The organism is Trinickia sp. (genome assembly GCF_057351765.1).
Genome location: NZ_JBMRBK010000033.1, coordinates 1 through 95,408, shown reverse-complemented (window position 1 = coordinate 95,408; position 95,408 = coordinate 1). Strand labels below are relative to the sequence as shown.

At 62.8% G+C, this 95,408-nt stretch carries 81 protein-coding genes, 8 tRNA genes, 3 pseudogenes and 1 riboswitch; of the genes and pseudogenes, 44 read left to right on the top strand and 48 right to left on the bottom strand.

Annotated elements, in window-relative coordinates; translation table 11 throughout:
* The 5 genes from pstS to ACO1XS_RS08165 all read right to left on the bottom strand — a co-directional run.
* The coding region (gene pstS / locus ACO1XS_RS08185; protein WP_486390393.1) for a phosphate ABC transporter substrate-binding protein PstS at positions 1-740 on the bottom strand (740 nt) is incomplete at its 3' end.
* A 261-nt stretch (positions 741-1,001) separates the two neighbouring features.
* Entirely contained in the window at positions 1,002-2,363 is a 1,362-nt protein-coding gene (gene glmM / locus ACO1XS_RS08180; protein ID WP_331567295.1) for a phosphoglucosamine mutase, read from the bottom strand.
* A gap of 25 nt (positions 2,364-2,388) precedes the next feature.
* Entirely contained in the window at positions 2,389-3,213 is an 825-nt protein-coding gene (gene folP, locus ACO1XS_RS08175; RefSeq protein WP_486390395.1) for a dihydropteroate synthase, read from the bottom strand.
* Between the two features lie 189 nt (positions 3,214-3,402).
* Positions 3,403-5,295 (bottom strand): ATP-dependent zinc metalloprotease FtsH, encoded by a 1,893-nt coding sequence (gene ftsH, locus ACO1XS_RS08170; protein WP_331567291.1) that lies wholly within the window; start codon positions 5,293-5,295, stop codon positions 3,403-3,405.
* A gap of 198 nt (positions 5,296-5,493) precedes the next feature.
* Entirely contained in the window at positions 5,494-6,156 is a 663-nt protein-coding gene (locus tag ACO1XS_RS08165) for an RlmE family RNA methyltransferase (protein WP_331567289.1), read from the bottom strand.
* Between the two features lie 176 nt (positions 6,157-6,332).
* Here ACO1XS_RS08165 and ACO1XS_RS08160 point away from each other — a divergent pair, with 176 nt between their 5' ends.
* A complete protein-coding gene (locus ACO1XS_RS08160) occupies positions 6,333-6,938 on the top strand; it encodes a YhbY family RNA-binding protein (RefSeq protein ID WP_486390392.1) in 606 nt (201 codons plus the stop codon).
* Between the two features lie 50 nt (positions 6,939-6,988).
* Here the strand turns inward: ACO1XS_RS08160 and ACO1XS_RS08155 are convergent, their stop codons facing one another.
* From ACO1XS_RS08155 to gloB, 6 genes are all read right to left on the bottom strand, one after another.
* The gene (locus ACO1XS_RS08155) at positions 6,989-7,477 is read right to left on the bottom strand and encodes a DUF4149 domain-containing protein (RefSeq protein ID WP_486390391.1); all 489 of its coding nucleotides are present in this window, start codon (positions 7,475-7,477) and stop codon (positions 6,989-6,991) included.
* 11 nt (positions 7,478-7,488) lie between these two features.
* The gene (gene greA / locus ACO1XS_RS08150; protein WP_331567283.1) at positions 7,489-7,965 is read right to left on the bottom strand and encodes a transcription elongation factor GreA; all 477 of its coding nucleotides are present in this window, start codon (positions 7,963-7,965) and stop codon (positions 7,489-7,491) included.
* A 142-nt stretch (positions 7,966-8,107) separates the two neighbouring features.
* The gene (gene carB, locus ACO1XS_RS08145; protein ID WP_486390390.1) at positions 8,108-11,362 is read right to left on the bottom strand and encodes a carbamoyl-phosphate synthase large subunit; all 3,255 of its coding nucleotides are present in this window, start codon (positions 11,360-11,362) and stop codon (positions 8,108-8,110) included.
* Positions 11,363-11,432: 70 nt separating this feature from the next.
* Positions 11,433-12,581, bottom strand: a complete 1,149-nt coding sequence (gene carA / locus ACO1XS_RS08140) for a glutamine-hydrolyzing carbamoyl-phosphate synthase small subunit (RefSeq protein WP_331567279.1) — start codon at positions 12,579-12,581, stop codon at positions 11,433-11,435.
* A gap of 404 nt (positions 12,582-12,985) precedes the next feature.
* Positions 12,986-14,689 (bottom strand): transglycosylase SLT domain-containing protein, encoded by a 1,704-nt coding sequence (locus ACO1XS_RS08135; protein ID WP_486390389.1) that lies wholly within the window; start codon positions 14,687-14,689, stop codon positions 12,986-12,988.
* 183 nt (positions 14,690-14,872) lie between these two features.
* Positions 14,873-15,664, bottom strand: coding sequence for a hydroxyacylglutathione hydrolase (gloB, locus tag ACO1XS_RS08130; protein WP_331567275.1), 792 nt, complete (start codon positions 15,662-15,664; stop codon positions 14,873-14,875).
* Between the two features lie 17 nt (positions 15,665-15,681).
* Here gloB and ACO1XS_RS08125 point away from each other — a divergent pair, with 17 nt between their 5' ends.
* The 4 genes from ACO1XS_RS08125 to ACO1XS_RS08110 all read left to right on the top strand — a co-directional run bounded on the left by ACO1XS_RS08125 (position 15,682) and on the right by ACO1XS_RS08110 (position 17,936).
* On the top strand, positions 15,682-16,551 hold the full coding sequence (locus ACO1XS_RS08125) for a class I SAM-dependent methyltransferase (protein WP_486390388.1): 870 nt from the start codon (positions 15,682-15,684) through the stop codon (positions 16,549-16,551).
* A gap of 1 nt (position 16,552) precedes the next feature.
* Complete coding sequence (gene rnhA, locus ACO1XS_RS08120; protein WP_331567271.1) at positions 16,553-16,999, top strand: ribonuclease HI; 447 nt, start codon at positions 16,553-16,555, stop codon at positions 16,997-16,999.
* 61 nt (positions 17,000-17,060) lie between these two features.
* Positions 17,061-17,813, top strand: a complete 753-nt coding sequence (gene dnaQ / locus ACO1XS_RS08115; RefSeq protein ID WP_486390387.1) for a DNA polymerase III subunit epsilon — start codon at positions 17,061-17,063, stop codon at positions 17,811-17,813.
* A gap of 48 nt (positions 17,814-17,861) precedes the next feature.
* Positions 17,862-17,936 (top strand) — tRNA-Val (locus ACO1XS_RS08110).
* Positions 17,937-18,013: 77 nt separating this feature from the next.
* Here the strand turns inward: ACO1XS_RS08110 and ACO1XS_RS08105 are convergent.
* From ACO1XS_RS08105 to ACO1XS_RS08080, 6 genes are all read right to left on the bottom strand, one after another.
* The gene (locus ACO1XS_RS08105; RefSeq protein ID WP_331567269.1) at positions 18,014-19,084 is read right to left on the bottom strand and encodes a hypothetical protein; all 1,071 of its coding nucleotides are present in this window, start codon (positions 19,082-19,084) and stop codon (positions 18,014-18,016) included.
* Between the two features lie 8 nt (positions 19,085-19,092).
* The gene (locus ACO1XS_RS08100; RefSeq protein ID WP_486390386.1) at positions 19,093-19,779 is read right to left on the bottom strand and encodes a hypothetical protein; all 687 of its coding nucleotides are present in this window, start codon (positions 19,777-19,779) and stop codon (positions 19,093-19,095) included.
* A gap of 105 nt (positions 19,780-19,884) precedes the next feature.
* Positions 19,885-20,412, bottom strand: a complete 528-nt coding sequence (locus ACO1XS_RS08095) for an AidA/PixA family protein (RefSeq protein WP_331567265.1) — start codon at positions 20,410-20,412, stop codon at positions 19,885-19,887.
* A 90-nt stretch (positions 20,413-20,502) separates the two neighbouring features.
* Positions 20,503-21,012, bottom strand: a complete 510-nt coding sequence (locus tag ACO1XS_RS08090) for an AidA/PixA family protein (RefSeq protein WP_486390385.1) — start codon at positions 21,010-21,012, stop codon at positions 20,503-20,505.
* 25 nt (positions 21,013-21,037) lie between these two features.
* Positions 21,038-21,592, bottom strand: a complete 555-nt coding sequence (locus ACO1XS_RS08085; protein WP_486390384.1) for an AidA/PixA family protein — start codon at positions 21,590-21,592, stop codon at positions 21,038-21,040.
* A gap of 22 nt (positions 21,593-21,614) precedes the next feature.
* A complete protein-coding gene (locus ACO1XS_RS08080) occupies positions 21,615-22,166 on the bottom strand; it encodes an AidA/PixA family protein (RefSeq protein ID WP_486390383.1) in 552 nt (183 codons plus the stop codon).
* Between the two features lie 259 nt (positions 22,167-22,425).
* Between ACO1XS_RS08080 and ACO1XS_RS08075 the strand changes: the two genes are divergently transcribed.
* Both ACO1XS_RS08075 and ACO1XS_RS08070 read left to right on the top strand, forming a co-directional pair.
* Positions 22,426-23,217 carry a PadR family transcriptional regulator gene (locus tag ACO1XS_RS08075; protein WP_486390382.1) on the top strand — a complete coding sequence of 264 codons (792 nt, stop codon included), beginning with the start codon at positions 22,426-22,428 and terminating at the stop codon, positions 23,215-23,217.
* Between the two features lie 108 nt (positions 23,218-23,325).
* Positions 23,326-24,612 (top strand): MFS transporter, encoded by a 1,287-nt coding sequence (locus ACO1XS_RS08070; RefSeq protein WP_486390381.1) that lies wholly within the window; start codon positions 23,326-23,328, stop codon positions 24,610-24,612.
* Between the two features lie 15 nt (positions 24,613-24,627).
* On the opposite strand, the gene uvrA is transcribed toward ACO1XS_RS08070, so the two are convergent.
* The 5 genes from uvrA to ACO1XS_RS08045 form a co-directional block, all read right to left on the bottom strand.
* Positions 24,628-30,582 (bottom strand): excinuclease ABC subunit UvrA, encoded by a 5,955-nt coding sequence (gene uvrA, locus ACO1XS_RS08065; RefSeq protein ID WP_486390380.1) that lies wholly within the window; start codon positions 30,580-30,582, stop codon positions 24,628-24,630.
* A 228-nt stretch (positions 30,583-30,810) separates the two neighbouring features.
* Complete coding sequence (locus tag ACO1XS_RS08060) at positions 30,811-31,416, bottom strand: uracil-DNA glycosylase family protein (RefSeq protein WP_486390379.1); 606 nt, start codon at positions 31,414-31,416, stop codon at positions 30,811-30,813.
* Positions 31,417-31,451: 35 nt separating this feature from the next.
* A complete protein-coding gene (locus ACO1XS_RS08055) occupies positions 31,452-31,850 on the bottom strand; it encodes a DUF488 domain-containing protein (RefSeq protein WP_486390378.1) in 399 nt (132 codons plus the stop codon).
* A gap of 24 nt (positions 31,851-31,874) precedes the next feature.
* A complete protein-coding gene (locus ACO1XS_RS08050; RefSeq protein ID WP_486390377.1) occupies positions 31,875-32,708 on the bottom strand; it encodes a hypothetical protein in 834 nt (277 codons plus the stop codon).
* A 238-nt stretch (positions 32,709-32,946) separates the two neighbouring features.
* Positions 32,947-34,011 carry a glycosyltransferase family 4 protein gene (locus ACO1XS_RS08045; RefSeq protein ID WP_331573240.1) on the bottom strand — a complete coding sequence of 355 codons (1,065 nt, stop codon included), beginning with the start codon at positions 34,009-34,011 and terminating at the stop codon, positions 32,947-32,949.
* Positions 34,012-34,791: 780 nt separating this feature from the next.
* Between ACO1XS_RS08045 and ACO1XS_RS08040 the strand changes: the two genes are divergently transcribed.
* Entirely contained in the window at positions 34,792-36,660 is a 1,869-nt protein-coding gene (locus ACO1XS_RS08040; protein WP_331573238.1) for an ABC transporter ATP-binding protein, read from the top strand.
* A 60-nt stretch (positions 36,661-36,720) separates the two neighbouring features.
* Here the strand turns inward: ACO1XS_RS08040 and otsA are convergent, their stop codons facing one another.
* Together otsA and otsB are read right to left on the bottom strand one after the other, a co-directional pair.
* The gene (gene otsA / locus ACO1XS_RS08035) at positions 36,721-38,163 is read right to left on the bottom strand and encodes an alpha,alpha-trehalose-phosphate synthase (UDP-forming) (RefSeq protein ID WP_331573236.1); all 1,443 of its coding nucleotides are present in this window, start codon (positions 38,161-38,163) and stop codon (positions 36,721-36,723) included.
* Positions 38,160-38,912: a trehalose-phosphatase gene (otsB, locus tag ACO1XS_RS08030; protein WP_486390376.1), complete on the bottom strand. Its 753-nt coding sequence runs from the start codon at positions 38,910-38,912 to the stop codon at positions 38,160-38,162. Before otsB ends, otsA begins: the two co-directional genes overlap by 4 nt.
* Positions 38,913-39,221: 309 nt before the next feature.
* On the opposite strand from otsB, the gene ACO1XS_RS08025 reads away from it, so the two are divergent.
* The 3 genes from ACO1XS_RS08025 to ACO1XS_RS08015 are packed head-to-tail and all read left to right on the top strand — an operon-like array spanning position 39,222 to position 41,320.
* On the top strand, positions 39,222-39,905 hold the full coding sequence (locus ACO1XS_RS08025; protein ID WP_486390375.1) for an SCO family protein: 684 nt from the start codon (positions 39,222-39,224) through the stop codon (positions 39,903-39,905).
* A 31-nt stretch (positions 39,906-39,936) separates the two neighbouring features.
* Positions 39,937-40,407, top strand: coding sequence for a copper chaperone PCu(A)C (locus ACO1XS_RS08020; protein ID WP_173260757.1), 471 nt, complete (start codon positions 39,937-39,939; stop codon positions 40,405-40,407).
* Between the two features lie 31 nt (positions 40,408-40,438).
* Positions 40,439-41,320 (top strand): cytochrome c oxidase assembly protein, encoded by an 882-nt coding sequence (locus ACO1XS_RS08015; protein WP_331573228.1) that lies wholly within the window; start codon positions 40,439-40,441, stop codon positions 41,318-41,320.
* On the opposite strand, the gene ACO1XS_RS08010 is transcribed toward ACO1XS_RS08015, so the two are convergent.
* The 5 genes from ACO1XS_RS08010 to ACO1XS_RS07990 all read right to left on the bottom strand — a co-directional run bounded on the left by ACO1XS_RS08010 (position 41,317) and on the right by ACO1XS_RS07990 (position 49,005).
* Complete coding sequence (locus tag ACO1XS_RS08010; protein WP_486390374.1) at positions 41,317-41,793, bottom strand: GNAT family N-acetyltransferase; 477 nt, start codon at positions 41,791-41,793, stop codon at positions 41,317-41,319. The genes ACO1XS_RS08015 and ACO1XS_RS08010 overlap by 4 nt on opposite strands.
* 130 nt (positions 41,794-41,923) lie before the next feature.
* Complete coding sequence (locus ACO1XS_RS08005) at positions 41,924-43,987, bottom strand: SMI1/KNR4 family protein (RefSeq protein WP_486390373.1); 2,064 nt, start codon at positions 43,985-43,987, stop codon at positions 41,924-41,926.
* A gap of 372 nt (positions 43,988-44,359) precedes the next feature.
* Positions 44,360-46,324, bottom strand: a complete 1,965-nt coding sequence (gene asnB, locus ACO1XS_RS08000) for an asparagine synthase (glutamine-hydrolyzing) (protein WP_331573221.1) — start codon at positions 46,322-46,324, stop codon at positions 44,360-44,362.
* A gap of 285 nt (positions 46,325-46,609) precedes the next feature.
* Positions 46,610-47,974: a GGDEF domain-containing protein gene (locus ACO1XS_RS07995; protein WP_331573219.1), complete on the bottom strand. Its 1,365-nt coding sequence runs from the start codon at positions 47,972-47,974 to the stop codon at positions 46,610-46,612.
* 173 nt (positions 47,975-48,147) lie between these two features.
* The gene (locus ACO1XS_RS07990; RefSeq protein ID WP_486390372.1) at positions 48,148-49,005 is read right to left on the bottom strand and encodes a glycerophosphodiester phosphodiesterase family protein; all 858 of its coding nucleotides are present in this window, start codon (positions 49,003-49,005) and stop codon (positions 48,148-48,150) included.
* 92 nt (positions 49,006-49,097) lie between these two features.
* On the opposite strand from ACO1XS_RS07990, the pseudogene ACO1XS_RS07985 reads away from it, so the two are divergent.
* From ACO1XS_RS07985 to ACO1XS_RS07975, 3 genes and pseudogenes are all read left to right on the top strand, one after another.
* Positions 49,098-49,580: pseudogene (locus ACO1XS_RS07985) on the top strand (DUF6597 domain-containing transcriptional factor); the annotation flags it as partial.
* A gap of 87 nt (positions 49,581-49,667) precedes the next feature.
* Positions 49,668-50,081 (top strand): helix-turn-helix domain-containing protein, encoded by a 414-nt coding sequence (locus tag ACO1XS_RS07980; RefSeq protein WP_486390394.1) that lies wholly within the window; start codon positions 49,668-49,670, stop codon positions 50,079-50,081.
* 95 nt (positions 50,082-50,176) lie between these two features.
* Entirely contained in the window at positions 50,177-50,956 is a 780-nt protein-coding gene (locus tag ACO1XS_RS07975; protein WP_331573213.1) for an inositol monophosphatase family protein, read from the top strand.
* A 96-nt stretch (positions 50,957-51,052) separates the two neighbouring features.
* Here ACO1XS_RS07975 and ACO1XS_RS07970 read toward each other — a convergent pair.
* The 4 genes from ACO1XS_RS07970 to ACO1XS_RS07955 form a co-directional block, all read right to left on the bottom strand.
* Positions 51,053-51,126: transfer RNA gene (locus ACO1XS_RS07970), tRNA-Cys, on the bottom strand.
* A gap of 92 nt (positions 51,127-51,218) precedes the next feature.
* Positions 51,219-51,294 (bottom strand) — tRNA-Gly (locus ACO1XS_RS07965).
* Positions 51,295-51,357: 63 nt separating this feature from the next.
* A tRNA-Gly gene (locus ACO1XS_RS07960) sits at positions 51,358-51,433 on the bottom strand.
* Positions 51,434-51,572: 139 nt separating this feature from the next.
* Positions 51,573-52,916, bottom strand: a complete 1,344-nt coding sequence (locus tag ACO1XS_RS07955; protein ID WP_331573211.1) for a gamma-glutamyl-gamma-aminobutyrate hydrolase family protein — start codon at positions 52,914-52,916, stop codon at positions 51,573-51,575.
* A 238-nt stretch (positions 52,917-53,154) separates the two neighbouring features.
* Here ACO1XS_RS07955 and ACO1XS_RS07950 point away from each other — a divergent pair, with 238 nt between their 5' ends.
* The 8 genes from ACO1XS_RS07950 (at position 53,155) to ACO1XS_RS07915 (ending at position 63,694) form a co-directional block, all read left to right on the top strand.
* Positions 53,155-54,534 carry an amidase gene (locus ACO1XS_RS07950; RefSeq protein ID WP_331573209.1) on the top strand — a complete coding sequence of 460 codons (1,380 nt, stop codon included), beginning with the start codon at positions 53,155-53,157 and terminating at the stop codon, positions 54,532-54,534.
* A 99-nt stretch (positions 54,535-54,633) separates the two neighbouring features.
* Positions 54,634-55,152: a disulfide bond formation protein B gene (locus ACO1XS_RS07945; protein ID WP_331573207.1), complete on the top strand. Its 519-nt coding sequence runs from the start codon at positions 54,634-54,636 to the stop codon at positions 55,150-55,152.
* 265 nt (positions 55,153-55,417) lie between these two features.
* A complete protein-coding gene (gene xdhA / locus ACO1XS_RS07940; protein ID WP_331573205.1) occupies positions 55,418-56,953 on the top strand; it encodes a xanthine dehydrogenase small subunit in 1,536 nt (511 codons plus the stop codon).
* The gene (xdhB, locus tag ACO1XS_RS07935; protein WP_331573203.1) at positions 56,950-59,316 is read left to right on the top strand and encodes a xanthine dehydrogenase molybdopterin binding subunit; all 2,367 of its coding nucleotides are present in this window, start codon (positions 56,950-56,952) and stop codon (positions 59,314-59,316) included. Before xdhA ends, xdhB begins: the two co-directional genes overlap by 4 nt.
* Before the next feature lie 16 nt (positions 59,317-59,332).
* Positions 59,333-60,415 carry a xanthine dehydrogenase accessory protein XdhC gene (xdhC, locus tag ACO1XS_RS07930; protein ID WP_331573201.1) on the top strand — a complete coding sequence of 361 codons (1,083 nt, stop codon included), beginning with the start codon at positions 59,333-59,335 and terminating at the stop codon, positions 60,413-60,415.
* Entirely contained in the window at positions 60,396-61,418 is a 1,023-nt protein-coding gene (locus ACO1XS_RS07925; RefSeq protein ID WP_331573199.1) for an adenosine deaminase, read from the top strand. Before xdhC ends, ACO1XS_RS07925 begins: the two co-directional genes overlap by 20 nt.
* A 61-nt stretch (positions 61,419-61,479) precedes the next feature.
* The gene (guaD, locus tag ACO1XS_RS07920; RefSeq protein ID WP_414720324.1) at positions 61,480-62,835 is read left to right on the top strand and encodes a guanine deaminase; all 1,356 of its coding nucleotides are present in this window, start codon (positions 61,480-61,482) and stop codon (positions 62,833-62,835) included.
* A gap of 68 nt (positions 62,836-62,903) precedes the next feature.
* A riboswitch (yybP-ykoY riboswitch) is annotated at positions 62,904-63,038 on the top strand.
* Between the two features lie 83 nt (positions 63,039-63,121).
* Entirely contained in the window at positions 63,122-63,694 is a 573-nt protein-coding gene (locus tag ACO1XS_RS07915; RefSeq protein WP_331573197.1) for a TMEM165/GDT1 family protein, read from the top strand.
* Positions 63,695-63,737: 43 nt separating this feature from the next.
* Here the strand turns inward: ACO1XS_RS07915 and ACO1XS_RS07910 are convergent, their stop codons facing one another.
* A complete protein-coding gene (locus ACO1XS_RS07910; RefSeq protein WP_331573195.1) occupies positions 63,738-64,442 on the bottom strand; it encodes a DUF4136 domain-containing protein in 705 nt (234 codons plus the stop codon).
* A 154-nt stretch (positions 64,443-64,596) separates the two neighbouring features.
* Between ACO1XS_RS07910 and pepN the strand changes: the two genes are divergently transcribed.
* From pepN to ACO1XS_RS07895, 3 genes are all read left to right on the top strand, one after another.
* Complete coding sequence (pepN, locus tag ACO1XS_RS07905) at positions 64,597-67,287, top strand: aminopeptidase N (protein WP_331573193.1); 2,691 nt, start codon at positions 64,597-64,599, stop codon at positions 67,285-67,287.
* 160 nt (positions 67,288-67,447) lie between these two features.
* Positions 67,448-68,464, top strand: coding sequence for a class 1 fructose-bisphosphatase (locus ACO1XS_RS07900; RefSeq protein ID WP_331573191.1), 1,017 nt, complete (start codon positions 67,448-67,450; stop codon positions 68,462-68,464).
* Positions 68,465-68,518: 54 nt separating this feature from the next.
* Positions 68,519-68,594: transfer RNA gene (locus ACO1XS_RS07895), tRNA-Thr, on the top strand.
* 118 nt (positions 68,595-68,712) lie between these two features.
* On the opposite strand, the gene pcaG is transcribed toward ACO1XS_RS07895, so the two are convergent.
* Together pcaG and pcaH are read right to left on the bottom strand one after the other, a co-directional pair.
* Positions 68,713-69,360 (bottom strand): protocatechuate 3,4-dioxygenase subunit alpha, encoded by a 648-nt coding sequence (gene pcaG / locus ACO1XS_RS07890; protein ID WP_331573189.1) that lies wholly within the window; start codon positions 69,358-69,360, stop codon positions 68,713-68,715.
* Positions 69,360-70,112, bottom strand: coding sequence for a protocatechuate 3,4-dioxygenase subunit beta (pcaH, locus tag ACO1XS_RS07885; RefSeq protein WP_331573187.1), 753 nt, complete (start codon positions 70,110-70,112; stop codon positions 69,360-69,362). The genes pcaG and pcaH overlap by 1 nt, the downstream gene beginning before the upstream one ends.
* A 137-nt stretch (positions 70,113-70,249) precedes the next feature.
* Here pcaH and ACO1XS_RS07880 point away from each other — a divergent pair, with 137 nt between their 5' ends.
* The 3 genes from ACO1XS_RS07880 to pcaC all read left to right on the top strand — a co-directional run bounded on the left by ACO1XS_RS07880 (position 70,250) and on the right by pcaC (position 73,084).
* Positions 70,250-71,200 (top strand): LysR substrate-binding domain-containing protein, encoded by a 951-nt coding sequence (locus tag ACO1XS_RS07880; protein ID WP_331573185.1) that lies wholly within the window; start codon positions 70,250-70,252, stop codon positions 71,198-71,200.
* Positions 71,201-71,287: 87 nt separating this feature from the next.
* Entirely contained in the window at positions 71,288-72,688 is a 1,401-nt protein-coding gene (locus tag ACO1XS_RS07875) for a 3-carboxy-cis,cis-muconate cycloisomerase (protein WP_331573183.1), read from the top strand.
* Complete coding sequence (gene pcaC / locus ACO1XS_RS07870; protein ID WP_331573181.1) at positions 72,689-73,084, top strand: 4-carboxymuconolactone decarboxylase; 396 nt, start codon at positions 72,689-72,691, stop codon at positions 73,082-73,084.
* Between the two features lie 12 nt (positions 73,085-73,096).
* Here pcaC and ACO1XS_RS07865 read toward each other — a convergent pair whose 3' ends face one another.
* Positions 73,097-74,038: a LysR family transcriptional regulator gene (locus tag ACO1XS_RS07865; protein ID WP_331573179.1), complete on the bottom strand. Its 942-nt coding sequence runs from the start codon at positions 74,036-74,038 to the stop codon at positions 73,097-73,099.
* 117 nt (positions 74,039-74,155) lie between these two features.
* Here ACO1XS_RS07865 and ACO1XS_RS07860 point away from each other — a divergent pair, with 117 nt between their 5' ends.
* From ACO1XS_RS07860 to ACO1XS_RS07850, 3 genes are all read left to right on the top strand, one after another.
* Positions 74,156-75,274 carry an aldo/keto reductase gene (locus ACO1XS_RS07860; protein WP_331573177.1) on the top strand — a complete coding sequence of 373 codons (1,119 nt, stop codon included), beginning with the start codon at positions 74,156-74,158 and terminating at the stop codon, positions 75,272-75,274.
* A gap of 247 nt (positions 75,275-75,521) precedes the next feature.
* Complete coding sequence (locus tag ACO1XS_RS07855; protein ID WP_331573175.1) at positions 75,522-75,671, top strand: hypothetical protein; 150 nt, start codon at positions 75,522-75,524, stop codon at positions 75,669-75,671.
* A gap of 201 nt (positions 75,672-75,872) precedes the next feature.
* On the top strand, positions 75,873-76,469 hold the full coding sequence (locus ACO1XS_RS07850) for a chorismate mutase (RefSeq protein ID WP_331573173.1): 597 nt from the start codon (positions 75,873-75,875) through the stop codon (positions 76,467-76,469).
* A gap of 17 nt (positions 76,470-76,486) precedes the next feature.
* On the opposite strand, the gene ACO1XS_RS07845 is transcribed toward ACO1XS_RS07850, so the two are convergent.
* Both ACO1XS_RS07845 and ACO1XS_RS07840 read right to left on the bottom strand, forming a co-directional pair.
* Positions 76,487-77,650 carry an exonuclease domain-containing protein gene (locus ACO1XS_RS07845; protein WP_331573171.1) on the bottom strand — a complete coding sequence of 388 codons (1,164 nt, stop codon included), beginning with the start codon at positions 77,648-77,650 and terminating at the stop codon, positions 76,487-76,489.
* A 97-nt stretch (positions 77,651-77,747) separates the two neighbouring features.
* Positions 77,748-77,960 carry a cold-shock protein gene (locus ACO1XS_RS07840; RefSeq protein ID WP_173257085.1) on the bottom strand — a complete coding sequence of 71 codons (213 nt, stop codon included), beginning with the start codon at positions 77,958-77,960 and terminating at the stop codon, positions 77,748-77,750.
* Positions 77,961-78,335: 375 nt separating this feature from the next.
* Between ACO1XS_RS07840 and ACO1XS_RS07835 the strand changes: the two genes are divergently transcribed.
* Together ACO1XS_RS07835 and ACO1XS_RS07830 are read left to right on the top strand one after the other, a co-directional pair.
* Positions 78,336-78,602, top strand: a complete 267-nt coding sequence (locus ACO1XS_RS07835) for a hypothetical protein (protein WP_331573169.1) — start codon at positions 78,336-78,338, stop codon at positions 78,600-78,602.
* A 484-nt stretch (positions 78,603-79,086) separates the two neighbouring features.
* Positions 79,087-80,238, top strand: a complete 1,152-nt coding sequence (locus ACO1XS_RS07830; RefSeq protein ID WP_331573167.1) for a porin — start codon at positions 79,087-79,089, stop codon at positions 80,236-80,238.
* A 112-nt stretch (positions 80,239-80,350) separates the two neighbouring features.
* On the opposite strand, the gene greB is transcribed toward ACO1XS_RS07830, so the two are convergent.
* A complete protein-coding gene (gene greB, locus ACO1XS_RS07825) occupies positions 80,351-80,914 on the bottom strand; it encodes a transcription elongation factor GreB (RefSeq protein ID WP_331573165.1) in 564 nt (187 codons plus the stop codon).
* A gap of 114 nt (positions 80,915-81,028) precedes the next feature.
* Here greB and ACO1XS_RS07820 point away from each other — a divergent pair.
* Positions 81,029-81,105, top strand: a tRNA-Arg gene (locus tag ACO1XS_RS07820).
* Between the two features lie 70 nt (positions 81,106-81,175).
* Positions 81,176-81,252 (top strand) — tRNA-Arg (locus ACO1XS_RS07815).
* 63 nt (positions 81,253-81,315) lie between these two features.
* On the opposite strand, the gene ACO1XS_RS07810 is transcribed toward ACO1XS_RS07815, so the two are convergent.
* From ACO1XS_RS07810 to ACO1XS_RS07795, 4 genes are all read right to left on the bottom strand, one after another.
* Complete coding sequence (locus ACO1XS_RS07810) at positions 81,316-83,694, bottom strand: RelA/SpoT family protein (protein ID WP_331573163.1); 2,379 nt, start codon at positions 83,692-83,694, stop codon at positions 81,316-81,318.
* Positions 83,695-83,802: 108 nt separating this feature from the next.
* Positions 83,803-84,006, bottom strand: a complete 204-nt coding sequence (rpoZ, locus tag ACO1XS_RS07805) for a DNA-directed RNA polymerase subunit omega (RefSeq protein ID WP_006400783.1) — start codon at positions 84,004-84,006, stop codon at positions 83,803-83,805.
* Positions 84,007-84,066: 60 nt separating this feature from the next.
* Positions 84,067-84,765 (bottom strand): guanylate kinase, encoded by a 699-nt coding sequence (gene gmk / locus ACO1XS_RS07800; protein ID WP_331573161.1) that lies wholly within the window; start codon positions 84,763-84,765, stop codon positions 84,067-84,069.
* 7 nt (positions 84,766-84,772) lie between these two features.
* Positions 84,773-85,696, bottom strand: coding sequence for a YicC/YloC family endoribonuclease (locus ACO1XS_RS07795; RefSeq protein WP_440563995.1), 924 nt, complete (start codon positions 85,694-85,696; stop codon positions 84,773-84,775).
* Between the two features lie 222 nt (positions 85,697-85,918).
* Between ACO1XS_RS07795 and rph the strand changes: the two genes are divergently transcribed.
* The 7 genes from rph (at position 85,919) to ACO1XS_RS07760 (ending at position 90,612) form a co-directional block, all read left to right on the top strand.
* Positions 85,919-86,659, top strand: coding sequence for a ribonuclease PH (gene rph, locus ACO1XS_RS07790; RefSeq protein ID WP_331573157.1), 741 nt, complete (start codon positions 85,919-85,921; stop codon positions 86,657-86,659).
* Positions 86,660-86,684: 25 nt separating this feature from the next.
* Positions 86,685-87,311 (top strand): RdgB/HAM1 family non-canonical purine NTP pyrophosphatase, encoded by a 627-nt coding sequence (gene rdgB / locus ACO1XS_RS07785; protein ID WP_331573242.1) that lies wholly within the window; start codon positions 86,685-86,687, stop codon positions 87,309-87,311.
* The gene (gene hemW, locus ACO1XS_RS07780) at positions 87,308-88,525 is read left to right on the top strand and encodes a radical SAM family heme chaperone HemW (protein ID WP_331573155.1); all 1,218 of its coding nucleotides are present in this window, start codon (positions 87,308-87,310) and stop codon (positions 88,523-88,525) included. Before rdgB ends, hemW begins: the two co-directional genes overlap by 4 nt.
* A 60-nt stretch (positions 88,526-88,585) precedes the next feature.
* The gene (locus ACO1XS_RS07775; protein ID WP_331573153.1) at positions 88,586-89,257 is read left to right on the top strand and encodes a UdgX family uracil-DNA binding protein; all 672 of its coding nucleotides are present in this window, start codon (positions 88,586-88,588) and stop codon (positions 89,255-89,257) included.
* Positions 89,258-89,354: 97 nt separating this feature from the next.
* Positions 89,355-89,444: transfer RNA gene (locus ACO1XS_RS07770), tRNA-Ser, on the top strand.
* Positions 89,445-89,848: 404 nt separating this feature from the next.
* Positions 89,849-90,328, top strand: a complete 480-nt coding sequence (locus tag ACO1XS_RS07765) for a DUF2778 domain-containing protein (RefSeq protein WP_331573151.1) — start codon at positions 89,849-89,851, stop codon at positions 90,326-90,328.
* Positions 90,325-90,612 (top strand): hypothetical protein, encoded by a 288-nt coding sequence (locus tag ACO1XS_RS07760; protein ID WP_331573149.1) that lies wholly within the window; start codon positions 90,325-90,327, stop codon positions 90,610-90,612. Before ACO1XS_RS07765 ends, ACO1XS_RS07760 begins: the two co-directional genes overlap by 4 nt.
* Positions 90,613-91,046: 434 nt before the next feature.
* Here the strand turns inward: ACO1XS_RS07760 and ACO1XS_RS07755 are convergent.
* The 3 genes and pseudogenes from ACO1XS_RS07755 to ACO1XS_RS07745 form a co-directional block, all read right to left on the bottom strand.
* Positions 91,047-91,178 (bottom strand): annotated as a pseudogene (locus ACO1XS_RS07755) (type II toxin-antitoxin system RelE/ParE family toxin); the annotation flags it as partial.
* 55 nt (positions 91,179-91,233) lie between these two features.
* Complete coding sequence (locus ACO1XS_RS07750; protein ID WP_331573147.1) at positions 91,234-92,388, bottom strand: branched-chain amino acid ABC transporter substrate-binding protein; 1,155 nt, start codon at positions 92,386-92,388, stop codon at positions 91,234-91,236.
* A gap of 298 nt (positions 92,389-92,686) precedes the next feature.
* Positions 92,687-93,418, bottom strand: coding sequence for a helix-turn-helix transcriptional regulator (locus ACO1XS_RS07745; protein WP_331573145.1), 732 nt, complete (start codon positions 93,416-93,418; stop codon positions 92,687-92,689).
* 360 nt (positions 93,419-93,778) lie between these two features.
* On the opposite strand from ACO1XS_RS07745, the gene ACO1XS_RS07740 reads away from it, so the two are divergent.
* Positions 93,779-94,525 carry a hypothetical protein gene (locus tag ACO1XS_RS07740; protein WP_331573143.1) on the top strand — a complete coding sequence of 249 codons (747 nt, stop codon included), beginning with the start codon at positions 93,779-93,781 and terminating at the stop codon, positions 94,523-94,525.
* Positions 94,526-94,536: 11 nt separating this feature from the next.
* On the top strand, positions 94,537-95,127 hold the full coding sequence (locus ACO1XS_RS07735) for a C39 family peptidase (protein WP_331573141.1): 591 nt from the start codon (positions 94,537-94,539) through the stop codon (positions 95,125-95,127).
* Between the two features lie 81 nt (positions 95,128-95,208).
* On the opposite strand, the pseudogene ACO1XS_RS07730 reads toward ACO1XS_RS07735, so the two are convergent.
* Positions 95,209-95,408, bottom strand: a pseudogene (locus ACO1XS_RS07730) (hypothetical protein); the annotation flags it as partial.

Sequence of the window (95,408 nt, the reverse complement as noted above, 5' to 3'; positions counted from 1 at the left end):
GCCTTGAACGTCTCCGTCTTCGGCTCGACAACCGTACCCGCGCTGTTCTTGAGCGACGTGTAGGTCATGTGGTTCTGCTTCGCGTAGGCCCACTCGACGTAGCCGATCGCGCCCGGCAGACGTTGCACGAATGCGGCGACGCCATCGTTGCCCTTGCCGCCCGTACCGGTCGGCCAGTTGACCGTCGTGCCTTCGCCGATCTTCGACTTCCACTCGGGGTTGACCTGCGAGAGGTAATGCGTCCAGATGAACGACGTGCCCGAGCCGTCGGCGCGGCGGACCACGGCGATATCGGTATCGGGCAGCTTGGCTTTCGGGTTCAACGCAACGATCGCCGGATCGTTCCACTTCTTGATCTTGCCGAGATAGATGTCGCCGAGTACCTCGCCCGACAAAACGAGCTCACCAGCCTTCACGCCCGGCACGTTGACGACGGGCACCACGCCGCCGACTACCGTCGGGAACTGAAAGAGTCCGTCCTTGGCCAGAGCGTCGTCCTTCAGCGGAGCGTCCGAGCCCGCGAAATCGACGGTCTTGGCAATGATCTGCTTGATGCCACCCGACGAGCCGATGCCTTGGTAGTTGACCTTGGCGCCACCGCTCTTCTGATAGGCGTCGGCCCATTTGGTGTAGATCGGTGCGGCGAACGTGCTGCCCGCGCCGGTAATGTCAGCGGCTTGCGCGGAGAGCGCGAAAAGCGCCGCGGCAACGCCGGCGAACGCAGTCTGCATCAATTTCATGGATTACCCCCAGTGGTGTGGTCGTGTGGATCGACACCGGGGAGATTAGGTAGTTATTGTGACAGTAATATGACCGGAAGTTGACGCCCTGTCATGGTCGCGCTGACACGATGAAGCGACTTTTTCAGAAATTGACCGACGATAGGTGAAATTTTGCGGACGAAGACGACAAAACTTCGTAGCCGGAATATGACGGCCGGGCAGCAAAAACTACATAAACGAAACGCCGCGAATCGCGGCGTTTTTTCCGGTCCGACGCCTCTACGCCGTCTCGCGCTCCGCCACCTGGGCAATGTTTTCGGCGCAACGAACGGCGAGCTCGCGTTCGCGCGCTTCGACCATGACACGCAACACCGGCTCCGTGCCGGAGGCCCGAATCAGCACGCGGCCATTGCCGGCCAGCAAACGTTCGGCTTCCGCAACTGCACGCCCCAGCGCAGCGCTTTCCTTCCACTTGGCGCCCGCGCGCATCCGTACGTTGATGAGCTTTTGCGGGAACAGCGTCAAATCGGCCAGATGCTCCGCCAATGTGCGGCCGCTGCGCTTGAGGGCAGCCAGCACGAGCAGCGCCGATACGATGCCATCGCCGGTGCTGTGGCGATCGAGCGAGAGGATATGGCCCGAGCCCTCCGCGCCAAGCTGCCATCCATGTTCGTGCAACTGCTCGAGCACGTAGCGGTCGCCCACCGCCGCCCGGACGAATTGCACCCCTTCACGGACCAGCGCCACTTCCACCGCCATGTTGGTCATCAGCGTTCCGACGGCGCCGGCTACCCGGCCTTCGGTCGCGATCCGATCCTTCACGAGCAGATAAAGCAATTCGTCGCCGTTATAGAGCCGCCCCTCGCCGTCGACGATCTGCAGGCGATCCGCATCCCCGTCGAGCGCAATACCGAGATCGGCACGATTCGCGAGTACGGCGCGCACGAGCGCATCGGGCGCCGTCGCGCCGACGCCGTCGTTGATATTGAATCCATTCGGCGCGACGCCGATCGAGATGACCTCGGCTCCGAGTTCGTGGAATACGTGCGGCGCGATGTGATAGGCCGCACCGTGCGCACAATCGAGAACGATCTTCAATCCGTGAAGATCGAAGGCGGCCGGGAATGTGCTCTTGCAGAATTCGATGTAGCGCCCCGCCGCGTCGTCGAGCCGCCGCGCCTTGCCGAGCCGCTCGGACGGCGCGCATTCCAATGGCTCGTCGAGTGCGCTTTCGATCATCGCTTCGACCTCGTCGGGAAGCTTGTTGCCGTCCGCGCTGAAAAACTTGATGCCGTTATCGTAGTAAGGGTTGTGCGATGCGCTGATCACCACGCCCGCCGAGAGCCGCAGCGCCCGCGTCAGATAGGCGACGGCCGGCGTCGGCATCGGCCCGGCCAGCATCACATCCACTCCCGCCGCCGAGAACCCGGCTTCGAGGGCGGCTTCCAGCATGTAGCCGGATACGCGCGTGTCCTTGCCGATCAGCACCGTGGGCCGCGAGCCAGGCTTGGCCACCCGGCGGTCCGCGCCCGCCAGCACCTTTCCCGCAGCGTAGCCGAGCCGCAATACGAAATCGGGCGTAATGGGCGCCTCACCGACTTTGCCCCGCACTCCATCGGTACCGAAATAGCGTCGTGCCATTCTCTTTTTTCCTTATCCAGTTCAGTCAATTAGATTGGGCCGCACTTCTCGTGGCGTCCCGCACCGCGGCCCATACCTTGATGGCATCGACGGTCTCCGCCACGTCGTGCACTCGCACGATCGCTGCACCGCGCTCAGCCGCGCAGACCGCCCCCGCTACGCTGGCCGCGACCCGCTCGGCCGGCGTCGCACGACCCGTGACGACGCCGAACATCGATTTACGCGACATCCCCGCCAGGATCGGAAAGGGCCTTGCTCCCGGCGCAACCCGCGGTGCGGTATCCCGTAGGTGCGCCAACAGCGCGTAGTTATCTTCGAACGTCGATTTCCCAAAGCCGAATCCCGGATCGACGCTCAACCGTTCGCGCGCGATGCCTTCGCGCATCAGCGTATCGACACGCTCCGTCAGGAACGTACGAACATCCGCCACCACATCGGCATACTCGGGCTTGCCGCGCTGCATTGTCTGCGGTTCTCCGTGCATATGCATCGCGCACAAACCGCAGGCGCTATCGCGCACGGCCTCGATGGCGCCCGGAAGACGGAAACCCCAGACGTCGTTGATCAGGTCCGCACCGGCCGCCAGTGCGGCCCGCATCACTTCGGGCTTGTAGGTGTCGACGGACAACGGCACCCCGACTCCCGCCAACGCCTCGACGATCGGCATCACGCGGGCCAGCTCTTCATCGAGCGGTACCGGCGGCGCGCCGGGGCGCGTCGATTCGCCGCCGATATCGATGATCTCGACGCCCTCGTGAATCATGCGTTCCGCCTGGCGCAGCGCGTCGTCGCGGGCCGCGTAACGCCCGCCATCGGAAAACGAATCGGGGGTGACGTTGAGAATTCCCATTACGCGGGGCCGCTCGAACGTCAACGTGAACCGGCCGCATTGCAGCGGCTCGGGAAGGGATGCCGGGGAAAGATCAGTGTGCGTCACGAATCGTTGTGCGAGGAAAAAACACCCAGGGGCGCGTGCGCGACGCAACGAAAAAGGCCGGTGCGTCAACCGCACCGGCCCTGTCACGCATCGCAACCTTCGTCAGGCCGGCGCGGTGGCGCTGCCCGGCTTGACCTCAGCGCCCGGCGGCGTCCCACTACTGCCGGACGAGGCATCGGCCGGCGAAGCGCTCTTCGGCGAACGCGGCGGGCGACCGGCCATGATGTCGTTGATCTGGTCCGCATCGATGGTTTCCCATTCCATCAGCGCGGCAGTCATAGCCTCGACCTTGTCGCGGTTGGCTTCGAGCAGGCTCCGTGCAAGGTTGTACTGGTCATCGAGCACGTGGCGAATCTCGGCATCGACCTTCTGCTGCGTCGCCTCCGAAATGGCGCGTGTAAAGCCCCGGCCGAACGGCGAACTTTCGTTTTCGTCATCGGCGTAGACCATCGGACCGAGCGCATCCGTCATACCGAAGCGCGTCACCATCGCGCGAGCAGTCTGCGTGGCCTTGTTGAAATCGTCCGAGGCGCCGGTGCTGATCAGATTCAGGAACAGCTCCTCCGCAACGCGGCCGCCAAACAGGATCGCGAGCCGATCGAGCAGATAATCCTTGGAATACGTCTCGTTATCGTGCTCGGGCAATTGCCAGGTCACCCCAAGCGCGCGGCCGCGCGGAATGATCGTGACCTTGTGAACCGGATCGGCCTTCGGCAACAACTTCGCCACGACGGCGTGACCGGCTTCGTGATACGCCGTGGCGCGCTTCGCTTCCTCGCGAATCACGGCCGACTTGCGCTCGGGGCCCATGAAGATCTTGTCCTTGGCATCCTCGAAGTCCTGCATCTCGACGATGCGCTTGCCCCGGCGCGCCGCGAAAAGTGCGGCTTCGTTGACGAGGTTCGCGAGGTCCGCACCCGAAAAACCCGGTGTGCCGCGCGCGATGACGGCAGCGTCGACATCGTTGGCGATCGGAACCTTGCGCAGGTGCACTTTCAAAATCTGCTCGCGGCCGCGAATGTCGGGCAAGCCGACATAGACCTGACGGTCGAAACGGCCGGGACGCAGCAATGCTTTGTCGAGCACGTCCGAACGGTTCGTCGCGGCGATGACGATGACGCCCGAATTGGCTTCGAAGCCATCCATCTCGACGAGCATCTGGTTCAGGGTCTGCTCGCGCTCGTCGTTGCCGCCCCCCATGCCGGCGCCGCGGTGGCGGCCGACGGCATCGATTTCGTCGATGAAGACGATGCACGGGGCATGTTTTTTCGCTTGCTCGAACATATCGCGAACGCGCGCGGCACCCACGCCGACGAACATTTCAACGAAATCCGAACCGGAGATACTGAAAAACGGCACCTTGGCTTCGCCGGCGATGGCGCGCGCAAGCAGCGTCTTGCCGGTACCGGGTGGCCCGACGAGCAGCACGCCACGCGGAATGCGTCCACCGAGCTTCTGAAATTTTTGCGGGTCGCGCAGGAAATCGACGAGTTCGGACACTTCCTCCTTCGCTTCGTCACAACCGGCGACATCCGTGAAATTGATTGCGTTGTTGTTCTCGTCGATCAGACGCGCGCGCGATTTGCCGAACGAGAACGCTCCGCCTTTGCCGCCGCCCTGCATCTGCCTCATCATGTAAAACCAGAATCCGATGATGAGAATCGTCGGTCCGAGGTAGTAAAGCGCCGATACGAGCGCGCTCGGCTCTTCATCGGCCTTGCCGCTCACCTGAACGCCATACTTCATCAGATCGCCGACCATCCAGATGTCGCCCGGCGATACGATCTGGTACTTTTGACCGTCGGCAGGAGTGACCGTGAGATTACGCCCTTGAACGACGACACTCTTGACCTTGCCGTCCTTCGCATCCGTCATGAACTGGGAGTACGAGACACCTTCCTGGACGCGGGGCTTGTCGAACTGCTTGAACACAGTAAACAGCACCAGTGCGATCACCAGCCACACTGCTGCCTTCGAAAACATATTGTTGTTCAAAGCACCACTCCTTCCTTATAGACGGGCGCCTACATTTACCTTGCGGCACCACGAAAGCATTCTAATCCAGTCCGTAGACCCCTGCCATAACGTTTCGTTACCGCGCAAATAGGGTTTTCCGATCCGTCAACGTGTCGTTTTCGCACAGTGCGGGCACCGCGCGGTGCAGCGCTGGCACCGGCGCCCTTGACACGCTCCTTATCCCGGACGCTTCAAATTCCTGCCCAGAATGAACGTCTCGGACGATTTGTCGCGGGACGCCTTGGGCTTGCGCGCCGCGACCGTCTTGAATTGGCGCTTGAATTTCTCGACGATCTGACTGTAGCCGCTCCCGTGGAAACATTTGACGAGCAAAGCACCTTCCGGCTTCAGGTGGTTCTGCGCGAATTCGAGGGCGAGATCACAAATATGCTCGATACGCGCCGCGTCCGCCACGGCCACACCGGACAGATTGGGCGCCATATCGGAAATTACAAGGTCCACGCGCCGATCGCCCACTTTCTCTTCGAGCTGCGCCGCCACGGCCTCTTCGCGAAAGTCACCCTGAATGAAATGAACGTCGGCGATGGGCTCCATCGGCAGGAGATCGAGCGCAATGATCGTCCCGTCGATGCCGCCCTCTCGGCTTTCATCGCGGCGCGCGCCGTGCGCGAGCTTGTTGCGCACGTACTGACTCCAGCTGCCCGGCGCCGAGCCGAGATCGACGATGACCTGCCCCGGGCGAATCAGCTTGTCCTGCTCGTCGATTTCCTTGAGTTTGTAGGCCGCGCGGGCGCGGTAACCTTCGCGCTGCGCCAGCTTGACGTAAGGATCGTTGATATGGTCGTGCAGCCACGACTGATTGAAGCGATTTTTTGCCATCGAAAGGTTTACAACTGTTGCTGCGTCGCCGCACTTTTGGCGGATAATACGCGTTTTGCCGATGCGGCCGCCGCGCGCTCGCGGTTTGTCACATTCCTCACGCCTTCGTAACGTATTTGCAAGCTGCCTCGCGTATTCGCAAGCCGCCCACATTCTAGTCGAGTTGCCGATCCCCCATGCCCGCCCTAAAAGTCTCTCCCGCTCAACGCGCCGAATTGCGCGCCCAGGCTCATGCGCTCAAACCGGTCGTGCTGATCGGAGGCGATGGGCTGACCGATGCCGTGCTGGCCGAGATAAAGGTCCACCTCGCCGCGCATGAGCTCATCAAGATTCGCGTATTCGGCGACGAACGCGAGGCGCGCGCGGCCATCTACGAACAGATCTGCGATACGCTCGGCGCCGCTCCCATCCAGCACATCGGCAAATTGCTCGTGGTCTGGAAGCCGCAGGAGAACGCCCGCGCCGCGGTGACCAAACCCGCGGGCCGCACCGCCACCGCGAAAAGCCCCGCCAGCGCCAAGACCGCAGGCCGTGCCGGCGGCGCTAGCGCAGCGCGCAGCCGCGCCATGCCGAGTGTGCAGCAAGCCGCCGGCGAAAAAGCCGGGCGCGGTGCCGCACCCCGCCTGGTAACGGTCGTCAAGCCGAGCGACAACCCCAAGCGCAGGCCGAAACCGCAAACCGTGGTCGTGCGCGGCAATGAACGCGTCACCGCGGGCGGCACGGTCAAGCGTGCGAAGAAACGTCAGACCAGCGCCAAGAGCCAGCATCAAACAGTGAAGTAATCGGGACTTCAGGGCCCGTCCGATATCGGGGGCCACTCTCGAGCGGCATGTCAGGTTCGGCTGCTCGCACCGCCGATAGTATCGACGGGCAGCTTCCAGACGAGTACGACGCCCAGCAGGCTCTCGATCAGATAAATCAGGCTCGAGACGCCATGAAGCATCCCGAATCGGGTGGCATACGCCGAATGCGCCAGATCCACGCCGGCGTCGAGTGCCGCGGTGCGCATCGCTTCCATGAACGGCTGCAGCGCGAAATATCCGACCAGCACGCAAATCAGCATACCGGCCAACAACCCTCTGAGCGGCCGGTACGCGAGCGAACCGCGCCGCACGAGTACGTTGCCGAGCGCGAGCGCGAGAATCCCACACAACACGCCGATCATCGCTTCGATCCGAAAAAGCCGCGCGGCGACAGCGCCCGCCGCGACACGGTCCAGCGTCGCAAACAGCGTGGGCGCGGCAGCGTAGCCGATCGTCAGCAAAGAGCCGACCCAAACGACGACGAGCAATCTGAAAATGCGATGCGGAGCCAGGGACACGTGGCCGCCTGTCAGACGTAGCTCACGGCGATGATTTCGTACTCGCGCACGCCGCCGGGCGCCTGCACCGCAGCGACGTCGCCTTCCGATTTGCCGATCAGCGCGCGAGCGATCGGCGAGCTGACGGAGATCAGACCGTGATCGATATCGGCCTCGTCGTCGCCGACGATCTGATACGTCACGACGTTGCCCGAACCGAGATCCTCGAGCTCGACGGTGGCCGCGAACACCACGCGGCCGTCGGCATCCAGCGCGGACGGGTCGATCACCTGGGCCGCGGCCAGCTTCGATTCGATCTCCGCAATCCGGCCCTCGATGAATCCCTGCTTTTCCTTTGCCGCATCGTATTCGGCGTTTTCGGACAGATCGCCTTGCGCACGCGCCTCGGCGATCGAGTTGATGACAGAGGGACGCTCGATGGATTTCAATCGCTGCAGTTCGTCGCGCAGCTTGTTGGCGCCCCGTTTTGTCAATGGAATAGTGCTCATAGACAGATCAGTAAGCAAAAAAGACGGCTATAAAAAAGTACCGCGGTTAAGTGCATCCCGTCAGGCGTTGTGGCCACCGGAGGGGACGCCGCTTAACCGCGGCATCTGGGGTCGAAGCCGACCCCGACTAGTAATCAGAAGCCTAGTTTAGGCGAGCGTGAAGGCCTTGTAAATCATAGACTTCCAAGTCGCGCAGGTAACGCAGGCCCTCGACGGCCGCGCGCGCGCCGGACATCGTCGTGTAGTACGTGACCTTATTTGCCTGGGCGCTCATGCGAATCGAGCGCGAATCGGCGATTGCGGCGCGCGTTTCGTCGACCGTCGTGAAGACGAGGGCGATCTCGCCGTTTTTGATCATGTCGACGATGTGGGGGCGCCCGTCCTTCACCTTGTTGACGACCTTCACGGGCACACCGGCTGCGGCAATCGCCGCGGCTGTGCCTTTCGTCGCGACGATCGGGTAGCCGAGTTCATGCAGCATGCCGGCCACTTCGACCGCTTTCGCCTTGTCCGCATCCATCACCGTGATCAGCACGGTGCCCGACTCCGGCAGTCGCGAGCCGGCGGCGAGTTGCGACTTGAACAGCGCTTCGCCGAACGTCTGGCCGACACCCATCACTTCGCCCGTCGAACGCATCTCCGGCCCCAGGACCGGATCGACGGTCGGGAATTTGACGAACGGGAAGACGGCTTCCTTCACGCTGAAGTAAGGCGGCTCGACCTCCTTTTCGACGCCCTGCTGAGCGAGCGTTTGTCCGACCATTGCGCGCGCGGCGATCTTGGCGAGCGGGAGGCCCGTCGCCTTGGAGACGTACGGCACGGTACGCGAAGCGCGAGGATTGACTTCCAGCACGTAGATGACGTCCTTCAGCGTTCCGTCGTCCTGCTTCACCTGCTGAATCGCGAACTGCACGTTCATCAGGCCCACGACGTTCAGGGCGCGCGCCATGGCGCCGGTCTGGCGCTTCAGTTCGGCTACCGTCTCCTTCGAAAGCGAATAAGGCGGCAACGAACAGGCCGAATCGCCCGAATGCACGCCGGCCTGTTCGATGTGCTCCATCACGCCGCCGATGAAGACGGCCTGGCCGTCCGAGATGCAATCGACATCGCATTCGATCGCATCGTTCAGGAAACGGTCGAGCAGCACCGGCGAATCGTTGGACACCTTCACGGCCTCGCGCATATAGCGCTCGAGATCGCGCGGCTCATGGACGATTTCCATCGCACGCCCACCGAGCACATACGACGGGCGCACGACGAGCGGGTAACCGATCTCGTCGGCAAGCGTGAGCGCGTCCGCTTCGGTGCGCGCCGTGCGGTTCGGCGGCTGACGCAACTGCAGGTCCTGCAGCAGCTTCTGGAAGCGCTCGCGATCTTCCGCGGCATCGATCATGTCAGGCGACGTACCGATGATCGGCACGCCGTTGGCTTCCAGATCGAGCGCCAGCTTCAGCGGCGTCTGACCGCCATACTGGACGATCACGCCGAGCGGCTTTTCCTTGTCGACGACCTCGAGGACGTCTTCGAGCGTGAGCGGCTCGAAATAAAGGCGATCGGACGTGTCGTAATCGGTCGACACGGTCTCGGGGTTGCAATTGACCATGATCGTTTCATAGCCATCCTCGCGCATGGCGAGCGCGGCGTGAACGCAGCAGTAGTCGAATTCGATGCCCTGGCCGATGCGGTTCGGGCCGCCGCCGAGCACCATGATCTTCTTGTTCGATGTCGGCATGGCCTCGCACTCTTCCTCGTAGGTCGAGTACATATAGGCCGTCTTCGTGGCGAATTCAGCGGCGCACGTATCGACCCGCTTGTAGACCGGACGCACGTTCAGCTCGATACGGCGGCGGCGCACGTCGGCCGGTGCGGCCGCAAGGAGCTTCGCAAGCCGGCGGTCCGAGAAACCGCTTTGCTTCAGGAAGCGAAGCTCGTCCCTGCTGAGGCTCTCGAGCGTACGGCCCGCGAGCGCTTTTTCCCTGGCGACGATTTCTTCGATTTGCGCGAGGAACCACGGATCGATCGACGTCTCTTCGAACACCTCGTCGAGCGACATGCCGAGGCGGAACGCGTCGCCCACGTACCAGATACGATCCGGACCGGGCTCGCCGATCTCGCGCACGATCTCGTCGCGGTGCGTGGATTTCTCGTCGAGCCCGTCCACGCCGACTTCGAGGCCGCGCAGCGCCTTCTGGAACGATTCCTGGAACGTGCGGCCGATCGCCATGACCTCGCCCACGGATTTCATCTGCGTCGTCAGATGCGAATCGGCCTCGCGGAATTTCTCGAACGCAAAGCGCGGAATCTTCGTGACGACATAATCGATCGTCGGCTCGAACGATGCGGGCGTCTGACCGCCCGTGATTTCGTTCTTGAGCTCGTCGAGCGTATAGCCGACGGCCAGCTTGGCGGCGACCTTCGCAATCGGAAAGCCCGTAGCCTTCGAAGCGAGCGCCGACGAACGCGACACGCGCGGATTCATTTCGATGACGATCACGCGGCCGTCATCCGGATTGATGGCGAACTGAACGTTCGAGCCACCCGTATCGACGCCGATTTCACGCAGAACCGCCAGCGACGCGTTGCGCAGTAGCTGGTATTCCTTGTCGGTCAACGTCTGCGCCGGTGCCACGGTGATCGAATCGCCGGTATGGATGCCCATCGGATCGAGGTTTTCGATCGAGCAGACGATGATGCAGTTGTCCGCACGGTCGCGCACCACTTCCATCTCGTACTCTTTCCACCCGAGCAGCGATTCTTCGATGAGCAATTCATGCGTCGGCGAAAGGTCGAGGCCGCGCCGGCAGATTTCTTCGAATTCCTGGCGGTTGTAGGCGATACCGCCGCCCGAGCCGCCGAGCGTGAAGGACGGCCGGATCACGACCGGGTAGCCGGGGCCGCCCGTTTGCACGGCGATTTCAACCTGCACCTTCAGCGCTTCTTCCATCGAATGCGCGACGCCCGACTTCGCCGAGCCGAGGCCGATCTTCGTCATCGCATCCTTGAACTTCTGACGGTCCTCCGCCTTGTCGATCGCTTCCGGCGATGCGCCGATGAGCTCGACGCCGTACTTGGCCAGCACACCGTGATGGAAAAGATCGAGCGCGCAGTTGAGCGCCGTTTGGCCGCCCATCGTGGGCAGGATCGCATCGGGACGCTCTTTCGCGATGATGCGCTCGACCACCTCCCAGGTGATGGGCTCGATGTAGGTCACGTCCGCCGTGTTCGGGTCGGTCATGATCGTGGCCGGGTTGCTGTTGACGAGAATGACCTTGTAGCCTTCCTCGCGCAGCGCCTTGCAAGCCTGTGCGCCCGAGTAATCGAACTCGCACGCCTGGCCGATGATGATCGGACCCGCGCCGATGATGAGAATGCTCTTGATGTCTGTCCGCTTGGGCATAACGCTCTCGCTAATGTATTTCTGGTATCTCTGACGAAAGGCGGCGCGAGCTCTCGCGCCGCGGCACGAATCACGCGGCCGCGCTACCGCGCTTCGCGTCCATCAACGCGGTGAAGCGGTCGAACAGATAGCCGATATCGTGCGGACCCGGCGATGCCTCGGGGTGACCCTGGAAGCAGAACGCGGGCTTGTCCGTCAATTCGAAACCCTGCAAGGTGCCGTCGAAAAGCGAGATGTGCGTGACGCGCGCATTGGGCGGCAGCGTCGCCGCATCGACAGCGAAACCATGGTTCTGCGATGTGATGACGACCCGGCCGTCCCCCAGATCTTTCACAGGATGATTCGCGCCATGGTGGCCCGTTTTCATCTTCATCGTCTTTGCGCCGACGGCGAGGCCCATGATCTGATGACCGAGACAGATGCCGAAAGTCGGAACGCCGCGGTCGATAAACTCCTTCGTCGCGGCGATCGCGTAATCGCAAGGCTCCGGGTCGCCGGGGCCGTTCGACAGGAACACGCCGTCCGGATTGAGCCCGAGCGCATCGGCCGCGCTCGATTGCGCGGGCAGCACCGTGACTTGGCAGCCGCGCTCGGCAAGCATGCGCAAGATGTTGTGCTTGACGCCGTAATCGAAGGCGACCACGCGGTAGCGCGGGGAGCGCTGCGCCCCGAAACCGCTGCCGAGCCGCCATTCGGTCTGCGCCCACTCGTAGGGCTTGGCAGTGGAAACGACCTTGGCGAGGTCCATGCCCGCGAGCCCTGGGAACGAGCGCGCAAGCTCCACGGCACGCGCTTCGTCGTCGGTACCCGCGAGAATGCAGCCGTTTTGCGCACCCTTGTCGCGCAAAATGCGGGTGAGCCGGCGCGTATCGATTCCGGCGATGGCCACGACGCCTTCGTCGCGCAGATAGTCGGCGAGCGTGCGCTGCATCCGGAAGTTCGACGCCCGCACCGGCAGATCGCGCACGATCAGGCCCGCGGCATGAACTTTCATCGATTCGACGTCTTCACCGTTGACCCCGACGTTACCGATATGGGGATAGGTGAGCGTCACGATCTGGCGCGCGTAGCTCGGATCGGTCAGGATTTCCTGATAACCGGTGATGGCCGTGTTGAAGACCACCTCGCCGATCGTATGGCCGGCCGCGCCGATCGCGTAACCGCGAAAGACCGTGCCGTCAGCGAGTGCAAGCAGAGCGGGAGGAAAAGACGGCAACACGGGAAGCTCCTTGGGGAGCACCCTGTTGCCGACCTGTCATCCGCCCGGAGGCTGCCACGGCGCCGATGTTTCGGCGGCAAGCGCGGCGCTCGACGTTCCTCGTTGCGCGTGAAGCCTGGCTGGCGCGTCCGGACGCTCGATGGCCCGGAATCGAAGGCTTTTGCCAAACTACGCCACGGTGCATTGAGCGGCGGATGAACGGGATGGGGAAGGTAGGCGCTAGGGTGCGGGTTGAATAGCGAAACTTTCGAATTATAGCTTGAAAGCCCTATTCCCGACAATGGACGTACGGGGATGCGGTGGTATGGGCGGGCGTTCGCCGTACCGAAGGACGGCGAACGTATCGCATCGGATCACGCGCGGATCACGCACGGACCAAGGACGTATCAAGCCGTATCAAGCGCTCACTGCTGCTTGGTTTGTCCGCGCGACGACGCAACGGTCGTGCTCTGCTGCCGGCCTTGCACCGGCTTCGCACTGCTCTTCCTGGCCGACTTCGAGGCCGTTTCGACGCTCTTTCGGGCCGGCGCATCAGCCTTGCTTTCGCCTTTGCCGGCGGCGGCACGGGCCGCAACCTTCACGGACTTTGTCCGCGCCCCGCCGCGTGCGGCGCTCCGACTCGAATGCGCTTTCGGCTTCACTTCGGCCGCGCGTGCTTCGATCTTCTCGGCGCGCGCATCGGCCGGCACTTCCGTGGCGATTTTCTGCGGCCCCGGCTCTGCCGGCATCGTCTTACCCACCGGCACATGCAGCACGATCACCTGACCCGGCATGAGCGTTTCGCGCCGGGTCTTATTCCACGCCCTCAATTGCGCGATCGAGACCTGATAGCGCGCCGCAACCGCCGCGAGCGATTGCTTGCGACGCACGCGGATCAGCATCTTGCGAGTGTCCGGAACGTCGGGCTCCACCGCGAGCACCGCGCTTTCGGCAACGTCGGCGCTGATGTCCTCGTCGTCGCCGTCACGCGGTACGAGTAGCGTCGAACCGGGCTTCAGGCGCATGCCGGCCGGAATCTTGTTGACCTCCATCAGCGTGTCGGCGTCGACCCCGAGCTTTTCAGCGAGGGCCGCAGGCCGCGCGCGCTCCGTCACCGTATAGGTGGTCCAGGACGACAATTGGCCGCCGTACGACTTGAGATTGCGTTCGAAAGCGCTTGCGTTGTCGAACGGCAGCAGGATTTGCGGCTGCGTCGCGCCGAGGATCACCGGCCGCTTGAACGACGGGTTCAGCGAACGGAACTCGTCGAGCGACATGTCGGCGAGCTTCGCGGCCGTTGCGACGTCGATATCGTGCGACGTCGTGACCGACACGAAATAGGGGTGGTTCGGAATCGACGGCAACGCCAACCCATACATCTGCGGGTTGACCACGATGTTCTTGACCGCCTGAAGCTTCGGCACGTAGTTGCGCGTCTCGTTCGGCATGCGCAGGCTTTGATAGTCCGTCGGCAAACCGGCCGCCTGATTGCGCGCGATCGCACGCTGCACGTTGCCTTCGCCCCAGTTGTAGGCGGCCAGCGCGAGGTACCAGTCGCCGAACATGTCATGCAGGCGCGACAGATAGTCGAGCGCGGCGCCTGTCGAAGCCAGCACGTCGCGGCGCTCGTCTTGCCACATGTTCTGCTTGAGGTTATAGGTGCGCCCGGTGCCGGGCACGAACTGCCACATGCCCGCAGCCTTCGCGACCGACAGCGCCTGCGGGTTGTACGCCGATTCGATGAACGGCAGCAGCGCGAGCTCCGTGGGCATGTGCCGCGCCTCGAGCTCTTCGACGATGTAATAGAGGTACTTCTGCGAACGCTCCGTCATGCGCTGGACGTAGTCCGGGCGCTGCGCATACCAATTGACCTGCATATCGACCAGGTCGCCCTGCAAGTCCGGAAGCTGAAAGCCGCGGCGGATGCGGCCCCACAGGTCGCTGTCCGCGGTCGTCAGTTGATCGACGGAGCCGGTATCGACGTCGATCGTTTGTTTCGCGGTGGCGGTGCGCAGGGAGTCGGGAGCGGCTTGCGGAGTGGAAGCGTCGTTGGAGGAGTTCGCCGTCGGTCCGCTGCTCGCGCAGGCGGCGAGCGTCAGAACCAATAGCGCACTGAGGATGAATCGCATGAACGTCTCGGCTTCCAAAACTGGAAATTTGCAGGCGATAGTACGAAAGCATGCCGGCCGCGTCAACTGAAAAGCCAAAAAAATGCTGACAAATCCGAGGCTTGGCGCACGTTTTCGATTCGTTTTCCGAGCCGAGTACCCGCTTTCACCGCAGTGGCCTGCTCGTGTCGCGCCATGCCACGCCTAGCGGAAGCGGTTTTTCCACTCGCGCATCAGCGTGAACGACGTCAACTTATCGGGCACCGTCTCATGGAGTTGTTCGGCGAGCGTGGCGCGAATCTCGTCGCGCTGCGCGCGCAGAAACGGGTTCACGGCGCGCTCGTGCGCGATCGTGGTGGGCAGCGTCGGCTCCTCGCGCGCGCGGCGTGCCGCCGCCTCCTCCTGCCACGCCCGCAGTTCGGCATTGCCGGGCTCACAGGCCAGCGCGAAGCGGATATTGGCCAGCGTATATTCGTGCGCGCAATGCACTTGCGTTTCACCGGGCAATGCCGCGAGCGCGTCGAGCGAGGCAAGCATTTGCGCCGGCGTGCCTTCGAAGAGCCGCCCGCAACCGCAGGCGAAGAGCGTATCGCCGCAGAACACATGGGGCGCCGCGCCGGCGCGGCCGTCCTGGAAGTACGCGATATGCCCGCGTGTATGGCCGGGCACGTCGAGAACCGCCAAATCCATCGCGGGCGATTCGAGGCGCACGCGATCTCCGCCCGACAGCGGGTACGTGACCTCGGCGATGGCTTCCGCCGCCGGCCCATAGACGGGGATCGATGCGTGACCGCAAAGATCGGCAACACCGCCGACATGGTCGGCATGGTGGTGCGTGAGTAAAATAGCGCTCAGTCGCAAGCGTCGTTGCGCGAGAAATGCGCGCACCGGAGCGGCTTCGCCCGGGTCGACCACGACCGCATCGCGCCCGTTCGACACGAGCCAGATGTAGTTGTCCGTAAAGGCCGGCACCGGCACGTATTCGAGCGTATTCATAGGCGACGCACCACACGATGTCTGATCGACCGATTATAGACTGGCCCGCCTGGACCGACTCTCCGCCCGGCCGTTACGTCCTGGCGTGGGAGCAGGCGCAGCTCGACCGCGTCGTATCCAACGTATTCGGTTATCACGCGCTGCAACTCGGCCTGCCGCAACTCGATGCGCTGCGGGAAAACCGTATGCCGTGCCGAGCGCTCGTGCTGGACGCTGCCAGCGGCGCAAGCTCGCCCTATCGTTTTCCGCCGGCCGCGCCTGACCCGCTTGCGCCGCCTGTATCGCCCATAGCGCCGGTGCCGCCCGATGTGCCGCTCGCGGCAAGCGACCGCTTCGCGCCCGACGGTCGCACCACGGTCTGGTGCGATCTGCTGGATTTGCCGTTCGAAGCGCAAAGCGTCGATCTGATCGTGATGCCCCATACGCTCGAATTCACGCGCGATCCGCACCGCCTGCTGCGCGAGGCCGAGCGCGTGCTGATGCCCGAGGGGCAACTGATCATTCTTGGCTTCAATTCGCTCAGCTTGTGGGGCGTGCGGCAATCGGTGGGCAAAATGACCGGACGCCCTTTCGTGCCGGCCGCACAAGACCTCATCGCATTCACGCGCATCAAGGACTGGATCAAGTTGCTCGGCTTCGAACTTGAACGCGGACGCTTCGGCTGCTATCGTCCGCCCCTCGTCGGCGAAAAGTGGCTCACGCGCTTTTCGTTCATGGAAGATGCCGGCGACCGATGGTGGCCCATTTTCGGTGCTGCCTACATGGTGACGGCGGTCAAGCGCGTGCGCGGCATGCGGCTCATCGGCCCCGTCAGGACGAAAAAGCCGGTGCTCGCACCGGGGCTCACGCCCGCAGCGACTCACAAGACACACAACCCGAGAATATGACGTGACGCCCGAGTTCATCGAAATCTATACGGACGGCGCGTGCAAGGGCAATCCGGGCCCCGGCGGATGGGGCGCGCTGTTGCGCTACGGCACGCAAGAGAAGGAACTCTTCGGCGGCGAGGCCTGCACGACGAACAACCGCATGGAACTGATGGCAGTCATCGCCGCGCTCGAAGCTTTGAAGCGTCCGTGCAAGGCCGTGATCCATACCGATTCGCAATACGTGCAAAAAGGCATCAGCGAGTGGATTCACGGCTGGAAGAAAAAGAATTGGATGACGGCCGCGAGGACGCCCGTGAAAAACGCCGACCTCTGGAGGCGGCTCGACGCACTGGCGGCTATGCATGAAATCGAGTGGCGCTGGGTGAAAGGCCATGCCGGGCATCCCGAGAACGAGCGGGCCGATGCGCTGGCGAACCGCGGCGTCGCCGCGCTCGCCGTTGGCTGAGTGCGTGGCCGTTGCGCCGCGCGTGCCTCGAAACAACCGTTTTTAAGCTACCTTGTCGACTATGCGCCAGATCGTCCTCGATACCGAAACCACAGGCCTCAATGCACGCACAGGCGACCGCATCATCGAAATCGGCGGCGTCGAACTGATCAACCGCCGACTGACCGGCAACAACCTGCATTTTTATATCAACCCGGAACGCGACAGCGATCCAGGCGCGCTGGCCGTTCACGGGCTGACCACCGAGTTTTTGAGCGATAAGCCGAAGTTCGCCGAAATCGTCGATGAACTGCGCGACTATCTGCGCGGCGCCGAGCTCGTCATCCACAACGCGGCATTCGATCTGGCCTTTCTCGAGGCCGAGTTCGCGTTGCTTGGATTGCCACCGTTCTCGGAACACTATGCGAGCGTGATCGATACGCTCGTTCAGGCGAAGTCGATGTTCCCGGGCAAGCGCAATTCGCTCGATGCCCTGTGCGATCGCTTCGGTATCAGCAATGCGCACCGCACGCTGCACGGCGCGTTGCTCGACTCGGAACTGCTGGCCGAGGTCTATCTCGCGATGACGCGTGGCCAGGAAAGCCTCGTCATCGATATGTTGGGCGACGCGCCGGCGCAGGCGGATGTCGCCGCACCGCGCGCCGGTGCGGTGCTCGAGTCGGTGGTGCTGCCCGTCCTGGCGGCGCAGGCCGAGGAACTCGCGGCGCACCAGGCTGTGCTCGACGATATCGAAAAGGCAACCAAGGGGGCAAGTGTCTGGCGACGGGAGCCGGCGGGCGACGACGGCGATGCCGCCGTTGCGCAAGCCGCTTAAAAAGCGCTTTACCTGTCGTGCGGCGTCTGCCATAATCCGAGGCTCTTCGGGTGGTTAGCTCAGCGGTAGAGCACTGCCTTCACACGGCAGGGGTCACAGGTTCAATCCCTGTACCACCCACCAGAATCGGAAGGGCCGGCAAATGCCGGCCCTTCTTATTTTCTGGCGTTGCGGTGTCAAACAATCGCCCGCGCTAACGACTATGCATGCACGGCTTTGGGCGGCGTCTGGACAGTGTTGGCCACTCGGTTAGCCGTCGGCGGCTGCGCAGGGCGTGCCATCTGAGGAAGCGCCATAGGTGGCAGAGTCAGCGCACTCGATGTCACAACCGGTCCCGGTTTTTTCTTATCGCTACACCCGCAATCACAGCCGGCGTTAGCTCCTGCACCAGGGCAGCAGGCATCCATCGCCTTGTTGAGCGCGCAAGCCAGCAAATTGATCGTGCAGAGAATCGAGGAAAACTCGTCGCAAACGCTGCTGCACGAGCCGGTACCGCCTGTTTGGGTACTCGTGGCAGGGGCGAGCGCGCAGGTTATCGTTTGCAACATCTTCGTGATGCCGTCCTGCACTCCATTCGAATTGGCCGAACTGAGATCGGTAAAGGTGCCGCCGTTTTGCGTCGCAAGCGCCGTATATTCGCTTGCCACGCCCGGGGCCAGCGTCATACCAGTGGGCGGCGCGGTCAAGCACGTATAGATAAGCACGGGCTGATCCGGGTCGGTCCCAGCCGCTGTTTTCACCGCATCGGCGAGGCTCGTTCCTACCGTTGCGCCGCCGCCATTCGGCCACTCATTGGCAAACAGGAGAATCGCCCTGCTTGCGCCCTTGCGCCAATCGAAGAGCGCGCAGGCGTCCAGGATCGCGTTCTCCATGTCGTAGTTGTTGTCAGGCGGCGGCGTTCCGGGATCATGTTCTTTCAGCTGCACCGCCGGAATTCCGAGCCCATTCGGAGCAGGATCCGTCAGATATTTCTTGAGCGTCGGCGTCGGGAGCTTCGTGGGGAAGGCGTCGGTACCTACACAGAAGATGGCCGTCCTGACGTCCAATGGGCAAGTTTGAACGCCGTTGGAAATCGCATTCGCCGTAACGTCGCCAAGTGCGTCGGCGACCGGCGCCATCGAGACATCGCCGGCAACGAGCACGACGATATCGGCCAGCGGGCTGCCAGGGTAAGCCTGAGTCACGCTGCTCATAACTCCTCCTATATACATCAAAGCGGTGGGAAAACTAATTTTCGAGCGATTTCCAGAATCGCCTGTTCGGACATGCAAAACTTAATTCAGTGTGACTTCCAAGCCATAGCAAGTGCACCAATCATTCTTTGGATAACATCCGAAATCCGAGTGTCGAGCGACGACGGCGCAGTCAGATCCGTGTAGGTGCCGCCGCTCAACGCCAAGTTCCGATATTCGGTCGCCACATCTTTACTCAAGGTCTTATTAGTGGGTGGCGGCGTTAACCCCGTAAAAACAAGCACCGGATTCTTATCCTTATACCGCGCCGCTGTTTTGACGTCGGCAAGAATGCTGGTTCCTGCCGCTTGCCCGCCGCCATTCGGCCACTCGTTGGCCAACAAGAGAATCGCCTGCTTTGTGCCATTGCGCCAGTCGAAAAGCGCGCATGCGTCTATGATTGCGTTCTCCATGTCGTAATTGTAGTCAGGCGGCGGGGTCACGGGATCATGTTCTTTCACCTGCCCCGCCGGTGCCCCAACCCCCATCGGAGGCGGATTAACCAGGTAATTTTTGAGTGTCGGACTCGGGAGTTTCCCCGGAAAAGCGTCGGTACCCACGCTGAAGATGGACATGCTGACGTCCAACGGGAAAGCTTGAACGCCTTTCGAAATCGCACCCACTGCAACGTCGCCAAGTGCGTCGACGACGGGCGCCATCGAGATATCGCCGGCCACTAGTACAATAATATCGCCCGGCGGGCTCCCGGGGTAAGGATGAGTCAGTGCGCTCATGATCCCTCCTACAAAGATGATAAAAGTTAACTTCGAACAGTCTCGCTAAAAACGAAAGTTCACTTTCCAGCTATATGACGAGCTCTCGAAAGATCATTACGATGGTTACTGTGCAACAACAGCGGGATCGTTTCGGTAATACCCACGAATCTTGCCCATGTGATCGACGATCGCCAGATAAAAGAAATACGCCACATAGCCCGGCCTGAGCACGGTAGACTCCCAAAAAGGGTCGACTACTTCTTGCGCGATCAGCTGGTCAGGGTTCGATTTATCCGGCAAAAACGATTTTGTCCGGATCTCGCGGCACTCTGGCTGAGTAATGACATCAACCCCGTCGTAAAGAGTGAAATTCGTCAAAAACGCTTTATATCCCATTCCCATCGAAATAGATTCCATGCGCCATCGAATACTGGTGGCGGAAAGATCATCCTCTTCGCTCACCTTCAAATAAAGATATGGCGATTTGTTGTAGTCAGCACCATTCCATACCAAATCATTCCCATTACGAATAACCATATAAATATGCTCGTACTCCATCATCGGCGGGTTGGTCGGCGCATTATTCTCGCCGTATTGCGCAAGCACCGATTCACAATCAACCGCAATAAGGACATCGACGATATTTGGCATCTTGACCCCGACGTGTTCTGCGCAGCCATCAGGCACGGCAATTCACCCAAAGCATCCGCATAGAGATATTGGTTATACAAGAGAAACCGGTCAGCTAACGGCAATCGCGGATTTCAGGTGATAGAATCCCTGCAACACCCCGTGATAATCGATCACCTTCACGGCCAGGTCGTAATTGACGCTACCGGGAGTTTTGACTTCGGACGCCCAAACAACCTCCTGGCGCACCTCGATCTGCGGTTGCACCGCAGCGCCGACCAACTTGGCCACCGGCACCGATGGTTCGATCCAAAGGGCCTTCGGTGCGTTGACCAAGCAGCCGGAACTGTCGTCCACGGAAACCCCGGTAACCACACAATGGTACTTGGCGTTGAACGTCAGGGAAGTCGCTCGCCACAAGACCCATTTCGTAGCGGTTGCCGACGCAACACTCGCTGGCGGCAACGGGTCCAAGTATCCTGTTACGTTTCCCGTAAAAACGCCAATGCAATCACTGCCCAATTCCGCACCCGCATCCACTGCGTTGTTGGTTCCGTGCTTTTGCAAAACGTCATCGACACTGATCACCGCCAGGACATTCTTTACGATGTTGCTCACCATGCTCTTCTCCCGAACGGTAAATTCGTCAATCCTGCGGATCGGAAATATTGATCGACGATTTCACTAGAACGTAGTGGAACTCCGCTTGGGTAAGCGGCAAAGTCATGTCAGCAACAAGGATCTTCATGGCATAGTTCACCACGCCTGCAGCCTCCATTTCGGTTTCCCAGAAAACATCGGGGGCAGTGGTCGTATTGAAGTTATCGGGCTTCAGATCAGTCGGCACGCGGTATAGCTCGGTATAGGTGACCGCCCGGAGCGCCGGGGCCTCCACGTCGTCGCTGGCCGACGAGTCGATATTTATATCGACGATGACGCATTGATATTTTCCTATTTGCAAGCATTGCTCGCGAAAACGGACGAAAGTCGAGGAATCCTCACCTTCGGCGGCAACGTTGAGAACGAGCGCACTAGTTGCCTGCCCGCTTTTTACATATTTCGGCTCCGCCAACATGTAAATCCCTTCATCGACGACTACCGGGTTCTTTTCTGTGCTGCTGGCGAGCTTGTCAGCAAACATACTGACATCGACCACCACCAGCATATTGACGATAACGTCGTCCGAATTGTCTTGGCTCATATGGACCTCGAAATTTTGTTGGTCATCCTTGAATCACGAAGGTCGGATCGACCTGCGTATGAATCCGTACATTGCCTTGCTCATCGACGATCATGAAAATGACGTTGTATCCGATATTTCCGTCCGTGACGGCCCTCGTTTCCCAGCATCGATCGATTCCCTTTTGCACCATAGGCTTGGTGGCATCGGCGGGATCCGTCGTGACAAATGTCGTGGAGTAGTGCCTAAGCACCGGCGTCTCCACTCGCCCCGCCCCGGAATTCGGGAAAAACTTGAATCCAGTAATCGGACAGGCGAATTTGTGTCCTAAATCGATCCCTTCGGATCTCCAACGAACAATATCGACCCCCTGCTCCGACTCGGTCCCAGTCGAAACGTACAACTGCCAATTTCCGTTATATGCATAGGCGTTGGCAGCTTTCGTGATAAAGAACACAAAAGATCCGTCGACCGTTATCGGCTGTTGTGCCGAGCCGGGCCCGTCAGTCGGGGCCGAAGTGGATCCGGCTTGCCCATATTTATTTAAAATCCCTTCGGCATCCGCGATCATCAGAATATCGATTTGCGGCATCATTACCTCGCTCAGTCGGGTGGTTACGCGGCAACAGATAATTCCCGTTATGGCCGCTGTCGTCTCGCACAGTTGTGACATTACCCGCCGCTCGCTCGATTCGACTTAGCAACATTGTTAGGTCTGAAAATCCGTTGCCTCCTGCGGTAAATCGATGGCCGAAAGAGGTCGCGCGGAACAAGCTCCCGCGGCTCCGCGCCCCCTTGACAACATATCTAAAGATACATATCTTAAGATACATCTTCACCGACAGGAGCACCGCATGCGTCACGCTCACCACTTCCGCGGCGGTTCACACGCCCACCCGGGCCTGGACCCGCGCTTCGAAAACTACGAGTTCGATGAATTGCGCACCACCTTGCACCGCGCGTACGATCAGGGCCGTTTCCCGGGTTCCGCATCGTTCTTCCACGGCCTGTGGCATGCAATCGGCCGCCACCGTCATCGCCATGGCGGCGGCCCGTCCTGGGGCGGTCGAGGAGACCGTGGCTTTGGCGACGACGACGGGTTGACGCGCGGCCGCAAGTTCACCGGCGACGACTTGCAGCTGATGCTGCTCGCGCTCATCGCGGAGACGCCGCGCCACGGCTATGAACTGATCAAGGCGTTGGAAGCGCGTTCGAACGGCTTTTATGCGCCGAGCCCAGGCATGGTCTACCCTGCGCTCACCTATCTCGAGGAGCTGGGTTATGTGACCGTGCAGCAGGAAGGCAACCGCAAGCGCTATGAAATCGCCGAAGCGGGCCGAGCCCACCTCGAAGCACACCGCAACGAGGTCGACATGATGCTCGCCAAGCTCAGTTTCATCGCGAGCAAGATGGAATCGATGCGGCGCGCGTACGCGGCCGACGACGATAACGTCGGCTTCGGCGCAGAAGGCGGCCGCTGGCATCCGAAACTAATCGAGGCACGCTACGCACTGAAGCTGGCGATCGTGCGGCATGCCGATGCAAGCGAAGCCGAGCAACGTCGTATCGCCGAAATATTGCTGCGTGCCGCGGCCGAGATAGAGGGCGGCACCTCCAGCCCGGGCAGCGAACCCACACCCGCTTAAGCGGCAATGGCGGCGAGGCGCAGGCGCGATGCGCGCGCGCCGCCGCCCGTTCACCGGTCTGCAGTGCCTGACGCAAGACAGCACAAACAAGATAAAGGACGCCAACGCATGTACGCACTGTCCCCCACCCGCGAGCGCCGGCTGATCTGGCTGCTCGCGCTCGTGCAATTCACGATCATCATGGACTTCATGGTCATGATGCCGCTCGGCCCGCAGATCATGTCCGCGTTCCACATCACGCCCGCGGCCTTCGCGGCGGCCGTATCGGCTTACTCGTGGTGCTCGGGACTGTCGGGGCTCTTCGCCGCAACTTATATCGATCGTTTCGACAGACGCCGGCTGCTGCTCGTCGCCTATGTGCTCTTTGCGCTCTCGAATCTGATCTGCGCGTTGACGACGAGCTACACGCTGCTGCTCGCGAGCCGCGCATTCGCGGGCATCACGGGCGGTGTACTAGGTGCAGGGGTCATGGCCATCGTCGCCGATGTCGTCCCGGTCGCAAGGCGCGGCGCCGCCACGGGCGTCATCATGACCTCGTTCTCGCTGGCCGCCATCGCGGGTGTGCCCGCGGGCGTGCTGCTCGGCGCACATTTCGGCTGGGCCGCACCGTTCTGGCTGCTCGCGGCATTGAGCGCTTCGATCGGTTGCGTCGCGGCGCTCACCGTGCCTTCGCTGGTGGAGCATCTGCGCGCGGGGGCGCCGGCCATAGCCGATGCGCTGCCTGCCCTGTGGCGCATGCTCTCGCGTGTGCGCCATCTCAAGGCGTTTGCGCTCACGTTCACGATGATGCTCGCGCACATGCTCGTCATCCCGTTCATTTCGCCAGTGCTCGTGGCGAATCATGGCGTGGCGCCCGGCCGCATCTCATGGCTCTACATGGCAGGCGGTGCGGCAACGTTCTTCACCTCGCGCGCGGTCGGCAGGCTGTCGGACCGCCTCGGCCATCGGCGCGTGTTTCGCATCTTCGGGTCGTTAGCACTTTTGGCGGTCCTCGGCATGACGCACTTGCCCGCGTTATCGTTCGCCGTCATGGTGCCGTTCTTCGCGCTGTTCATGGTCATCAGTTCGGGGCGCATGGTGCCGCTGCAAGCCATCCTGACCACGGTGCCGGAGGCGGCCGAGCGCGGCGCTTTCCTGAGCGCCAACGGCGCGGTGCAGGCGCTCGGCACGGGTTTTGGCGCATGGATCGGCGGCATGTTGCTGTCGACCGATGCGGCCGGACATGTGCTCGGCTATGGCACGAACGGCTGGCTTTCCGTCTCGCTCGCCGCGCTGGCGCTCGTGTGGATCGGCCGCGTCACGAGCGCGCCCGCAGCCCGCGAGCCGCTGCGCGTCGTGACGGACAGGGACGACATTGCGCCCGACGCCCGGCCAAAGCTCGCATCAGAGGGCTGACCGAAGCCTGGGCGCCTAGGCAACGTGCGCGGGCTTCGACTCGCGCTCGCCCGTACGCGCAAGGACCGGCGCGAGCGCCGCCCCCGTATGACTTTCGCGCACGCGCGAGAGCGATTCCGGATCGGTCGCGGCCACGACAGTGCCGCCACCTGCACCGCCCTCCGGACCTAGATCGACGATCCAGTCGGCCTCCGCGATCACGTCGAGATCGTGTTCGATGACAACGACGCTATGCCCCGCATCGACAAGCCGATGCAGCACGCGAATGAGCCGTGCAACGTCGGCCATATGCAGGCCGACCGTCGGCTCGTCGAGCACGTAAAGCGTATGCGGCGCCTTCTGTCCGCGCCGCGTCACGTCATCGCGCACCTTGGCGAGCTCGGTCACGAGCTTGATGCGCTGCGCCTCGCCCCCGGATAACGTCGGCGAGGGCTGACCCAGCGTCAAATAGCCGAGTCCGACATCCTTCATCAGTTGCAGCGGGTGCGCGATGCTCGGCATGGCCGAAAAGAACTCGACCGCTTCATCGATCTCCATCGTCAGCACTTCGCCGATATTGCGTCCGCGCCACGTCACGGCAAGCGTTTCGGGGTTGAAGCGTTGTCCATGGCAGACATCGCAGGGTACTTTGACGTCGGGCAAAAAGCTCATGCCGATCGTTCGCACGCCCTGCCCTTCGCATGCGGGACAGCGCCCGTCGCCGGTATTGAACGAAAAACGCGAAGCCGCATAGCCACGCGCACGCGCCTCCAGCGTATCGGCGAAGAGCTTGCGAATCGTGTCCCATACGCCGATGTAAGTTGCGGGGCACGAGCGCGGCGTTTTTCCGATCGGTGTCTGATCGACTTCGAGCACGCGGTCGATGGCTTCAAAGCCTGTCACCGCACGGCAACCCTGCCAGCGATGTTCGACTTCGATCCGTACGGGCGCGTCCGTTGCACTCGCAGCACGCCCCGGTCGGCGTGGGGCGGCGCTCGGCGCGGCACGTCGCGCGCGGCGTACCGCGGGCGATGACAGCACCGAGCGACCGACCGCGTCGAGCAGATTCGTCATCAACACATCGCGCGCCAGTGTCGATTTGCCCGAGCCGGACACGCCCGTGACGGCCACGAGGCGCGCAAGCGGAATGTCGACCGTGATATCGCGCAGGTTGTGAAGGTGCGCACCGTGAACGGTCAGCCAGCGTTCGGGGGAACTGGGTGACGAGAGATCGGCCGTCGTCGCCTTCGTGCCCGTGCCCGTTTTCGTTTTGCCGTTGCCCGCACGACGTAACGGATGCACGGGGCGGCGCGGTTGCAGCGGATGAACGATCGGATGCGCGAGAAACTGACCCGTCAGCGATTCCGGGTGCGTGGCGAGATCGCTCACCCCGCCTTCGGCCACGAGCCGGCCGCCGCGCTTGCCGGCGCCGGGACCGATGTCGATGATGTGATCGGCTCGCCGGATGGTGTCTTCGTCGTGCTCGACGACGACGAGCGTATTGCCCTTGTCGCCCAACTGACGCAAGGCATCGAGCAAGATCCGGTTGTCGCGCGGATGCAGCCCGATGGTCGGTTCGTCGAGCACGTAGCACACGCCCTGCAGATTGCTGCCGAGTTGCGCGGCAAGACGAATGCGCTGCGCCTCGCCGCCCGACAAGCTCGGTGCCGCACGATCGAGGCTCAGATAGCCGAGCCCCACTTCTTCGAGAAACTGCAGGCGGCTCGCGATCTCGCTGACGACGTCGCGCGCGATCTGCGCATCGCGCCCCGCAAGCTCGAGCGAATCGATCCAGCGACGCGTCTCGGTGACGGTCCACCGGCCGATGTCGACGATCGAATGCGAATCGAACGTCACGGCCCGCGCGACCGCGTTCAGACGTGTGCCACCGCAATCGGGGCAAGGCGTATCGCCGACGTCCTCGGGTTCGAGCTCTTCGCTCGGCAAGCTCTGCTCGCGGCCGCGGCCATCGTCGGCAAATGCCGTATCGTCGAACGCGGCACGCTGCTCGCGTGTCAGCGCAAGTCCGGTTCCGACGCAGGTTTCACACCAGCCATGCTTGCTGTTGTACGAAAACATGCGCGGATCGAGTTCGGGATAGCTCGTTGCACAGACCGGACAGGCCCGCTTGACCGACAGCACCTCGAGTTCGCCGAGATGCGCATGCTCGCCTCCCTGGGACAGCGTATCGGCAAGCCCGTCGAGCGGTGCCAGCAGATGCATGACGCCTTTACCAAGCTCCAGCGCCTGATCGAGCGCGCGGCGCAGCTCGCTCTCGCGGTCGGCGGAAATCACGAGGTCCGCCACCGGCAGCTCGATCGTATGTTCGCGAAACCGTTCGAGCCTCGGCCACGGGTCGACAGCAACGAACTGGCCGTCCACACGCAGATGCGTATGGCCGCGCGCCTTCGCCCACTTGGCGAGATCGGTATAAACGCCCTTGCGATTCACCACCAGCGGTGCCAGCAAGCCGACATGCTGGCCGGCATAGTCGCGCAGCAGCTGCGCGGCGATCGATTCGACGCTTTGCGGCGTGACGGCAGCACCGTCGCGGACGCAATGCTGCACGCCGAGCTTGACGTACAACAGGCGCAAGAAGTGCCAGACTTCGGAGGTCGTTGCCACCGTGCTCTTGCGGCCCCCGCGAGACAGGCGCTGCTCGATCGCAACCGTTGGCGGGATGCCATACACCGCATCCACCTCGGGCCGGCCGGCGGGCTGAACGATCGAGCGCGCATAGGCGTTCAGCGACTCCAGATAGCGGCGCTGCCCCTCGTGAAAAAGGATGTCGAAGGCCAGCGTCGATTTGCCCGAGCCGGACACGCCCGTCACCACACTGAACTTGCCGTGCGGAATGTCGACGTCGAGGGATTTGAGGTTGTGCTCGCGCGCGTTGACGATGCGAATGGCGTCTTCGCCCGCGACGGGTTGCCTCGCCCGCGCCGCTGTCAATGTGGCCTGAAGCGGCACGCCGGCTTCGACATCGGCCGATGTGTGCGCCATCTCGCTCAGCGCCTCATCGTATTGGAGCAGCGCTTGCCCCGTATGCGACGCTGCGCATGCCTTCACGTCATCCACGGTGCCCGCCACGACGATCTGCCCGCCGCCGTCACCGCCCTCGGGGCCGAGATCGACGATCCAGTCCGCAGCGCGCACGACATCGAGATTGTGTTCGATGACGAGCAGCGAATGCCCGCGCGCGAGCAATTTGCCGAATGCGCGCATGAGCTTGGCGATATCGTCGAAATGCAGACCGGTGGTGGGCTCGTCGAACATGAAAAGCCGCCCGCCCGGCACTGAGCCGGCGCCTGGCTTGGCCGCGGTCTCCGCCAGAAATCCGGCGAGCTTGAGCCGCTGTGCCTCGCCGCCCGACAGCGTCGGCACCGGCTGCCCCAGCTTCACGTACTCGAGCCCGACATCGACTATCGGCTCCAGCACGCGCAAGACGTCCGCATCGTTCGCAAACCACGCAACGGCCTCGCTCACGGTCAGTTCGAGCACATCGGCAATCGACAGCGCACGCGCACCGCGCTCGAGCTTCACCTCGAGTACCTCGGCCCGATAGCGGCGGGCGTCGCAGTCGGGGCATCGCAGATAGACGTCCGAGAGAAACTGCATCTCGATGTGCTCGAAACCGGAGCCGCCGCACGTCGGGCATCGGCCATCGCCCGAATTAAAACTGAACGTCCCGGCCGTATAACCGCGCTGCAGCGCGAGCGGTGCCTTCGCGAACAGCTTGCGGATCTCGTCGAAGGCGCCGACGTAGCTCGCCGGATTGGAGCGTGCGGTCTTTCCGATCGGCGATTGATCGACGAACACCGCATCGGCGATCCATTCGGCACCGCTCAGCGCCCGGTGCGCTCCCGGCGTCTCCGTGGCTTTGCCCAGTTGGCGCGCAAGTGCGGGATAAAGGACGTCCTGGATCAGCGTCGACTTGCCCGAACCGGAGACGCCCGTTACGCAAACGAGCCGTGCAAGCGGAATCTCCACGGTCACGTCGCGCAGGTTGTGCTCGCTCGCGCCTGCGAGCACGAGCCGCGGCGTCGATGCGTCGACGGGCCGCCCAGCCCAATGCGTCGCATCGGCGACGTGCCGCCGCGAACCGAGATAGTCGCCGGTCAGCGTCGGCGCGGTGCGGATGTCGTCAGGCGCGCCGTCATAGACGATCGTGCCGCCACGCTCACCGGGCCCGGGTCCCATGTCGATGAGTCGGTCGGCCGCGAGCATCACCGATGGATCGTGCTCGACGACGACGAGCGTATTGCCGGCATCGCGCAAACGCCGCATTGCTTCGACGATACGGTTCAAATCGCGCGGATGCAGGCCGATGCTCGGCTCGTCGAGAACGAACAGCGTCTTCGTGAGCGATGTGCCGAGCGCCGTCGTCAAATTGATCCGCTGCACCTCGCCGCCCGAAAGCGTGCGGCTTTGCCGGTCGAGCGTCAGATAACCGAGCCCCACGTCGCAGAGATACTTCAGCCGCGTACGTACTTCCGCGATCAGCAGCTTGAGCGCATCGTCGAGCAAGGCGCTCGGCAAGCTCAGCGTGTCGAAGAACTGGCGGATGCGAGAGATCGGCAACAGCATCACGTCGTGCACGGTCAGTCCAGGTAACGCGTGCAATTGCGCCGGCGTCCATGCCGTACCGTTCGGCATGAACCGCAACTCCGTCGCAAGCACCGCATCCGCGTTTTCCTTGGCGCCGAGCCGCCACAGCAGCGATTCGGTCTTCAGCCGCGCGCCGCCGCAGGCCTCGCAGGGGGTATAGCTGCGATATTTCGACAGCAGCACCCGGATGTGCATCTTGTAGGCTTTCGATTCCAGATAGCCGAAAAACCGGCGCACGCCGTACCAATGGCGCTGCCATGCGCCGTCCCAATCCGGAGAGCCTTCGATGACCCACTCGCGTTCGGCCTCGGTGAGCTCCGACCACGGCACGTTCGTGCGAACGCGAGCGCGTGCGGCGTAACGCATCAGGTCGTCCTGGCACTCCTTCCACGCCGGCGTCTGCATCGGTTTGATCGCTCCGCCCGCGAGCGTCTTGCGCGCATCGGGAATGACGAGCCCGAGATCCACGCCGATGACGCGGCCAAAGCCGCGGCAAACCTCGCACGCGCCGTAGGCCGAGTTGAACGAGAACAGTCCGGGTTGAGGATCCGCATAACGCAAATCGCTGTCCGGGCAGTGCAGTCCCGTCGAAAACCGCCAGATGAGCGGCGCCGCCAGATCCTCAGCCGCGCTCGCCTTCCCGCTACGATCCGGTTGCTCGGAGCGCCCCGCACCTTCCGCCAGCACATAGACGTTCACTCGACCTGCACCACGCTTGAGCGACGCTTCGATCGCCTCGACCACACGTACCTTCTCGGTTCCATGAATACGGAACCGGTCGGCCACGACATCGAGCACCTTGCGCACGCCGCCGCTCGTTTGCTGCTCGCGCTCGGCCTGCACACGCGTATAGCCGCTCGCGGACAGCCACTCGCCGATCTCTTCGGCACTCGCGCTTTCGGGCAACTCGACGGGGAACGTGACGACTACGCGCGGGTTGTCCTGGACGGTGCGCTCGAGCAGCTCGGCGTAGATGGTCTCGGGCGTATCGTGACGCACCGGTTGCGCCGTCACCTTGTCGAAAAGTTGTGCCGCGCGCGCATACAGCAACTTCAGGTGATCGTTGAGCTCGGTCATCGTGCCGACGGTCGAGCGCGAACTGCGCACCGGATTCGTCTGGTCGATGGCAATCGCCGGCGGCACGCCGTCTACCCGGTCGACCTGCGGGCGATCCATACGGTCGAGAAACTGGCGTGCATAAGCGCTGAACGTTTCCACGTAGCGGCGCTGCCCCTCGGCGTAAAGGGTGTCGAACACCAGGCTCGACTTGCCCGATCCCGAGGGTCCGGTGACAACGGTCATTTCCCCCGTACGCAAATCGAGATCGATATTTTTGAGATTGTGCTGACGAGCTCCGCGAATGCGGATCACTCCGAAAGTCATGGAACGGTCCCTCTATACGCGCGTGCTGCGCTTCAATTCGATGTCGTCGCTCGCTATTTCGAGACAAGCGGCGGTCAGGGGTGCAATGATAGTCCCGCGCGCGGCACTGCGTTGCACCCGCGCGCGACGTTTCTTCGTTTGTTCCGGGTGTGATCGGCGCCCATAGAGGCGCGCGTCGATTGCTCGCGCAATGCGGCTAATGCGACGTTTTCGGCGATGCGGGGGGAATCAGCTCGCGTTTCCCAGTGCCTGCGCCACGCGTTCGCGCAGCACCGGCACGAGCTCCCGCTCGAACCACGGATGATGCTTGAACCAACCTTGGTTACGCGGCGACGGGTGCGGCAGCGGCAGCCGTGCAGGGCCGTAGTCGCGCCATGCCGCGACGGTTTCCGTCAGCGTCGCGCGCCGGTCGCTCCGTAGAAAATGCTGCTGCGCATAGGTGCCGATAAGCAGTGTCAGCTCGATATGCGGCAGTTCCGCCAACACCCGGTCGAGCCATAGTGCCGCACATTCGCGGCGCGGCGGCAAATCGCCCGATGCGCCGCGCCCCGGGTAGCAATACGCCATTGGAAGCAACGCGATGCGTCGCTCATCGTAAAAAAGCGCGGGGTCGACACCCATCCACTCGCGCAGGCGCTCGCCGCTGCGGTCATTCCACGGTATGCCCGTGGCATGCACGCGCGAGCCGGGGGCCTGACCGACGACGAGCACGCGGGCGCCGCGGCCAACCTGCAAAACGGGCCGGGGGCCCAGCGGCAGATGCGACTCGCAAGCGCGGCACGCGCGGATTTCGGTCAACAATGCAGACAGACGAGAGGAGGAGCGGGAGGACATCGAACTCGATCGAACGGCTGCGTCGTTCGCGGTTATCAGCGGTGCGAGAGCTTGCGCTCGAGATAGTCGCGCAGCGCGACGGCCTGATTATGCTCCGGATCGCGCGCGCCATAGACGAGCGTGATCGGGCCCTGTGACGCCGCTTCCAGCAGCGGCTCCCATGCCGCTCGATTGGCATCGAGTTCGGCGCGGTAGCGTTCGACGAAGTCGTCCCAACGCTGTGGGTCGTGGCCGAACCATCGTCTCAGCTCATTGCTCGGCGCGACATCGCGAAGCCATTGTTCGATGCGCAAGGCATCCTTCCTGATGCCGCGCGGCCAGACCCGATCGACGAGATAACGAGAACCGTCGTCGTCTCCCGGCGGGTCGTACGCCCGCGCCACACCGATTCGAACGTGCTTCATCATGCCCTTCTTGCCATGTGTCGAGTTCAAGCCGAGCCGTGCATCCCCTTGCCGCTACGCCTTCGCTTGCTCGAGTGCCGCATCGAGCGCACGCGCGGCGGCGCGATCGCCTGGCTTGACCAGCGCGGCACGCAGTACGATCTGCCGGTTGTGCCCGGCCGCGGCGGGGGAATCCCATATCAATTCGACGTGCGAGCGGCGTGCCTGCCCGCCCCCCTGCGGCAGGCGCGCCGCCGGAGCGGGCCCCCGACGCGCGGTCGCGGGTTCGCTCACGAGCGGATGAGCGGTTTCGATGGCTTCGCTTGGGGACCACTTCACGGAAAGCTCCCGCATATCGTACTGACCGAGCTTGCGGCTTTCGATCCAGACGACAGCGGTCTGCGCAGCAGCATCGAGCGCGATCGCATAGCGCCCGATCGCAAAGCGCCGTGCGGCGACATTCGTGCGCCAAAGCGGGCGCGGCCGGCAAATCCAGAGTACGGCTGCATACAGTGCGGGCCCGACGACGAGCCACCCGTTGGTCTCGGTGACCGCATACACCGTGTCATGCCAGCCCGCCTGCCACGCAAAAAGGCCGATGGACCAGATCGCAAAGGCGAGCCCGAGCAGGGAAAAGAGCCGAAGAGCCTGACGCAACCGTTGCGGCAACGGATGAAACGGCCGTTCGGCACGAGCCCGCGCCCCTGGCAGGACGATCAGCAAAAACAAAAAGACAACGTTGACAGATGCCCAAGGCGAAGAGCTCATCGCCGAAAAAGCGGCGCCATAACCCATCTGGGCCATCGAAAACAACCATCGCGCAAGAAGGACGAGCCCGATCGCGCGCAGCGCAAAGACCGTCCCGGCGCCTGGCGCCGGGTTCTCCCGCGAACGGTTCGGTCTCGTCAACTCATCCTCCTCTGAACGGACGGCACAGGGTCTGTCTCATGGCTGCCACGCGCTGTGGCAGCGCCATTATAGGAAGCCGCGCGGCACATGCCCGAAATGCTGTGGCAGCGCAGCACCGGCCGCGCGATCTTTCGCGCATAAAACAAACGCCCCACCTGCCGCGGGGGCAGACGGGGCGTGGCACACCGGCACTCGGGCCCCGGCGCCGATCGCGCCAGCGACCCGGCACGGCCGGCACTCAACCGGCCGCGACTTCGCGCAGAACGGCGCGGCGCTTGCGGTGCAAGAGAGTCTCGTACGACGCGATGTAGTTCTGCGCCATCACCTTCGACGTAAAGCGCTGCTCGAAAGCCTTGCGTACCGTTTCGCGGGGCAGCGTATGCAGGCGGTTGACGGCAGCAACAGCCGACAGCTCGTCCTCGACCACGAACCCCGACACGCCGTTTTCGATGACTTCGGGTACCGAGCCGCGCTTGAACGCGATCACAGGCGTGCCGCAAGCCATCGATTCGATCATGACGAGCCCAAACGGCTCCGGCCAGTCGATCGGGAACAGGAGCGCATGCGCGCCGCCGAGGAACTCGGCCTTTTCCGCCTCGCTGATTTCGCCGATGTATTCGACGTGCGGCAACGACATCAACGGCTTGATCTGCTCTTCGTAGTAAGCGCGGTCCGCCTTGTCGAGCTTCGCCGCGATCTTGATCGGCATGCCCGCCTTTTCGGCGATGCGGATTGCCGTATCGACACGCTTTTCGGGCGAGATCCGCCCGAGGAACGCCAGATAGCTCGGCTTGACGTCGGTGCGGGGCGTCAGCAGGTTCTCGGGCAGCCCGTGATAGACCGTGGACAGCCAGTGCGCCTGCGGCAGCGGCGTACGCTGGTTATCGGAGATCGACACCACCGGCACGTCGTTGAACGTATTGAAGATCGGCTGCAGTTCCGGCAGATCGAGGCGGCCATGCAACGTCGTCAGGTGCGGCGTGGGCTGGCGCGAGAACAGCGAGAACGGGTAATAGTCGATATGGAAATGCAGCACGTCGAAATCCTGCGCCCGGCGGTGCACTTCCTCGAGCAGCAGCATATGCGGAGCCATCGTGTCGCGGATCGACGGGTCGAGCCGCAGTGCCTGCGGCCAGAACGCCTCGAGCTTCGCCGATGTCTGGGAATCGCCGCTCGCGAACAGCGTCACATCGTGCCCGAGCTCGACCAGCGCTTCAGTCAAATAAGACACCACGCGTTCCGTCCCGCCATACAGTTTCGGGGGAACCGCCTCATGCAAAGGAGCGATTTGAGCGATCCGCATAGTGATGAACTCCTAATAAAAATTCAGGCAAAAAAGACTGCTGTTTCTTGGAAGCGAATCGCCCGCTTGGCGACGCGAACGGCCCGGCTATTGCCGCTGACCCGCTGCGCTCATTTCTCGTTCAGACTTGCGGTGGTTCGCCTGATTGTGATCTTCCTTCTGGAAGCAATCACGGAGCCCGTTTCCGGGCGAGCTGGCCGATGGGCCGGCACGCCGCGAGCGCGAAGCTCTGGACGAGTTAACGCACCGCCTGCATAACCGTTGACCGGGTCGGCAGGAATTTCTAGGGGCTAACCCGTAGCGCGATTATCCTGCCGCTGCACTGCAGCACCGTAAAGGCTTTCAGAAATTTTACATTGTTACAATCAAGAAACACTCTGTCAATCCCGCTGTGCCAAGCGTCGCCTACACTGGGCGTCTGTGTCCTGCCGAATCCCGTTTCGGGGCGTTGATGCGCCCTTGCCGGCCATGCGCGGTCGTCCACGCGCCGCATTGGCCCGCGCTGCTGCATGCGAAGCGGGCAGTCCCTCGGCGATCCGGTAATCTTGACCGATTCCGGCGCCGTTTGAGTCGTGTCTCCGTAGCGGACGTCGCCGCACGTGGCGGTCCCGACAAGCCCGGCATGAGCCGTGCAACGCCTCGTTGTGCGTTGTGCTCATCCAACGCTTGCATCGAGGCGCCCGTCCGAACCACCCATGATTACGCGGATGTTTACAATGGCGGCTTGCCAAACCATCTCGATATTGGCTCGCGGTGCGCCATCCGCAGACTATCCTTTTCATGACTTCATCCGTTTTGCGTACACCGCACGAACAATTGGAACATTTGACCGTCGCCGAGCGTAACGCCCGCGATGCGAAGCTTTCGAGCTACGCGGATCGGCCCCTCGCCTTCCTGATGAGTTACATCCGCCGTCACCCGTTCGCGCACGCGATCGTGCTGACGAGTGTGTTCGCGGCCGTCAGCTGCGCGCTCGCCTCGCAATATGCGATCAAACATCTGATCGACGTGCTGGCGGCCGGCCGGAATCATCCGGGGGCGCTGTGGGGCGCATTCGCGATTCTCGTAGGGCTGATTGCCGCCGACAATCTGCTCTGGCGCATCGGCGGCTGGGTGGCGGCGCACGTGTTCGTGAACGTGACCGGCGACTTGCGGCGCGATCTGTTCCAGTACCTGAGCGGCCATTCGCCCACTTACTACGCCGAACGGCAGCCCGGCACGCTCGCGAGCCGCATCACGGCGACGTCGAACGCGGTCTATACGTCCGAAAACACGATGGCGTGGAACGTATTGCCTCCTTGCATCGCCGTGCTCGGTGCGATCGTGATGATCGTCACCGTCAACCCGATCATGGCGCTCAGCCTGATGCTCTGTTCGGCCATTCTGTCCGTCGTGCTGTTCAAGCTCGCGGGACGCGGCTCATCGAGGCATCATCAGTTCGCGGCCAAGGCCGCGGCAGTCGACGGCGAACTCGTCGATGTCATCGGCAACATGGGCCTCGTGCGCGCCTTCGGTATGACGCTGCGCGAGCAAAAACGCTTCGGCGCCACCGTACAAGCCGAAATGGCCGCCCGTCAGGAATCGTTGCTCTACCTCGAACGGCTGCGGCTGCTGCATGCGGGCGTCACCGCGCTGCTCTCGGCCGGCCTGCTCGGCTGGGCGCTTTGGCTCTGGAATCAGGGCCGCGCCACCTCGGGCGACATCGTGCTCGTGAGTTCGCTCGGTTTCACGATTCTGCACGGCACGCGCGATCTGGCCGTCGCGCTCGTCGACGTGACGCAGCACATTGCGCGGCTGGCCGAAGCCGTCAAAACGCTTTTGGAGCCGCATGGCATGCCCGATCGAGAGGATGCGGTGCCATTGCGCACGACCGGCGGCAGTGTCGACTTCGAAGGGGTGACGTTTGCCTACCCGCGGCGGCGTCCGATTCTCGACCACTTCGATCTGCATATCGCGGCAGGCCAGCGCGTGGGGTTGGTCGGCAAGTCGGGCGCCGGCAAATCGACGGTGCTCGCGCTATTGCAGCGCTTTTACGAGACACAGGGCGGGTCGATCGAGATCGACGGGCAGGACATCGGTTCCGTCACGCAGGAAAGCCTGCGTCATGCGATTGCACTCGTGCCGCAAGACATTGCGCTGTTTCACAGAACCGTCTACGAAAACATCGCCTACGGTCGCCCCGACGCCACGCCCGATGAAGTCCGCGCGGCCGCGCGCGAAGCGCGCTGCACCGACTTCATCGAGTCGATGCCCGACGGCTTCGACACGATCGTCGGCGATCGCGGCGTCAAGCTGTCCGGCGGTCAGCGGCAACGGATTGCGATCGCACGCGCCATCCTCAAAAACGCACCGATCCTGCTGCTCGACGAAGCCACTTCGGCACTCGACAGTGCCTCCGAAGAAGCGATTCAACAAGCCCTGGACCGGCTCATGGTCGGGCGCACGGTGATTGCGATCGCGCACCGGCTTTCGACGCTGCAGAACTTCGACCGGATCATCGTGATGAGTGCCGGCAAGGTTATCGACGACGGCTCGCCCGAAGAACTGCGCAACCGCCCCGGCATCTATCGCGACCTGCTGGCGAAGCAGCACGGCAAAGGCGTGGTGCTGCATCCGGGCGGACGCAAAGTCGGCGAGCACGTTGCATAGCGCATCGATGCGCCGGCCTGCTGAGCCTGAACAGGAACGCAAGCCGGCTACCGGCTCAGTTCAGGCCACCACCGCCTTGCGCGCCGCTCGCGCTCGCACGGCCCGTGGCTTGTCGGCCGCACCCCGGTTGAGATCGCGCAGAAAATTGTCGCGCCAGATGGAGACATTGTTGTCGCGCAACTGGGCGATCATGTCGCGATAGCGCGCACGGCGCTCCGCGAGCGGCATGGCGAGCGCCTCGCCGAGCGCGTCCGCCATCCCATCCACATCGATCGGATTGACGATCAGCGCGGCGGTGAGCTCTTGCGCGGCGCCGGCGAACTGCGACAGAACCAGCACACCCGGATCGTCGGGGTCTTGCGCCGAAACGTATTCCTTCGCCACCAGATTCATCCCATCGCGCAGCGGCGTCACATAGCCGACATGCGACTGGCGAAAGAGCGCCGCGAGCACCTGGCGTTCATATTGCCGATGGATGTAGCGGATCGGCGTCCAATCGAACTCCGCGAAACGCCCGTTGATTCGGCCCGACTCCGCTTCGAGCCGCAGGCGAATGTCCTGATAGGCGTGCATATCGGCCCGCGTCGGCGGGGCGATCTGCACGAACGACACCCGGTTGCGAAAGGCCGGCGAGCGATCGAGCAGGCGCTCGAATGCGCGAAACCGTTCGACGAGACCTTTCGAATAATCGAGCCGGTCGACGCTCATGATCAGTTGTCGATCGTGCAGCGTGGCTTTCATCGTGCGCACCGGTTTGCCGCGCGATCCAGCCTTCGCCAATTGCGCGATTTCATCGGGATAGACGCCGATTGGATAGGCAGCCGCGCGCAGCGACCGGCCGAAGGCGCGGATCGATGCCGGCTGTGTGCCGTCCGTGTCGTCCACCTGCCCTGCGGCTTCGTGCACGATGTAGTCGCAAAACGCACGCAGATCGGGCCGGGTCTGAAAGCCGAGCAGATCGAATGCGCACAGGGCTTTGACGAGATCCCGATGAGGCGGCACCGACAGAAGGACCTGCGCCGCGGGAAACGGGATATGCAGGAAAAAGCCGATGCGGTTCTTCACGCCCGCCTCGCGCAACGCTTCGGCGAACGGAATCAGGTGATAGTCGTGCACCCAGATGACATCGTCGTCGCGCAACAGCGGTACGAGGTGCCCCGCAAGCCAGGCATTCACGCGCCGATAGCCTTCGAACTCGTGACGATCGTAATGCACGAGGTCCGCGCGATAGTGGAACGCGGGCCATAGCGTCGCATTCGAAAACCCGCGGTAGTACTGATCGTAATCGCGCCTTGCAAGCCCGACGGTGGCAAACGTGACGGGCCCGTGTTCGACGAGCTGGATTTGCGGCTGCCCCGACGACAGCACTTCGCCGCTCCAGCCGAACCACATGCCGCCGGTCTCCTTGAGCGCGTCGTAGACGCCGACGGCGAGACCGCCGGCGGCCGGGCCGCCCTCGGAAATCGGCGCGACGCGGTTCGAAACGATGATCAGGCGACTCATGAATTGCCGCGTGAAGCTGCTACCAGCGAAGCGAGCCACGCCCGAAATGCGTCGACCGACTCGATTCGCGCGCGCGCCAACGTGTCGCCCTCGCCCACCTTGATCGACAGGCCGCCGCGCGCGTTCACCACGGCGAAGCCTTTTTCGTCGGTGAGATCGTCGCCGGCGAACAGGGGTATGCGCCCTGCGAAAGGCGGCTCGTCGAGAAACGCGGCGAGCGCACGGCCTTTGTCGACGTTCTTCGGCTTGATCTCGTAGACCATCTTGCCCGGCTGCAGGACATAGGCATCGGCGTACTCGCCCACGAGACGCTCCGCTGCCTCGCGCGCGACAGGCTCGGCAAGCGGCGCGTTGCGGTAGTGCAGCGCGAGCGAGGCGCCCTTGATTTCGAGCAGCATGCCGGGATGTTGGGTCACGAGTTCCGCGAGCGCGCGCTCCATGCGCACGAGGCGTGCATCGTCGAAGCCGAGGCGCATGACGTCGCCCGCCGCATCGCGCCGTTCGGCGCCATGCAGCCCGGCCACCGGCAAATCGAACATGCCGAGAAAGCCGTCGATACTGTCGATTCCCCGCCCCGAGACAACAGCCACGGCGCCTCGCGAGAGGTACCGGAGTTCGGCGAGCGTATCGAGCAGCGTGGGCGGAACGATCACGCCGTCAGGCGTGGAAGCGAGATCGACGAGCGTGCCGTCGAAATCGAAGAAAAACGCGGTCTCGGTAGGAGACAGGAAAGCCGGTAACGATTGCATCAGCAGAGTTCGTAAAGCGGCCCGGGGGATGCCCGAACCCGAAAAGTAGAGGCATCTTACCGCGCCTTGCCGGCGATTTCGAGAAAATGGGTCGCAAGACTGCCCGGCAATGCGTCCGTTCGATGACCGCTCGGTGAAACAGATGGCTCGGCATTTTTCTGCGACAAATTGTCTCGACGCGCCCCGTCGCGGCTTCGCCGCCTGCAGCGGCACGGCTTTTGCGCTATAGTCGCAGGCGCTTCACGCCTTGCGTCGAACGCGCTTGCGACGGTGCTCGGCCTTCGCCCGCCTGCATTTCTCGAGCCTCGGATGCCGCCCCATTCCCCTGCCGCCGGTTCGCCTTTAGAGGCACAGCCCTCATCGCTTTCTCCCGTGCGATCGCGAAATCGGTCGCTGCGTCGCGCAGTGCGGCTCGCGGCGACCGCGATGCTTGCCCTGCTCATGGCGGCGTGCTCCGAGCGCGGGGCGCCGTGGCAGTTGACGAATGTCAGCGGGCACTTGCCCGATCTGCAATTCTCACTGACCGGCGACGACGGCAAGCCCATCGACGCATCGGCCTTCAAGGGACAGACGACGCTCGTTTATTTCGGTTACACGCACTGCCCCGATGTCTGCCCCGAGACGATGGCGCGTCTGATGCAGGTCCTGGCCAAACTTCCGTCCAAGGACGCTGGACAGGTCCGCATTCTTTTCATCTCCGTCGATCCGGCCCGCGATACGCCGCAGTTGCTGCGCGAATACGTCGACGCGTTCGATGCGCAACACGCGCGCGGTCTGACAGGAAGCGACCGGCAGATCGAATCGCTTGCAAGGCGCTATCGTGTCGCTTACCAGATGGAGAAACGCGACCCGAAGGGCAATTACGAGGTCACGCACAGCTCGGCCGTCTATATTTTCGATGCGCAAGGCCATGCCCGGCTGCTCGCCACCGACCACGACTCGCCGGACGCGATCGCGCACGACCTGCGCCGCATCGTGGAAGGCGATGCTTGATATTTCCGACCTGCTCAGGAGCTCAATGGCCATGAACCGACGAACGACAACGCTGCGTTCCATTCGCGCTGCCGCTTTGGGGATATCGCTCGCTTTCACCCTTGCAACGGGGGCGGAGGCAGCCGAAACCGTGCATGCCTCCAACGCCTGGGTGCGGTGGTTGCCGAACAAGCTGCCGGCGGCCGGCTATGTGACGCTGACGAATAGCGGCGATAAACCCGTCGACCTCGATCTGGACCACGTGACGAGCCCCGATTACGGCAGCGTCATGCTTCATCAGACGGTGTCGAACGGATCGACGTCGCAAATGGAAATGGTCGAGAAAGCAACCGTTCCCGCACACGGTGTATTGAAGATCGCACCGGGCGGCTATCACTTCATGCTCGAGGAGGCCAAGCGCAAGATCGCGCCCGGCGATACGGTGCATTTGCGCATGAAGTTCTCCGACGGCACGACGCTCGACACACCTTTCGCCGTGAAGTCGCCTGGACAGGCTCAGTAAGCGGGACGCCGGACATTCAACTCTGCACACGATGAATCTGTTGTACTGGCTCGAACCCTGGGAGCCGTCGCCGACGGTCGTGGTCGCCATCCTCTGTGCGGCGGTACTGTTTTTGCGTGGCGCACGGCGCGCGCACGTTTCGGTTGCGCGGCGCATCGCGTTCTGGTTCGGGCTCGTTGCGCTCTATGTCGCGCTGCATACGCGACTCGACTATTACTTTGAGCATGAGTTTTTCATGCACCGGTTACAGCATCTCGTGCTGCATCACCTCGGGCCGTTCTTCATTGCATGGTCGTATCCGGGCGCGGCACTACGTGCGGGCATTCCGTTTCGCTGGCGTCAGCGCTTCGTCAATCCAGCGATGGGCACGAAGCCGATGCGCGCGGTGCTCGATACCGTATTTCATCCGGTTGTCGCAGTCGTGCTTTTCGTGGGCCTGATCTATTTCTGGCTCTTTTCGCCGATTCATTTCAAAGCCATGCTCGACTGGCGGCTTTACCGAATCATGAATTGGAGCATGGTCATCGACGGGTTGCTCTTCTGGTGGCTCGTGCTCGATCCACGGCCCGCGCCGCCCGCACGCCTTGCCGCGGGACGGCGCCTCATCATCGTCATCGCGGCAATCCCGCCGCAAATCGTGCTCGGCGCACTGATCTTCTTCACGCCGCATGAGCTGTATCCGATTTACTCGATTTGCGGCCGCGCATTCACATGGCTGAGCCCAATCCGCGATCAACAGATCGGCGGCTTGCTGCTTTGGATCCCGGGTTCGATGATGAGCGTGTTCGGCGCGCTGATTGCGCTGCGCCATTGGATGCGTTTGTCGGCCCGTGCGCGGCTCATCGAAGAGCGCGCAGGTGGACACGTGAAGTCGCCACCGCAGAGCGTGCCCCGCTTTGAGCCCGGAGGCTAGGCAGAACGCATCCAGATGTGAGGGATGCCGTCTTCATCGTGAATATCCGATGACGGTTTAAAACCGAAGGCACCGTAAAACGCTTGCAGATGCGCCTGTGCATGAAGGCTGATGGCGATACCGGGCCACTGCCCGGTGATATGCGTTCGTGCGCGTTCGAGCATGGCACTGCCGAGTCCGATGCCGCGAAATCCCGCCGTGGTCAGCACACGGCCGATGCGGACATCGGGTTCGTTTTCGTCGGGCAGCAATACGCGAAGGTAGCCGGCCAGCTCGCCGTTGGCCGCATAGGCGAGCAAATGCCAGGCGTCTTTGTCGAGGCCGTCGACATCGCCATAGGCACAGTTTTGCTCGACGACGAAAACTTCGTTGCGCGCGGCGAGCAAGTCATAGACTTCCGCCGGCGTGAGGTCAGAGAAAAACTTCCAACGCCATTCGAGGGCTTCCAGCGTCGTAGGGAATCGAGCGGTCATGGGGTGGCAATCGCTGCAAATCGTCTTCGGTATTTCGCGATTATGCGGTGAGCCGCAACCGAAAGCCACCCCGGCAGGCGGGCGGATTCGGCAGCGCAATACAGGCGCGGCCCACCGCCGCCCTTCAAGGTCAGTCTTCGGGCTCGTCGTCCGTATACTCGACTACGAAACGGTGAAGCCACTCGCGGAAGCTCCGAGCGACTAGCGTTCGCTGGTCATCGTCGTGCCAGACCCGGATGACTTGTCCCACAGTGCCACCCTCCGCCGGATCGAAATCGAGACACAGATGGTCTCCCGCACCATTCGACGTAAACGGAATCCATTTGAGGTTGTACCAATCGTCTTTGATGCCATCGTCCGGCTCGGCACTGCAATCCTTAAAGTCACCGCTCGCGACGAGCTTGTGCCAAACCTTCCATGCGTTCAGGATGTCCCGGCCGGATAGCAGACTATCGCCGTCGAAGAAATCGCCGGCAATCCCCGGTTGTCCATTGTGGATTTTGAGGCTCTCGATGAAGTCCTCCGGCAGCTCGATGCCGAGTGCTGCTTCAAGCGACCGTATGTCCTCGTCGCCTGCTCCGGCGTTCAACCCGCTCGGAATCTCTTCGGGGTGGTCCGCAAGCCATGGATCGAGGCGAGACCAGGACTCGGAAACCGTCAAAGACGGACTTACGATTTGTAGTTCCACTTGCTTTTCCTCCTGCTTGGGTAGCGGCTCTTCGATTAGAGAGGGCAACGCACGATTGGCTTGGCCCGGCTGCCGCGTGGCATCGAGCCGGAGAAAATGAATGCGACTGCCAGCGAGAAGGCGCGTCGCACCTGCAGGGATCGCCGCGATGAGTTCTGCTTCGATAAACGGTGTAATGAGGTGAGGCCGTTGATCGGAAAGCGGATCGATCAGCGGCTCGCCACGTGGGCCCCAAACAATGCGCGCCCATAGCATCGCGTTCAGTTTCGGATCGCGTTCGACATCACGAGCCAGTTCACCGATTTCCCAATGCGGGCCAGCGGATTCGACGAACCCGTAGGGAAACTTATGAGGGGTTTCGACGAACTCGTATAAATCCAGGATGCGCCGCACTACTGTGTGCATCAGAATCGCAACCGTCCCTGGGTGGCCGGGTAGGTTGACGAGGGTTGCTCGGTCGGCGTGATAGATATGCCACTGCTCCTTGAGCCGGCCGAACTCGTTGTGGAAGTCGATTTTCTCAGTCCACGCGGGGGAACGAGCTTCGCTCAACCCGAAATCGACGATTTCCCCTCGGGTCTGCTTGAGGTCGAGCTTGCTTCCGCTCCACCCCCCAAACCCCTGCATAGCGTTCAGCCCAAGGCGTACATGTGGCTCGCCCGCGAGCATGCCACTGCCAATAATGAGGTCACACCGCGTCGCAAGTTCTCTGATGCGCTGCTGAAACGCTAGTTCGGCGTCCACGGTAGAACTTCCTTCGGGAATCGTCCTTGGACGAGGCGCGATAAACTCGACCGTCGCTACATCATGGCCCCATTGTCTAAGCAAACAACACATGTACGCGGCGCATGAGTCGGGGATCTGCCAACACTGGCGGATCGCTTCGGGAGCACAGCGCTCGTAGCTCGACACCACAACGCCGATGCGCGGCCGTTTCGCAACTTTGAGCGAGCGAACCCCGGCCGCTATCAGAAGGGCTTGGCGCTCGGCGGTGATTCGCTGTCCTTTCCCGAGCAAGGTCGCGCCCGCTGAAAATTCGCTGCCGCGCGCGATGATATTCGCGCCCACGGGTGGGGGTTCTCTCAGCCAAACCTGGCCAAAGCCTCTGCCCGTCGGAGGCTTATTTTCTTGGAGTGAAACGACGGTATCCGCGTTTTCCGGTAGTGGGCTATGGGCGTGGACTTCGATTACCTCGTTGGGTAGGAGCGAGCGGATTAGCGGTTTATCGGAGCGCCGTTCGAGGCTCCAATTCGCCCGATCGAGTTCAAATACCACAGGGCGCCGCAATGTGGCCGCACTGCCGTCACAGGCCCGCATCGCGTATCCGCGGCAGGCCGCGATCGGCCAGCGAGGTATGTCCTCCGGCGCCTGGATAGCTTCAGCGGTGACCCGCAGGTACGCATCCTCGATAGCAATGGTCTCTGCTTGGAGTCCCCGGGAAATAGCTCGACGGCAAGCATCGTAAGCGCGTTCGAGCCATGCGGGAAATGAAGAAGTTTCCGCCATAATCAGCCTCGTGTGCCTTATGGGTTGTTGAGGTCACACTCGTCTGGCGCCGTTCCCTTCGTTCCAAACCATCCCACTATCAACCAACGACACAAGACTGACTTTCCCACGGCCCTCTCCTCTCACTGTGGATGCGCAGCGGATGCCACGCAAGGAGAGGACGGTAGTCCGCGTTACCTGCCTGCCACTTCGACCGATCTCACATTCGGACCAAGCGAAGCAACGGCATGCAACAGGCATATCGGCGAATAAAAGGGACGCCCAAAAAATCAAAAAGCCCCTACGTCACCGTCGGGGCTTCGGGTTAGTCGACTAGCGAATCGGAATTACGCCGGCCAGGGGAAAACCTTAATCGATACAATCCATGCGTTTTCACCCATTCTTCTGCGCATCGAGCCACGCCTGGAACATCAGCACCGTCCAAAGCGGATGCTGCCAATTCATCCGCCCGCTCAAATGCTGCTGCCACATCCGGTCCACCCGCGTGGCATCGAGAAACCCTTCATCACGCAATCGCGCGGGATCGAGCAGCGCCTGCGCCCAGTCGCGCAACGAACCGCGCAACCATTCGCCTACAGGCGCGCAAAAACCCTGCTTCGGCCGATCGATGATCTCGCGCGGCACATAGCGGTACAGCAACTGACGTAGCAGCCATTTCGGCTTGTCTTCGGGTATGCGCATCGAAAGCGGAAGGCTCCAGACGAACCCGACGACGCGATGGTCGAGAAACGGCATGCGCGTCTCGAGGCTCACCGCCATTGCCGCACGATCCACCTTCGCCAGAATGTCATCGGGCAGATAAGTGAGCGCATCGACCGCCATCACCTGCTCGGCAAATTCCAGATCGACGGACCATGCCTCGGGCGTATCGACACGCGTCGGCAGCTCGCGCCCCGAGAGCGCAAGGCGTTCGGGATGATGAACCGACGACAACAGAAGCCGATAAAGATCGGTCCTGCTCTGTGCACCCATCACGTTCGCGAGCTTGTGCAGACGCTCACCGATGCGCGTCCCGTCTCGCGCACCCGGGGACCAGGCACCCTGAAACAGCGCCGCGAACTGATCCGCATGATCGGGCCGAAGCGAATAAAGCGCCGATGCGATCCGTTTGCGCATGCCGGACGGCACGCGCCGCAGGCGGCTCCAGAGGCGCGGCGTCAGGAAATAACGCGTGTAACCGCCGAATAGTTCGTCGCCCCCGTCGCCCGAGAGCGCAACCTTCACATGCTCGCGCGTGGTCTGCGCCACCACGTAAGTAGGAATCTGCGAGGCATCCGCAAACGGTTCGTCGTATATCGTCGGCAACTTGGGCACGAGTTCCAGCGCTCGGGCAGCCGTCACGACGATCTCCGTGTGCTCCGTGCCGAGATGACGTGCAACCGCTTTCGCATGAACGGCTTCGTCGTAGGTCGCATCGTCGAAGCCAACCGTAAACGTGCGCACCGGCTTGGCGGACTGCGCCTGCATCAGCGCAACGATAGCCGACGAATCGACCCCGCCCGACAGGAACGCTCCGAGCGGCGCGTCCGCCATCATCTGGCCATGCACCGCGTCGCGCAACAATCGGTCGAGCTCGTCGACGGCGGCTTCGGGACTGCCTTCGAACGGATAGGCCCGGCCTCGGCCGATCACCTGTTCGAGCGTCCAGTAGCGCCGCGGCGCCGGCCAGACCTCCGGCAGTTCGAGCTGGACATAGCTGCCGGCCGGCAACTTGCGCACATTCTCGTAAATCGTGTGCGGCGCCGGCACGCATGCGTAACGCAAATAGAGGCAAAGCGCATCGCGATCGATCGCGCGGGCGTCGAAGCCGGGATAAGTCCGTAGCGCCTTGAGCTCGGAGGCGAACACGATGCCGTCACCGACACGCGCATAGTAAAGCGGCTTCTCGCCAACCCGGTCGCGGGCCAGCGTCATCACGCGCGATTGACGGTTCCACAGCGCAAGCGCGAACATGCCGACCGCGCGCTCGAGCGTGCGGTCGACTCCCCACGCAACGAATGCCGCCAGCAAGATCTCCGTATCGGAGTGGCCGCGCCATGCGGGCGCGCGCCCTTCGGCTTCGAGCGCATCGCGCAGCTCGCGACAGTTATAGATTTCGCCGTTGAACGTCATGACGAAACGGCCGCATTCCGACACCATCGGCTGTCGGCCGTGCTCGGACAGATCGACGATAGCCAATCGGCGATGACCGAGCGCGACGCCTGCGGCCGGGTCGAACCAGGCGCCTGCGTCGTCGGGGCCGCGATGCGCGACGCTATCGGTCATCCGGGAGAGTGTCGCTCGAGCCGTGTCGTGCTCGGACGCCGTTCGGGTCCAGAAACCGGCGATTCCGCACATATCTGCAATCCGTTCGAGTAGTCGGGCGTGGCGCTCGCCTGATGGACAGGCGCCTGTTCGACGACCCATGTTACGGAGAAAATATTCACGAATAATGCCGGGGGCAGATTCGGAATTTTTTACATTCCCTCGATCCAATCCCATCGGTGCACGGGCAGGCGCGAATGCCGGCGGTCCCCGCAGGACGAAAAAATTTCGTCAAAAAAGAAAACTACGAAAAGAAGCAGTACTTTCGTCTGCACAAAGTACGGTGACCCGTGCAAAAAAGAATCCGCACTGGGTGAATCAACCCGTCGTGGCGAGGTCGATCCGGTTGCGCCCGGCGTTTTTTGCCCGATACATGGCCGCGTCGGCCGCCTCGACGAGTGCCTCGGGAGACGACGCGCCCCCCTGCCCTGCGACCGCGCAGCCGGCGCTGATCGTAATGTAGCCCCGCGATGTCGGCGCATGGAGGCTCAGCGACATGACGGCCTCGCGTGCCCGCTCCGCGATGTCGGAAGCCCCACGCAAGTCGGTGTCGGGGAGAACGATCGCGAATTCTTCGCCGCCATAGCGCGCGACGAAATCGGTCGGTCGCCTGACGACGCCCACGAGCGCTTTGGCCACCGCGGCCAGGCACGCATCGCCCTTCAGATGACCGAACGCATCGTTGTAGAGCTTGAATTGGTCGATGTCGATCATGATGATCGATAGGGGTGCGCGCATGCGTTCGGCGTAGTCGAACGCCCTCCGATATTGCTCATCGAAATAGCTGCGGTTATAGATTCCCGTCAGTCCATCGCGCGCCGATGTTTGCAGCAAAGCGGCATGCGCATCGAAGAGTCGCCGATAAAGCAGACTGACTTCCCATACGAGCAGGCAGACCAGCACTCCTGGCGCGAACATACTGAATACCCGCGCGACATACCAGCCCACGCTGAACCGGGTTGCAGTCAATAGATTCAGACTGGTGTCGACGAAGCAGGCCAGCACGGCGATCCACAACCATTGATCGAGCACCGTGCGCAGACGGCCGGCGAGCAGAACGACGACGATCGCAACGATATTGAGCAACCACGTTACACGGGCGGTCGTACCGATTGCGAACAGGTTGCCGTTGTCTGCCGCATGAAGCGGTGAAGGCAAGTCGAAGTAAATTGCGAACGCGCCAAGCGCCGCGCCGACAGCAATCGGTCCCGCGATCAGTAACCACGCCCACACGCCAATAGCGCTGGCTGGGATCGACACTCGCCTGAATCGATGGCGCGCCATCACAGCCAGGATCACGAAGAACGGAAATCCACCGTGCCAGAAAACCCATATCCATAACGAACTGCGCGGACCTGCGCCGAGCAGCCCGGTCGGCGCGAATACACCGGGGAACGTCAGCAGTTGCAATGCCACCGTTAGCGCTGTGAAAGCATAGGCACCGCCGAGCGCGCCCATGACGGGCTGCCGCGTTGCGGTGAAGCGGGCGGCAAGTAAATACGTGGCAATACCCGAGGTGGTGAACACGGTCAACGCGCACATCGGCATGAAAGGCGCGATGATGGGAAGCGCCACGCGCGCATGGGTGGCCGATGTTGAGAAGACCAGCAGGACGATCAACGCAGTGACGCCCAAGAATGCCGTCTGTTTGCGCGTGGCGTTTTGCGTCAGGAAGCTTTCCATGCCGGTGTTTTATCGTTTTTGGGGGCGCTCAGGAGTCGATACCTGGTCTCGCAATTGTTTCGATGCGCTTGCAGCCGCGAATCGCCGTCACACGACGGAAAGTTGCCGTGATTTTGCGCCTTTTCTTCTGCGCAATACAAGTTGCTGCGTTGCATCACGCGGGCCGCCCGGCATCACTTTCTGACGTGCGCCAGTTCAGGAGCAACCTTCTGGAGTTCGTTCGTCAAGATGCCACCGGTGTAGCCGCTCGGCAGCCGGCGAACATCGGCAACCGTATCGAGACCGGTCGAAAATTCACCACCGAAGTAAGGCCCGATGACGAAAACAGCGCTTCCAGCACCCGTCATACGGTCGAGAAAGCGATTTGGCCAGCCCCAAAGCCACGGAGCGACATTGATTGGCACAAAGACGATGCTGTTGCGACACGCCGGAGGAGCTAACCCCGTCCAGCCATATGCAACGTAGGACATGAGACAGCTCTTGAGTGTGCTGCGAGACATCGCTTTCACTCGAGGCATCTCCGCTCGAAAGGTGGCAATGGGAGCGTCTCCGCCATAGACCATCAGGCGCTCAGACGCTTCGATGAATTGCTCACGAAGAACTGCCGCGAGCAGACGTCCTTCGTTCGGGTCGTTGCTCTTGATGTTGATCAGGAATCGTCCCTTCGGGAACGTTGTCAGCACTTCGTTCAGCGAGGGCATCAGACCCACCGCTTTGCCGCGAAAAGGAAACGTACGCCCGCCATCGGCCGTATATCCATAGCCGACATCGAGCGTTCGCAGATAGGCCATCGATTGCTCCCGAGTTACGCCGTGGCCATTCGTGCGGCAATCGAGGGTCCAGTCGTGAAAGACAGCGAACTGCCCGTCCGTCGTCGGATGCACGTCGAGTTCGACAATATCCGCCCCGGCCGCAAAGCTGGCCCGCATCGACGCGATCGTATTCTCGAGATAGGAATGCGTCGGCGGACGCATGCGGGTCGCCGTGCACGTATCGTTTTCGAGATCGGCTCTATCGAAGTCCTGCGACATTCCACGATGTGCGAGCAGTGTTGGCCTCCCGGACATGCCTTTCGCAAAAAAGGTAGAGTTGTTCGCAAAAACAAAGGCGATCCATATCGCTGATGCACCGACGATCCATGGCCATAATTTGCGCATTGGCAGACGCTCATTGGTGTGAAGGGGTGAAGGGGCTAAGGGGAGAGTGCTTGGGCGGCATGCTATGCCACGCTATGGATGACGACTTGGAAAAACGCGACAGAACACAGCCCTGCGAGCACCCGCCTCTTCCCAGGGGGATACTCGATCCTGCCGGCGCGTCAGCACGCATACGGATTTGGCGGTATACGCCGTCGATCCGCTTTCGACCCTTCGTCGACCATCATTGGATCGCCGAATGGGATTTGCTTGGCTCAGCGGCTACGCCCCAGCGCATCATTCCATCTCCGAACGCGCATTTGTTGGTGCTACGGGGAGAGACTGCTTTGTTTGGAGTTGTGCCCGGTCTGGAGGAGCGCATGTTGGGCGGGCGAGGACGAGCCTATGGGATGAGGTTTCGTGTAGGTGGGCTGCGCCCTTTCCTCCGCCACCCTGTCGCGTCTCTTACGGGGAGAAAGGTCTCCCCGGCTATGTTGATCGGCTGCGCAGAGTCTGCGCTCGAAAGCAGCATTCTGACGCCAGACTCACACGAGAGCATGATCAGCGCGGCTGAAAGCCTGCTCGATCCGTCACTTCCTGCTCCAGATCGAAACGTCGATTTCGTTTGCTCGATCGTCGCGGAAATCCGTCGCGAAGGCGGCGCGGCGCGGGTCGAGACACTCGCCGAGGCGTTCGGCATGAGCCTGCGCGCAATGCAGCGGCTCTTCCGTGAATACGTCGGAGTATCCCCCAAATGGGTGATCCAACGTTACAGGCTGCAAGATGCGGCGTATCGCCTCGCGTCGGACCGCAGCACGCAACTTGCCGGGCTGGCCACCGAGTTGGGATACTTCGATCAGGCCCATCTGACCAAGGATTTTTGTCGAGCCTTCGGGATTTCACCCGCGCAATATCAACGCAAGCAAGTGTCGACGCGGACGTCGACCATCGATCGTTCAAGCCATTTGTGAGGTACTTGCCAAGCCGATAATGGCAGGTACGAGGCGCAGGATCGCGAATATCGCCGCAGCGATCTCATCGATTTGACGACAAAGACGGAAATAAAATGACAGACATACAATCGACTGCAGTTCTGGAGATACTACGATCGGTTTCACAGCGTTATCGCGATACCGCTCGAGCGCATATCGCATCCGAAAAAACGAACGACGGATACACGACAGATCTTGACCTTTGGATAGATAAACACCTGGCAGTAGAGCTTAAAAACATCTTGGACATAGACTACATTAGCGAAGAATCGATCGAAGAAGTCACGTCCGCCAACGCTTCGGAAGAAGATTTTTGGCTCGTCGACCCGCTCGACGGCACAATGAACGCGATAATAGGCTTCCCATATTTCAGTACCTCGATCAGCCTCGTTTCAAATAATCGCATTCAATACGCTTTTGTGGTCAATTTACCAAACGGCGACATTTATCACGCCAAACGAGGAAACGGCTTGATGAAAAATGGCGCACCAGTTCACCGAGCCACCCGCACAAATAAAACCATTTTCTCTACTGGCTTTGCTCACGATCGGCGCTTACACGAGCGACAATTGGATACGATGTCTACTCTATTGCGCTATGTGGATGACTTTAGGCGTTTGGCATCGCCTTGCCTGGATTTATGCCTGGTCGCCGAAGGCATTTTAAGTGGCTGCGCTGAGTACTTGAAAAGCTGGGATTTAGCCGCAGGCACGTTGTTTCTGGATGAAGTCGGAGTCCCGCACAATCACAGCGGTTTGTTTTATTTACCGTCCCTGCGCGATCAGTTCGAGTTTGTGGCCGCCGACAGGTCGCTGATGCCTTTGATATTAGAGGCGCTGGACAGCCAGCAATGAAACGGGAGCCAAGTCAGGCGACGGAGGACACGTCAGTTCCCCAGAGGAATCTGTCGCAGAAAAAAAGCCCTGACGGATCAGGGCTTTTTTTCTGTCTGGAGGCGCGAGCCGGAGTCGAACCGGCCTACACGGCTTTGCAGGCCGCTGCATAACCGCTTTGCTATCGCGCCGTAAGCGGACTCACCGGACGTCGCGGCCTGCCAGGCTACAACGAACCGCGAATGACTAAACAAAAAGGGAAGCTCAGCTTCCCCTATCCACCTGGAGCGGGAGACGAGTCTCGAACTCGCGACCTCAACCTTGGCAAGGTTGCGCTCTACCAACTGAGCTACTCCCGCTTTGACCTGCATGTTCAATGCTGCCCGGCAATTTGCCTCGCCGCCGCAACATCTTCGCGAAACTGGAGCGGGAGACGAGTCTCGAACTCGCGACCTCAACCTTGGCAAGGTTGCGCTCTACCAACTGAGCTACTCCCGCAGTGCGCCTCCCCGGCTGACGATCGACTCGCCTGGCTCAGCGCATCGCGCTCAAAGGCTTGTCACCGGAGAAGCGAGATTATGTATAACCTGCTGAATCGTGTCAACACCTTTGTCGCCGCCGCGGCACCGCATGCGGCTCACAGACGCGTCTCGCGCGCCGCGCGCAAAAAGCTGTCGAGCAGCGGCGTGCAATCGAGCAGCTCCGGGCCGCCCGCGCGATGGAATTCGGGGTGCCATTGCACGCCCATCACGAACGGCGCCCGCCGATAGCGCACCGCCTCGATCAGCCCGTCCCCAGCCGAGACCGCCTCCACGTTCAAGTCGCGGCCCAGCGTCTTCACGGCCTGATGGTGGATCGAATTGACCAGCGCCTCGCGGCGCCCCGGGAACATATTGACCAGGGTCGAGCCATCCGGGAACCGGACCGAGTGCCGATGCTGATCGTAACGCTCATTGACATGGACGCCCGCTGTCGGCACTTCGGTCGCGATGTCCTGATAGAGCGAGCCGCCAAACGCGACATTGATGAGTTGGCACCCGCGGCAAATTCCGAGCACCGGCTTGCCCGATTCGATGAATTCGTGCAGCAGTTCGAGCTCGTACATGTCGCGCACGCGATCGCCCGGCCATTCGGCCAATGTTTCCGTGGCGGCATACGTCTGCGGCGAGACATCGGCGCCGCCCTGCAGCAACAGGCCGTCGAGATGCTTGGCGTAATCGCGCAGGCGGATGTTGCTCGGATGAAGCATGCCTTGATGGCCGACCGTCGGAATCATGAAGACCATCACATCGCGCGACATCACCCAGTGCGCCACCGATTCCTCGAGATATTGCAGCGTTTTGCCCCGCAACCCGATCGCCCCCGGCTCGGGGTGAAAGATCCGTGCCGACACGCCGATGCGCAGCGTGCGTTGGGTGATCCGCTGCCCCGCCCGGTCGAAAAAGAGTCGCGCGCGCGCCGCGATCGTCCGGCCGAAGACCGTCCACGCCGAGTCGTTGTACTTCAGATAGGCAGGTCTGGACACGGTCCCGGCGGCGCCCGGGGGCGGCGGGCGCGGGACATCGAAGTCGGGCGGCGCACCGAATCCCGGCGGCGGCGCCCCTCCTCCCGGCGATCGTTCGGCCTCGTGCGCGGCGCTCTCCTGTGCCGACGTCTCGCGCGCCGCCGACGCCCGCGCTTCGGCGGCTTCAGCCGCCGCGCCCGATTGCGGGGGCGCCGCTTCGGGGGTAACGGCCACCGTCGAAGCACTCCCGGGCGTATCGGTCGACGCACGCGCCGCTGCTTCGGCAGCGGTACCGCTCGCTCCCGCGCCGCCGGCCGGGGCCAGCGGCGGCGGTGCGTCGGGTCCGCCCGGGGACGCCGCTCCCGCCGTCGTGCCCGACGGCTCGGACGTATGCGGTGCGGCAAAAGAATCGCTGGAGGAGTGGACTGGAGTGTCTGGACCGGCGTGGCCGGCGTTCGGTGGCGTTTTTTCGCTCATGACGATGGGACAGGCGCGCGCGTCGCACGCACAGCGATGAAAGAGCACCCATTATCCGCCACCGTGCAAAGTCGCGGCAATCGTGGCGGATCGATGCGGGCCGGCGGCCCCGCGACGCCCGCCGTGCGACCCGGTTGTTTCGCTCAGGCTCGCCTGCCTGCGCATGCCGCATGCCACCGCTACAATGCCTACAGCATGCTGTGCGCTATGCCCCCATCCGACTCGACACCGTCACCCCATGGCCACCGAATTCGCTCCCTTCCCTCCGCTCGCCCGCCTCGCCGACGATCTCTCAACCGGTAAAACGACGAGCCGCGTGCTCGTCGAAACCGCGCTCGAGCGCATTGGCGATCCGGCGGGTCAAGGCTCGACCGTCTTCATGCAGGCGGATGCCGAAGCGGCACGTGCCGCCGCGGACGCGCACGATCGCCTGCGGGCCGCCGGGACCGTACTGTCCCCGCTCGCGGGCATCCCGGTCTCGATCAAGGATCTGTTCGACGTGAAGGGCCAGGTCACGCGCGCGAGCTCCCGCGTGCTGGCCGACGCGCCGCCGGCTCGAGCCGACGCTCCCGTCGTGGCGCGTTTGCGCAACGCCGGCGCCGTGCTCATCGGCCGCACGAACATGTCCGAATTCGCGTTTTCGGGCTTGGGCCTCAATCCGCACTACGGCACGCCGCTCTCGCCGTACCGTCGGGGCGAGCCGGGCGAGGCCCGCATCGCGGGCGGCTCGTCGTCGGGCGCAGGGGCGTCGGTCGCCGACGGCATGGCCGCCGTCGCGCTCAGCACGGACACTGGCGGCTCGATCCGCATCCCGGCCGCATTTTGCGGTCTGACCGGGTTCAAGCCGACCGCAAGCCGTATTCCGCGCGAAGGTGCCGTGCCGTTATCCACCACGCTCGATTCGTTCGGGCCGATAGGCGTATCCGTGGCCTGCTGTGCGCTCGTCGATCGCATCCTCGCCGGTCTCGAGCCGCGCGTTCCCGCTCGGCGCCCGCTCGAAGGCGTGCGTCTCGGGGTGCTGACCCACTACGTCACCGACGATGTCGAGCCGAGCGTCGCTCAAGCGCTCGACACAGCGCTCAAGCACCTGGAAGCGGCCGGCGCGATCCTCTCCGATGTCCATTTCGCACCGCTCGAGCGCCTGCCCGAGATCAACCGTTTCGGCTTTTCGGCGATGGAGGCCTACGCCTGGCATCGCGGGCACATCGCCACGCAGCGCGAGCGCTACGATCCGCGCGTGCTCGCGCGGATTCTCAAAGGGGAAAGCGCCCGGGCGACGGATTACCTCGATCTCATCGCCGAGCGCGCAGCGCTCATGAAAGCCGCGGAAGAAACCCTTTGGCAGCACTTCGATGCGATCGTCGCGCCGACTGTGCCGATCGCGCCGCCCCGTGTCGCAGACTGTGATCGCGACGATGCAACGTATGCGCGCATCAACGCGCTGGTACTGCGTAACCCGAGCACGTTCAACGTCCTGGACGCCTGCGCCGTTTCGCTGCCGTGCCACGCACGCGGGGACGCGCCCGTGGGGCTGATGCTCGCCGCGGGACCGCATCGCGACGACGCGCTCCTCGGCGTGGCGCTCGCGGTCGAACGCGTGCTCGACTCGATTCGCTGAGCCGGTTCAGGGCGTGCGGATCGTCACGCACGCTCGATGCCACTGGCTGCGGCAATTCACACTAAAATGCAGCGATTTGCCCCTCGGAGCCCACGCTTCATGAACGACCTCCTGTCCCTGCGCCGCGAACGCCGCCTACTCGTGCTGCTCGGTCTCGTCTCGCTGAGCCTCGTCGGCGGCGCGCTTTATCTGCAGTTCGCGAAGGGCGAAGATCCCTGCCCACTTTGCATCATTCAGCGCTATTTCTTCATCCTGATCGCAATTCTGGCGTTCGCCGGCGCAACGCGCGGCGGCTGGCAAGGCGTTCGCGTGTTCGAAACACTGATTGCGGTCGTCGCCGCCGCGGGCGTCGGCACCGCCGTGCGTCACCTCTTCATCCAGCTCCATCCCGGCTTCAGCTGCGGATTCGATGCACTGCAGCCCGTCGTCGACGCCCTGCCGCCCGCCCATTGGCTGCCGAGCGTGTTCAAGGTCGCGGGCCTGTGCGAAACGGTTTACCCGCCCATTCTCGGTCTTCTGCTGCCCGGGTGGGCGCTCGTCGCCTTCGTGCTGACGTTCCTCGCCGTGGCCGCCAGTCTCTGGCGTCGGCGCGCCAAGGGTCGTCTGCATGCGGTCTGAGCGCTGAGCGCGCCGACACACGCGGCCGGCTCACGCCCCCCGCCGTCTTCGCGGTGCAACACGGCGATGGCTTGCAACTTCCACGCGTGCCGCGCATCGTAGAGCCGTAATTATGCTGGCGCTGATAGCGACCATCAGCGCCGGACGATCTTCGCCGCATATTGCGGTGCTATCTTGTGCTCTGGATGGCGATCCACGTGCGCGAGCCGGCCGTTGCCGGTACGAAGCGTAACGCGCGCCTGATCCGCAACTCCAGGATTCGGCCATGACCACGCATCCCATCCGCTTTTACTACCGCGGCGCGATTCACGAAGTGCACGACGCCCCGGCCACCCGCACCGTGCTTCAGCACTTGCGCGAAGACCTCCAGTGCACGGGCACCAAGGAGGGCTGCGCCGAGGGTGACTGCGGCGCGTGCACGGTGGTCGTCGGCGAACTCGACGCCCGCGGCGCGCTCGCGCTCAAGGCCGTCAACGCCTGCATTCAATTCCTGCCCACGCTCGATTCGCGCGCCCTTTTCACGGTCGAAGACCTGCGCCGCCCGGATGGCACGCTGCATCCCGTGCAGCGCGCGCTCGTCGATTGCCATGCATCGCAATGCGGTTTTTGTACGCCGGGCTTTGCCATGTCGATGTGGGCGCTCTACGAAAACCGGCAAGGAGAAAGCCAGGCGCCCTCGCGCGATGAAATCGCGACCGCGCTGTCCGGCAATCTGTGCCGCTGCACCGGGTACCGGCCGATCGTCGAGGCCGCACAGGCCATGTTCGACGGCGGGCGCCATGCGCGCACCGCGCTCGATCGCGCGCCCGTCGTCGCGGCGCTGCGCGCATTGCGCCGCGACGAAACGTTCGAATACGCGAGCCGCGAAACGCACACTGCAGACTCCGGCACGACGACATTTCGCGCGCCGGTGACGCTCGACGCATTCGCGGCCCTGCGCGCGGCACACCCCCAGGCATGCGTGCTCGCGGGCAGCACGGACGTCGGGCTCTGGGTGACGAAGCAAATGCGCGGCCTCGGCGATCTGCTCTATATCGGCAACGTCGAGGAACTGAAGCGCATCGAGCGCGACGCATCGATGCTCACCATCGGCGCCGCCGCCTCGCTCGAGGACGCCTACGCCGCGCTCGTCGGCGAGTACCCCGCGCTCGCCGAGCTGGCACGGCGCTTCGCGTCGCTGCCGATACGCAATGCGGGCACGCTCGGCGGCAACGTCGCGAACGGCTCGCCCATCGGCGATTCGATGCCGGCTTTGATCGCGCTCGGCGCGCAGGTCGTGTTGCGGCGGGACAAGGCTTCCCGCACGCTTGCGCTCGACGCGTTCTATCTCGGCTATCAGAAGACGGCACTCGAGCCGGGCGAATTCCTCGCCGCCGTTCGTGTACCGCTCCCGCGGGCCCAGCTGCGATTTCGTACGTACAAGGTGTCGAAGCGCTACGATCAGGATATCTCGGCGGTATGCGGCGCATTCGCACTCGAAATCGACAACGGAAAAATCGTCTCGGCGCGTATCGCCTTCGGCGGCATGGCCGCGACCCCACAGCGTGCGGCCAGTGCCGAAGCCGCGCTCGTCGGCGAGGTGTGGGACGAGGCGAGCGCGCAACGCGCCATGAATGCGCTCGAACAGGACTTCGTGCCGCTCACCGATATGCGCGCATCGAATACCTACCGTATGACCGTCGCCCGTAATCTGCTCTGGCGCTTTCATCTCGAAACGCGCGACGAGGCGCCGTTGGCAGCAAGCGAGGTCGAAGCGTTCTCGTTCGAGCCCACCGCCCGACCGGCCAAGGAGATGCGATGAATCTGATGACCGAAGCATCCGCCGAACGCATGGGGACGGCTTCCCAGCCGAGCGCCGCGATCGGCGTGGCGCGCCCGCACGAATCGGCCGAATTGCATGTGAGCGGCGAAGCCGCCTACACCGACGATCTGCCGGAGTTCGCCGGCACGCTCCATGTCGCGCTCGGCTTATCGCGCCACGCGCATGCGCACATCGTCTCGCTCGATCTCGAAACCGTGAGGGCTGCCCCGGGCGTGGTCGCGGTATTGACGGCGGCCGATATCCCCGGCGAAAACAACTGTGGCCCGGTCCTTCACGACGATCCGATCCTTGCCGAGGGCACCGTCTCCTATCTCGGGCAACCCGTTTTTGCCGTGATCGCGACGAGCCGCGACCTCGCGCGGCAAGCCGCGGCGCTCGCCAAAAGCGGCGACATCGTGCGCTACGAACCGCTGGAGGCCGTGCTGACCGCGCAAGCGGCCCGCGATCGCCAGCAGTACGTGCTGCCTCCGCTGCATCTCGTGCGAGGCGATCCCGCGGCCAGGATTGCCGCCGCACCGCACCGGTTGACAGGCGAGTTCGAAGTCGGCGGACAGGAACAGTTCTATCTCGAAGGGCAAATCGCCTATGCCGTTCCGAAGGAAGGCGCCGGCATGCTCGTCTATAGCTCGACGCAGCATCCGAGCGAAATGCAGCAGGTCGTCGCGCATATGCTCGGCTGGCCCGCGCATCGCGTCCTGTGCGAATGCCGGCGCATGGGCGGGGGCTTTGGCGGGAAGGAGTCGCAGTCGGCCGTGTTCGTCTGTATTGCCGCGCTCGCCGCTTCAAAGCTCAAGCGGCCCGTCAAACTACGCGCAGACCGCGACGACGATTTTCTGATAACGGGCAAGCGCCACGACGCCGTCTACCGATACGAGGTTGGCTTCGATAGCGAAGGCCGCATCGCGGGCGCGCGCGTCGAAATTGCATTGCGCGCCGGCTATTCGGCGGATCTCTCGGGAGCCGTCGCCACGCGCGCGGTCTGTCACGTCGACAACGCCTACTATTTGTCCGATGTCGAAATCGCGGCGCTGGCCTGCAAGACGAACACGCAATCGAATACCGCGTTTCGCGGCTTCGGGGGGCCGCAAGGCGCGCTCGTGACCGAAGTCATGATCGACGATATCGCGCGCGCGCTCGGGCGGGACCCGCTCGATGTCCGTCTGGCCAATTTCTACGGCATCGGCGAGCGGGACGTCACGCCGTACGGCCAACGCGTCGACGACAACATCCTTGCTCCGCTGACTGCGCAACTGCTCGAATCGAGCGACTATCGCGAGCGCCGCGCGGCGCTCGCGGCATTCAACGAAGCGAGCCCCGTGCTCAAACGCGGCATTGCGATCACGCCGGTCAAGTTCGGCATCTCGTTCAACGTGCCGTTCCTCAATCAGGCCGGCGCGCTCGTGCACGTCTATCGGGACGGCTCCGTACTCGTCAATCACGGCGGCACGGAGATGGGCCAGGGCCTCAATACGAAAGTGGCACAAGTCGTCGCGCATGTGCTGGGGCTGCCGCTCGAGCAGGTGCGCGTGACGGCGACGGACACGTCGAAAGTCGCCAATACGTCGGCCACGGCGGCTTCGACCGGCAGCGACCTGAACGGCAAGGCCGCCGAAGCGGCTGCGCAAACCATCCGCGCGCGCTTGGCCGAAATGGCGGCGCGGCTGCTCGGCGGCCAGCCGGGCGATGCGATCTTCGCCAACGGCTGCGTATCGCTCGATGGTGCATCGTTGCCCTTCGCGCAGTTGGTAAACGAGGCCTACCTCGCCCGCGTGCAACTCTGGTCGGACGGTTTTTACGCCACCCCGAAAGTGCATTGGGATGCGAAAACGCTGACGGGGCACCCGTTCTACTACTTTGCGTACGGTGCCGCGGTATCGGAAGTGGTCGTCGACACCCTGACCGGCGAATGGAAGCTCCTGCGTGCCGATTTGCTGCACGATGCGGGCCGATCGATCAACCCGGCGATCGATCTCGGGCAGGTCGAAGGGGGATTCATCCAGGGCATGGGCTGGCTGACGACCGAAGAACTCTGGTGGAACGCTGATGGACGGCTCATGACCCACGCCCCGTCGACCTATAAAATCCCCGCGATCAGCGATACGCCGGCCGCGTTTCACGTCGCCCTTTATCGGAACGAAAACGTGGAGCCGACCGTATTCCGTTCGAAGGCCGTCGGCGAGCCGCCACTGCTGCTCGCCTTCTCGGTTTTTCTGGCCATCCGCGACGCCGTCGCCGCGGCCGCCCCGCACGCGCGCTCGGCCCCGCCGCTGCGCGCGCCGGCGACGCCCGAAGCGATCCTCGCGGCCATCTGCGCGTTGGGTCGCACAGCAAGCACTGCCTGAAGAGGATCGTCTCCGCATGCAAACATGGTTGTCCGACCTTCAGCATCTGCTCGCACATGGCGACGCCGTGGTGCTCGTCACCGTCGCGCGCGTGGAGGGATCGGCCCCGCGCGAAGCCGGCACGAAGATGATCGTGACACGCGACACCGCGCGCCATACGATCGGCGGCGGACATCTCGAATGGCGGGCGATCGAGATCGCCCGCGAGGTTCTGCGCGACGGCACGCGCGTGCCGCACATGCGCAGGCTCGAACGTCTTGCGCTCGGACCGAGCCTCGGCCAATGCTGTGGCGGTGCAGTGATGCTGGCGTTCGAACGCCTCGATGTAGGCGATCTCGGCTGGGTGGCGACGCTCGCCAAGCGCCTCGCGGCGGGAAAAGCGAGTGTGCGCAGCGTGTCGTTCGGTCCATCGCCCGACAGCGTGCTCCTTTCCGATGCGCAACCCGGCTGCGACATGCCGGACTGCCTGCTCTGGGACGGCACCGGGTTCGATGAAGGCAACGCGCTCCTGACCGAGACGATCGTGGCGCGCGAGTTTCCGGTGGTGCTGTTCGGCGCCGGACATGTCGGTGCCGCGCTGGTCCGGATCCTCGCGACGCTGCCGTGCCGCGTGCGCTGGGTCGACGAGCGCGATGCCCAATTCGAACAGCACCTCGTACCGGTCTCGCCGCTAGATCTGCCGAACGTGACGATCGACGCAAACGATGCGCCGGACGAAGCCGTCGACGAAGCCGAGCCCGCGAGCTATTTCATCGTAATGACGCACAATCACGCGCGCGACCTTGCGCTGGCCGAGCGCATCCTCAGACGCGGCGATTTCGCATTTTTCGGCATGATCGGCTCGCTGACGAAGCGCCGGCAATTCGAACATCGGCTCGCTGCGCGCGGCATCGACCCCGCTCTCATCGCGCGCATGCACTGCCCGATCGGGGTTTCCGGCATCGCCGACAAATCGCCGGAGGCCATTGCGATTTCGGCGGCGGCCCAATTGCTGCAAGCCGTCGAAAGCGTGCGAACGCGGCGTGCGCCGCGCGCCGCACCGTCGCCTCCCTCTTCCCCGTTGTCTTCAACGATCGACCATGACCCCGACATTCGCTGAAAAAATCGCCGGTGCGCCGAAGGCCGAGCTCCATATCCATATCGAAGGATCGCTCGAGCCCGAGCTGATCTTCAAGCTTGCCGAACGCAACGGCGTTGCGCTCGCTTACCCGTCGATCGAAGCGCTGCGCGCCGCCTATGCGTTCACCGATCTGCAGTCGTTCCTCGACATCTACTACGCCGGCGCGAGCGTGTTGCTCACCGAAGACGACTTCTACGACATGACCGCGGCCTATGTCGAGCGCGCACTCGCCGATGGCGTGGTGCATACCGAGATATTCTTCGATCCGCAAACGCATACCGAGCGCGGCGTGCCGATCGAAACGGTGGTCGCGGGCATCGAGCGGGCGCTGGCCGAGGGCGAGCGTCGCGGCTTATCCAGCAAGCTGATTCTCTGCTTCTTACGACATCTGTCCGAAGACGATGCGCTCGCCACCTACTCGGCCGCGCTGCCGCTCTTCGATACCTACGCGCACCGGTTGATCGGCGTCGGTCTCGATTCGTCGGAGCGCGGCCATCCGCCCTCCAAATTCGAACGCGTTTTCGCGCAGGCACGCAAGCGAGGTCTGAAGCTCGTCGCGCATGCGGGCGAGGAAGGCCCGCCTTCGTACATTTACGAAGCACTCGATCTGCTGTTGGTCGATCGCATCGATCACGGTGTGCGCAGCATCGAAGACCCCGCGCTCGTGACGCGGCTTGCCGATACCCGCGTTGCACTGACCGTCTGCCCGCTGTCGAATCTGAAGCTGCGCGTATTCGACGACATGAAACGGCACACCTTGAAAGCACTGCTCGATCGCGGTGTGGCCGTGACGATCAACTCGGACGATCCGGCCTACTTCGGCGGCTACGTCAATGCGAACTACCTGGCAGCGGTCGAAGCGCTCGGACTGACCGACCGCGACGTGTACACACTCATTCGCAACAGCTTCGAAGCCTCCTTCGTCACGCCACGCGAGCTCGACGCGTTCATTGCAAAGCTCGACGCATATTGGAAGCCGTAGACGTGCGCGCCGCACCGATGCGGCGCCGTTTTTCAGTTTCAGCACAGGAACATTTCCGACCATGAGCCCAATCGACAAGCACGGTGTGGGACGCACCGCCTATCGCGCCATGCTGCTCGGCTTCGCCGGCGATCCAGCCGAATCCGACGATGCGGCCCGCTTCGAAGAAGACGGACTGCTCATCGTCGAAGCGGGGCATGTGGTCGCAAAAGGCAGCTACGCCGCGCTTGCAGACCAATTGACGCCCGACACGCAGTTGCGCGACCTCACCGGCAAGCTGATCGTACCGGGCTTCATCGATACGCACGTGCACTACCCGCAGACGGACATGATCGCCTCACCGGCGTCCGGCCTTCTCCCCTGGCTCGAGCACTACACGTTCCCGACGGAACGGCGTTTTTCCGACGCGGCATCGGCGCGGGAAACCGCGGACTTTTTCCTCGAGGAGCTGCTCGCTTGCGGCACGACGACCGCGCTCGTCTACTGCACCGTGCACAAGGAATCGGTCGACGCATTCTTCGCCGCGAGCGAAGCGCGGCAGTTGCGCATGATCGCGGGCAAGGTGTTGATGGACCGCAATTGCCCCGAATTCCTGCGCGACACCGCGCAATCGGGCTATGACGACAGCGCTGAGCTGATCGCGCGCTGGCACGGCAAAGGGCGGCAGCTCTACGCGCTCACTCCGCGTTTCGCGCCGACATCGACGCCCGAGCAGCTGCAAGCATGCGGCGCGCTCGCGCAAGCCCATCCGGACGTATTCGTTCAGACGCACGTCGCCGAGAACGTCGACGAGATCAAGTGGGTGGCCGCGCTCTACCCGGGTTATCGCAGTTATCTCGATGTCTACGATCGCCATGGACTGCTGCGCCGCCGTGCGATTTATGGGCACTGCATTCATTTCGACGATCGCGATCGGGCTCGCATGGCCGAGAGCGGAGCCGTCGCTTCGCATTGCCCGACATCGAATCTCTTTCTCGGCAGCGGTCTGTTCGATATTGCCAAGGCAGGCGCGCATGGCATGGCGGTGACGCTCGGCACCGACGTGGGCGGGGGCACCGCTTTCTCCATGCTGCGGACGATGAACGAAGCGCATAAAGTCGCGCGTCTGAGCGGGCATCACCTCAGCGCGACGCGCATGTTCTGGCTCGCCACGGCCGGTGCCGCGCAGGCTCTCGATCTGGACGGGACCATCGGCACGCTGGCGCCGCAGACCGAAGCCGATTTCATCGTGCTCGATCCGCAGGCCACACCGCTGCTCGAGCGGCGTATGCAGCGTGCCGAGTCGCTCGAGGAACGACTGTTCGCGTTCGCCTTGCTCGGCGACGATCGCGCAGTATTCGAGACCTATGTGGCAGGCCGATGCGTACATCGCCGCGACGACGATGCGCGCCGCCGACGCGCGCTCGCCGCCCACTGAACGCCGGCGCGACGCGAGGCTGCCCGGCCGCCCGGTTCCGCGGCCCAGCGCCGCGCCTGTGTTAGAATCCGTCCCTCATTGGGGAGTAGCCGCCCCGCCGCTTCGCGCCGGTTCACCGGTCATGCCGAGCGCGGCGGGGGCATCCGTCAACAGACTTGGCCTACGGCCATGGCGGATGCAGCCTCGGGCCTGGCGAGACCGATGACCCGCACGCGCGCCGTTTATGGGCCCGGTGTCGCCGCGGGTCGTCGCTCGTACACATCTCGGCCCGGGAAGAACCAACAACGTGGACCAAGCCTTTCTGATCTCGACCGGCGCCGTCGCGCTCGCTGAAATCGGCGACAAGACTCAATTGCTCTCCCTAGTCCTTGCGGCCCGCTACCGCAAGCCCATTCCGATCATGCTCGGCGTGCTCGTCGCTACGCTGGCCAACCATGCGGGCGCCGGCGCAATCGGGAATTGGCTCGGCGCGCTCGTCACGCCGACGGTCATGCGTTGGGCATTGACGATCTCGTTCATCGCCATGGGCATCTGGGTGCTGATACCCGACAAGCTCGATGCAAACGAGGCAAACGTCGCGCGCGGCCGGCTTGGCGTCTTCGGCGCCACCCTCGTCACGTTCTTTCTGGCTGAAATGGGCGACAAGACGCAGATCGCGACCGTCGCGCTGGCCGCACGATTTCACGACTTCATCGGCGTGGTGGCCGGCACCACCCTCGGCATGATGCTGGCCAACGTGCCGGCCATCCTGCTCGGCGAGCGCTTCGCTCACCGTCTGCCGACACGCACCGTGCATGTGATCGCAGCCGTCCTGTTCATCGTGCTCGGGGTGCTCGGGCTGGTGCGCGGAACGGTTTGACGGGCGCGGACGGCCGCGGCGAAAGCAGGCGGCCGTGACGATGCTATTGCGCCGCCGGGACGGATGCTGCAGCAGGAGCGCGGCCTGTTGCCGGCGGTGCGACCGGCACCTCGTTCGACGCCGCGCCGCCATGCGAATCGACGGGTATGCGCACCGTGCGCACGACCCCGTTGCCGAGCGGGAAATCGGCCAACGCGCTGCGGGCAAGATAAGGCATGGCCTGCACTAGCGAGGGCTCATCGTTCGTTGTGCGCGCGGTGACGTTGTAGACTTCCCGGCCTGTCGAGCGCTCGGTGATCCGCACGCCCAGCGTATGCGTGTAGACCGGATAGGTTTGGCTCACATAATCCGGCGGGAACCCGCCAAAGGGCCCAAACGGGCCCATGGGCCGCCAGAACGGGCCCGGCCAGGGGTTCCCATAGTAGACCGGCTGCGTGACAGTCATCGCGCCGGCATCGGTCTTGTAACCGAGTCCCACGAGATAATGTGCGTCGGTACGCGGTACACGCCGGAACGCATAACGATCGAGCTCGGAGGCAACGAGTTGCTCGTAGGTCGCTTGCTCGAGGCTGTTTTGCTGCGCCGGGGTGCGGTCGAATGAATAAGTCCGCGTTGCGTCGCTGCCGCTCCATTCCGAAAAAGCCGTGACCTGCGAGCTCACGTAGGTCGTACACCCCGCCAACGTCAATGCCGACACGGCGCAGACCGGCGCGACCGCACGTCTTACCTGTTGCCACTTCGCCTTCATATCTTCCTCTGTTTTGCTACGGGGCCTGCCTTCACCCCGGGCCTCGTCGCGATGATACGCCGAGCCTGCAGCGCCGCGCCGGCCGGCTTTGTACAATGGATGACGACCTCGCCGCTGATGCGCGAGCCCAAACGGTCCATTTTCCCGATCCGCCATGTCCGATACCGCCAATTCCGCTGTGATCCGCCGGGCCGACTATACGCCGCCGGCTTTTCTCATCGACTCGGTTGCGCTCGAGTTCGATCTCGTTGCCGAACGCACGATCGTCAAGAACACGATGCGGGTGCGACGCAACCCCGGCGCCGCGCATGCTGCACGCCTGGAACTCATGGGCGAAGCGTTGGAACTTCTCTCGGTCTCGCTCGACGGCACGTCTTCCGCGGAGCATCGCGTCCACGAGCACGGCCTGGTGCTCGACGCCGTACCCGACACGTTCGAGCTGACGATAGTGAGCGCGTGCAAGCCGGCCGAGAATACGACGCTCTCCGGCCTTTACGTCTCGAGCGGCAACTTTTTCACCCAATGCGAGGCCGAAGGTTTTCGGCGCATCACCTACTTTCTCGATCGCCCCGACGTCATGGCCACCTACACGGTGACGCTGCGCGCGGACAAAACCGCCTATCCGGTCCTGCTCTCGAACGGCAATCTCGTCGACACGGGCGATTTGCCGGACGGACGCCACTTCGCCAAATGGCAGGACCCGTTCAAGAAGCCGAGCTACCTTTTCGCGCTGGTCGCCGGCAAACTCGTCGCGCTCGAAGAGCGAATCCGCACCGGCTCCGGCAAGGAAAAACTGCTGCAGGTCTGGGTCGAGCCGCATGATCTCGACAAGACGCGACACGCCATGGATTCGCTCGTCAACGCGATTCGGTGGGACGAAGCGCGCTTCGGCCTCGAGCTCGATCTCGACCGCTTCATGATCGTCGCCGTCAGCGATTTCAACATGGGCGCCATGGAAAACAAAGGCCTGAACATCTTCAACACGAAGTATGTCCTGGCCAACCCCGAAACCGCCACCGATACCGATTTCGCCAACATCGAGGCCGTGGTCGGCCACGAGTATTTCCATAACTGGACAGGCAATCGCGTCACCTGCCGCGACTGGTTCCAATTGAGCCTGAAGGAAGGGCTTACCGTCTTTCGCGATCAGGAGTTCTCGGCCGATATGCAAGGCGGCGCGACCGACGAAACGGCGCGCGCCGTGAAACGCATCGAGGATGTACGCGTGCTGCGGCAGATGCAATTCGCGGAAGACGCGGGCCCCATGGCGCATCCGGTGCGCCCCGAGAGCTACGTCGAAATCAACAACTTCTATACGATGACCGTCTACGAGAAAGGCGCCGAAGTCGTGCGCATGTATCAGACGCTCTTCGGGCGCGACGGTTTTCGCCGCGGTATGGATCTCTACTTCAAGCGGCATGACGGGCAAGCCGTCACGTGCGACGATTTCCGCCATGCGCTGGCCGATGCGAACGGGCGCGATCTGGCGCAATTCGAGCGCTGGTACAGCCAGGCCGGCACGCCGCGTGTCGGCGTGCGGACAGCGTACGATGAAAAAACCAAGCGCTTCACGATCACGCTCTCGCAACGGTATGCGGACGCGGCGCCCGCTGCGCGCGAAACACAACAAGGCCCGCTCCTGATTCCGTTTGCGATGGGTCTCATCGGCCGCAACGGCGCCGATCTGCCGCTCCGTCTCGAAGGGGAGCCCGCTGCGGCCGGGACGACGCGTGTGCTGGAGCTGACGGAGAACGAAGCGCAGTTCACGTTCGTCGATGTGGCCGAAGCGCCCTTGCCTTCCCTGCTGCGCAACTTTTCGGCACCGGTGATCGTCGAGTACGACTACACCCATGACGAATTGGCGTTTTTGCTCGCGCACGACAGCGATCCATTCAATCGATGGGAGGCTGGCCAGCGCCTCGCCACGCGCGAGCTGCTGGCGTTGGCCGCGCGCGCGGCAGCCGACGAGCCGCTCACGCTCGACGATTCCGTTGTCGCGGCATTCGCGCGTGTGCTGACCGACAAGACGATCTCACCCGCGTTTCGCGAGCTCGCGCTCGTGCTGCCCTCGGAGTCGTACCTTGCCGAGCAGATGGCCGAGTCCGACCCGTCGGCGGTGCACCGCGCGCGGCAATTCGTGCGCAAGCGCCTCGCCACGGCGCTGCGCGACCAGTGGCTGAGCCTCTACGAAAATCATGTGACGCCGGACCCGTACGAGCCGACGGCGCAAGCCGCGGGCCATCGCGCCCTCAAGAATCTCGCGCTGGCCTACCTTGCCGAGCTCGACGACCCGTCCGACGCCGTGCGGCTCGCGAATGCGCAGTACGACGCCGCCGACAACATGACCGATCGTGCGGCCGCGCTCGCGACGCTCATCGCCGCGGGTGCCGCGACGAATACGCCGATCGCGGAGCGTGCGCTCGAAGACTTCTATCGCAGGTTCGAGCGCGAGCCGCTCGTCATCGACAAGTGGTTCTCGATGCAGGCCACGCAGCGCGGTAGCGAGAAGCGGCCCGTGATCGAGATCGTGCGCAAGCTCATGAGTCATCCGGCGTTCACCTTGCGCAATCCGAACCGAGCGCGTTCGTTGATCTTCAGCTTCTGCTCGGGCAATCCCGCGCAGTTCCATGCGGCCGACGGCTCGGGCTACGCGTTCTGGGCGGAACAGGTCGTGGCGCTCGATGCGCTCAATCCCCAGGTGGCCGCGCGCCTCGCACGCTCGCTGGAACTCTGGCGTCGCTACACGCCGGCGTTGCGCGAGCGCATGCGCGAGGCGCTGCAGCAAGTGGCTGCGAAGGCTTCGTCACGCGACGTACGCGAGATCGTCGAGAAAGCGTTGGCTTGATGCCGTGGAGCGCCGTTTGGTGGCGCTTCGCGACCCAACGAACGGGCACGCACGTGCCCGTTTTTTTCGTGCCGACCGTGCGCCTGCCTACAAAAACTCGCGGCCATCGGCGTCGCGGCGGGTAAAATCCACGGCATCCCCTGGCTTTCGGAGTACCGCAATGTCTCTGCAACGACGCACTACCCTCACGAAATTTCTGATCGAGCAACAACGCGAAACCAACAAGCTGCCGGCCGACTTGCGTCTTTTGATCGAAGTCGTCGCGCGCGCTTGCAAGCTCATCAGCTATCACGTCAGCAAAGGGGCTTTGGGGGAAGCGCTCGGTACGGCGGGCAGCGAAAACGTTCAAGGCGAGGTCCAGAAAAAGCTCGACATCCTGTCGAACGAAATTCTCCTCGACGCGAACGAATGGGGCGGCAACCTTGCCGCGATGGCGTCCGAGGAAATGGAAAAGCTGTTTCCGATTCCGGCCAACTATCCGCGCGGAGAATATCTGCTCGTGTTCGACCCGCTGGACGGTTCATCGAACATCGACGTCAACGTATCGATCGGTACTATTTTTTCGGTGCTGCGCTGCCCTGACGGGCAAGTCGCGACCGAGCAATCGTTCCTTCAGCCCGGCACGCAGCAGGTCGCGGCAGGCTACGCGGTCTATGGACCGCAAACCATGCTCGTATTGACGACCGGCGATGGCGTGAATGGCTTCACGCTCGACCGCGAACTCGGTTCGTGGGTGCTCACGCATGCCAACTTGCGCATTCCGGAAGACACGCGGGAATTCGCGATCAACGCCTCGAACGCTCGCCACTGGTATCCGCCAGTACAGCGATATGTCGACGAGCTGCTGGCCGGCAAGACGGGCGTGCGTCAGGCCGATTTCAACATGCGCTGGGTCGCATCGATGGTTGCCGATGTGCATCGGATCTTGCATCGCGGCGGCATCTTCATGTACCCGGCGGACAAGCGGACCCCGGACAAACCGGGCAAGCTGCGGCTCATGTACGAGGCGAATCCGATGTCGTTCATCGTCGAGCAGGCCGGCGGCGCGGCGACGAACGGGCACGAGCGCATTCTCGATGTGCAGCCCGAGAGCCTGCATGAGCGTATCGCGGTGTTCCTCGGTTCGAAGAACGAGGTCGAGCGCGTCACGGGCTACCATCGCGAAGAAAAAAGTTAAGATGGGGGCTTGCTATCCGGCGCGACATGTCTCTATAATCGCGTTTCTCCTGATGCCGGAATAGCTCAGACGGTAGAGCAGCGCATTCGTAATGCGAAGGTCGGGGGTTCGATTCCTCTTTCCGGCACCATAAGATTCAAACAAAAAGCCCAGTCTCGCGACTGGGCTTTTTGCTTTTTTGGTGGCCATTCTCGCGGCAGCACGCACCGCACCCGGTACACACCGCGGGCGCGCGCCGGCAACCCAACTCAAATGTCGAAGAAGACCGTCTCGCGTCCACCGTCGGGCGTGTCTTGCAAGCGAATGTCGAAGGTATAGACGGCTTTGCCGTCCCGCTCGCTGCGCTCGGCGATGAGCGTCTTGCGGCGCACATCCCATTCAATGCCGCCAAGCACCGGATCGCGCAGATTGGCTTCGGCTTCGTCGCTGAAATAAAGCCGCGTATGCAAACCGAGATTGATGCCGCGCGCGAACAACACCAGGAGAATATGCGGCGCTTGCCGCGTGCCGCTGCGCCCGAGCACCGCGCCGGGCTTGATCGTCTCGAATCGATACACGCCCGTTTCGAAATCGGCGCCCGTGCGTCCCCACCCGCGAAACGACGGATCGATCGGCAGGTCCTGCCGGTCCGCCGGATGAGCGTAACGCCCGGCCGCATTGGCTTGCCAGATTTCGATCAACACGTCGCGCACGAGCGACCCGGAGCCGTCGTAGACACGTCCTTCGATGTCGATGCGCTCGCCTCGTGTCTCGCTCGTGACCAGCACATTGCCGAAGTTGTTTTCGAAGATATCGAAACCGGCCTGCTTCGGCGCAAGACCGATGTGCACATACGGCCCCCCGGTCTGCGATGCGGTTTCGTTCAAATGGAACGGAGCAAACGGTGTCAGCGCCATCACTTCACTCCCGGCAAAGACTGTTCGAAGTAGGTAGCGCGGCGTCCGCGCAGCGTGATGTCGAAGCGGTAGCACCGGCTGTCGAGTGGGACGTGGTTCGCCGGATCGAGCGCCGCAATGAGACCGCGGATCTGCTCCTCGCTCGGGATCGTCTTCAGGATCGGACATTGGGCAATGAGCGGGTCGCCCTCGAAGTACATCTGAGTCACCAGCCGCTGTGCCCACCCATCGCCGCTCAGCGAATAGTGGACATGCGAGGGACGCCAATCGTTGATGCGATTGCGCCACGGGTACGGTCCCGGCTTGATCGTCCGGTAGACATAGTGGCCATCGGCATCGGTCAGCATCCGCCCGCAGCCGCCGAAATTCGGATCGATCGGCGCGAGATACTTGTCGTTCTTGTGGCGGTAACGGCCGCCCGCGTTGGCCTGCCAGACCTCCACCAGCGCATTCCTGACCGGCCGGCCGAACTCGTCGCGCACAAAGCCGTGGACGATGATGCGCTCGCCAATGGGCAACCCCTCCTTCGCGAAGTTCAGGATGAGATCGTTGTCGAGCGGCCCCAACTCGTCGGCGCGGAACACCGGCCCTGTCGTCTCGGATAGCGTGCTTTGCGTCGAAATCAACGCGTTGCGCGGCGAGCGCAATATGCTCGTCTTGTAGCCAGGCGCGTAGGCCGGCGGGTGCTGCGCCGTGTCGCGCTGGGCGAACTCGCCAAAGGCGCCAAAGTCCTCAGCGGCCGATGTCTGCATGAACCGTCTCCCAAAATGCTTTCGAATGACATTGGGCTCGCCGCGCGGTGAACGAGCGGGTGCCTGAGTCGTTAATGTATGTTTCCCGAAACTTGAGGTAAATTGACTTGTTTGCCGATTTTTCATAACCTGGGGTGATGGAAAACCGCCTTCGCCTTCGCCACATCACCTGCTTTCTGGCCGTTGCCCAGGAGCGCAATCTCGGCCGCGCGGCGGAGCGGCTCCACTTGAGCCAGCCGGCGATCTCCAAAACGCTCGCGGAACTCGAAGCGCTGGCGGGCGCCCAGCTCGTCGAACGAGGACGCCACGGAGCCCGGTTGACTCCAGCGGGCGAGCACTTCTTACGCTATGCACTCGACGTCGGTCAGGCGCTCGATTCGGCCGGCGCCGCGTTGAGCGGTTCGGCCATGCCATCGGCCGCCGCGCTCGAAATCGGCGCACTGCCGACTGTCGCCAGCGGTGTCATGCCCGATGCACTGATTCGATTCAAAGAGGTTCGCCCCCATGCCGGCGTCCGGTTGCGCACCGGCACGAATGCGTTGTTGCTCTCCGCACTGAAGGCTGGCGAACTCGACTTCGTGCTCGGGCGCATGGCCGAACCCTCAGCCATGCAAGGGCTCTCGTTCGAGTTTCTGTATGCCGAACCGCTCGTGATGGCCGTTCGGCCGAGCCATCCCTTGCTCGAGCAAAGCGCCGTTTCGCTGACCGCGGTGCTGGACTATCCACTCATCGTCGCGCCGCAGACAACGGTGCCGCGCCTGAACACCGACGCCTACTTCGATGCCCACGCGCTGCGTGTGCCGCCCGAGTCCATCGAAACGCTGTCGGTTTCAGTCGCTCGCCTCATCGCACGGCGCTCGAACGCGGTTTGGGTGACGCCGGCGCGCGCCGCACACGACGACCTGCAAGGCGGTTCGCTCGTCGCGCTGCCGCTGCCGATGGCCGGGGCCGAAGAACCGGTGGGCATCGTGCGCCGCAGCGCGGGCACAACGAGCGAGCTCGCACAAGCGTTCGCCGAGATCTTGCGCACACTTGCACGGAGCGAACCGGGCAAGCGGCGAAAGCGGCCAGGCGATCGCGTTTCTTGACCCGCTGCGGCCTCACGCATACCATGCGTCGATTATTGTTCGTTAAATGACACTTTGTTCGGTGATCGAACAAACGACTGTACCATCATGCTCGAATTCGACGGACGACTGACCGACCGCCTGAGCTCCACCGAGGCGCTCATCGCAATCTTTTCGCCGCGCGCGACGATCCAGCGCATGCTCGATGTGGAGGCGGCATTGGCCCGGGCCCTCGCATCGGCCGGCGTCATTCCGGGCGATGCGTCCGGGCCCATCGAGGCCGCGTGCCGCGCGGAGTGCATCGATGCCGACGCGCTGACGCACGCCGCCGCACGGGCGGGCAATCTCGCTATTCCGCTCGTGAAGCAACTGACCGCGGCGGTCGCCGAGCAGGCTCCCGAAGCGGCGAAATACGTGCATTGGGGCGCCACGAGTCAGGACATCATCGATACGGGCATGGTGCTGCAGTTGCGCGACGCGCTGAATTCGATCGACGCGCAAATCGCGTCGCTCGACGACGTCCTGGCCGGCCTGGCCGAGCGACATCGCGCCACGTCAATGGTGGGTCGCACCTGGCTGCAGCAGGCGCTGCCGATCACGCTCGGCATGAAGTTCGCGCAATGGCTCGATACGCTCGAGCGCCATCGGGCGCGCGTGACACACCTGCGCCAAAGCGCGCTCGTGCTGCAATTCGGCGGCGCGGCCGGCACGCTCGCGAGCCTCGGCGAGCGCGCCGATGCCGTGACGCAGGCGCTTGCCAGCGCGTTGGCCCTGGCGGTACCGGTGCTGCCGTGGCACACGCAGCGCGATCGCATCGCGGAGATCGCGACGACGCTCGGACTGATCACGGGTACGCTCGGCAAGATTGCTCGCGATGTATCGCTTCAGATGCAGACCGAAATCGGCGAGCTTGCCGAACCGTCGGGCGCGGGCAAAGGCGGTTCGTCGACGATGCCGCACAAGCGCAATCCGGTCGGCTGCGCCGCTGTTCTGAGCGCCGCCGTGCGCGTACCGGGGCTTGTCGCGACGGTGCTCGCCGCCATGGTTCAGGAACACGAACGCGCCCTGGGCGGCTGGCAGGCCGAATGGGAGGCCCTGCCCGAGATCGCCCGGCTCTGCGGCGGAGCGCTCGCGCACGTCGACGAGATCGCGCGCGGGCTCGAAGTCGACACCGGGCGGCTTGCCGCCAACCTCGGTTCGACTCACGGCCTCATCCTCGCGGAAGCGGTCATGCTCGCGCTCGGCGAATCGATGGGACGTCAACCGGCGCATCGCCTCGTCGAACATGCGTCGCAACGGGCCGTTGCAAGCGGACGCAATCTGCGCGACGTGCTGGCCGAGGATACCGAGGTGACGAGCCGCTTGGACGCGGCTCGCCTCGATGCACTCTTCGATCCGGCCAACTACGCGGGGCGCGCGCACGCGTTCGTCGACGCGGTGCTTGCAGCGTTTCGCGAATCGCGGGCCGAAGAAGCCGCCAGAACCAATCGAGATCAGGAGTCCGACTAAATGAACGACCAGGAACGCTACGACGCAGGCATGGAAGTGCGCCGCGCCGTGCTCGGCGATGCGCACGTCGATCGATCGCTCGCCAAGCAAAACGAATTGACGAGCGAATTCCAAGCGCTCATCACGCGCTACGCATGGGGCGAGATCTGGACGCGCCCGGGCTTGCCGCGCCATACGCGCAGTCTGTTGACCATTGCGATGATGGTGGCGCTCAATCGCGGCGAGGAACTCGCGCTGCATTTGCGCGCGGCGAAGAACAACGGCGTGACGCGAGACGAAATCAAGGAAGTGCTGTTGCAGACGGCCATTTATTGCGGCGTGCCGGCGGCCAATTCCGCGTTTCATCTCGCCGATCGGATCTTCGCTGACGAAACCGACGCCGCCGGTGGCTCATGAGCGTTCCAGCCGTCATTGCCCAGCCGAATCTCCGCGCGCCGTAGGCGAGTGCAAGCGTTTTTCCCGCAGCAAGTCGATGAAAACGCGCAGTTTGAGCGGCATATGCACGCGGCTCGATGTATAGAGGCAAAAGCCGTCGAAGGTAGGACACCAATCGTCGAGCACGCGGACGAGGCGGCCGTCGGCCAGTTCCGGTGCGACATAGTCCTCGATGACGTGCAAGAGGCCGATGCCGTCCACGGCCGCGCGCACCATGGTGCGCAAATCGTTGGTGACGAAACTGCCCGGCGTATCCACTTCGAAAACCCGCGTTGGATCGGCGGGCGGTGCGAACTCCCATCGATAGATCCCGCGGCTCGTCGCAAAACGATAGTGCAGACAGTCATGCCGCATGAGGTCATCCGGTACCGCGGGTACCGCATAACGCTCGAAATAGGCCGGGGAGCCGGCCACGGCGATCCGCAGCGGTCCGGATAACGGAATCGCAACCATATCGCGGGCCAGCATTTCGCCGAGTCTGATCCCCGCGTCGAACCCCTCCCCGACGAGATCCGTCAGTCCGTCATCGAGCATCATATCCACCGTGACGTGCGGGTAGCGCCGCTTGAATTCAGCTAGATGCGGCAGTACGAGCAGCTCGCTCGCCACGCGCGGCAGGTTGATCCGTAACGTACCGGCGGGATGGCCCCGTTGCGCATCGAGCGCATCGAAGGCGGCGTCGAGCATCGAAAGCGCCGGGCGGACCCGCTCGAGAAAGTCCGCGCCGGCCTCCGTCAGCGCAACCCGGCGGGTCGTGCGATTGAAGAGCCGCACGCCGAGCTGCGCTTCGAGTGCCCGGACGGACTGCGAAAGCGCGGACGCCGAGACCCCGCTCTCCAGTGCTGCGCGCGTGAAGCTCTCATGGCGCGCGACGCTCGCAAAAGCCACCAGCGCGGGAAGTCGGGCTGGGTCCATATCGATCCTTTTATTAAGCAGCGCTTCAAAATGCTTGCAGAATAGCGGCCTTTTTCCAAGGGATCAACGCAGGCACGATACGGCCATCGACATACTTCACCAACAAGGAGAACTGCCATGACGATGGACCGCTATACGCTGCTCGGCCGCTCGGGGCTGCGCGTTTCGCCGATTTCCCTCGGCACGATGACGTTCGGTACCGAATGGAACTGGGGCACCGAGGAAGCAACCGCGCGTCGCCTTTTCGATATTTACGTGAATGCCGGCGGCAACTTCATCGATACCGCGGACCTTTATACCGAAGGCACCAGCGAACGTTGGCTGGGCAAATTCGTCGCCGAAAGCGGGTTGCGCGACAAAATCGTCCTCGCGACGAAATACAGTTATAACGCTCAGGCCGGCAACCCGAACGCCGGGGGCAACCATCGCAAGAATCTGATGCGTGCGCTCGATGCGTCGCTCGCGCGGCTCGGCACCGACTACATCGACCTCTATTACGTGCACACGTGGGACCGCATGACGCCCGTGGACGAGGTGATGCGCACACTGGACGATGCCGTCCGGGCGGGCAAGATTCGCTACGTCGGGCTCTCCGACACCCCCGCGTGGTTCGCGGCGCGCGCGCAGACGCTGGCGCAATGGAGAGGCTTCGAGCCCGTCGCGGCCATGCAGCTCGAGTACTCCCTGATCGAGCGCAACGCGGAAAACGAGTTCGCCGATCTGGCCGTCGAATTCGGCATGGGGCTGGTTCCCTGGAGTCCGCTCGCCATGGGTCTGTTGTCGGGCAAATATCGGCCATCGGAGGGTGCATCGGGCGCCGGGCGCCTTCAGACCGTGAGCGAGCAAACGGCGGGGCGCATGCCGCCCGGTTTCGACAAGCTGACGCCGCGCAACTTCCGAATCGTCGCCGAGCTCGAGGCGGTGGCCGCCGAAGCCGGCCGCCCGATGGCCCAGGTTGCGCTGAACTGGCTGCACGACAAGCGCGGAGTCTCGAGCATCATCGTTGGAGCGACGAAACCCGAGCAGCTCGAGGATTCGCTTGCATCGCTCGATTTCACGCTCGCGCCCGAGCTTGCCGCGCGTCTCGATGCCGTGTCGCAACCCGACCGGCCGTTCCCCTACTACATGTTCGCGGACGGTCACCAGGCGCGCATCCACGGCCATGTGGAAGTCGCCAGCAAGCCTCGGCGCTACGACGAGCCCGTCATCGTGCCCGCGCCTTCGCCATCGGTCTAACGAGGATCCATGCCGCTGCCGTGTGCGTCGGGGCACTGAGCCATCGCTGCCCGTCGGGCAAGCTGTACCCGATGGCTGCCCGGCGCGCAGGCAGTGTGCGACAGGATTCGACTCGTTGATTACCCTGAATCGCTCTTCAAAGCAGGCGCACGTGTGCCGTTAATGCAACAAATCGTTAAAAAGCGATTCGGCGCTGGCACCGATCGACGGACGCGTCAGATAATCGCTTTGTATCAGGAGAGAGATCATGGAAGCGAAGCCCACCCACATTCCGCCCCCCGACAAAATCGCAAGCCCGGATCCGGAGCCGGTGGGCGTCGAATTTCTGGGTGCCGAGCTCCCGGAACATGTTCGCGCGTTCTTCGACGAACAACGCAGATCCTTCGAATCGAAGTGAGCGGACACCGCTCGGAAGCTGCTTTGCATCGCGCGGTCGTCCGCGCGTCATGAGTCTGCGCGCGCGCAGTGCTCGCCTCCACATGCGTGCCGCTATGGCGGCACCGCGCTGTCATCCCGCTGCCGCCGACCGTCCGCCGTGCCGGCGGTCGTGCGGCGTTCCTTGCCGGCCCGGCCGGCTGACTGCCTGAACCTTACCCCCATGAAACGTCCACTGAGTGCTGCAGCGCTCGGCGCCATCGCGTTATGCGCCGCCTTGTCCGTCATGCCCCGTCACGCGCGGGCCGAGGGCGACGATACCCCGCTCATCAACCTCGTCGCGCTGGCCTCGAAACGGCTTGCCCTGGCCGTACCCGTCGCCCAATGGAAATGGGCAAACGGTCGGGCGATCACGGATCCGCCGCGCGAAGCGGCACTGCTGGCCGACGTGGACAAGCGCGCACGCGCGGCAGGTGTCGATCCCGCCTTCGCTCACGCCTTCTTTCAGGATCAGATTGAAGCCAGCAAGCAAATTCAGACTGCGCTGTTCGACCGATGGAAGACAACGAAGCCGCCCGAGGGGCCCGCGCCCGACCTGGCCGCCACTACCCGCCCCGCGCTCGATCAGCTGACGCAGGCGCTGATTCCCGCGCTCGCGCGCGCTCAACCGCTGCGCGACAGCGCCGATTGCCCGACGAGGCTCAAGCGCAGCGTCGAGAACTGGAAAGCCATGACGCACTATGAATCGGGCGAGACCGCTGCGCTGACGACCGCGCTGGCGCACGTCTGCTCGTCCGGTGGAATGGGCGGCACCGGCTGAAACCGGGCGCGGCGCGTTCAGATAGGCGCCGCTTCGGACGCCGTCATGGTGACGGCCGATCCCGGCGCGAGCTGCATTACGCGCAAGCCGCGCTCGAGATGCGTTCGCAAAATGCGATACGTCGATGACTCGAACGTGCATCGAGCGCAATCCACGGCGAGCGCGCTCGCGTGCTCGACACTCGGCGCCGCGCCGAGGTAGCACCAGCGATCGACGACGTGGAAGACGGGAACGGCGCCATCCGCTCCATGCTCCACGACCGCAATCGCTCCGCTGAACGGCCAGGGCGCATCGCTTGCCTCGCCACGTGCGGCGCGTGGCTGCCGGTTGTACCGGGGCTGCAGCGTGGCGATCCATTGCGCTTCGGCCAGCAGCGCGCCCAGCTCCCCTCCCGTATCGCGCCACTCGACCCGCCGAACCTCGGCTGCGAGACGCAACTCGCGCGCCGAACGGCGTTCTCCAACGAGATGGGCGCGGATACGCTGACGCAGCCTGACGCTGCGGCCAACGAAGAGCGCGGTACCCGCTTCGTCGTAAAAAGCGTAGACGCCGCAGCCGACCGGTGCGGTATCGAGCAGATCTTCGGTGATATCGCCGGCAATGCGATAGCGGCGCATCGTTCGCTCGACCTGCTCGCGCAACACATCGAGCGGCCATAACCCGTGCAGCGTATGCCAGAACTGCCAGAGCAAGTCCGCATCGGCGAGCGCTCGATGACGCGCGATCGGCACCAGCGCGTGCCGGGCGATCAGCGCATCCAGCCCGTGCCGTTTCTCGGACGGATTCAACGCGCGCGAGAGGCGCACGGTGCATAGAACGTCGGGATTGAACGCGAGACCGACGCGCTGGAACTCGCTTCGCAGGAATCCCCGATCGAAACTGGCGTTGTGCGCGATGAAAAGCCTGCCGTCGAGCCGTCGATGGAGCTCGGAGGCGATCTCATCGAAGCTCGGAGCTTCGCGCACCATCTCGTTGGTAATGCCGGTGAGCTGCTGAATGAACGGGGGAATGGCCTGCCCGGGATTGACGAGCGTGCTCCAGCGCGAAATTCCGTGGGGCCCCGCTTCGACGACGCCGATCTCGGTAATCCGATGATCCGCGAGCGATCCGCCGGTCGTTTCCAAGTCGACGAATACGATCGGGGCATCGACAGCCGATTCAGGCAAAGGAGAAGATGACATGAACAAAAACGCTCGGGGGGCAACAATAACCGAAGTATGCACCACCCGAGCGCCGGCTACCGAACGCGGCCGGGCGCCTTGGCCCGGGCCCGCAGCGTCAGATCGGACGAATGTTCGCCGCCTGCTTGCCTTTCGGTCCGGTTTTCACCTCGAATGTCACGCGTTGATTTTCTTTGAGTGATTTAAAACCATCGGCCTGGATTTCGGAGAAATGCGCAAACAAATCCTCACCGCCCTTATCAGCCGTAATAAAGCCAAAACCTTTAGCATCGTTAAACCATTTGACGATACCAGTTTCCTGAGTACTCATAGTACTGATTCCCTCGAGATTTTTAATAGACGGGCAGCGCCCTCCACCGAAACCCCCTTGTGGACGACACGCCACAGTCTCTCCGTCTGCGACTCGTCGCCAGGTCAATCCGGCGCTGCTTTTATAAAGGGAAGCGAGAGCCCTCGTCAAGATTTTTTTCATTAACTGAACGGCCGCGCGATGCTATACGCATCAAGCGCAAATAAATGCATTAACCCCCGTCAAGATTACCGGCAGCATCGCAATAACGGGGATCAACCCGGCAAAATATACCGCAGTTGCAACAAAATATTTCCGATGTAAGTATTTATCCGAGTTGTCCGCGATCCACCGGCGCCGGATGATTGAATCAGATTATTAGCTGTGGAGACCATCATGCAATTGCAACGCCTCAAACGCCTGTTCTCCCGGCTCATGCATGCGCCCTTCGCACGCCAGCCTCTAGCGTCCGTAGCGTCCGGCGTCGCTCCTGGGAGCGGCTTCGATCCTTTCTGGCACGGCGACCACTGGCAGAACTTGCTCGCCTCGCCTATGGATGCACGTCACTATGTCGTCGAAGACTGGGCGCCTGCGTTCGATGAGTCGTCAGCCGGAGCCTGGGAGAAAGACGGCGATACCGCCCGGCGGCGTCGTCGCCATTGAATAAAAAAAAGCGCGGCCAGCGGCCGCGCCGTCAAGCTCGGAGACCTTTTTCTCTACGAAAAAGAGCCCTCAGTGTAAGGCCCCGCGGACGCGACAATCGACAACATAATCCGCAACCATCTCTTCCTCGTTACGCAATAATCAGTTGAAACGCGCGTCTGTTTCCACGAACAGACGCGGACTGATTTGTATCGCAAACGCAACAAGCGAAAGCTCGGCATATCTCCATCACAGCGGCAATCCTTCGTGAAAGCCTTGCGTGGCAAGCGATTGCGCGGGACTTGTTGGCCATTGCGCATCGCAAAATACTTTATTGCGCGAACTGAAATGGCAGTCTGCGGGGGGTGCTCATTTACACTCAGCCGGGTTGGAAGACAAAGCGCCTAATGGTGGTGGGCGCGCTTGCACGCAAATGCCTCTCGCTGTCGGTGGCATGACTGTCTTCCGAAAGCTGCAAAAAATTTCCCGTTCTGGAGTGATAAAGATGAAGAAGACTCTTCTGGTCGGCGCCCTCACCGGCGTATTTGCAACGATGGCGCATGCGCAAAGCAGCGTCACGCTGTACGGCCTGATCGACGCAGGCATCACCTACACGAACAACCAGCGCGGCCACAGCAACTGGCAAGAGACGAGCGGTAGCGTGAACGGCAGCCGCTGGGGGCTGCGAGGCGCCGAAGACCTCGGCGGCGGTTTGAAGGCCATCTTCACGTTGGAAAACGGCTTCAACATCAACAACGGTACGTTGGGGCAACAAAGCCGCATGTTCGGCCGTCAAGCCTATGTCGGCTTGTCGAGCGCCGATTACGGTACGGTCACTCTCGGTCGTCAGTATGACGACGTGGTGCAGTACCTCGGGCCGCTGTCGCTGACGGGTACGCAATACGGCGGTACCGGATTTGCCCACCCGTTCGATAACGACAACCTCGACAATTCGTTCCGGGTGAACAACTCGGTGCACTACCAGAGCGCCAACTACGGCGGCTTCAAGCTCGGCGCAATGTATGGTTTCTCGAACGCCGCGGGCGGCTTCGCGAACAACCGTGAGTACAGCGTCGGCGCATCGTACAACTTCGGCGGCTTCAACTTCGCCGCGGCGTACTTGCAGTTGAACAACGGTCTGAACTCGGCCACCGCGCTCGGCGCCGCGAACACGGGCGGTGCAGTGACGGATTCGCCGTTCGCCGGAACGCGTCAGCGTGTCTGGGGTGCCGGCGCGAACTACACGTTCGGCCCGGCAACGGCCGGTGTCGTGTTTACGCAGTCGCGCGTCAACAATGCGACGAGCATCGCCAACGCCAACCCGGTAACTTCCGGCTCGCTGGCGTTCGCTGCGCCGACGGGTCTGCGCTTCAACAACTATGAAATCAATGGTCGTTATGCGCTGACGCCTGCATTGAGCCTCGCGGGACAGTACACGTTCACCGACGGCAAGGTCGGCAGCACGGATCCGAAATGGCACACGTTCGGCCTGCAAGCCGATTACATGCTGTCAAAGCGTACCGACGTTTATCTGCAGGGCGAATATCAGCACATCAAGGCCGATGGCTCTGGCCTGACGGCTTTCATCAACGGCTTGGCTCCGTCGTCCACGCACAACCAGGTTGCCGTGACCGCCGGCCTGCGTCACCGCTTCTAATACGCATCGAAAAACGGTTGTATGCCTCGAAGGCGCCGCTTGCGGCGCCTTTTTTTCGTCGGCGAATCGCGAGCGGCCGGCATGAAGCGACGGTCAAGCCGCCATCGGGCGCTCAAGCGCTCGCTGGCGGATAACGGACATCGAGAACATCGATCTGCTCCGGCCCCGCCGGCGTGTGCAGCGTGACGACATCGCCGATACGTGCCTTGAGCAAGGCGCGCGCGATCGGCGAAATCCAGCTGACGTGTCCGCAGTCGAGATCGACCTCGTCGATGCCCACGATGGTGACCGTATGCGTCTCGCCATCGACACCCGCGTAATCGACGGTCGCGCCGAAAAAGACTTGATCGACGTTCTCCTGCCTGCTGCTGTCGACGACCTCGGCCAAATCGAGCCGTTTGGTCAAAAAACGGATGCGCCGATCGATCTCGCGCAAGCGGCGCTTGCCATAGATGTAGTCGCCGTTCTCCGAACGATCGCCATTCGAGGCGGCCCATGACACGAGTTTCACGACCTCGGGCCGATCTTCGTCGATCAGATGCAACAACTCGTCGCGCAGGCGTTTATGCCCTGCTGGCGTGATGTAGTTCTTGGTTCCTGGCGGGATCTCGGGCTGCGCGACGTCGAGATCGTCATCGCCGTCCTCGCCCGATTCTTTGACAAAAGCTTTGTTCATGATGAAACCACTGCGTCGATTCGATGAGTCTTCAAGACTACACGATAACCCCGGGCGCAACGCCTCGCAGCTCTTCCATTTTTCCAGGGTCGTGCTATACTTTCGCTTCTGCGTGCGGCTGTAGCTCAGTTGGATAGAGTACTTGGCTACGAACCAAGGGGTCGTGGGTTCGAATCCTGCCAGCCGCGCCATCTTTTCAAGAGCCTTCTTCGCGGAAGGCTCTTTTGTTTCACCACTGTCTAGTGGTAGTGTGCTTCACATGCGGCTGTAGCTCAGTTGGATAGAGTACTTGGCTACGAACCAAGGGGTCGTGGGTTCGAATCCTGCCAGCCGCACCAATTACGAAGGGCCTTCCGAACGGAAGGCCCTTTGTTTTTGTCGACCTGTCCGGCGCTCGGCCGTCAGTAGTCGGCCCGCTCCCGCTCGATGCGCATACCGCCGTCGTGCCGGTGATGCCCCTCCTCGCTCGGCCGCTCGCGCGCAATGCGCATGACGTCGGGGTTCGTCCGCACGCGTCGCATGACGTTCGCAAGGTGAACCCGATCGCTGACCTGGATGACGAAGCGCAGCACCGTCGACTCCTGGGACAAATCCTCGTCCATCGCAATATGGACGATGTTCGCGTCGGCCGACGTGATGTCCGCCGCCACGCGCGCGAACACGCCCTTGGTGTTCTTGACGAGGACCTTGACGGCAACGTCGAACAGGCGCCCGGGCTGCGGCGCCCAGGCCACATCGATCCAGCGCGCGGGATCGCGCCGATGGATCCGCTGAGCGACCCGGCAATCGGTCGTATGAATGGCCATGCCGAGACCGATGCCGATGTAACCCATGATGTCGTCGCCCGGTATCGGCCGGCAGCACGCCGAAAGCTGTACGGACATTCCCTCGGTGCCAGTGATGACGACCGGCGGCGCATGGGGCGCCGTAGAGTGCTCTGTACGCGGATGGTCGTCGTCGGCATCTCGCCCACTGACGAGCACTTCGATGCGCTTGGCCATGACCGCGGCAACACGCCGGCCCAAGCCTATATCGGCGAAGATTTCCTGACGGTTTTTGTTGCCCGTCCATTGAACGAGCTTTTCCCAGATTTCGGGTTCGACCTCCGCCAACGACAGACCGTAGCCTTTGAGGCCCTGATCGACGAGCCGCTCGCCCAGTTGCACCGACTCGTTCAGCCGCATCGTCTTCAGATAGTGACGAATCGCCGAACGTGCCTTGCCGGTGCGCACGAACCCGAGCCACGCGGGGTTCGGCTTCGAGTACGGCGCCGTGATCACTTCGACGATATCGCCGCTCTTGAGCTCCGTGCGCAGCGGCAGCAGCTCGTTGTTGATCTTGACGGCCACGCACTGATTGCCGAGGTCGCTGTGGATCGAATAGGCGAAGTCGAGCGCCGTGGCGCCGCGCGGCAATGCCATGATTTTCGATTTCGGCGTGAATACGTAGACGGCGTCCGGGAACAGATCGATCTTGACGTGCTCGAGGAACTCGCTCGAATCGCCTGCCTCGCTCTGGATGTCCAATAGCGACTTCAACCATTGGTGTGCGCGCTTTTGCACATCGTTGAGATCGGCGCCACCATTCTTGTACAGCCAATGTGCCGCGACGCCCGCCTCTGCGATCTCGTGCATCTTGCGCGTGCGCACCTGGAATTCGATCGGCGCGCCGAACGGTCCGACGAGCGTCGTATGCAACGACTGATAGCCGTTGACCTTCGGGATCGCGATGTAATCCTTGAACTTGCCCGGCACGGGCTTATAGAGCGCATGCAGCGCCCCGATGCAGGTATAGCATTCGAGCGCACTGCCGACGACGACGCGAAAACCATAGACGTCCAGCACCTGCGAAAACGAGAGCTGCTTGTCGCGCATCTTCTTGTAGATGCTGAAGATCGTCTTCTCGCGCCCCGTCACTTCCGCATCGATATGTGCGTCGCCGATGGCGCGCTGCACCGACTCCAGAATCTTGCCGACGACTTCGCGCCGGTTGCCCCGCGCCGCCTTGACCGCTTTCTCGAGGGTCGCGTAGCGATTCGGATTGAAGTTCGCAAAGCTCAGATCCTGCAGCTCGCGATAAGTATTGTTCAGGCCCAGCCGATGCGCGATCGGGGCATAGATGTCGAGCGTTTCGCGTGCCACACGCCGGCGCTTCTCGGGCGGAACGGCGCCGAGCGTACGCATGTTGTGCAGGCGGTCGGCGAGCTTGACCAGAATCACCCGCACGTCCCGCGCCATCGCAAGCAGCATCTTGCGGAAGTTTTCCGCCTGCGCTTCCTCGCGATTGCGGAACTCCATCTTGTCGAGTTTCGACAACCCGTCGACGAGCTCCGCCACCTTCGCTCCGAACCGCTCGGCGAGTTCGGCCTTCGTCACGCCCTGGTCTTCCATGACGTCGTGCAACAGCGCGGCCATGATCGATTGCGCGTCGAGCTTCCAGCCGGCACAGGTTTCCGCGACGGCGACGGGATGCGTGATATACGGCTCGCCGCTTTGGCGATACTGGCCCAGATGCGCTTCGTCGCTGAAATGGAACGCGGCCTTGACCTCCTTGATCTCCTCCGGGCTCAAGTAGCCGGCGAGCATCGAGGTGAGCTTGGCGATGGAAACGACGTCGTGCTTGCGGGGCTGCTCGGGCGTGGCTGTCGGCCCGAACAGATGGCGGAACGATTGTTCCAGAACCGCGTCGATGTATTTGCGCGCGGCACCCGGCGCTTCGGTCTCGTGTTCCGGGTTGACGGCCTCGGCAGCAGTGGAGGCGGACGATGGGATGTTGCTCATATTCGCCTCCGTATCGGTGGTTGCCGGGTCAGTTGAGCGCGTTTGGCTCGATAGACTGCGCGAAGTCGCGGCGACGGATACTGCCGCCGCGCTTCACGAACTCGATGCTCAGACGGGTACCTTCTTCAACATCTCGAGACCGACCTGGCCTGCAGCGATCTCGCGCAGCGCGACAACGGTGGGTTTGTCGCGGCTCTCGATCTTGGGCGTGTGACCCTGGGCCAACTGGCGGGCGCGATAAGTCGCGGCGAGCGCCAGCTCGAATCGATTCGGGATTTGCTTCAGGCAGTCTTCGACGGTAATGCGGGCCATGTTCGGAAATTCCTTCTTGATATGCTGCTTATTCTACCTTATGTATGCAGCCGTCCACCGTCACTCGGCGGCCGGCAGATGGATGCCGAGCTCGATGAAGAGCTCGCTGTTGCGGGCGTACTGCGAATCGAAACGCAGCCGCGTCGCGGCAACGATACATCGCAACTCGGCCAGGGCCCGATCGAAATGCTCGTTGATGAGCACGTACTGAGCATCCGATGCGTGCGCCATCTCGCTGCCGGCCGCAAGTAGCCTGCGCGTGATGACGTTCGGCTCGTCCTGGCCTCGCTTCTTGAGACGGACCTCGAGCGCCTCGAGCGACGGGGGCAGGATGAATATCTCGACCGCGTTGCGGAACTGCTTTTTCACCTGCTGCGCGCCCTGCCAATCGATTTCGAGCAGCACGTCATGGCCGCTTTTCATCTGTTCCTCGATCCACACGCGCGAAGTCGCATAGTAATTGCCGTGCACTTCGGCGCTCTCGAGAAACTCGCCGGCCGCGTGACGGGCCAGAAAGTCGTCGACCGTCGTGAAGTGGTAGTGCTGCCCGTCCTGTTCGCCAGGCCGCGGCTTTCTCGTCGTGTATGAAATCGATAGACGAATGGCTGCGTCGTCGGCCAGCAGCGCGTTCACGAGCGTCGATTTGCCGGCCCCCGATGGGGCGACGACCATGAAAAGGTTGCCGGGATACACCCCGGCGTAGGGATTGCGCGGAGCGCCGCTTTTGCGCGCGCCGCCTGCGGACGTAGCGTCGATCATCGGTGGTTCACTCCAGGTTCTGGACTTGCTCGCGCATCTGCTCGATCAGCAGCTTGAGCGTCATCGACGCGTCGGCAAGCTCCTTCGCAGCCGCCTTCGAGCCCAGCGTGTTGGCCTCGCGGTTCAGTTCCTGCATCATGAAATCGAGCCGCTTGCCGACCTTGCCGCCCTTCTCGATCACATGACGCGTCTCGTTCAAATGCGCGGTGAGGCGCGACAACTCTTCGGCGATATCGATCCGGATACCGTACATCGTCACTTCCTGACGGATGCGCTCGGCGATCTCTTCGCGCGAGACGATCGTTGCGACCCCGTCGGGCGCTGCGAGCCCCAGCGCCTCTTGCAAGCGCTCGACGATCTTTTGCTGATGCTTGGCGATGAGCTCCGGCACGAGCGGCGAGATGCGCTGCAAGATCGCCTCCATCTCGGTCACGTTGCCGAGCAACATCGCACCGAGCTGCGCACCCTCGCGGCCGCGGACATCGATGAGTTCGGCGATCGCCTGCTTGCCGCAAGCGAGCACGGCGTCGCGCAGCGCCTCCGCCGATGCGCCGCTTTCCGCGAGCACACCGGGCCAGCGCAAGATCTCGCCCGTGCGCATGCGCTCGACGCCGGGAAAGGCATCGGTGACGGCCTGCTCGAGCTTGGCGAGTTGCTGCAGCACCTCGGCGTTCAGCGCACCGACGCTCGGCGTCTGCTCGCTGCGCTGCACGTTGATGCGGATGTCGACCTTGCCGCGGGAGAGCTTGCTCATGAGCAATTCGCGCAGCGTCGGCTCGCACGCGCGCACCTCTTCGGGCATACGGAAATTGAGGTCCAGAAAACGCGAATTCACGGTGCGCAGTTCGACCGATACGCTCATGCCCGCCGAAATGCCCGGCACCGCAATTTCGCGCGTAGCGCTCGCGTAGCCTGTCATGCTGTAGATCATCGTCCGTCTCGCGTTTGGGGCCGTTGCCGGCCGGTGGTTCGAGGCGCCCGTCGCGCCAATGAGGCGTCGCGCAGGCGAAAGGGGCATTATCCCATTTTTGCGCCCGGCGCCTGCTCCGAGCGCCGCTCGCAGGGCGTGGCAAGGCAGCTCGGGGCGGCACGCGCGATGCGGCGCCTCCGGAACGGTAAAATCACGGTTTCCCTCCTCATACCTTTGCCCACCATGACCGATCTCGTTGAACGCCCGAGCGGGCGCCGTGCCGATGCACTGCGCGACGTGCACATCACGCGCCATTACACGAAGCATGCGGAAGGGTCCGTGCTCGTCGAATTCGGCGATACCAAGGTCATCTGTACGGCAAGCGTGCTCGAGCGCGTGCCCGAGTTTCTGCGCGATCGCGGCCAGGGCTGGCTCACCGCCGAATACGGCATGCTGCCTCGCGCCACGCACACGCGCAGCGATCGCGAAGCCGCGCGCGGCAAGCAGACGGGGCGCACACAGGAGATTCAGCGGCTCATCGGCCGCGCGCTGCGATCGGTGTTCGACCTCGAGCGGCTCGGTCAGCGCACGCTGCACGTCGATTGCGACGTCATCCAGGCCGACGGCGGCACGCGTACGGCCAGCATCACCGGTGCGTTCGTCGCCGCGCACGACGCGGTGTCGAAGCTTCTCGCGGCAGGACGCATCGAAAGCTCGCCGATTCTCGACTATGTGGCGGCTATTTCGGTCGGCATCTACGAGGGGCTGCCGCTGCTGGACCTCGATTATCGGGAAGATTCGCGCTGCGATACCGATATGAATGTCGTCATGACCGGCGACGGCGGATTCGTCGAAGTCCAGGGTACGGCCGAGGGAACCCCTTTTTCGCGCGACGAAATGAATGCACTGCTCGATCTGGCCCAATCCGGCATCGAACAGTTGATCGCCAAGCAAAAGGCAGCGTTGGAGGTTGCAGGTGACTGATCGCGCAAGCGAATCCTCGCGCACCATGCCGGGCAGTGTCGCCCGTTCGCTCGGGCGCGTCGTGGTTGCGTCGAACAACGCCGGCAAGCTGCGCGAATTCGCCGCGTTGCTGGGCGATGCGGGCATTGCGCTCGTCGCGCAAGGCGAGCTCGGCGTCCCGGAGGCCGACGAGCCGCATCCGACCTTTATCGAGAATGCCCTGGCGAAGGCGCGCCATGCCGCGACATTGACCGGCATGCCCGCGCTTGCAGACGACTCCGGCTTGTGTGTCCATGCGCTGGGCGGCGCACCCGGCGTGCATTCGGCGCGGTTCGCACTCGATGCGGGCGGCGAAAAAAGCGACGCAGCCAATAACGCGCGGCTCGTCGCCGAGCTCCAGGGCGTGCAGGACCGGCGGGCCTACTACTACTGCGTGCTCGTACTGATGCGACATGCTGACGATCCGGAGCCGCTCGTGGCCGAGGGCCGCTGGCATGGCGAAATCATCGACACGCCGCGCGGCAGCAACGGCTTCGGTTACGACCCGCACTTCTTCGTGCCGGCGCTTGCGGCCAGCGCGGCGCAGCTCGATCCCATCGCCAAGAACGCACATAGCCATCGCGCGCTGGCGCTGCGTGCGCTCGTCGCCCGGCTCGCTGGGGAGACGCAATGACTACCCCCGAGTACGATCGGCATCGCGTCGTTCAAGCGTTCGTCGCGCCTGGGAAGATTGCGCTGAGCTCGCTGCCGCCGCTGGCGCTCTATGTCCACTTCCCCTGGTGTGTGCGCAAGTGCCCGTATTGCGATTTCAATTCGCATGAATGGAAAGGCGAACGCTTTCCCGAAAACGATTATCTCGATGCGCTGCGTGCCGATCTCGAGCAAGCGCTGCCCCTCGTCTGGGGACGGCAGGTGCACACCGTCTTCATTGGCGGCGGGACACCAAGCCTGCTGTCGGCAAGCGGGCTGGACCGGCTGTTATCGGATGTGCGCGCGCTGCTGCCGCTCGATGCGGACGCCGAGATCACGATGGAGGCCAATCCCGGCACGTTCGAAGCCGAGAAGTTCGCGCAATTTCGCGCAAGCGGCATCAACCGCCTGTCCGTCGGCATTCAGAGCTTCAACGAGCGGCACTTGAAGGCGCTGGGCCGGATTCACGACAGCGGCGACGCGCATCGGGCAGTGGAAATTGCCGCGCGGCATTTCGAGAACTTCAACCTCGATCTGATGTTCGCACTTCCGCAACAGACACTCGACGAATGCCGTGCCGACGTGGAGCGCGCGCTTTCGTTCGACCCGCCCCATCTCTCGCTCTATCACCTGACGCTCGAGCCGAATACGCTCTTCGCGAAGTACCCGCCGGCGCTGCCCGATGACGACGCCTCGGCGGACATGCAGGACTGGATCCATGAGCGCACGGCGGCGGCCGGATACGAACGCTATGAGGTGTCGGCCTATGCCAAGCCGCATCGACAGTGCAAGCACAACCTCAACTACTGGCGTTTCGGCGACTATCTGGGCATCGGGGCCGGTGCGCATTCCAAGCTGTCGTTCGCCCATCGGATCGTTCGTCAGGCGCGTTACAAACACCCGGCCACCTTCATCGAAAAGGCACGCGCCGGCTCGCCCGTCGAGGAGGAACGCGAGGTAGGGCCACACGATCTGCCGTTCGAATTCATGTTGAACGCGTTGAGGCTGACCGAAGGTTTTCCCGTGCATCGGTTCATCGAGCGAACGGGGCTCGCGATCACGGCAATCGAGCCCGCGCTGCGCGAAGCCGAGCAGCGCGGCTTGATCGCACGCGACCATGAACGGATTGCGCCCACGCCGCTCGGGCAGCGGTTTCTCAACGATCTGCAGGCGCTGTTCTTGAACGAGCGCGCCTGACGATTGTTGGGGGGCATCCTAATTGCTCGCATCGATTCCGGGATGCTACGCAAACCGGTCATGAACGCCCAGAAACGCCGCCCACCGCCCACGGCTGCCGATGCCGAGCCCCAAGCTCGACCCGAGGTCGAGCCGGAACAGCAGCCGCGCACGCTTGACGCGTGCCGCCGCTGTGCACTTTGGGAGCGTGCCACGCAGGGCGTGCCGGGCGCCGGGGCGCGGCATGCGCCGATCATGATGGTCGGAGAACAACCGGGCGACAGCGAGGATAAAGCCGGCAAACCTTTCGTCGGACCTGCCGGGCAGTTGCTCGATGACGCGATGCACGAAGCTGGCGTCGTCCGCAAGGACGTTTTCATCACGAATGCGGTGAAGCATTTCAAATGGGAGCCGCGCGGTAAGCGGCGGCTGCATAAAACGCCTGCGCAACGCGAAATCGAGGCATGCCGCTATTGGCTGGACCAGGAATTGGAGGAAGTCGCGCCGAAGGTCGTGATCGCGCTCGGCAGCACGGCGCTCAAGGCGCTGCTGCAGGACCCACATGCCCGGTTGCAGGAGCACTTCGACAAAGTGATCGAGCATGGTGGACGCGCCATTCTGGCGACATGGCATCCGTCGTACGCGTTGCGCGCACCGGATCGCGAGACGCGTCAACGTGCGCTCGCGCATATCGTCGAGACGCTGAGCAAGGCCGGGGCGCTGGCGCACGGTAAGCGCTCGGGCACGGAGTAAGCGGATCTTGCGACGCGGGGGAAGCGGGCTGCGCGGGATGCAGGGCGCCGTCGGCATTGCAGCAGGCCGACTGTTTCGCGGTACAATCGCTCCCCTCGGAGGGCTGGCAGAGCGGTTGAATGCACCGGTCTTGAAAACCGGCAAGGCTTTACGGCCTTCGTGGGTTCGAATCCCACGCCCTCCGCCAGAACGCCCCTCCGAAACAATCTTGGACAATTCGGTTAAATCGCCAATTCCCTTGCTGCATAAGGCTCACAAAGAAGAATCCAAAATCGAAATAGTCCGGAGTCGTTGCGAATAGTCCGGTTTAGTCGCGAAGTTTTGGGGGGTCGGTAGGTGGGTAGGCTGTTGGTGCGGTCACGCCCTGGCACTTGCCACTGTTTTCTCCGCCGAACTCATCGGAGCCCCGCTAGGCGGCATTTAGGCCATTCCGTATCACTCACGCGGGGCGCGATCGCCCGCGCTGCTCGTCTCTCATCTCGCTCAGCCGCGCGGCGGGCGCTATGTATCTGGGGCATAGGGACGTGAACGCGCCTCAGGATTTGATATGCTTTCGCCCACCAATAAAAAGACGATCGAGGGCACAAGTCAATGGCAGCGAACTGCACATTCGTTCTGAACGGCCAGCCTATCAGCAAGCTGACTTGCGATGGGCTCACCTTTCCAGCTTTCTCCGGCGACGTCGGACACGAGAATAGGGCCGCCGATACGGCATTGGCAAAGGCGGGGCCGATTCCGAAGGGGCGCTACTACATCATCGCGCGGGAGAGCGGCGGGCGCCTTGGCTGGCTGTGGGATCCCATCAAGGACGAGTTCAGCAACTCACACCGCAATGAGTGGTTCTCGCTACACCCGGTGACACAGCCGATGGCCGATTGGGTCATCGTGAGTGGCGTACGCAGAAATAACTTCCGCCTCCATCCCGCGGGCCGTCAGCGTCTCAGTGAAGGCTGTATTACCCTCACGGACCAATCGCGTTTTAATCAGCTCCGTACCTACCTCCTCTCACTTCCGCCCAGCTATATTCCGGGCACAAAAGCGCGTTACTACGGCGTCGTGGAGGTGAAATGAAATATGTGCTGCGCACGGCGATGGTAGCGGCGTTGACATACCTGTACTTGAAGCTGATCTATAGCTGGCAGTGGGTCGACGATGTTCGCAAGAGCGCCGGCGGCCAAAAGGTCTACTTCTTCCTCGCGGACCTCTTCAATGTGCGCGGAGCCGATGAAGGGGAAACTCTGTTGCTGCTCTTCTATTTTTTTGTCTCGTTGGCGGCCGCATGCATCACTGTCTGGACGATCTACCGATTCATCGTCCGACCGTTACGCGAGGGGCGACGCCGAAAGGCTTCTTAGTCGCGGGTTCTCAAGCGAGCGGTAGGCTGTGGTTGCATGCCAGGCTGGTCGGTTTGCAGCCGACCAGTTCGGCGAGTTCGTTTCGCGTCAGGTAACGACTCATGATGTAGGGGAAGCGAATTCTTTTACCGCCGTACTCTGATGGAGAGTTCGAAACAGCGGCCTTTCGGCTCTCGGTCAAGTTGTATGCGATTCGCGTAGTTCCGGCGGATAAGCGAAGAGCGGGAAGACTTGCCCCCATCGGCGCTGCCACATCGCTGCGGCGGCAAATTTCGCGCCCCATTCGATGTGAGAACAGGCTTGCCGTATCGCGCGTTCGCCGCTGCCGCCGAAGCTCGAGCAGTGATGTGCTGCAAATTCGAAGGCGAGATAGCCTGGGGAGGATTTCGCCCGGAGTCGGGTACGTGACTTCGCGTGCCATGATGATTCTCCAGTCAATGGTAATCGACGATCTCGACCTCGAATGCGTTGCCACCCTCGAACCGGAAGCACACGCGCCATTGGTCGTTGATGCGGATGCTGTACTGGCCGGCGCGATCGCCTCTGAGCGGCTCCAGCCGATTGGAGAACCAGTAGGCACCGGCAATGTACAGCGGACACGCCCTCCGCCAGAACGCCCCCCTACTTCACCGCCACCCACCGCCCCTTGGCATCGAGGCTGGCGTACGGTTCGAACTTGCCATCGCGCACCGTCACCGCCATGAACGGCGCCTTCGCTCGATCGCCCTTCTGATCGAACTCGATTTCGCCCGTCGCACCGTTGTAGCGCTTCAGTCTGTGCAACGCCGCCGCGATGTCCTCCGGTTTGATCGAGTTCGCGTTCTCGATGGCCTGTGCCGTAACCCCGATCGCGTCGTACTCGTAAACCGAATACGGACCGGGCGCGCGCTGGTAGGCGGCTTCGTACGCCTTCACAAAACCCCGTGCGCGGGACTGCGGGAACAACTGCGGTAACGGCGACGTCGTCACGATCATCCCCTCCACCGCCGCTCCCCCCTTTTCGATCAACGACGGGTCCGCGGTGCCGTTGCCCATGAAGTATCTGATCGATGGCGTCAGCTCGCGCCGGTTTTTCGCCAGCACGGCAGCGTCGTTGTAATACCCCGTGAAGTACAGGACATCCGCCTTGGAATCGGTCGCCCCCTTGATCACGCTGCGATAGTCCGGCTGTCCTGGTGTAATCGCACGGTCGTAGACCACCTCGACACCCGCTTGCTTGAGCGCCGCGATCGTGCTTTGCGCGAGCCCCTGCGAATACGTGGACCCGTCGTTGAGGACCGCTGCGCGCGTCGCATGCAGTACGTCTCTCATGAACTGTGCGGCGAAGCCTCCCTGCGCGTCGGTTCGCCCTATCGTGCGAAAGACGTCGTTCCAACCGTGATCGGTGAGTTGCGGAAACGTAGAGGCATCGAGCACGTAGGGAATATGCCGGTCGTGCAACACGCGCAGCTCGGGCAGCGCAGCGCTCGAGCAATAACCGCCTGCGACTGCGACGACACCCGCCGCAACGAGCTGGGTCGCCGCCTTCGCCGCTCCGTCGGGATTGCAGGCATCGTCTTGCGGTACGAGTTCGAGCTTCCTGCCAAGTGCGCCGCCGGCGGCATTGATCTGCTCGATGGCGAGCCTGCCGCCATCGACGATGTCGACACCCGCCCGCTCGTAGCTTCCGGACAGCGGCGCGGGCACACCGATCTTGATCGTTTCTTGCGCTTGCACATCACGGGGCGCGAACGCGAACGGCAGTACGGTCCACACCGCGAGCATGACCGCTGCCATGCGGCGCGCAGCGACTGATGCAGACCGCGGCGCGCCAGTCTCGCGGAAAACACCCGGCTGGCTTCCATCCCTCATCTTGCGGCTCCTCCGTTACAGCAGGCGACCAGCGTCGCTGCGTAACGGAGATATCGGCTGCGCCGGGCAAAAGGTTCAACCGTTTATCAGCATGGAATCGTTTCCTCGGGAAAACGCTGACATCGGCCCCGTGTCGCTTCAGCTCAAACTCGGCGAACGCTCGTGCCCCGAGATGCCGGCCACCGGCCAATGCGGGGCCCGATCTCCCCTGGGCAAATTGCGGCTATGCAAAACAAGGCGTGGAGGCCAACCGATCCACCTCGATCAATCCGAGCTTGACCGCCATCATCATTGCGGCGCTTCGCGAATGCACGTCCATTTTTCTTTTGATGTTATGGATGTGATAGTTGATCGTTGCCTGCGACCGATCCAGTATCTTTGAAATCTCCCACGTCGATTTTCCGAGTGCGAGCCATTTTAGGCACTCCGTTTCGCAGGGCGTCAGCTTCGGCACCGATGAACTCATTCCTTCACGCGCAAAGCGCAGGCCCGTCTCGTAAGCGATATCCCGAATCAATCCCAGTTTCGGCATATGCACCACCACGTCGCGCCTCGCTTCCTCCGATTTCCGGCTCGTGGCGAAGCACAACATACCCACTTCCTGTTTTGGCCCATGAATCGGAAACGTTACGCCCCACCGCATGCCGAATCCGCTCGCCTGTTCGTACAGAATCTGCTCTTCGGGCTCGACAAAACGCTCGCTGCCCCAAACGAGCGGTGTGAGCTTCGACTGGCAATAGCGCACGATGGGGTCGATGCGCACGTAGTGCTTCTGTTCGTATATCTTTCGCCACACCGCCGAATGATTGCCGCGATAAAACGCACTTTCGAACGGCATGGTGTTTCTTATCGACAAAGCGAATATCGTGTATTCGAAATCATGCCGCCGGCCAATTTCAGATAGTTCATCGAACCACGTGTCCGAATCTGCGGCATCAAGGAGCGCTGCACCCATTTCATATCGAAACATTTTTCCCTCGGCCTCATTCAAGTTCCAGATTCACAGAGATGAATCTCGCAACCCCGCCTGCCGAACGATACTGGATGGAAACTTGAAATTCAAACGAACTTGAGCCCGTTAATCTTAGTATTTGAGAAAATCAGCGGCCGTCGCAAATTGTTCGTTATAAATCCACACCCAATCCACATAGTGGGTTTTCGGAGAAAATCGCCCGGAAAAACCGCTGCAGCCAATCTATGCGAATCGCTTCGAAACCTCTCAACCTCACGGAGCCCGCTGGCCGATCGCACCGCTTCTTCCTAAGCTCCAATTCAGCCATGGCAGCGCCGTGCCTTAGACGAAGGAGCCGTCCCCATGCATTCATTCAGGCAGTCGCTCGGAATCCTGCTCGCAGTGGCGCTGATCGCCGCGTGCCCGGCACCCGTCGCGGCCAACGAGGGGAATGCCTCGTCGCCAGTCGATTTCACGCTCGCGCTCGGCACGCCGCAGCGCGACGCCGCCGAACGCTCGCTCGCCGCGTTGGCTGAACATGCGATGGACAACGACGATAGTCGCTCGCTCAGCCGCATTTTCTCGATGGATTCGCCGGGCGCCGTGCGCGATGCCGCGATCGGCTACGGCTTCGAGATTTATCTGATCGATGCGGCTTCGCTGCTTGCGGGCAACAGCATCGACAAGAGCCTGCGCCGTACCGGAGTCTGGCGATTCCTGGTGCTGATCGGCGACCGGCCAGTCGGCCTCGCGACGGTCGCGCGTGTGCACGGCCAGTGGAAAACGGTGCAGATGGGCGGCGCGGGCCTCGCCGCAGACATCTCACGCGCCGTGAGCGACTATCTCCGCGACCCTTCGGCCCCACGACTGCGCTTCATACGCAGCGAGCAAGGGCTGGCGGATTTCATCGAAGTCGTCGCGCACGGCGAACCGGCATACCTGCCGTTGCTGAGTGCGCAAGAACTCGCGTTTTCGTCGAGACCGGATTTAGCCGCTGGCGCGAGCCCTGTCGCCGCCACGAAGCGCGAGGCGCTGAGCGAACACCGGATCATCGACGCGCTGCGTGCGAGTATCCGGCGCGGGATGAGCGATCCACGCTTCAGCCATTGAGGAGTTCCATCATGAAGACTACTCCGGCGGCGTATCTCATCGCGAGCGCAGCGGCCTTCATAGCGCCGCAGATGGCAGCGCAGGCGGCAAGCGTTCAACTCGATGTTCCCCTCGTGCAGCAAATACACAGCGAGTGGTGTTGGAGCGCGGACGCGGACGCAGTGCTGGCTTACCGCGGCGTCACGACATCGCAATGCCGAATCGCCAACTGGGTCGACTCGGTCGGCTATGCATGCGGAGCGTATCCGTTTTATTGGAACGATCGAGCGAATTCCGGAAACTACCTGGCCGGTACGACCGGTATCGAAGGCATCCTTTGGTGGCTGGGGCGGCGCGCATCGCGCTATTACGGCAGCCCGCTTTCCTATGGTGCGACGCGTTCGGCCGTTCAGCGCGGCAACCCTGTGATCGCGCTCTGGTCCTGGCCCGGCGGAGGCGGCCATTTCATCGTCATCGACGGTTTCGACGATGCTTCGCAAACGCTTTACTTCATGAACCCCTGGCCGGGCGAAGGTGCCGGTTATGGCGACTACGACTGGATGAGATATGGGCAGGGCGACATGGGGCTTCACACCTGGGTGGAGTCGCTGATCGCATACTAGGGCCTGTTCACGCTAATTACAGGCTTGCGAACGTGCCTTGCCGGCCGCAGGACAAGGAGAGAGGAGGCGCAATAGCCGTAGCTATTGCAACGACGAACGACGCCGTAATGCGGCCGGCAAGGCACGTTCCCCTGGTTGTAGGAATCCTTCGTGGGGCTGGCCACCAGAAGGGCCGATCGCCGCGTCATGCTCCTTGTGAATACGTCGAGTATTCCCTTCGTCCCATTCCTTGCGCTCGGCCCTTCTGGTGGCCAGCGCAAGCCTGTAATTAGCGTGAACAG

Excerpts from the sequence above, each read along its gene's own strand:
- ACO1XS_RS07745 (WP_331573145.1), bottom strand. The coding sequence starts at position 93,418 with ATGGGTGCAGCGCTCCTTGATGCCGCAGATTCGGACACGTGGTTCGAT.
- ACO1XS_RS08085 (WP_486390384.1), bottom strand. The coding sequence starts at position 21,592 with ATGAGCCAAGACAATTCGGACGACGTTATCGTCAATATGCTGGTGGTG.
- ACO1XS_RS07750 (WP_331573147.1), bottom strand. The coding sequence starts at position 92,388 with ATGGCAGCGGTCATGCTCGCGGTGTGGACCGTACTGCCGTTCGCGTTC.
- xdhC (WP_331573201.1), top strand. The coding sequence starts at position 59,333 with ATGCAAACATGGTTGTCCGACCTTCAGCATCTGCTCGCACATGGCGAC.
- greA (WP_331567283.1), bottom strand. The coding sequence starts at position 7,965 with ATGAGCACTATTCCATTGACAAAACGGGGCGCCAACAAGCTGCGCGAC.
- otsB (WP_486390376.1), bottom strand. The coding sequence starts at position 38,912 with ATGCAATCGTTACCGGCTTTCCTGTCTCCTACCGAGACCGCGTTTTTC.
- ACO1XS_RS08040 (WP_331573238.1), top strand. The coding sequence starts at position 34,792 with ATGACTTCATCCGTTTTGCGTACACCGCACGAACAATTGGAACATTTG.
- hemW (WP_331573155.1), top strand. The coding sequence starts at position 87,308 with ATGACTACCCCCGAGTACGATCGGCATCGCGTCGTTCAAGCGTTCGTC.
- guaD (WP_414720324.1), top strand. The coding sequence starts at position 61,480 with ATGAGCCCAATCGACAAGCACGGTGTGGGACGCACCGCCTATCGCGCC.
- ACO1XS_RS07980 (WP_486390394.1), top strand. The coding sequence starts at position 49,668 with ATGATCAGCGCGGCTGAAAGCCTGCTCGATCCGTCACTTCCTGCTCCA.
- gloB (WP_331567275.1), bottom strand. The coding sequence starts at position 15,664 with ATGAATACGCTCGAATACGTGCCGGTGCCGGCCTTTACGGACAACTAC.
- ACO1XS_RS07740 (WP_331573143.1), top strand. The coding sequence starts at position 93,779 with ATGCATTCATTCAGGCAGTCGCTCGGAATCCTGCTCGCAGTGGCGCTG.
- gmk (WP_331573161.1), bottom strand. The coding sequence starts at position 84,765 with ATGATCGACGCTACGTCCGCAGGCGGCGCGCGCAAAAGCGGCGCTCCG.
- ACO1XS_RS07760 (WP_331573149.1), top strand. The coding sequence starts at position 90,325 with ATGAAATATGTGCTGCGCACGGCGATGGTAGCGGCGTTGACATACCTG.
- ACO1XS_RS07810 (WP_331573163.1), bottom strand. The coding sequence starts at position 83,694 with ATGAGCAACATCCCATCGTCCGCCTCCACTGCTGCCGAGGCCGTCAAC.
- ACO1XS_RS08095 (WP_331567265.1), bottom strand. The coding sequence starts at position 20,412 with ATGCCAAATATCGTCGATGTCCTTATTGCGGTTGATTGTGAATCGGTG.
- ACO1XS_RS07990 (WP_486390372.1), bottom strand. The coding sequence starts at position 49,005 with ATGTCGCAGGACTTCGATAGAGCCGATCTCGAAAACGATACGTGCACG.
- dnaQ (WP_486390387.1), top strand. The coding sequence starts at position 17,061 with ATGCGCCAGATCGTCCTCGATACCGAAACCACAGGCCTCAATGCACGC.
- rpoZ (WP_006400783.1), bottom strand. The coding sequence starts at position 84,006 with ATGGCCCGCATTACCGTCGAAGACTGCCTGAAGCAAATCCCGAATCGA.
- ACO1XS_RS07735 (WP_331573141.1), top strand. The coding sequence starts at position 94,537 with ATGAAGACTACTCCGGCGGCGTATCTCATCGCGAGCGCAGCGGCCTTC.
- ACO1XS_RS08125 (WP_486390388.1), top strand. The coding sequence starts at position 15,682 with ATGTCTGATCGACCGATTATAGACTGGCCCGCCTGGACCGACTCTCCG.
- pcaH (WP_331573187.1), bottom strand. The coding sequence starts at position 70,112 with ATGCAGACATCGGCCGCTGAGGACTTTGGCGCCTTTGGCGAGTTCGCC.
- ACO1XS_RS08135 (WP_486390389.1), bottom strand. The coding sequence starts at position 14,689 with ATGCGATTCATCCTCAGTGCGCTATTGGTTCTGACGCTCGCCGCCTGC.
- ACO1XS_RS07910 (WP_331573195.1), bottom strand. The coding sequence starts at position 64,442 with ATGAAGGCGAAGTGGCAACAGGTAAGACGTGCGGTCGCGCCGGTCTGC.
- ACO1XS_RS07840 (WP_173257085.1), bottom strand. The coding sequence starts at position 77,960 with ATGAGTACTCAGGAAACTGGTATCGTCAAATGGTTTAACGATGCTAAA.
- ACO1XS_RS07855 (WP_331573175.1), top strand. The coding sequence starts at position 75,522 with ATGGAAGCGAAGCCCACCCACATTCCGCCCCCCGACAAAATCGCAAGC.
- ACO1XS_RS07950 (WP_331573209.1), top strand. The coding sequence starts at position 53,155 with ATGGCCACCGAATTCGCTCCCTTCCCTCCGCTCGCCCGCCTCGCCGAC.
- xdhB (WP_331573203.1), top strand. The coding sequence starts at position 56,950 with ATGAATCTGATGACCGAAGCATCCGCCGAACGCATGGGGACGGCTTCC.
- ACO1XS_RS07900 (WP_331573191.1), top strand. The coding sequence starts at position 67,448 with ATGTCTCTGCAACGACGCACTACCCTCACGAAATTTCTGATCGAGCAA.
- ACO1XS_RS08020 (WP_173260757.1), top strand. The coding sequence starts at position 39,937 with ATGAACCGACGAACGACAACGCTGCGTTCCATTCGCGCTGCCGCTTTG.
- ACO1XS_RS07850 (WP_331573173.1), top strand. The coding sequence starts at position 75,873 with ATGAAACGTCCACTGAGTGCTGCAGCGCTCGGCGCCATCGCGTTATGC.
- ACO1XS_RS07945 (WP_331573207.1), top strand. The coding sequence starts at position 54,634 with ATGAACGACCTCCTGTCCCTGCGCCGCGAACGCCGCCTACTCGTGCTG.
- carB (WP_486390390.1), bottom strand. The coding sequence starts at position 11,362 with ATGCCCAAGCGGACAGACATCAAGAGCATTCTCATCATCGGCGCGGGT.
- ACO1XS_RS08090 (WP_486390385.1), bottom strand. The coding sequence starts at position 21,012 with ATGGTGAGCAACATCGTAAAGAATGTCCTGGCGGTGATCAGTGTCGAT.
- ACO1XS_RS07765 (WP_331573151.1), top strand. The coding sequence starts at position 89,849 with ATGGCAGCGAACTGCACATTCGTTCTGAACGGCCAGCCTATCAGCAAG.
- ACO1XS_RS08060 (WP_486390379.1), bottom strand. The coding sequence starts at position 31,416 with ATGTCCTCCCGCTCCTCCTCTCGTCTGTCTGCATTGTTGACCGAAATC.
- otsA (WP_331573236.1), bottom strand. The coding sequence starts at position 38,163 with ATGAGTCGCCTGATCATCGTTTCGAACCGCGTCGCGCCGATTTCCGAG.
- folP (WP_486390395.1), bottom strand. The coding sequence starts at position 3,213 with ATGGGAATTCTCAACGTCACCCCCGATTCGTTTTCCGATGGCGGGCGT.
- ACO1XS_RS07860 (WP_331573177.1), top strand. The coding sequence starts at position 74,156 with ATGACGATGGACCGCTATACGCTGCTCGGCCGCTCGGGGCTGCGCGTT.
- ACO1XS_RS08100 (WP_486390386.1), bottom strand. The coding sequence starts at position 19,779 with ATGAGCGCACTGACTCATCCTTACCCCGGGAGCCCGCCGGGCGATATT.
- ACO1XS_RS07975 (WP_331573213.1), top strand. The coding sequence starts at position 50,177 with ATGACAGACATACAATCGACTGCAGTTCTGGAGATACTACGATCGGTT.
- asnB (WP_331573221.1), bottom strand. The coding sequence starts at position 46,324 with ATGTGCGGAATCGCCGGTTTCTGGACCCGAACGGCGTCCGAGCACGAC.
- ACO1XS_RS07775 (WP_331573153.1), top strand. The coding sequence starts at position 88,586 with ATGAACGCCCAGAAACGCCGCCCACCGCCCACGGCTGCCGATGCCGAG.
- ACO1XS_RS07925 (WP_331573199.1), top strand. The coding sequence starts at position 60,396 with ATGACCCCGACATTCGCTGAAAAAATCGCCGGTGCGCCGAAGGCCGAG.
- ACO1XS_RS08025 (WP_486390375.1), top strand. The coding sequence starts at position 39,222 with ATGCCGCCCCATTCCCCTGCCGCCGGTTCGCCTTTAGAGGCACAGCCC.
- ACO1XS_RS07845 (WP_331573171.1), bottom strand. The coding sequence starts at position 77,650 with ATGTCATCTTCTCCTTTGCCTGAATCGGCTGTCGATGCCCCGATCGTA.
- ACO1XS_RS07830 (WP_331573167.1), top strand. The coding sequence starts at position 79,087 with ATGAAGAAGACTCTTCTGGTCGGCGCCCTCACCGGCGTATTTGCAACG.
- ACO1XS_RS08045 (WP_331573240.1), bottom strand. The coding sequence starts at position 34,011 with ATGCGGATCGCTCAAATCGCTCCTTTGCATGAGGCGGTTCCCCCGAAA.
- ACO1XS_RS07995 (WP_331573219.1), bottom strand. The coding sequence starts at position 47,974 with ATGGAAAGCTTCCTGACGCAAAACGCCACGCGCAAACAGACGGCATTC.
- uvrA (WP_486390380.1), bottom strand. The coding sequence starts at position 30,582 with ATGACTTTCGGAGTGATCCGCATTCGCGGAGCTCGTCAGCACAATCTC.
- ACO1XS_RS08160 (WP_486390392.1), top strand. The coding sequence starts at position 6,333 with ATGCCCGCCCTAAAAGTCTCTCCCGCTCAACGCGCCGAATTGCGCGCC.
- xdhA (WP_331573205.1), top strand. The coding sequence starts at position 55,418 with ATGACCACGCATCCCATCCGCTTTTACTACCGCGGCGCGATTCACGAA.
- ACO1XS_RS07875 (WP_331573183.1), top strand. The coding sequence starts at position 71,288 with ATGCTCGAATTCGACGGACGACTGACCGACCGCCTGAGCTCCACCGAG.
- ACO1XS_RS08070 (WP_486390381.1), top strand. The coding sequence starts at position 23,326 with ATGTACGCACTGTCCCCCACCCGCGAGCGCCGGCTGATCTGGCTGCTC.
- ACO1XS_RS07865 (WP_331573179.1), bottom strand. The coding sequence starts at position 74,038 with ATGGACCCAGCCCGACTTCCCGCGCTGGTGGCTTTTGCGAGCGTCGCG.
- pcaG (WP_331573189.1), bottom strand. The coding sequence starts at position 69,360 with ATGGCGCTGACACCGTTTGCTCCGTTCCATTTGAACGAAACCGCATCG.
- ACO1XS_RS08075 (WP_486390382.1), top strand. The coding sequence starts at position 22,426 with ATGCGTCACGCTCACCACTTCCGCGGCGGTTCACACGCCCACCCGGGC.
- ACO1XS_RS08010 (WP_486390374.1), bottom strand. The coding sequence starts at position 41,793 with ATGACCGCTCGATTCCCTACGACGCTGGAAGCCCTCGAATGGCGTTGG.
- ACO1XS_RS08080 (WP_486390383.1), bottom strand. The coding sequence starts at position 22,166 with ATGATGCCGCAAATCGATATTCTGATGATCGCGGATGCCGAAGGGATT.
- ACO1XS_RS08165 (WP_331567289.1), bottom strand. The coding sequence starts at position 6,156 with ATGGCAAAAAATCGCTTCAATCAGTCGTGGCTGCACGACCATATCAAC.
- ACO1XS_RS07835 (WP_331573169.1), top strand. The coding sequence starts at position 78,336 with ATGCAATTGCAACGCCTCAAACGCCTGTTCTCCCGGCTCATGCATGCG.
- ACO1XS_RS08005 (WP_486390373.1), bottom strand. The coding sequence starts at position 43,987 with ATGGCGGAAACTTCTTCATTTCCCGCATGGCTCGAACGCGCTTACGAT.
- pcaC (WP_331573181.1), top strand. The coding sequence starts at position 72,689 with ATGAACGACCAGGAACGCTACGACGCAGGCATGGAAGTGCGCCGCGCC.
- rph (WP_331573157.1), top strand. The coding sequence starts at position 85,919 with ATGACCGATCTCGTTGAACGCCCGAGCGGGCGCCGTGCCGATGCACTG.
- ACO1XS_RS07880 (WP_331573185.1), top strand. The coding sequence starts at position 70,250 with ATGGAAAACCGCCTTCGCCTTCGCCACATCACCTGCTTTCTGGCCGTT.
- ACO1XS_RS08015 (WP_331573228.1), top strand. The coding sequence starts at position 40,439 with ATGAATCTGTTGTACTGGCTCGAACCCTGGGAGCCGTCGCCGACGGTC.
- rdgB (WP_331573242.1), top strand. The coding sequence starts at position 86,685 with ATGCCGGGCAGTGTCGCCCGTTCGCTCGGGCGCGTCGTGGTTGCGTCG.
- pepN (WP_331573193.1), top strand. The coding sequence starts at position 64,597 with ATGTCCGATACCGCCAATTCCGCTGTGATCCGCCGGGCCGACTATACG.
- greB (WP_331573165.1), bottom strand. The coding sequence starts at position 80,914 with ATGAACAAAGCTTTTGTCAAAGAATCGGGCGAGGACGGCGATGACGAT.
- ACO1XS_RS07955 (WP_331573211.1), bottom strand. The coding sequence starts at position 52,916 with ATGAGCGAAAAAACGCCACCGAACGCCGGCCACGCCGGTCCAGACACT.
- ACO1XS_RS07795 (WP_440563995.1), bottom strand. The coding sequence starts at position 85,696 with ATGATCTACAGCATGACAGGCTACGCGAGCGCTACGCGCGAAATTGCG.
- glmM (WP_331567295.1), bottom strand. The coding sequence starts at position 2,363 with ATGGCACGACGCTATTTCGGTACCGATGGAGTGCGGGGCAAAGTCGGT.